The organism is Streptomyces sp. NPDC048196 (genome assembly GCF_040652715.1).
In the GTDB taxonomy this organism is placed as follows: Bacteria; Actinomycetota; Actinomycetes; order Streptomycetales; family Streptomycetaceae; genus Streptomyces; species Streptomyces siderophoricus.
This window is the reverse complement of record NZ_JBEZMM010000014.1, coordinates 56,663-159,436: the sequence shown is the minus strand read 5'-3', so window position 1 is coordinate 159,436 and position 102,774 is coordinate 56,663. Positions and strand designations below refer to the sequence as shown.

Genomic DNA, 102,774 nt, shown 5'->3' with positions numbered 1-102,774 from the left:
ACTACCGATCTGCTCGCGCCCCGCCGCGCGCCCCCACACACCCGCACACTCCCCCACCGGGTGGGGACGGGCCGGAGGGGCCTGGTGTGTGGACGTAAAGCGTCAGCAGTCCACACACCAGGCCCCGCAGGCCAGTCACCGCACCCACCACAAACCCAGCCCGCCGCAGGCGCAACGGCCAGACGACCCGCGGCGGGACAGCCAAGTACGTGCGCGGCGCCGCAAAGCACACAACGGCGACCAAGCCCCGCGGCGGGAAAGACAGCTACGTACGCGGCGCCGCAAAACGCACAACGACGAGCAACCCCCGCGGCGGGACAGCCAGCTACGTGGGCAGAACCCCCTACGGCACGGCCGTAGCCGCCTCCAGTTCGACCGGTCCTACGCCCGCCCGGCGCGCCAGCGCCACCGCGGCGAGGGTTGAGTGGACGCCCAGTTTGCCGAGGACGTTCTGCATGTGTGTGCGGACGGTGTGCGGGGAGAGGAACAGCCGCTCGGCGACGGCCTTGCGGCCCAGGCCGGCCACCATGCAGCGGAGCACCTCGCGTTCGCGCGGGGTGAGCGACTCGACCAGCCGCTCGCTCTCCGAACGGTGTTTGCGGGCGGCCGTCAGCTCGCGCAGCACACCGGTGAGCAGCGCCGGCGGCAGATGTGTTTCGTCACGCAGCACGCCGCGGATCACGGCGAGCAGCCGGGACAGCGAGCAGTCCTTGGCGACCCAGCCGGACGCGCCGGCCTGCAGGGCGGCGGCCGCCCGGCGCGGGTCGTCGCGGTCGGCGACGACGACCGTACGCAGGTACGGGTGGCTGGTGCGCAGGCCGGAGACCAGCGCGATGCCGTCCCGTGGGCAGCTGCGCGGGACGACCTGCTCGCGGGCCGCGCCCTGTGCCGGCACCGCGAGCAGCGGCGCGGCCAGGTCGGCGTCGGCGAGCAGCACGTCGAAGCGGCGGCCGTCGGTGACCGCCCGGTCGAGGTTGCGCAGGGCGGCCGGGGCGCTGCCCGCGGCCGCGACGTCCACGTCCTGCTCCGCGGCGAGCGCGGCTGCCAGGGATTCGGCGAAGATGCGGTGGTCGTCGACCACCAGAACCCGGATGCGTTGCACAGAGACCCCCTGTCTCGGTGAACGGACCATAGCGGGCACGACGCCCGGATTGAAGATCGCCTCGGTCGCACGGCCGCCGCCGTGCCGACATGACTACCCCCACCCCAGGCGCCGTACCCGAACGGTCTCGCCCCCTGATCAGCACCGGCCCCCACCGGTGCAGGATCTCAGAGTACGGACGGGCCGCGGCGAGGGAAGGTGAATGGCCAAACTGCTGCCGCCCCCCGTCCATTTGGCGACGCTCCGATGGCCGCACGCCGCCGGTCGCGCCCTACTGGAGCCGGTGTGCTCCGGCGCTGGGCACGGCTGCGAAGATCCGCGGTTCGAGGTGGCCGGCGGCCGCGAAGGCCGCGGTGATCGCCGTGCCGACGTCGGTGGCGGCCGGTTCGTCGACGAGGACGATCGCCGAGCCGCCGAAGCCGCCGCCGGTCATCCGGGCCCCGAGGGCGCCCGCGGCGAGGGCGGTGTCGACGGCGAGGTCGAGTTCCGGGCAGGAGATCGCGAAGTCGTCGCGGAGCGAGGCGTGGCCGGCGGTCAGCAGCGGGCCGATGGCGCGGGTGCGGCCGGCGTCCAGGCAGGCGATGACGTCTTCGACCCGCTGGTTCTCGGTGACGATGTGGCGGACCAGGGCCTGGGCGCCGGGGTCGTCGGCGAGCTGGGTGAGGGCCTCGGGGAGATGTGCGCAGGACACGTCGCGCAGGGCCCGTACCCCGAGCGCCCGCGCACCGCGCTCGCAGCCGGCGCGCCGCTCCGCGTACGCGCCGTCGCCCAGCTCGTGCTTCACGCGGGTGTCGACGACCAGCAGCCGCAGCCCCTCCCCCGCGAGGTCGAACGGCACCTGGCGGTGGGTCAGGTCGCGGGTGTCGAGGAACAGCGCATGGCCTTCGGTGCAGCAGGCCGCGGCGGTCTGGTCCATGATCCCGCAGGGCACGCCGACGAAGGCGTTCTCGGCCCGCTGGGCGATCCGGGCCAGCCGCCGGGGGTCCAGGTCGAGGGCGTAGAGGTCGTTGAGGGCGAGGGCGGTGGCGATCTCCAGGGCGGCGGAGGAGGACAGTCCGGCGCCGGTGGGCACGGTGCTGTCGTAGTGCAGGTCCGCGCCGCCGACGGGCAGTCCGGCCTCCCGCATGGCCCACACGATCCCGGCCGGGTAGGCGGCCCAGCCTCCCTGGGCGGCGGGGCGCAGGGTGTCGGTGCGGAGTTCGACGATGCCGCCTTCGGCGTCGCCGGAGTGCAGCCGCAGCACCCCGTCGGTGCGGGGTGCGGCGGCGGCGAGGGTGGTGTGCGGGAGTGCCAGCGGCAGTACGAAGCCGTCGTTGTAGTCGGTGTGTTCACCGATCAGGTTGACCCGGCCGGGCGCCGCCCAGATACCCGTGGGGGCGGCGCCGTACACCGCGGTGAAGCGGTCCGCGGTGTGCCGGGCGCCGTGCGGGCGCCCGGTGGTCGGGGTGGCGGCTCGGTGACCTGCCATCAGGACTCCTTCGTCCGGTGCGGCTAGCTGGTGTGGTCGAGGCTCTGTGCGAACGCCCAGGCGTCGGCGACGATGCCCGCGAGGTCGGCGCGGCGGGGCTGCCAGCCGAGGCGGTCGGCGGCGGTCTTGGCGGAGGCCACCAGGACGGCCGGGTCACCACCGCGGCGCGGGGCGGTGACCTCGGGGATGGGGTGGCCGGTGACCTTGCGGACGGTCTCGATGACCTCGCGGACGGAGAAGCCGTTGCCGTTGCCGAGGTTGCAGATCAGGTGCTCGCCGGCGGTGGCAGCGCCCAGGGCCAGCAGGTGGGCCTCGGCCAGGTCGGCGACGTGGATGTAGTCGCGGACGCAGGTGCCGTCGGGGGTGGGGTAGTCGTCGCCGAAGACGGAGATCGCCTCGCGCCGGCCCTGGGCGACCTGGAGGACGAGCGGGATGAGGTGCGATTCGGGGTCGTGGCGCTCGCCGCAGCTGCCGTAGGCGCCGGCGACGTTGAAGTAGCGCAGGGAGACCGCGGCCAGGCCGTGGGCGGTGGCCTCGCCGCTGATCATGTGGTCGACGGCGAGCTTGCTGGCGCCGTAGGGGGAGGTGGGGGCGGTCGGGTCGGTCTCGGTGATGGGGGTGTTCACCGGCTCGCCGTAGGTGGCGGCGGTGGAGGAGAAGACCAGCTTGCGTACGCCCGCGGTACGCATCGCGGCCAGCAGTGCCATGGTGCCGCCGACGTTGTTGTCCCAGTACTTCTCGGGCTTGACGACGGACTCGCCGACCTGGGAGAACGCGGCGAAGTGCAGGACCGCCTCGTAGGAGGGGTCCAGCCACTTGCCGGCGTCGCGGATGTCGCCCTCGATGAAGTCGGCGCCGGCGGGGACGCCGGCCCGGAAGCCGGTGGAGAGGTTGTCGAGCACGGTCACGGTGTGGCCGGCCTCCAGCAGGTGCTGGGCCACCACACTTCCGACATAACCCGCCCCGCCCGTCACCAGGTACTTGCTCATGGCTTGCTCGCTACCTCTCGCAGTCGCTCGGCCGCGGCTTCCGGCGGCACGTCGTTGATGAACACGTTCATGCCGGATTCGGAACCCGCGAGGAACTTCAGCTTGCCGGAAGTCCGGCGAATGGTGAAAAGCTCAAGGTGGAGGGCGAAGTCCGCGCGCTGTGCGGTGCGGTGCGGCGCCTGGTGCCAGGCGGCGATGTAGGGGGTCGGAGGGGCGCCGGCGCCGGTGTCGAAGATCCGGTCGAAGCGCCGCAGGAGCTCCAGGTAGAGCCGCGGGAATTCGGCGCGGGCGGCGTCGTCGAGGGCGAGCAGGTCGGGGGCCCGGCGCTTGGGGTAGAGGTGCACCTCGTAGGGCCAGTGGGCGGCGTACGGGACGAAGGCCGTCCAGTGGTCGCCGTCGAGGACGATGCGGCGGCCGTCGGTGCGTTCGTCGTCGAGGACGTCGTCGAAGAGGTTGCGGCCGGTGGCCCGGCGGTGGGCGGCGAGCGAGGCCAGCATGCGTGCGGTGCGGGGGGTGACGAAGGGGTAGGCGTAGATCTGGCCGTGCGGGTGGCCGAGGGTGACGCCGATCTCCGCGCCGCGGTTCTCGAAGCAGAAGACCTGCTCGACGCCGGGGAGTTGGGAGAGTTCGGCGGTGCGGTCGGTCCAGGCGGCGAGGACCAGGGCGGCCTGGTCCTCGGTGAGGTCGGCGAACGAGGCGTCGTGGTCGGGGGTGAAGCAGACGACCTCGCAGCGGCCGCGGTCCCCGGCGAGGGAGGGGAAGCGGTTCTCGAAGACGGCGACGTCGTAGTCGGCGGCGGGGATCTCGGATTGCCGGCCCCCACGGGAGGGGCACAGCGGGCATTCGTCGGCCGGCGGGTGGTAGGTGCGGGCCTGGCGGTGCGAGGCGATGGCGACGTGGTCACCGAGGAGGCGGTCGGTGCGGATCTCGGCGGCGGTGGCGACCGGGTCGAGGGGGCGCCGGTCGACGGCGTCGCGGACGACGTCGTCGCGCGAGTCGTAGTAGATCAGCTCCCGGCCGTCCGCGAGCCGCGTCGTCGTCTTCTTCACCCCGGGGGCTCCTCACCTCACCGACCAAACACAAACAAACACAATGAAGCACAACTAAACAGTTGCGTCAACGCCGGGTCAAGCCGTCGCACCCACGGGGGCAGCGGTGCGCCAGACCGGGCATATGCCGCTTCCTCATCACGATCCAACAACTGAAACGAACAAAAGTGTTCAGTTTCTGACCGCCCGCGCGTAGCTTTCTGTGCGTTCCGACCGCCCGCACCGCCCGCACGCAAAGAAGCGAGCTACGACATGATCAATTTGGCCGAAGGGCTACGGCTGCCCACCAACGGGCTGGACTACACGATCCTGGCCCTCTACTTCGTCGTCGTCCTCGGCATCGGCTTCGCGGCCAGGCGCAGCGTGAGGACGAGCCTGGACTTCTTCCTCTCCGGGCGGTCCCTGCCCGCCTGGGTCACCGGCCTGGCGTTCGTCGCCGCCAACCTGGGCGCCACCGAGATCCTCGGGATGGCCGCCAACGGCGCGCAGTACGGCGCCTACACCGTCCACTGGTACTGGATCGGCGCCATCCCGGCGATGGTCTTCCTCGGCCTGGTGATGATGCCGTTCTACTACGGCTCCAAGGTGCGCTCGGTGCCGGAATTCCTGCTGCACCGCTTCGGCCCGTCCTCGCACCTGCTGTCGTCCGTCATCTTCGCCGTCTCGTCCGTGCTCATCGCGGGCGTCAACCTCTACGCGATGGCGATCGTGCTGCAGGCGCTGCTCGGCTGGCCGCAGTGGGTGGCGATCGTCGTCGCCGGTTTCTTCGTGCTCGCGTACATCACCATCGGCGGACTGTCCTCGGCGATCTACAACGAGGTGCTGCAGTTCTTCGTCATCCTCGCCGCGCTGATCCCGCTGACCGTCGTCGGCCTCAAGCGCGTCGGCGGCTGGCACGGCCTGACCGACTCGCTGACCTCCTCGCACGGTGACGCCTTCCTGACCGCCTGGAAGGGCACCGGCATCGGCGAGGGCAACCCGCTGGGCGCCAACTGGCTGACCATCGTCCTCGGTCTCGGCTTCGTGATGAGCTTCGGCTACTGGACCACCAACTTCGCCGAGGTGCAGCGCGCGCTGTCCGCGAAGAACCTCTCGGCCGCCAGGCGCACTCCGCTGATCGCCGCCTTCCCGAAGATCTTCATACCCATGGTCGTGGTCGTGCCCGGCCTGATCGCGCTGGTCATGGAGCCGACGCTGGGCAAGAGCAAGGACGGGCTGCAGTACAACGACGCGATCCCGGTCCTGATGCGCGACCTGCTCCCCAACGGCGTCCTCGGCATCGCCGTCACCGGCCTGCTCGCCGCCTTCATGGCCGGTATGGCCGCCAACGTGTCGTCCTTCAACACGGTCTTCACCAACGACATCTGGGCCGCGTACCTCAAGAAGGGCCGCGAGGACGCGTACTACCTCAGGACGGGCCGGGTGGTCACCGCGGTCGGCGTGCTGATCGGCATGGGCACCGCCTTCATCGCCTCGTCCTTCAGCAACATCATGAACTACCTGCAGACGCTGTTCTCCTTCTTCAACGTCCCGCTGTTCGTGGTGTTCATCATCGGCATGTTCTGGAAGCGGACCAGCGCCGCGGCCGGCTTCTGGGGGCTGCTGTCCGGCACCGCCGCCGCCATGGTCAACTACTTCGGCCTCTACAAGCAGGGCATCATCACCATCCCCTCCGACCAGGGCGCCAACTTCGTCTCGTCGATCGTCGCGTTCGTCGTCGGCGCGCTGGTGATGGTCGTGGTCACGATGGTCACCAAGCCCAAGTCCGCCGAGTCCCTGGCCGGACTGGTCTACGGCACGCGGTCCCCCGGCATGGAGGAGCTGCCCGCCGAGGGCGACGACGCCTGGTACCGCCGCCCGGCCCTGCTGGGCTGGGGCGCCGTCGTCCTGGCCGCCGTCTGCTACGTCCCGTTCTCCTTCTGAACACCGGCCCCGAACAGCGGAGTTGACCCACCATGAGTGACTACCAGCACGAGGTCGAGGAGCTGGAGCGCGAATCGGCGACCGCCGCCCGGCTCTTCGACGTACGGCGCATCATCGGCGGCCTGTTCGTCGTCTACGGCGTGATCGTCACGATCGCCGGCATCACCGCCTCCGACGCGGACCTCAAGAAGGCCCAGGACATCAACATCAACCTCTGGACGGGCCTCGGCATGCTCGTCCTCGGCCTGTTCTTCCTGGTCTGGCTGAAGCTCCGGCCGACCGTGCCGCCCACGGCCGAGGAACTCCGGGCCGCGGCCGGCGACGGGCCCGCCGAGGACTGACCGGCGCCGGCCCCCGGCTCCTATCCCTGCGACGGGGACGGCTCGTCCGTCCCCGTCTCCGTCTCCGCCGCCGTCGTCGCCCGTGCCGGCCGCCCGCGGCCCGCCCGGTCCAGCAGCCCGGTGCGCGCCGCCAGCGCGGCCGCCTCCAGCCGGGAGCCGACCTCCAGCTTCATCAGCACCCGCTGCACATGCGTGCGCGCGGTGCTCGGCGCGATGGCCATCCCGGCCGCGATCAGCCGGGTGTCCTCGCCGTCCGCGACCCGCATCAGGACCTCGACCTCGCGCGGGGTGAGCAACTCCAGCAGCCGCGCGCCCTCGTCGTCCGGCTGCGCCGCCGGGTGCAGCAACTCCTCGAACGCCTGCTGCAGCAGCTGCGGCGAGACCGCCGACTCCCCCGCCCGGGCCTTCATCATGGCCCGTTCGACGCCCTCGATCCGCTCGTCGTTGCGGACGTACCCGGACGCCCCGGCCGCGAACGCGGCGGCGATCCCGCGCGGGCTGGGCACCGGCCCCAGCACCACCACCGCCACCTGCGGCCGCTCCTTCTTGATCCGTACGACCGGGTCGAAAGTGCCCGGCTGGGCGGGCGCCGCGGTCCCCAGCAGGCACACCTCGGGCGCCCGGCTCACCACCAGCTCCGCGGCCCCGGCACTCGGCGCGGCGGCCGCCAGCACCCGGTGCCCGCGCAGTTTCAGCGCCGAGGCGAGCGCCTCCGCGAGCAGCCGGTGATCGTCGACCACCATGAGCCGCACGCCCATAGAGCAACCCCCTCCTCCGCGCGGCCCCGGCGCGCCCCGGCCGGGCCGTTCGTCCCCGGGAAGCTACACGCTCGACTGCCGACGCGCGCCCCCTACCGGGCAGAAGCCCCCCGGAATGCTGGAATCCCGGCCATTCGGGGCCGATTGCCGCCGGAACGAGACGCTCCGCGGGTGCCCGGCCTGCGCGACGAACGCCCCGGGGCCGGTGCCGGTGCCGATGTCGGGGCCGGTCCCGGAGCCGGTCCCGGAGCCGGTGTCGGAGCCGGTCCCGGAGCCGGTGTCGGAGCCGGTCCCGGAGCCGGTGTCGGAGCCGGTCCCGGAGCCGGTGTCGGTGCCGTGTGCCACAGTTGACGCCAGCAGGCGGGGGACGGGGCAACCGGCTCCATGCGGTGCACACGGCGCGGTTCGATGCCGGGGTGGGGCGAGACGTGAGCGAAGGAAGGCCATGAGTACACCGCAGCAGCCGCACAACGGCTTCGGGGGCGCGCCGGGTTACGGGACACCGCCGGCCGGCCCGCCCGGCGGATACCCGCAGCAGGTTCCGGGCGGTCAGGTTCCGGGTGGTCAGGTTCCGGGTGGTCAGATACCGCCGCCACCGGGGCCGTACGCGCCGCAGGGACCCTACGACGCCCCCGCGCAGGGGCCGTACGGAGCGCCGCCGCAGCCTCCTTACGGGGTGCCGCCGCAGGGCTACCCCGGTTACGGCGGGCCCGGAATGGTGCCGCCGCCGGTCCCGCCCCGCAACAAGAGCGGAAAGGTGTGGGGGATCATCGGCGCGATCGTCGGTGTGCTGGTGATCGGGAGCATCGCGTCGACCGTGGCGCTCCGCGGCGGCGGATCGGGCGGTTCCGGCGGGCCGAAGTACCGGCTCACGGTGCCGCAGACGCTGGCGGGCGGGGAGTACAAGCTCGCCAAGGACATCTCCCAGCAGGCCGACGGCTCGGTGCCGAACGACGGGGCCAACGAACACGGCATGAGGACGGTCGCCGGGCAGTACGCCAGCGGGACCAAGTCCCTGGTGATGTTGGGGATGTACGGCTCCATAGACGACCCGGAGACGACCGTCGAGCACGCCATCCAGGGGATGACGCGCGACGGGAAGACGGTCGTCGCCGTGGCGGAGAAGAAGTTCACACCGAGCGGCGGCGGGGACCCGCTGACCTGCGGCGTGGACGTGCGCACGGAGATGGGGCAGAAGGTCACGCTGACGTTCTGCATAGGGGCCGACTCCAGCACGTCCATGAACGTCGCCGAGACCGATGCCGCGGACCTGTCGAAGGATCCCCAGTCCATCGACCTGCAGAAGTTCGCGGACCAGGCGGGCAAGATCCGCAGCGAGGTCCGCAAGCCGTTGAGCTGAGTCCGCTGGGCGGAAGCCGTTGGGCGGAAGCCGTTGGGCGGAAGCCGTTGGCCTCCACCGCTGCGCGGTGGGGGCCGCGCGCCGTGGGGGCCGTGCGCCGTGGGGCCCGTACGCCGTGGGGCCCGGGCGCCGTGAGGCCCGTACGCCGTGGGGCCCGTACCCCGTGAGGCCCGTACGCCGTGGGGCCCGTACCCCGTGAGGCCCGTGCGCCGTGGGGCCCGTACCCCGTGAGGCCCGTGCGCCGTGGGGCCCGTACCCCGTGAGGCCCGTGCGCCGTGGGGCCCGCACCCCGTGAGGCCCGTGCGCCGTGGGGCCCGTGCGCCGTGGGGCCCGTGCGCCGTGGGCGCGGGAATATCTCCCACCCCCACTCCGTTGTGGGCCCGCAGGGGGGCTCACGACCCTTAGGGGATCTGTTCGCCCATCCCTTAGGTAACCCCCCGGCCCGCCCCGCCCCGCATCCCCAGCCCGGACCGGCCCGGCCCGCCCCCTACGCGTCCTCCGCCAGCTCCAGCCAGCGCATCTCCAACTCGTCGCGTTCGGCGGCCAGTTCGCGGAGCTGGGCGTCGAGGCCGGCGACCTTTTCGAAGTCGGTGGCGTGTTCGGCGATCTGGGCGTGCAGCTTGGCCTCCTTGTCGCCGATCTTGTCCAGCTGGCGCTCGATCTTCTGGAGCTCCTTCTGGGCCGCGCGGTTGATCGCGGCGGACTTCTTCGGCGCCTCGGCCGGCTGCGCGGGGGCCGGGGTGGCGGCCTCGATGACCTTCTGGCGGCGCTCCAGGTACTCGTCCAGGCCACGCGGCAGCATCCGCAGCGTGGCGTCGCCGAGCAGCGCGAGGACCCGGTCGGTGGTGCGCTCGATGAAGTAGCGGTCGTGGCTGATGACGATCAGCGAGCCGGGCCAGCCGTCGAGCAGGTCCTCCAGCTGCGTCAGCGTCTCGATGTCCAGGTCGTTGGTGGGCTCGTCGAGGAAGAGGACGTTGGGCTCGTCCATCAGCAGCCGCAGGATCTGCAGCCGGCGGCGCTCACCGCCGGACAGGTCGCCGACCGGCGTCCACTGCTTCTCCTTCGTGAAGCCGAACTTCTCGCAGAGCTGGCCGGCGGTCATCTCCCGGCCCTTGCCCAGGTCGACGCGTTCCCGGACCCGCTGGACGGCCTCCAGCACCCGCCAGTCCGGGTCGAGTTCGGCGACCTCCTGCGAGAGGTAGGCCAGTTTCACGGTCTTGCCGACGGCGATCCGGCCGGCGACCGGCTGCGTCTCCCCCTCCGTACGGGCCGCCTCCGCCAGCGCCCGCAGCAGCGAGGTCTTGCCCGCGCCGTTGACGCCGACCAGGCCGATCCGGTCGCCGGGGCCCAGCTGCCAGGTCAGGTGCTTGAGCAGCACCTTCGGGCCGGCCTGGACGGTCACGTCCTCCAGGTCGAAGACGGTCTTGCCCAGCCGGGAGTTGGCGAACTTCATCAGCTCGGCGCTGTCCCGCGGCGGCGGCACGTCCGCGATCAGCTCGTTGGCGGCCTCGATGCGGAAGCGCGGCTTGCTGGTACGGGCCGGGGCGCCGCGGCGCAGCCACGCCAGCTCCTTGCGCATCAGGTTCTGCCGCTTGGCCTCCTCGCTGGCCGCGATCCGCTCCCGCTCGGCGCGGGCGAAGACGTAGTCGCTGTAGCCGCCCTCGTACTCGTGCACATCACCGCGCTGCACGTCCCACATGCGGGTGCAGACCTGGTCGAGGAACCAGCGGTCGTGGGTGACGACGACCAGCGCCGAGCGCCGGGCCTGCAGGTGCCGGGCCAGCCAGGAGATGCCCTCGACGTCGAGGTGGTTGGTGGGCTCGTCGAGGACGATCAGGTCCTGCTCGGCGATCAGCAGTTGGGCGAGCGCGATCCGGCGCCGCTCGCCACCGGACAGCGGCCCGATGACGGTGTCCAGACCGTGGGTGAATCCGGGCAGGTGCAGATCACCGAAGAGGCCGGTCAGCACATCGCGGATCTTGGCGTTGCCGGCCCACTCGTGGTCGGCGAGGTCGCCGATGACCTCGTGCCGGATGGTGGCGGCCGGGTCGAGCGAGTCGTGCTGGGACAGCACGCCGAGCCGCAGCCCGCCGGAGTGCGTGACCCGGCCGTCGTCGGCGCCCTCCAGCTTGGCCAGGATCCGGATGAGGGTCGTCTTGCCGTCGCCGTTGCGCCCGACGACGCCGATCCGGTCCCCCTCGTTGACGCCGAGGGAAACACCGTCGAGCAGGGCCCGGGTCCCGTAGACCTTGCCGACGGCTTCCAGATTGACGAGGTTGACGGCCATCTCACTCCTGCGCTTCCCACGATGCGCTTCACATCGATCGACCTTCCCAGCGTAGTCGGCCTCCGGAAGCACCCCGACGGGGAAAGCGGCTGAGGGGCCGCGGCCGATGTCGTAACCGGCGTCCTCACGTTCGTGGGTCCGGCCGACCGGCGCACGGTGGGCCTGGTCCACCTGCCGGCCGCGGTGTGCCTGCCGGCCCTGGCCTGGCTGGTGCCGCTGGTGCCGCTGGTGCCGCTGGTGCCGCTGGTGCCGCTGGTGCCGCTGGTGATCGTCGGCGCTGGAGACGGAGCTCCGCGGCCGGAGACGGCGGGATCACCACAGCAGAACGGCGGTGACCAGCCAGCCCGGCACGGCGAGGAGAAAACCGGCGACCGCGAGGCCCACGCCGCGCTGGCCCTTTGTGAGGGTCTGCACACCGGCGATCACGCTGCAGATCAGCGCCGGCGGTATGAAGAGGAGGAGCGACCCGAGCAGGCCGACGACGCCGAAGCCGACGAGCAGCAGCAGGGACATCAGTGACAGGACCAGCGAGGCCACCGCGAACCCGTTGTAGGTCTTCGGTCGATGCACCTGGCCGCCGGGCCAGTGGTGATGCGGTTCTGCCATGCGGTGCTCCCGGGATACGCGGCTCAACACCGTGCGGGTGCACCGGCTCGCCCCGAGTTTTGCACAGGGCCGCGGGTCGTACGTGGCCCTGGCCGTGGAGCCGGCTGCCGGGCGCCACCGAGCCCCCGTTGGGTAGCGTCCCCACATGACCTCGGACACAGGTGTGACAGTCGAGACGGAACGCGGGCTGGTCTACGGCCCGAGCGGCAAGCAGCTGGACGTCTACCGCCCGGAGGGGGCGGCGCGCCCGGCACCGGCCGTCCTGCTCTGGCACGGCATCGGCCCCGACGAACGCGACGTCCTCGAACCCCTGGCGCGCACCGCGGCGGCGCGCGGTCTGCTGGTCCTCGTACCGGACTGGCGCTCGGACGCCGCGGACGGCGGCCGGTCGCAGCTCCTGGAGTCGCTGGCCTTCGCCCGCAAGGAAGCGGGCGGGCTGGGCGGCAACGGGGAGTCCTTCGTGCTGGCCGGCTGGTCGGCGGGGGCCGGCGCGGCGCTGGGGGTCGCGCAGCGGCCCGAGGTTGCGGAGGGGTGGCGGCCGAGGGCGGTGGTGGGCGTAGCGGGTCGCTACGACCTGCCGGCCCGCACCACCGGGACCGCCCCGCTGGCCGACCTCGCCGCGGGCCGGGACCCGGCCGTCCCGGTGCACCTCGTCCACGGCAGCCGCGACCCGATCGTGGCGCCCCGGTACTCCCGCGACCTGGCCGAGGCGCTGCGCGCCGCGGGCCACCCGGTGACGCTGCAGGAGCCGGACACCGACCACGCCGGCGTGATCATGACCGCCTACGACCCGACGACGGACCGCTGCGTCCCGACCAGCGACGGGGCCGCGGTGGCGGCGGGACAGCTGGTGGCTGGGGTACTGGCAGCGGCAGCCGCCGGTCAGCCTTCGTAGGCCCTGCAAGCCCTCGCGTCACCGTCGCCCGCACCCACCGGACGACCATGCGTTGAGCATCCGCACCCGCTCCGCCAGCTCCCGGCGCCTGACGTCGTGAACCGGCGGGCTCCGCCATGCCTCCGGCGCGCGCACGTACGGCCGGACGAGGCGGCTGTCCTCCCCGCACAACAAGAGCAGGCCGGGCGGCACCCGACGGACATGCACCAGCCTTCGCGGCGCCCGGGCCGCCGTCGAGGCGGCGGTGGTGGTCGCGACGGCCGTGCCGCAAAGAACGCCGGTACCGCTGCTCCCCCGATGACCGCCCCGCCCTGGAAGTAACCAACTCAGCAGCGCCTCAAGGAGCGTTCGGAGCCATCCCGCCATGGCGTTCACCGCGCGGCCGCCTTGCGGAGAACCTCGGCGAGCTTGCGCGCGGTGACCGCGTTGCAGTTACCGAGGGCGACGAGCGGGACGGCGTAACTGCCCGCGAAGCCTGGCAGATCCACACCGAGCGAGGGCAGCGCGATGCCGTTGTCCTTGAGCGCGGTACGCAGCTCCTCGGCACTCGCGTGCACGTCGTCGGGGGTGGGGTGGTGGTGGAGGGGCATGGGGCTACACCTTCCTGTGCGCTGCGTTCGGTTCGGCGCACTGACGCATGGACCGCCCCTTGGGCGGTCCAACGGCCATGCGGGCGGCGGCATTTCGCGAGGCCGCGGCGTGCGATGCGGCACTACCCGGACCGTAGGGGGCATATATGCCCCGTAGCAAGGTTGTCGCTCAGGGTTCATCAGGTTGGGTGGACCGTGGCACCGTTAGGCGCGACACTGTGCGCGGATAGGGGAAGGTGACATGCCGCCGAGGGACAACCCAACGGCCCGCCAAGCCCGACTCGGGGGCGAGCTACGGAAGTTGCGTGAACGGGCGGGCAAGACCGCCCGAGAGGCAGCGGCCCTGGTTTCGACCGACCAAGCCAAGATCAGTCACATCGAGGCGGGCCGCGTCGGAGTCAGCGAGGACCGCATCCGCCGGCTCGCCGTCTTTTACGCCTGCGACGATGAGGCCCTCGTCGAAGCGCTGTGCGCCATGGCACGCGAGCATCGCGGCCAGCATTGGTGGGACGACTATCGCGGCATCCTCGCTCCCGGATTCCTCGATATCGCGGAGCTTGAACACCACGCCACCAGACTGCGTTACCTACAACCCGTCACGTTGCCCGGGGTCCTCCAGACCGAGGAGCACGCACACGCCCTTTTCGCCAGCACAATTCCGCGGCTGCCCGACGACGAACTGCAGGCCCGGGTCGAGCATCGCATGAAGCGGCGGAAAATCTTGGAACGAGATGAACCACCGCATTTCGAGGCCATCGTGCACGAGGCAGCGCTGCGCATGCGCGTAGGCGGGCGAAAGGTTACGCGCGGACAGCTCGAACACCTCTTGTGCATGTCTGAGCGGCCGGGCCTCATTCTCCGTGTCATCCCATTCGCCAGCGAGGATTTCATTGACGTGACGCAGACGGTGTTGTACGCGAGTGGCATCGTTCGACAGCTCGATACCGTGCACATCGACACCCCGTTCAGCGGCCGCTACCTTGACGCAGCCGCTGACCTCGATCGCTATCGCGCCCTGCTCGACCTCGCCGAGCAGGCAGCACTCACGCCCGAACAGTCGCGAAGTTTTATTCACCACGTCGCAAAAGAACTGTGAGAGACAGACCATGAGCAGCGAACTCAGGTGGCAGAAATCGAGCTTTTCCGGGAGCAGCGAGCAGTGCCTCGAAACAGCCAGGGCTTCCGGCGAAATACTCCTTCGCGAAAGCGACGACCCCCAAGTGATCGTCAGAACCACTCCGGAGAAACTCGCCGCCTTCATCCTCGGCGTGAAGAACGGCGAGTTCGACCACTTCGTCAACTGAGGTTATCGAAATGACCAGCAACCGGATTGACTTGAGCACCGCCGTCTGGCGCAAGAGCAGCTACACCAACGGCGACGGCGGGGACTGCGTCGAGGTGGTCGACGGCCTCCCCGGTGTCGTCCCCGTCCGTGACTCCAAGGACCCGCACGGGCCGGCGATAGTCTTTCCCGCCGCGGCCTGGTCGTCCTTCGTCTGTGCCGTCAAGGATGCGGCGTTGCCGGGCAGTTGAGCGGTCGGGGCAGTCGGCGGCCGTGGGAATATCGCCGCCCCCGCACCCGTTGTGGCCCCGCAGGGGGGCCTCGCGTCCCCTACGGGATCCGTTCGAGCGCCCCCTAGGGATCCCCACCCCCCCTGGAGGGCCGTCGCCCCGCCCCCCTACAGGACCGTAGCCCCCGCCGCCGGTGAGTCCGCCACCCGCACTGCCCGGCAGGTCCCCGACGCCAGCAGCGCCGTGGCCACGGCCTGGGCCGACTCCGGGTCCTTGACGAGGAACGCCGTGGTCGGGCCCGAGCCGGAGACCAGGGAGGCCAGGGCGCCGGCGGCGGTGCCGGCGGCCAGGGTGGCGGACAGGGACGGGCGCAGGGAAAGGGCCGCGGGCTGGAGGTCGTTGGCCAGGGCGGCGGCGAGGGCCGTGGCGTCGCCGCTCGCGAGGGCGGCGAGCAGTGCGGGGTCGGCCTCGGGCTCGGGTACGTCCGTCCCCTCTGTCAGACGGTCGAACTCGCCGTAGACGGCCGGGGTGGACAGTCCGCCGTCGGCGACCGCGAAGACCCAGTGGAAGCCGCCGCCGACGGGGAGGGGGGTCAGGAGCTCGCCGCGGCCGCGGCCCAGTGCCGCGCCGCCGACCAGGCTGAACGGTACGTCGCTGCCCAACTCGGCGCAGATGTCGAGGAGTTCGTCCCGGGAGGCGCCGGTGGACCAGAGGGTGTCGCAGGCCAGCAGGGCGCCCGCGGCGTCGGCGCTGCCGCCGGCCATGCCGCCGGCGACCGGGATGTCCTTGGTGATGTGGAGGTGGACGTCGGGGCTGCGGCCGTAGCGGGCGGCGAGGAGTTCGGCGGCTCGGGCGGCCAGGTTCGTCCGGTCCAGCGGGATCCGGTCGACGTCGTGCCCCTCGGCGGTGATCCGCAGGGTGTCCGCGGGGGTGGCGGTGACCTCGTCGTACAGGCCGACCGCGAGGAAGACGTTCGCGAGGTCGTGGAAGCCGTCGGGGCGCGCGGCGCCGACCGCCAGCTGGACGTTGACCTTCGCGGGGACCCGTACCGTCACCGTCGTCGTCACTTGCCTGCCTCCCGGTTCTCCGCGATCCGGGCGAATTCCTCGACCGTCAGTGCCTCGCCGCGGGCCTGCGGCGAGATGCCCGCGGCGACCAGCGCGGCCTCGGCCGCGGCGGCCGAGCCGGCCCAGCCGGAGAGCGCGGCCCGCAGCGTCTTGCGGCGCTGGGCGAACGCGGCGTCGACGACGGCGAAGACCTCGTCCCGGCGCGCGGAGGTCGCGACCGGCCGCTCCCGGCGGACCAGGGAGACCAGACCGGAGTCGACGTTGGGCGCGGGCCAGAAGACGTTGCGGCCGATGGCGCCGGCCCGCTTGACCTCGGCGTACCAGTTGGCCTTGACCGACGGCACGCCGTAGACCTTGTTGCCGGGGCGGGCGGCGAGCCGGTCGGCGACCTCGGACTGGACCATGACCAGGGTGCGGTCGATGGACGGGAACGTGGCGAGCATGTGCAGCAGCACGGGCACCGCGACGTTGTACGGCAGGTTGGCGACCAGCGCGGTGGGCGCGGGGCCGGGGAGTTCGGTGACGTGCATCGCGTCGCGGTGCACCAGCGTGAAGCGGTCGGCGCGCTCGGGCAGCCGGGCGGCGACGGTGGCCGGCAGCGCGGCCGCCAGGACGTCGTCGATCTCGACGGCGGTGACCCGGTCGGCGGCCTCCAGCAGGGCCAGGGTCAGTGACCCGAGCCCGGGGCCGATCTCGACGACGACGTCGTCGGGCCGGACATCGGCGGTCCGCACGATCCGGCGGACGGTGTTGGCGTCGATGACGAAGTTCTGGCCGCGCTGCTTGGTGGGGCGTACGCCCAGCGTGGCGGCCAGTTCGCGGATGTCGGCGGGACCCAGAAGCGGGCCGGACTCGTCGGTCGTACTCTTGCTCACCCGTGAAGCTTACGGCCGCACACCGGCCACGGGCTCGCCCCCCGGGTGATGTAGAGCTTCTTGGCGCGGTAGGTCTGTTCCTCGGCGGGGGCGTCCTGGGGGCGGCCGCGGCCGCCGAGGGCGTGCCAGGTGGCGACGTCGAACTGGTAGAGGCCGCCGTAGGTGCCGGAGGAGTCGACCGCGTCGGGCCGGCCGCCGGCCTCGCACCGGGCCAGTGCGCCCCAGGCGAGGTGGTCGGCGCCGCGTACGGAGAGCGGCAGCTGTTTGGTGCCGATGTGCACGATCTGCGGGCGGGGCGGCCGGACGAGCTCGGTGTGCAGCCGTTTCGGTTTTTGTCTGACGCCGTTGACGGTGCGCAGCCGGTAGGTGACCCGCCGCACGCCGGGCCGTCCCTGCTGGACGACGGCCTCGGTGCCGCGGGCCAGCTGCGGGTCGGTCCGTTTGACCGTACGGAACGGGACGGGCTCCTCGCGGACCTCTTTGCCGCCGGTGATCCGCAGCACGGAGATGGTCTGGCCCTCGCGCGGGAAGCTGTCCGGCGGTACGGAGGTGGTGTCCTGGTCGCGCAGGGCCAGTCCGGCGTCGGCGAGGGCCTCGCGGACGGTGGCGGCGTTGGTGCGGACGCGGTGTTCTCGGCCGTCGGCGACGAAGACGACGGTGCGTTCGGTGCGGACCGCGAGTTCCATGCCGTGCCGTTCGATGCGGCGGGAGCGGGAGGTGGAGAGGTAGGCGCCCTCGGCGCGCACCCCGAGCTGGTGGAGGGCGCCGGCGACGGTGTGGGCGGTGGTCCACACCTGGTGGCGCTGCCCGTCGATGGTGAGCACGACCGGCCGGCCGTGCCGGACCACGATCTCGTCGCCGCTGTGCAGGTCGGTGCCGGGGGCGGGCGCGACGATGTCGTGGTCGCCGATGCCGAGCTCTTCGTCGGCCAGCAGGTCCTCGACGTCGTCGGCGAAGGTGTGCAGGGTGCGGGGGGTGCCGTCGACGCTGAGCCGGACGGCCTTGTCGTGGGCGATGAAGGCGGTGGTGCCGCCGGCGAGGAAGGCGACGACCGCGGCCCGGGGCAGCAGCCGCCGCAGGGTTTCGGGGCGTTCGGCGCGGCGTCTGCGACGGCCGCGCGCGGCGCGGTGGCTGCTGCTCTGCGGAAGACTCACGGCGCGCTCCACATGCCACGGATGCGGTTGACGGGCGGAGGCTAGCCGAGCCGCGGTCACTCTCCAAAGTCGGTCCGGTACGGAAAGTGCTCACTTTGGGGGACGCCCGGCTCGCCGTGGTGACGGCGGCGGGGACGGTGGTCAGTACCCGAAGGCGCGTGCCGTGTTGGCCGCGACGGCCGTCGCGAGGGTGTCCTCGGTCATTCCCTTGACGTCGGCCATCGCGCGCAGGGTGACCGGAATGAGGTAAGGGGCGTTGGCCCGTCCGCGGTACGGGGCGGGGGTGAGGAAGGGGGCGTCGGTCTCGACCAGGACGAGTTCCGGCGGGGCGACGGCGAGGGCGTCGCGCAGCGGCTGGGCGTTCTTGAAGGTGACGTTGCCGGCGAAGGACATGAAGTAGCCGGCCGCGGCGCAGGTCTTGGCCATCTCGGCGTCGCCGGAGTAGCAGTGGAAGACGGTCCGCTCGGGTGCGCCTTCCTCGCGCAGGATCCGCAGCACGTCCTCGTGGGCCTCGCGGTCGTGGATGACCAGGGCCTTGTCGTGCCGCTTGGCGATCTCGATGTGGGCGCGGAACGACCGCTCCTGGGCGGCCATGCCGTCGGGGCCGGTGCGGAAGTAGTCGAGGCCGGTCTCGCCGACGCCGCGGACGTGGGGCAGGGCGGCGAGCCGGTCGATCTCGGCGAGGGCCTCGTCCAGCGCGGCGTCGCCGCCCGGCCCGCGCGCGCCCTGCCGCGACCAGCCGTCGGGATCGCCGAGGACGATCCGGGGGGCCTCGTTGGGGTGCAGGGCGACGGTGGCGTGCACGCTCTCGTAGGCGGCGGCCGTGTCGGCGGCCCACTGGGAGCCCTTGAGGTCGCAGCCGACCTGGACGACGGTGGTGACGCCGACGGAGGCGGCCTTGGCGAGGGCCTCCTCGACGGTGCCCATGGGGGCACCTCCCAGCGGTAGCTGGGGGAGCATGTCCAGGTGCGTGTGCGAGTCCGCGACCGCCACCCGAAGGGGTTCGGGCAGCGGGGGCGGGGTGTTCTTGTCCTGCGGTGCCATGGCCGCGATCCTACGAGGGCCGCGGCCGGCGCTCACCTGCGGTGGTGCTGGAAGGGGTGCAGCAGGTCGGAGAGGTGCCAGTGGTGCTTGGCGTCCTCCGGGGGCTCCTCGGCGGTGCTGCCGGTGCGCTCCGCGGCGGGGGTCCCCTTCTTCCCGTTCTTGTCGTTCTTCTCGCCCTTGTGGCTCTTCTCGCTGCCGTGCTGGCGCTGGTGCATGTTCGCGATCGCGTGGGAGACCATCGAGACCTGTCCGGAGCGCATGATGCGGACGACGTTGCTGCCGCAGCTCAGGCAGGTGGGGCAGGTCAGCGGGGACGGGACCCGCTCGCCGTCCGTGTAGTAGACGACCCGCTCCCGGCCCTTGCCGTCGAGCTGGTGGACTATGTCGTACGCCTGCTCCCAGCCGTGTCCGCACTTCATGCAGGCGAAGGAGTACGCCTCGTGGGCGGCGGGCTCGGGCTGGGGGATGGGGTGGACGCCGGTGGCGTTCGCCGCGGTGGTCTTAGCGATCTCGCTCATGTGCGCTCCTCTTGTCCGCTGGACAAGGTCTTCGGGAACGGTTCGTCCCTCACCCAGTGGACGCCTTTCCGTGGCGCAATGCAGTAGCTCTCCGACGGTATTGGCCCAGATTTGGCCGACGGTAGGAAAATCACCCCAACGCCTCGGCCTGCGCTTTACCTTTCCGGCCAGTCATTTACCTTCTGATGAGTCGGTTTTCTCCGTGGCCTGCGCATTATTCTTCGGCGGCCGGTTTCCGGGTGGCGCGGAAAGCCCCGGGACGCCCGCCGGGACCGGCTTCTCAGCCCGCCTTCTCCGCGTTCTTCGCCGCGACCACCGCGTCGAAGACCTCCCGCTTGGGCAGCCCCGCCTCCGCCGCGACCGCCGCGATGGCCTCCTTGCGCCGCTCCCCCGCCTCCTCGCGGACCCGCACCCGGCGCACCAGTTCCTCGGGTGCCAGCTCCTGCGGACCGCTCTCCGGGGCGCCCTCGACGACGATGGTGATCTCGCCCCGTACGCCCTCGGCCGCCCAGGTCGCCAGCTCGCCCAGCGTCCCGCGCTTGACCTCCTCGTACGTCTTGGTCAGCTCGCGGCAGACCGCGGCCCGGCGGTCCGGGCCGAAGACCTCGGCCATCGCGGCGAGGGTGTCGTCGAGCCGGTGCGGCGCCTCGAAATACACCAGGGTGCGCCGCTCGTCGGCGACCTCGCGCAGCCGGGAGCGCCGTTCGCCGGCCTTGCGCGGCGGGAAACCCTCGAAGCAGAAGCGGTCCACCGGCAGACCGGAGACGGCCAGCGCGGTGAGCACCGCGCTCGGGCCGGGTACGGCGGTGACCTTGATCCCGCGCTCGACGGCCGCCGCCACCAGCCGGTAGCCGGGGTCGGAGACCGACGGCATGCCGGCGTCGGTGACCAGCAGCACCCGGGCGCCGCCGGCCAGCGCGTCGGCGAGCTCCGGCGTGCGGGCCGCCTCGTTGCCCTCGAAGTACGACACGATCCGGCCGGTGGGCGTCACGTCCAGCGCCTGGGTCAGCCGGCGCAGCCGCCGGGTGTCCTCGGCGGCGATCACCTCTGCGGCGGCCAGTTCGGCGGCGAGCCGCGGCGGCGCGTCCGCGATGTCGCCGATGGGCGTCCCTGCAAGTACCAGCACTCCAGTCACCCGCCCATCCTCCCAGCACACCGCCGGCCCGCCGACCCGCCCCGGCCCGCCCCGGCCCGCCGGGCATCCGCCGGTGGCGCTCCCCACCGGTCCACAGGCCGCTTCCCTACGATGGGCCGGGTGACGAGTGACACCACCGCGACCGACGCCGCCGCGCACGCCGCTCCGGAGCCGGCCCGGCAGCCCCCCGTCTGGCAGCGGCGGCTGCGCCGATTCGGATATCCGGCCGCGCCGCCGGCCGACGTCCGGACCCGGCTGGTGCCCGCGTACCCGCGGGCGGGCGGCCGGCTGTGGGCGGTGTTCGGCGCCGGTCCGGACGCGGCGGCCCGGCTGGCCCGCTGGTCGGGCTGGGGCGGCCCGCTGCTGGTGGCGCTGTTCGCGGGGGTCCTGCGGTTCTGGCACCTCGGCAGCCCGCGGAAGGTGATATTCGACGAGACGTACTACCCGAAGGACGCCTGGTCGCTGCTCCAGTACGGCTACGAGGGCACCTGGGCCAAGAACGCCAATGACGCGCTGGTGGCCCATCCGCCGCAGATCCTGCTCTCGCCGGAGCACTCGTACGTCGTCCACCCCCCGGCGGGCAAGTGGCTGATCGCGGTCGGCGAGTGGGCGCTGGGGATGAACCCCTTCGGCTGGCGGTTCATGGTGGCGCTGCTCGGCACCCTGTCGGTGCTGCTGATCTGCCGGATCGGGCGGCGGCTGATGCGGTCCACGGCGCTGGGCTGCCTGGCCGGGACGCTGCTGGCGGTGGACGGGCTGCACTTCGTGATGAGCCGTACCGCGCTGCTCGACCTGATCGTGATGTTCTGGGTGGTGGCGGCGTTCGGCTGCCTGCTGGTGGACCGGGACCGCACCCGCGCCCGGCTCGCGGCGGCGCTTCCGGTGAGCCCGGACGGGGTGGCCCGCCCGGACGCGGGCGTCGGCGACCGGCTCCGGCTGGGGTGGCGACCGTGGCGGATCGCGGCCGGTCTCTGCCTGGGCCTGGCCTCGGCCACCAAATGGAACGGTCTGTACTTCCTCGCGGCGTTCGCCCTGATGTCGTTCCTCTGGGACGTCGCGGCCCGCCGCACGGCCGGCGCCCGGCGCCCGTTCCGCTCGGCGCTGCGCCGCGACGTGCTGGCCGCCTTCGGCTCCACCGTCGTCGTCGCCCTGGCCACCTACCTCGCGTCCTGGACCGGCTGGATCGTCACCAAGGGCGGCTACTACCGCGACTGGGCCACCACCCCGGACGGCCGGGCGGCCGGCTGGACCTGGCTGCCGGACTGGCTGCGCAGCCTGTGGCACTACCAGACCGAGGTCTACGCCTTCCACACCGGACTGACCACCCCGCACACCTACCAGTCCAACCCCTGGAGCTGGCTGATCCTGGGCCGCCCGGTGTCGTACTTCTACGAGGACCCCAAATTCGGGCAGGACGGCTGCACCGCGGCCGAGGGCTGCGCCCGCGAGGTCCTGGCGCTGGGCACCCCGCTGCTGTGGTGGGCGTCCTGCTTCGCGCTGCTCTACGTCCTGTACCGCTGGCTGTTCAAGCGGGACTGGCGGGCCGGCGCGATCGCCTGCGGGGTCGCCGCCGGCTACCTCCCCTGGTTCCTGTACCAGGAACGCACGATCTTCCTCTTCTACGCCGTCGTCTTCGTGCCGTTCTTGTGCCTGGCGCTGGCCATGATGATCGGCGCGATCCTCGGCCCGCCGGGGGCGACGGAGCGCCGCCGGACCATCGGCGCCGTAGGGGCCGGCGTCCTGGTCCTCCTCATCATCTGGAACTTCATCTACTTCTATCCGCTCTATACGGGTCTGCCGATCCCGAAGAGCGCCTGGCACCACCGGATGTGGTTCGACAGCTGGGTGTGAGCCGCCGCCGGAATTCGACGATTCCGTCACAGGCTTACAACAGCGCGTCACCGGACCGTGCCCGGATCGAGACTCGGTGCTCTTCCCGTGTCCCTTAGAGTGCGTGGCACGTTCTTGTGTGCGTATTCAAGGACGAGGCTCCAGGGAGGGAATCGGTGGCATGCGCCGTGAGGTGAAGTACGGGCTGATCGGCGGATCGGTGGCCCTGGTGGCGGGAGTCGTGGGCGGCTTCACGCTGTTCGGCGGATCGGACGACGCGACGCCGCAGGAGGTCCGCTCCGCGGACGCCGCGGCCGGTGACAACGCGCCCAAGGTGCCGACCGGCCCGCTCTCCGCCAAGGAGGTGCAGACGGCCGGCCAGGAGTTCCTGACCGCCTGGCAGTCCGGCGACGCGGCCAAGGCCGCGAAGCTGACCGACAGCCCGGACACCGCCAAGGCGGCGCTCGCGACCTTCGCCAAGCGGGCCGGGTTCTCCAAGGTGACGGTGACGCCCGGCACCCCCGCCGGCGACAAGATCCCGTACACCGTCGCCGCGCAGATCGACTACAAGGGCACCAAGGCGCCGTACTCGTACCGCGGCTCGGCGACCCTCCACCGGGACAAGGCCACCGGCAAGCCGGTGGTCGCCTGGCAGCCGGCCGTGCTGTACCCGGGCCTGGCCAAGGGCGACGAGCTGCGGACCGGCGAGGCCGAGGCGCCGCCGATCAAGGCCGTGGACCGCAACGGGGTCGAGCTGACCCCCGAGGCGCACCCCACGCTGACCGGGATCCTCGCGAGCCTGCGCGACAGGTACGGCGCCAAGACCGGCGGCAAGCCCGGCGTGGAGCTGTACATCAAGCGCGCCAAGGCGGCCAAGCCGGCCGACCAGCAGCCCGACAAGACCCTGAAGGTGCTCTCCAAGGGCACCCCCGGCACGTTGAAGACCACCCTGGACGCCAAGCTCCAGGCGGCGGCCGAGAAGGCGATCCGCGGCAAGAAGTCCGCCTCGGCGGCCGCGGTCAAGCCCAGTACGGGTGAGATCCTGGCGCTCGCCAACTCCCCGGCGAAGGGCTTCAACATGGCCACCCAGGGGTCGCTGGCCCCCGGCTCGACGATGAAGATCATCACGTCGGCGATGTTCCTGGACAAGGGCCTGACCTCGCCCGGCAAGAAGCACCCGTGCCCCAAGTACTTCACGGTCGGCGGCTGGAAGTTCCAGAACGACGGCAAGTCCGAGATCAAGAACGGCACCTTCGCGCAGAGCTTCGCCGCGTCCTGCAACAACGCCTTCATCTCGCTCGCGCCGAAGCTCAAGGACGACGACCTGACGAACGAGGCGCGGGACGTCTTCGGCATCGGCCTGAACTGGCAGACCGGCATCCCCACCTTCGACGGCGCGGTGCCGGTGCAGCACGACGCGCAGATGGCGGCCTCACTGATCGGGCAGGGCGGCGTGCGGATGAACCCGCTCAACGTCGCCACGTTCGCCGCCACGGTCCACGCCGGCTCCTTCCACCAGCCGTACATCGTCGCGCCGTCGCTGGACAACCGGACCTTCGCCAAGGCCGCCCGCGCCCTGAAGCCGTCCACCCAGTCCGGCCTGAAGTCGCTGATGAAGCTGACCGCGACCTCCGGTACGGCCGCCGAGGCGATGTCCGGGGTCAGCGGTGACATCGGCGCCAAGACCGGCTCCGCCGAGGTCGACAACCAGAAGAAGCCGAACGCCTGGTTCACCGCGTACCGCGACGACCTGGCCGCGGCGGCCGTCGTCCCGGCCAGCGGCCACGGCGGCTCCAACGCGGGCCCGGTGGTCCGCTCGATCCTCACCGCCGGCTGAGCCGCCAGGGGCGCTCCTCGTGGGCGCCCCTGGTGCATGCTCCTCGTGGGCGCCCCTCTCACACACCGGAACCCGGTCGCATGGCCCGTACAGCTTTCGCTAGCGTGCGGGCCATGTCGCTTTCCCCGTCCGACGCCCCCTCCCCCTCGCCCTCCCCCGCCCACCCACGCTTCGCCCAGGCGCTCGCCGACCTCGGCCTCACCGTGCCGGTCCGCAGCTTCCCCGAGGGCACCCGCACCGCCGCCGACGCCGCCGCGGCCATCGGCTGCGAGCTGGCCCAGATCGTGAAGTCGCTGATCTTCACCGCATGGGGCTCCCCCCTGTCCGACCAAGGCCGAGAACTCGGGGGCGGCGTACCGGTCCTGGTCCTGATGGACGGCGCCTCCCGCGTCGACGTGCAGCGCGTCCGTGCGGAGCTGCAGGCCACGAAGGTCACCCGCGCCGACGCCGCCCTGGTCCGCGAGACCACCGGCTACGCGATCGGCGGCGTACCGCCCTTCGGCCACCGCGTCCGCACCCGCGTCCTGGCCGACCGCGGGCTGCTCGCCCACGACGAGGTCTGGGCCGCCGCCGGCACCCCGCACACGGTCTTCCCGCTCGCTCCCACGACGCTGATCGAGCACGCGCAGGGCAGGGTCGTGGACGTGCGCGAGCGTTCCTCGTGACCCCGCTGGTCGTCGCGGCCGTCCTCGCGGCCGCCGTGACGCACGCCAGCTGGAACGCGATCGCCCACGGCATACGCGACCAGCTCCTCGCCTTCACGCTCGTCGGCGGCGGTGGCGCCCTCTGCGGCGCGGTCCTGGCCTTCGCCACCCCGCTGCCGGCCACCGGCGCCTGGCCCTACCTCCTGGGCTCCGCCGTCCTGCACATCGTCTACCAGGCCCTGCTCATGCGGTCATTCAAGCTGGGCGACTTCGGGCAGATGTACCCCATCGCCCGCGGCAGCGCCCCGCTCGTCGTCACCGTCCTGGCGGCCGTCTTCGTCCACGAGACCCCCGGCCCCTGGGCCCTCGCGGGCGTCGCCCTCGCCTCGACGGGCCTGGTCGGCGTGGCCCTCTGGGGCGTCCGCGCCGCCGGCACCCGGCCGCACTGGCCGGCCATCATCGCGGCCCTCGCCACCGGCCTGTCCATCGCCTCCTACACCACCGTCGACGGCCTCGGCGTCCGCGCCGCCGGCACGCCGCTGGGCTACATCGCCTGGCTGATGATCCTCGAAGGCCTCGTGATCCCCCTCTGGGCCCTCGCCGTCCACCGGGGCCAACTCCTCACCGCCCTCCGCCCGTTCGCGGCCCGTGGCCTGGCCGGCGGGGTCCTCTCCGTCCTCGCCTACGGCCTGGTCCTGTGGGCCCAGACGCGCGCCCCCCTCGCCCCCATCGCCGCCCTCCGCGAGTCCTCCATCATCGTCGGCGCGGCGATCGGCGCCCTGTTCTTCAAGGAACGGTTCGGCACCCCACGGATCGCTGCCGCGGGGCTGATGGTGGTGGGGATCGGCCTGATGCTTTACGCGGGCTGAGACTCGCCGCACGTTTTCGGCTGGCCCGCCGTGGGGGTGGCTGTCTTTTTCCCGCCTTCGGCGGGGGTGGGTTTAGGGCCGGGGCGCCTGGTGAGTGGTGGGTGCCGGGTTCGGCCCTCCAGCGCCCGTTGTGTGGACTGCTTCGCTTTACGTCCGAAAACCCGCCCCGGAGGGCCACACCCGAAACGGCAACGAAACCGAGCGCCCCCGGCCCTAAACCCCACCCCCGCCGAAGGCGAAAAACAGCAACGCCCGCGGCGGGCTAGCCGACAACGTGGGATACGGCTCGCAGCAGCGCCTGCGCACGGGGGTCCGCCGTGACATTCCGTTGCATCCCGTTCGTCACGTAGCCGAAGGCGACGCCGGTCTCGGGGTCCGCGCAGGCCAGGGCGCCGCCGCGGCCGGGGTGGCCGAAGGAGCCGGGCGAGAGCAGCGGCGAGGCCGGGCCGTGGAGCATGAAGCCGAGGCCGAAGCGGGTGGAGACCAGCAGCGTGCGGTCGAGGCCCGCGGACTCCTCCGTGCGGGCGAGGGTCAGGGTCGCGGGGGCGAAGAGCCGCGGGTGCCCGTCGACCGCGCCGATCAGCGCGGCGTAGCAGCGGGCCAGCGCGCGGGCCGTGGCGACGCCCGCCGAGGCGGGCAGTTCGGCGGCGCGGAAGGCGGGGTCGTTCTCGTCGGGACCCGGCGAGATCGCCGCGAAGGCGCGGCTCGTGAGGGAGGTCGGGTCCTCGTACGCCGCCGCGACGGTCCGCTTGGGGCGGACGCGGAGGCCGTGGGCGGCGGGCGGCGCCGGGGGCGTAACGGGGGCCAGCCGGCCGACCCGGGACTGTTCCGCGTCCGGCAGGCCGATCCACAGGTCCAGGCCGAGCGGCCCGGATATCTCCTCGGCGACCCAGGTGCCGAGGGTGCGGCCGGTGACCCGCAGCACCAGTTCGCCGAGCAGCCAGCTATAGGTCTGGGCGTGGTAACCGTGGTCCGTGCCCGGCTCCCAGGCGGGTGCCTGGGCGGCGACCGCGGTGGGGCCGCTGGTGCCGTCGAGGGCCTGGGCGGGGGTGAGCGGGGTGTCGAGGACGGGCAGTCCGGCGCGGTGGGAGAGGAGGTGGCGGACGAGGACGCGTTCCTTGCCGGCGGCCTTGAACTCGGGCCAGTACGTACCGACGGGCGCGTCCAGGTCGAGCTGTCCGCGCTGGTGCAGCAGCAGCGGGACGACGGCGGCGATGCCCTTGGTCGCGGAGCGGATCACCTGGGCGGTGCCGGCCTCCCAGGGTGCGGCCGTGCCGTCCGGCGCGCCGTCACCGTCCTTCGTACCGCCCCACAGGTCGACGACCTTCTGCCCGTGCCGGTAGACGGCGACCGCCGCCCCCCGCTCTCCGCGTCGCGCGAAGTTGGCCATGAAGGCGTCCCGGACCGGCTCGAAGCCGTCCTCGACCGTGCCCTGGACGTCCACCACTGATTCCCGCTTCCCACTCATCCGTCGCTTTCGTGACCCATCAATGGTGCAACGCGCGGATCGGTGCTGATGACCAGGGCCTCGGGCCGTGGCGTTCGTCACACGGGAGCGGCGGGGTGGGCGGTGGGCCGGGGCCCCACTGCGGGACGGGCGTCCTCACTGCGGGACGGGGGCGTCATCGCTGCGGGCGGGCGTCCTCACTGCGGGACGGTGACCGAGCGGGGGTCGAAGCCGAAGGGGAGCTCCAGGCGGTGGGTGCGCATCAGCTCGTCGTCGCACAGCAGCTCCTGGGTGGTGCCGTCGGCGACCAGTACGCCACCGGAGAGCACGACGGACCGCGGGCACAGCTCCAGCGCGTACGGCAGGTCGTGGGTGACCATCAGCACGGTGACGTCCAACGACCGGAGGATGTCGGCGAGTTCGCGGCGGGAGGCCGGATCGAGGTTGGAGGACGGCTCGTCCAGGACGAGGATTTCCGGGCGCATGGCCAGGACGGTGGCGACGGCCACCCGGCGGCGCTGGCCGAAGGAGAGGTGGTGCGGCGGGCGGTCGGCGAAGTCGGCCATGCCGACGCGGTCGAGCGCCTCGGTGACCCGGGCGTCGAGGGCGGCGCCGCGCAGGCCCGCGGCGGCCGGGCCGAAGGCGACGTCCTCGCGGACGGTGGGCATGAACAGCTGGTCGTCGGGGTCCTGGAAGACGATGCCGACCCGGCGGCGGATCTCCGCGAGGTGCTGCTTGGCGACCGGCAGTCCGGCCACCGCGACGCTGCCGGCGCCGGCTTCGAGGATGCCGTTGAGGTGCAGGACGAGGGTGGTCTTGCCGGCGCCGTTGGGGCCGAGCAGGGCGACGCGTTCGCCGCGGGCGACGGTCAGGTCGACGCCGAACAGCGCCTGGTGGCCGTCGGGGTAGGCGTAGGCGAGGCCGGAGACGGCGAGCGAGGGGGCGGGCGCGGCGGCGGGTGTTGCGGTGCTCAAAGGGTCCATCCCAGGAGGCAGACGGCGAGCGCGGCCAGGGGGAGGGCGGCCGCGCGGGTCCATTGTGTGCGGGTGGCGGTGGTGGCGTCGATGACGGGCATGGTGCCGGTGTAGCCGCGGCTGACCATGGCGAGGTGGACCCGTTCGCCGCGCTCGTAGGAGCGGATGAACAGTGCTCCGGCGGACTTGGCGAGCACGCCCCAGTGGCGTACGCCGCGGGCCTCGAAGCCGCGGGAGAGGCGGGCGATCCGCATCCGCCGCATCTCGTCGGTGATCACGTCGCCGTAGCGGATCATGAAGGAGGCGATCTGGACGAGCAGCGGCGGCATCCGCAGGCGCTGCAGGCCGAGGAGGAGTTCGCGCAGTTCGGTGGTGGCCGCGAGCAGCACGGACGCGGCGACGCCCAGCGTGCCCTTGGCCAGGACGTTCCAGGCGCCCCAGAGACCGGACTCGCTCAGGCTCATCCCGAGGGCGTGCAGGCGCGGCCCCTCGGCCACGAACGGCATCAGCACGGCGAAGGCGACGAACGGCACCTCGATCAGCAGCCGCTTGAGCAGGAAGCCGGCCGGGACCCGGGCCGCGACGGCGGCGGCCGCGATCAGCAGTGCGTAGAGCCCGAAGGCCCAGACCGTCTCGCGCGGGGTGGAGACGACGATCAGGACGAAGCCGAACACCGCGGCGATCTTGCAGTGTGCGGGCAGCGCGTGCACCGGTGAGTGCCCGTGCCGGTAGAGCTTGTGCGCGTGGCCGGCCCCCATGTCAGGCGTTCCCGCTTCCTTCGGCGGCCGGTACGGCGTTCTCGGCCGATACGGGGTTGTCGGCCGGCCCGGCGTTCCTGCGGCGGCGTACGGCCACGAAGACGCCGGTGCCGACGGCCAGGGTCGCGCCGACCCCGATGACCCCGGCGAGACCGCCGGCCAGCCGCGGGTCGGCGATGTCCTTGACGCTGTAGTCGGCGAGCGGCGAGTCCTTGGTGGCGTGGTCCTTGGCCTTGGCGTCGATGCCCTGGTCGTGGGCGACCTTCTCCAGACCGTCGGGGCTCGCGGAGGCGTAGTAGCTGAGGCCACCCGCGCACACCAGCGCGGCGGCGACCCCGGCCAGCCAGACGCGGCGGGCGGAACGGCGCGGGGCGGCGGCCGCGACGGGCTCGTGGGGAGCAGGGGCCGGAACGGGGTCACTGCCGGCCCCGGCCAGCGGCGAGGTCCGCAGCTCCAGCGGCTTGGCCAGACCCCGCGCCCCGTACACCAGGTCGGGCCGCACGGCGATCACCGCACCGACCGTCAGCGCGGTGATGACCGCCTCGCCGATGCCGATCAGCACATGCACCCCGACCATGGCCGCGAACACCTTGCCGATCGGCACGTCAGCGGTACCGCCCAGCGCGTAGATCGCGGTGAAGGCGACCGCCGCGGCCGGCACGGAAAGCAGCGCCCCGACGAACGAAGCGACGGTCACCGAACTGCGCCGCCGCGGCAGCACCTTCACCAGCAGCCGGAACACCGCATAGGCGACCACGGTCGTCACGATCGCCATATCGCTGATGTTGACGCCCAGCGCGGTCAGCCCGCCGTCCGCGAAGAGCACACCCTGCATGAGCAGCACGACCGAGACGCACAGCACCCCGGTGTACGGCCCGACGAGTATCGCCGCGAGCGCCCCGCCGAGCAGATGCCCGCTCGTACCGGCCGCCACGGGGAAATTCAGCATCTGCACGGCAAAGATGAACGCCGCCACCAGCCCGGCCAGCGGCGCGGTCCGCTCCGCCCCGGCCCCGACCCCTTGCCCCGCACCCGCCAGCTCCCGCCGCGCCCCACGCAGGCTGACCGCAACGGCCACCGCAGCAACCACACCGGTCGCCGCCGACACCGGCGCATTGATGAATCCATCGGGTACGTGCATCTCAGGGTCTCCGCTTCAGGCTGCAACCAGCCAAGGGTTTGCAATCAGCCAATGGTGAGGCTTACTGCAACAAAGTCGCAAGAGCGCCTTGAATGCGGGACGGGCGGACGCCCCGGAGGCGGCCGGTGGTCCGCCCCCCGCCCGGTGGCGGGTCCCTGCCAACCGGAGGAGACTGGAAAGAAGAGATCGGCCGGAGCAGCTGTCATGGCGAAGCGACCGGGAAAGCTCTCCCGGACTCCTACATCGCCGCTTCTCGTTCCGCGGGTGGTGGCGTGGGGGGTGTCGGCGGTCCTGATCACGCTAGGGGTCCTGCCGCTTGGTTGGTGGGCGGGCGCGAGCAACTGGCACTGGACCGCAGTCAGCACGTTTCCCCGCATCTTCAGCGGGCTCGCTGCATTCATCAGCGGCCAGGGGATCAGTCCGGGGGTGCGATTGGGGGGCCTGCTACTGGTGCTGCTGGCCCTGTACGCATGGTGGCGGTTCAGCCGCTCCCTGCTGGGATACCGACCCGGCCCCGTCCAGGTGGAGCAGCTCGTCGACGCCACGGCCGACAAGAAACCGCCGCGGGTCGACGACCTGACCTCACGACTCCGCATGAAGCTGTCCGAGAGCAGTCTCTATCCGCCCACTACGGTGCCGGCGGAGGCTCCACCCACCGGGTTTCTCGACCTCCTCGGCGATGTGGATCTTCATAAGCCTGGCACCACCATTCCGCGACTGCTCAGTCGGCTGCGGCCCAAACTGGCCTACCGGGTCGGCGGCGCCCTCCAGCATCGTGAACACGGGACGGAGCCCTACGGCATCACCGTCACGCTCACCGCGTACGTCTTCAGCGGTGCCCGGGCCACCACCGTCTGGGGCCGAGACTGGGAACAGGCTGTATGCCGGGCCGCCTACTGGGTCGAAGCGTCGCTGCTGCCGGTGACGCGCGCCGGAAAGCAGCCACCGTGGCGTTCCTGGTGGGCCCGTGAACTGCCGCCGGAGTTGCTCCGCGCCTACCAAGAGGCGAAGTCGCTGAGCGCCCGGCAGCGCTACGACCAAGCGCTGAAACGCTACGGCGACGCCCTGAAATTCGACCCGCAGAACCCCTACATACGAGCGGAGTTCGCCGGGGCGCAGGAAAAACTGGCACTTCCTGTCGATGCTTTGGAAACCTGCCAGTCGGGTCTCACTCTCGATGGCCAGACCGCAGACGAGTACAACAAACGCCTGTGGATTCGCTGGCGACTTTTCGCTTCAAGATTCCGTTACTTCTTCCGCCCCCGCGCGTACTGGGAGACGCTTGGCCTCCGCTACCGCAATGCCATCATCCTGGGGACCTCGGAGGAGATCGTTGATTCCGAGGAAGGGCCTCCTCCTGACGGCGAACGCATGCAGATGTCGGACTGCCTGCGGCACGTACTGGCAGAGCGTTACTGGCCGGTCGCTGTCGACTTCGCTCTCGCACAGGAAGGATCTTGCAAAACCGCCGAGTACAGCGAGCATGGGGTCGAAGTGACCTCCAGGAAATGGCTTGAAGAGCACCTGCAGGATAATGTCTCAGCTGTCGAGAAGGGGCAGGTCCGCGTGGTGCTCCAGAGAGCTGCCGTGCAGGAGCTGTACCGGCTCACAAAAGACCACTTGCACGCGCGCTGCTCCCCCCTCGCCTGGCCCTCCGGGCTGCTGCGTGTGCTCCGTAGAGTCTGGCCACCCGCATACGTCCAGCGAAACCGCTGCCAGCCCTCGCTCACACGCGTAGGCCTGATGATCAACCGTGATGTCTGGGGCCCCTTGCGGCTAGCCTGGCAAGCAAACGAGCTGGCAGGACCTCTACCGGCCCCAGAGGATCACCGTGCGAGGACGGGCCATTGGCGCGCCTACGAACGGCGCAGGTACGTGATGGAATGGGAAGGGCTGACCCCGGAAACTCTCCGCGCTCGCGTGCGGCCCTTTTCTCCCGCCCTGCGCGAATGGCAGGACTACTACAACTTTGCGTGCGTCTACGCCGTGGCGATGAAAAGGTACGAGGCCAAAAAACCGAGCAAGGCTGAGAAATGCAACCGTAACCAGCTGGCCGATATGGCCGTCAAGAAATTGGAAAAAGCGGTGCTGCGAGCTGAAAGCGGCTTCACCACGCTGGGGCGTTCGTGGCTACTGTTCGAGGATCCGGATCTGTCCTTGCTCCGCCGCCATTCTTCCTTCTCCGATTTCGTGCGGCGCACCTTCCCCAGTGCAGCACCCTTGGACAGGCCGTTCCCCTGCACCTCGATCCGCTGCCTCACGGATGGCTATGCACGCCGCCTCCTGAACGAGACCGCCCTCGTCATGGAACAGATTTGGCGGCAGCGCGGCAAGAACGGAACTGTTTCCGTCGGCGTCCTCCGAGCCTGGCTGAGTGCCGAAGAGAAGGTTTGGGAAAACCTCTTTGAAGTCGCGAAGAAGCACCCGGGCAACTGGGAGGACAGGGCCACTCTCATCGGCGCTGTCCAGGAGAGCGATCCAGCCACTGCGGCCCGGTCCGACTTTCCCCCGGGGATGCTGCACGAATCCGACTCCGACGCGGAGAAGCGTCACAAATGCCTTTCGGAGTTGCTGCATTCCCTCACGGACGACCTCAGGGAGAATCTTTCCGAGACTGCTTTGAGACGCAGTCACGCATGGTGCGCCATCCTCGACGACGCCATAGCTGCTGGGGTGACCAAGATGCCCGCGTCCGATGCCCGCACCTTGTGCGCTCAGTACGCGGCCGCTTGGCAGAGGCTGGGGGCCAGGCTGAGGGCTGCGCAGGACTGGGACACCAGGAAGAAATTCCAGGCAGCCGTACACGACATCGCGCGACCTGCGCGCCAGCGCACCTCCACACACCCGGTCATCCGGATCTGACTGCTCGGCCTCACCCATCCGAGTTGCCACCCACTCCCCCGCCCGAAACCATGGGGGCGTGAGCGATGTACCCGGGGCCGTCGGGCCTCGCCAGGGGACGGATGTCGTCGAGACGGAGGGGCGGCTGCGTCGGATGCCGGCTGGGCCGGGGGCGCCGCCCGGGGCTTACCTGCGGTTTCCGCATCTGCACGGGGATCTGCTCTGCTTCGCCGCCGAGGACGATGTGTGGGTGGCCCCGATCGCGGCGGAGGGGGAGGAGCCGGGGCGGGCGTGGCGGCTGACCGTGGACCGGACGCGGGTCGGGCATCCGCGGTTCTCGCCGGACGGGCGGCACATCGCGTTCACGACGTGGCGGAGCCTCGACCCGGAAGTGCATCTCGCGCCGGTGGAGGGCGGTCCGGCGCGGCGGCTGACGTACTGGGGCAGTACCGATGCGCGGGTGTGCGGGTGGACGCCGCCGGATCATGAGGGCCAGGCGCACGTGCTCGCGGTGTCCTCGCACGGGCAGCCGTTCTCGTACTACTCGTGGGCCTACAGCCTGCCGACCGACGGCAGTCCCGGCGGCAAGCTGCCGTGGGGGCCGGTGTCCGACATCGCGGTCGCCGACGTCGAGGGGGAGCGCCGCACCCTGCTGCTCACCGGCAAGCCGCCGCACGAGCCCGCCTCCTGGAAGCGCTACCGGGGTGGGGCGATGGGCCGGATGTGGCTGCACGGGACCCGGCTGCTGCCGGATCTGTACGGGCATCTGGACTCGGTGATGTTCGTGGGCGGGCGGATCGCGTTCCTGTCGGATCATGAGGGCGTCGGCAACGTCTATTCGTGCCTGGCGGACGGGACGGATCTGCGGCGGCACAGCGATCACACCGATTTCTACGCCCGGCATGCCTCGACCGACGGGGAGCGGATCGTCTACCAGTGCGCGGGCGACCTCTGGCTGGTCGAGGACCTGAGTCCGGACGCCGTACCGCGGAAGCTGGCGGTGCGGCTGGGCGGGCCGCGGGCCGGGCGGCGCAGCTACCAGGTCCCGGCCGCCTCGCACGTCACCTCGCTCGCGGTGGACGCCACCGGGCGGGCCAGCGCGATCGGGGTCCGCGGCAGCCTGTACTGGCTCACCCACCGCGACGGCCCGGCCCGGGCGATCCACGACACCCCGGGCATCCGCGTCCGGCTGCCCGAGATGCTGGGCTCCAGCGGCCGGATCGCCTACGTCACCGACGCCGAGGGCCCGGACGCCATCGAGATCGCCAATCTGCCGCGGGCCAGTGATCCGGGGCGGCCGCGCCGGCTGGCCGCCGGTGAGCTGGGCCGGGTCCACGAGATGACCTCGTCGCCGGACGGTGAGCGGCTGGCGGTGGCGTCCCACGACGGCCGGCTGCTGCTGGTGGACGTGACCCGGCCGGACGAGGAGACGACCGAGGAGGACCGCTCGGCGGAGGAGGAGGCCGCCGGTCCGGGCGGGGTCACCGAGCTGATCCGGTCCACCAACGGCCCGGTCCGCGACCTGGCCTTCTCCCCCGACTCGCGCTGGCTGACCTGGTCGCACCCCGGCATCGGCCGTTCGCTGCGGATGATCAAGATGGCCCGGCTCTCCGACCGGCTCGTCGTGGACGTCACCAACGGCCGTTTCGAGGACGAGCAGCCGGTGTTCACCCGCGACGGCCGCTATCTGGCGTTCCTGTCCTGGCGCGGCTTCGACCCGGTCTACGACGTGCACACCGGCGACCTGTCGTTCCCGCTGGGCTGCCGGCCGCACCTGGTGCCGCTGTCGTCGGCGACGCCGTCGCCGTTCGCGCTGTCGCCGGAGGGGCGGCCCGCGGCGGGCGGGCTGGACCCGGACGAGAGCCCGCCGCCGACCGGCGAGGGGACGGTGCTGGTGGAGGTCGAGGGGCTGGAGAACCGCGTCACGCCGTTCCCGGTCGCGGCGTCCAAGTACTCCTCCCTGGAGCCGGTCAGCGGCGGCGGGCTGGTCTGGCTGCGCTGGCCGATCTCCGGCGCGCTGGGCGAGACCTTCGCCAGCCCGGACAACACCTCCGGCAAGCCCACCCTGGAGCACTTCGACCTGACCAAGGCCCGGCGCACCGAACTGACCAGCGCGATCGACGAGTTCGCGCTCAGCGGCGACGGCTCCCGGCTGGTCGTCAACGACGACGGCGAGCTGCGGGCGGTCCCGGCGGCCGAGCCGGCGGACAGCGATTCGATGGTCTATCTGGACCTCCGGCGCATCCTGCACGACGTCGACCCGGGCGCGGAGTGGCGGCAGGCGTACGACGAGGCGGGCCGGATCATCCGGGCGTACTTCTGGGAGCCGCGGATGTGCGGCATCGACTGGGACGCGGTGCTCGCGCAGTACCGGCCGCTGGTCGAACGGGTCGCCTCCCCGGACGAGTTCGCCGATCTGCTGCGTGAGGTGCTGGGCGAGCTGGGCACCTCGCACGCGTACGTCACCGGTGCCCGGCGCAACGAGGGGCCGCCGCACTACCAGCGCGCGATCGGTCTGCTCGGCGCCAACGTCGTCTGCCGGGACGGGCGGTGGGTGGTGCAGCGGATCCTGCCCGGTGAGTCCTCCGACCCCAAGGCGCGCTCCCCGCTGGCCGGTACGGGCATCCGGGAGGGCGCGGCGCTCACCCATGTCGACGGGCGGCCGGTGGACCCGGTCGCCGGGCCGGGCCCGTTGCTGGCCGCGGCCGGCGGCACCACCGTCGAGCTGACCTTCTGCCCGGCCGAGGGCAACGGGCACGCCCGCCGGGTCGCCGTGGTGCCGCTGGTCGACGAACGGCCGCTGCGCTACCAGGACTGGGTCGCCAAACGCCGTGCGGTGGTGCGGGAGCTGAGCGGCGGCCGGTGCGGCTATCTGCACATCCCCGACATGGGCGGCTCCGGCTGGGCGCAGTTCAACCGGGACGTGCGGATGGAGATGTCGATGCCCGCGCTGATCGTGGACGTACGGGGCAACGCCGGCGGCAACATCTCGGAGCTGGTGATCGAGAAGCTGACCCGCACCATCATGGGCTGGGACCTGACCCGGGACGCCGAGCCGGTGTCGTACACCAGCAACGCCCCGCGCGGCCCGGTCGTGGCGGTCGCCGACGAGATGACCTCGTCCGACGGCGACATGATCACCGCGGCCTTCAAGCTGCAGGGCATCGGCCCGGTGGTGGGCATGCGCACGTGGGGCGGGGTGGTCGGGATGACCGGCCGGCACCGGCTCGGGGACGGCACCACGATCACCGTGCCGATGAACGCGGCGTGGTTCCGGCTCTACGGCTGGGGCGTGGAGAACCACGGTGTCGAGGTGGACATCGAGGCGCTGCGCTCGCCGCTGCACTGGGCGGAGGGCCGGCATCCGACGCTGGGCGTGGCGGTGCGGACCGCGCTGGAGCTGCTGGAGCGGCATCCGGCGGCGACGCCTCCGGACCTCTCGGACGTACCGGACCGGCGGCGTCCGGCCCTGCCGCCGCGGGAGGCGGGCGGCGCCGCCGAGGAGGCGGCGGGGGCCTGAGCGGGCGGCGCGGGGCCGGGTCTCTCCGGCCGGTTGCCGCGCGCCCCGTCATCCCCGGCCGGTGTGGTGGGGCGCCCCCGTCACCCCGGGCCGATCGCGAAGGTCTGGTCGTCCGCGCCGGTGCGGCAGGGGACGCCGACGGCCGTGGCGCCCGCCGCCCGGCCGCTGAGGCCGACGCACCGGTCGCCGTCGGTCAACCGCAGCCGGTACGCGGGCCGTCCGCCGTCGGTCCGCCCGTCGACCGGCTCGATCCGGAACCGTTGGGCGGGCCCGCCCGCACTGCAGTCGTTCTGCGGCTCCAGCAGCCCGGCCAGGCCCGGTGCGCGCAGCAGGACCAGGCAGCCGGTGCCCTCGTCCGGGTGTGACCACTGGACGAGGTGGCGACCGCCGCCGGCCGCCGTCAGCCGGGTGTGCGGGGGCACCGCCTGCGCGCAGGGGCGCACCACCGCGACCGTGCGGTACGCGTGCGCCCGCAGCACCCGCCCGTCCGTCAGGCACAGTCCGGGCGCCCCCAGCGGGCGGATCCGCACCTCGCCGGTGGGCAGCGGGGTGCCGGGCTCCGCGCCGCCGTCCCCGGCCAGCAGCGGGATGCCGACGGCGAGCAGTACGACGCCCAGCAGCGCGGCGCCGGTCAGCAGCCGCCGCCGGCCCACGGCGGGCGGGTCGGTGCGGGCGGGCGGGGCCGCCGTGCCCTCCTCGATGCGCCGCCGGGCCGCGAGCCACTCCCCGACCTCGTCCTCGGGGCGGCCGCACGCCCGCAGGAACGCGCCGAGCACCTCGGCCCGCGGCAGGGACTTCCGGTTGAGCACGTCCGCGAGGGTGCTGCGGGCGAGCACCTCGCCGCGCTCCGCCGCCCGCTGCTCCAGCTGACGGTAGGTCAGGCCACTGTCGTCCTTGAGGCGTTGCATCAGTGCGACGAGTGCGGCGGGGTCGTGGGCCGTCGCGGGCCCCGCACCGCCGGTTCCCCCCGTGCGTGTCATGCCGGTCATTGAACCGCCGCCCGGCCACGGCCACAACACCCCCTCCGGTCAGTCCCGGACAGCACCCCTCACCCTTCCGGATACGTCCCACCCCCCCGTCCGACCTGCCCGGACAGCGCGCGGCCTGTCCGGGATACCAAAGGGGCCTTGCCGGACACCGGCCGGCCCAGCAAGGTCGTGTCCTGTCCCGGCCGGGCACACCGCAACAGCCACCGACCACCGCTCACCCAACGGGAGATGTTCGATGCGCATCCGTCACCGGATCGTTCCGCTCGCCGCCGCACTGGCCCTCACCGGCGGCCTCGCGGCCACCGAGGCCGCCCCCGCGCTGGCCGCCCACCCGGCGCCCGGGAAGGCCGCCACGGCCGCGGCCGGCGGGACGTACCTGTACTTCAACAAGAACTGGAGCAACCCGAGCAAGTCCAAGCTCTACCTGATGAAGAGCATCCCGAACGCCAAGGACCAGGTGCTCGCCAAGTACCGCGCGGGCTCCGGCAACGGCGGCCGCAACGGCACGAACGAGTGCGCCAGCATGCAGGGCTGGCTGCCCACCGGCACCTACCGGGTGCTGAACCACACCAAGCGCCACAACGGCGGCCGCAGCGGCATCAACGGCTATGCGATCCAGGTGCAGGACAAGGTGTGCAAGAACCACCGGACCAAGCGCACCGAGCTGTTCGTGCACAGCGAGATGAACGTCAACGGCACCCAGGGGCCCCGGAAGCCCGGCCAGGACAGCCCCTACCGCTGGGACGGCGTCCGCGACTACTACTCGCTGGGCTGCATCAAGCTGACCCCGACGGACATCAAGAAGCTCTTCGCCAAGGCCGCGCGCAGCGGCTGGCCGACGCGGCTCAAGGTCGTCAACTGACCCTGTAGGGAACAACGGGGGGACGGAACAGCGGGGGAACAACGGGGGAATGCAGTTGGGGCGCACCCGGTCGACCGGGTGCGCCCCGCACGCATGGCGCGTACGCCGCCACGCGTGACCTTCAGGACTGCGGATCAGCTCTGGAAGCGGTCCCGCTCGTCGTGCAGCTCGTCCATCGGGTCGGGGGCAGGACGACGGCCCTGCTGGCCGCGCTCCTGCTGACCGCGCTCACGACCCTGCTGGCCGCGCTGACGGGCCCGGTCCTGGCCCTGCCGGCCGCGCTCGTCCGCCTCGTCGCGAGCGCTGCCCATGGCCTTCTGGGCCTGGTCCTTGAGCTCGTTGGCCTTGTCCTGGAACTGGTCCTTGATGCCCATGCTGTTCACTCCTAGTGGGGCGTAGGGGGAGGGCCCCGGACAAGAGTGACACGCCCGGACATTGCTCGCATTTCGATCACGTTCGACTACCCAGCGTCACAAACGCCAGGAAGGGAGCGGGTCGGTCAGCGGTCGGCGCGGGCCTTCTCGTCCGCCTCGCCGCCCGCGCCGACCAGGCCGACCCGCATACCGTCCAGCCGGTCCCCGAACCGCCGCATCTCCCGCCGGCCCGCCGACCCGATGAGCGAGGGCAGGTACCCGCGCAGCGACTGCATCCCGCGCAGCCACCACTGCCCGTAGACGTGCACGGAACGGCGTTCGACGCCCGCCACGATCCGGTCCACCGCCGGCCCCAGCGGATAGGTCTTGTTTGCCGGCCAGGGCATCCGCGCGCGCAGTTCGCGCATGAGGTCGTTCTGGTCGGCGCCGCGCACCATGTCGGTGTCGGTCCAGCTCAGATAGCCGACCCCGACCCGTACGCCCTTGTGGCCGACCTCGGCGCGCAGGCTGTGCGCGAACGCCTCGACGCCCGACTTGGAGGCGCAGTACGCGGTCATCATCGGCGCGGGAGTGATCGCGGCGAGCGAGGCGATCTGCAGGAAGTAGCCGCGGGACTCCATCAGCACGGGCAGGAAGGCCCGGCCGGTGACCGCACCGCCTATGAGGTTGACCTCGATGACCCGCTTCCAGGAGACCGGGTCGGAGTCGACGAACGGGCCGCCGGTCGCCACCCCGGCGTTGGCGACGACCACGTCGACCTTGCCGAAGCGCTCCTTGACCCCTTCCGCGACCCGGGCCATCGCCTCGTGGTCGGTGACATCGGCGTGCCAGTGGTGCGCCGGGCCGTGCAGGCCCGCGGCCACCTTCGCCAGCTCGTCCGGTTCCAGGCCGACCAGCGCCAGCGTGGCGCCGCGCGCCGACAGCTTGCGGGCCAGCAGCGCACCGACCCCGCGCGCGGCGCCGGTCACGACGACGACCTGCCCGTCCAGGCTCCTGCTCCCGCTCATGCGCTCTTCTCCTTCTCCTGCGCGGTCTTCCGGGCTGCCTGCCCGGTCTTCTGCGCGGCCTTTTGTGCGGACTCCTGCCCGGTCTTCTGCGCGGTCTCTTGTGGCGTCTTCTGGGCGGGGACGGCGGCGCCGGCGGGCGCCGGCGCGGGCCGGTCGGCGGTGGGCCGGAGGTGGTCCCGGACGAGTTCCCGCAACAGGCCGGCGACCGCGCCGGGGTCCTCGATGGGCGTCATATGGCCCTTCCCCGGCAGCTCGGTCAGCCCCCGGAAGTCCGGGAGCACGGAGGCCAGCCGGCGGGACTGCACCGGCGGGGTCAGGCGGTCGGCGGACCCGGCGAGCACCACCGTCGGCACCTCCAGCCGGCTGACACCACCGGTCAGTTCGAGGACGGACAGCACGTTGCCCCAGCGGGCCCGTACGGCCGGCGGGCAGGCGTGCACGATGCGGGCGCACGCCTCGACCTGCTCGGGGGTGGCTTCGGGGCTCATGGTGGCGTACTTCAGCGCGCGCCGGGTGAGGGGCGAGACCGGGCCGAGCGGGGACCGGGAGCCCAGCAGCAGCCGGTGGGCGAGACGCCGGGCGCGCTCGCTGCGGAACGGGAACACCTGGGACGCGGCGGGCAGTCCGGCGCAGCCCGTACTGCACAGCAGGGCGGCGGCGGCCCGGGCGCGCAGTTCCGGGCGCTCGGCGGCGGCCATGATCGTCATGCCGCCCATGGAGTGGCCGCCGACCACGGCGCGTTCGTCCGGGCCGAGGGTCGCCTCCAGTACGGCCACCAGGTCGTCGGCGAGTGCCGTCGTGCCGTAGCCCGCCGGGCCGGTGGCCGGGGAGCGGCCGTGGCCCCGCTGGTCGTAGAGGACGACCTTGTGGTCGGTGGCCAGGTCGCGGACGACCGGGGCCCAGAAGGCGGTGGAGCAGGTCCAGCCGTGGGCCAGCACCACGGCGGGGGCCTCCTCGGGGCCGTGGGTCTCGGCGTGGATCCGGGCGCCGTCGGCCGAGGTGACCTCGGTGGTGGTGCGCGGGACCGGCGGCGCGTAGGGGCCGCCGGTGACGTGGCCGAGCCGGCGGCTCATGCGGCCACCTCCGCCCGGGCGTCGGCGGAGGTGCCCACGGGCCCGGCCGCGGTACCGGTCTTGGGGCGCAGCACCTCGTACTCGGCGAGGTCGACCTGTCGGGTCAGCCGCTTGAACTCGCCGGTGGTCCCGGGCCAGGCGGTGGTGTTCCGCCCGTTCGCGTCGAGGTACCAGCTGTCGCAGCCGCCGGTGTTCCACACGGTGCGCTTCATCCTCTCCTGGATCATGCGGTTCCAGTCCTCCACCGCCTCCGGGCGGGCGCTCAGCGCGGTCCGGTCGCCGAGCAGGTCCAGCTGCCGGAGGTAATCGGCCAGGTAATTCAGCTGGGCCTCGATCATCAGGATCATCGAGCTGTTCCCGAGTCCGGTGTTGGGCCCGATGATGGTGAGGAAATTCGGGAATCCGGCCGCGCTGGCGCCGCGCAGCGAGGCCATGCCGTCCTTCCATTCCTCGGCGAGTGTGGTGCCCTTGGCGCCGGTCACCCGCTGGGCGATGGGCATGTCCGTCACATGGAATCCGGTCCCGAAGACGATGGCGTCGGCCTCGACCTCGCTTCCGTCGGCGCCGATGAGGGTGTTTCCGCGCACTTCCTTGAGCCCGGAGGTCACCAGGTCCACATTGGGCCGGGCGAGCGCCGGATAGTACGTGTTGGAGAGCAGGATCCGCTTGCAGCCGATGCGGTAGTCGGGCGTCAGCGCGGCCCGCAGCGCCGGGTCCTTGATCGCCTTCTTCATGTGGTTCCCGGCCAGGAACTCGATCAGGCCCAGCTGGTCGGGGCGCTTGGTGAACGCGCTGACCTGCAACTCCCGGATGCTCCAGAGGAGTTGGCGGCGGGCGGCCCGGGTCGCCGGGACCTTGGTGTGCAGCCACTTCTCGACGGCGCTGATCCGGCGGTCGGCGCGCGGCAGCACCCACGGCGCGGTGCGCTGGAAGAGCGTCAGCCGCTCAACCTCCGGCTGGATGGCGGGCACGATCTGGATCGCCGAGGCGCCCGTGCCGATCATGGCGACGCGCTTGCCGCGCAGCTCGTACTCATGGTCCCAGCGCGCGGAGTGGAAGACCTTCCCCGGGAAGGAGTCCAGCCCCGGAATGTCCGGGACCTTGGGGTCGGACAGCGGGCCGGTGGCCGACACCACCACATCGGCGGTGAGGCTCCCGTTCGCCGTCTCGATCTCCCAGTGCAGCGCGTCCCCGTTCCACCGCAGGTGCCGCACCTCGGAGCGGAAGCGGATATGCGGCCGCAGCCCGAAGATGTCGGTCACCCGCTCCAGATACGCCCGGATATGGGGCTGTCCGGAGAAATTCCGCGGCCATTCCGGATTGGGCGCGAAGGAGAACGAGTACAGATGCGAGGGCACGTCGCACGCGCACCCCGGATAGCTGTTGTCCCGCCAGGTCCCGCCCACCGAGTCGGCCCGCTCCAGGACCACGAAGTCGGTGATCCCCTGACGGCGCAGCCGTACCGCCGCCCCCAGACCACCGAATCCGGATCCGATCACCGCCACCCGCACGTGCTGCTCTTCGCGCCCGGCCATCCGCCGCCTCCCGAGTCCGACGCTCCACCTGCCTGCCCGCGGCCCACACTTACCGCGGCCACGGGCGTTCCGCACACCGCCCGTCAATCACGCCAGCAATCACTGGCACGATTGGGCACAGGGGGAGCGTAGGGCAGCCACGTACCGAGCGGTAGGGGGCGGGCGGCAGGAAGTTACCGGCAGTTGCACCCCGGACCGTTGTCACATCTCCGGCATAGGCTGACTCCCGTGGCAGCGAACGAGAAGCCGAAGGACGACCGCGCGGAGCCCGGGGACGACCGCCGCCCCGCGCGCGAATTCCGCATGACCGAGCTGGCCGAGGAGGCCGGCATCACGGTCCGCACCCTGCGCTTCTACCGCGAACGCAAGCTCATCCCGCCACCCCGCCGCGAGGGCCGGATCGCCTGGTACAACGAACACCACCTCGCCCGCCTGCAGACCATCGGCGCCCTGCTGGAGCGCGGCCACACCCTCGGCGGGATAGCCGAGCTCCTCGCCGCCTTCGAGTCCGGCCGCGACGTCGGCGAACTCCTCGGCCTGCGGCCCCCGTTGCTCCCCCCGTGGTCCGAGGAGACCCCGGTCCGCCTCCGCCCGGAGCAGCTCGCCGACCACTTCAGCGAGGACATCACCGCCGAGAACCTCTCGGCCTCCCTCGACATCGGCTATCTGGCCGTCGACGGCGACGAGTTCGTGCACATCAGCCGCCGCCTCCTGGACGCCTCCACCGAGCTCGTCGACAAGGGCATCCCGCTGGCCGCCGTCCTGGAGGCCGGCCGCAAGGTGCGCGCCCACGCCGACGCCCTCGCCGACGTCTTCACCACCCTCATCCGCACCCACGTGCTCGCCGACATCCTCGAACGCGCCACGGCGGCGGACCCGCCCACCGGCGAGGAGGTCGAGCAGTTGGCCGCCACCATCGAGGCCCTCCGCCCGCTCTCCAAGGGCGTCGTCGAGGCCGAGCTCTCCATGGCCATGGACCGCCGCATCCAGGCCGAACTGGACCAGTGGCTGAAGGAACAGGGCCCGGAGCCGGACTGACGTAACGTCACCTCACCCGGCGGACCGGCCGCTGTCCCGCCTTGTCCCGGAGGACAATTGCCGGTGGATCGCGTGCGTGGTTGGGTGCGGCGTCAGGTAGGACACGACCGCATCTCAAGGGGGAAATCCACGTGCGCATCCGTACGGGGGCCGCATCCGCTGCGCTGGCCGGCCTGCTGGCCGTCGCCGCGACCGCCCCGGCCCAGGCCGACGACCGCGAACCGATGCAGCCGCCCAGCAGCACCTACAGCAACGGCCACGGCCCGGGCGTGGCGGCCGGCGGCGGCGTCGGTGCCTTCGTGACCGAGGGCGACCGGGTGCACTTCTCGCACACGGTGCGCGGCGCCATCAACGCCCACGGCTGGTGGAAGCGGCTGAACGGCCCGGCGAAGAAGGCCAAGGTCACCGTCTGGCTCCAGGTCAAGAACAACGGCCACTGGTACACCCTGAACAAGGGCGTCAAGACCGTCTACTCCGGCGGCGGCAGCGGCAAGCGGGCGTCGGCCGCCTGGAAGTGCACGAACCTGGTGGCGAAGTACTCGTTCCGGAGCGTCATCGACGTCGACATCATCGGGTACCCCGACGACGCGCACAAGAAGATCACCGACACCCAGACGCTGTTCTGCGGTACGTGAGCAACGGCTGACGGCGGCGCCGGAAGATAGCCTTCCGGCGCCGTCCGTCTTTCCGGGAGTGCGAAGTGCCTGTGTTTCCCCCCACCGTGATCATCGGCCTGCACGGCATCCTCCGGCGCGCACCGTGGTGCGACCGCGTCATCGCGCAGTACAGAGGGGAACCCGACGAGGACGAAGACAGGAACGAGGACGGGGACGAGGGCTCGGTCGAAGAAGAGGTCTCGATCGAGGACGAGGGCTCGGTCGAGGAAGAGGGCTCGGTCGAGGAAGAGGGCTCGGTCGAGGAAGAGGGCTCGGTCGAGGAAGAGGGCTCGGTCGAAGAAGAGGTACTCGGTCTCGCGCTCGACCGGGCCGGCGCCTACGGCTGGGGGACCGTGAGCCGCTGGCTGACCGAGAACGGGCGGGTCACCGCCCGGCACGAGCCCACCGCATGGGCGCACGAGGAGGTCGGCGGCGACTGGACGCCGGACGGCCGGGTGCACCAACTGGCCTGGCTGCAGGCCGGGATCCGCACCGACCCACCGCGCCCCGGTCTGCCCGTCCGGCCGATCGCCCTGGTGCTGGCCGAAACGCTGGCCCGCGTGGGCACCGTGACCTTCACCGGTCTGCACGCCCTGCTGCCGCTGCCGGCGGCCCGGCGCAACACGGCCTTCCACCAGACCGAGCTGGCACCGTGGTTCGCCCTGGCGGATCCGGACGCCCGGCACGAGGTCGTGGTGACGGTCTCCTGCCGCCCCGGGAAGGGCGCGGGGACCGGTGAGGACGCCGCGGCGGTGGCCGAGGCGGTGCGGGAGACGGCACAGGGGGCGATCGAGGTCACCCCCGCCGGGGCGCACTCCGGGACGTCCGGCGCCGCCCCGACCGGCCCGCCCGGCCTGGACCTCGACCTCGGGCGCGGGGTGCACACCGAGGGCATGCGCGAGGCGTTCCGGTTCGGCTGCACCACCCGGGAGTGGTCGCCGGACCTCGCGGTCTGGCTGGTGGAGATGGCCGCCGACGGACTGCGCGCGGCGGGCCGGGTGACACCGGTGGTGGTAACGGCCTCGCTGGCCCTGCCGCCGGCCTGAACCGCGCCGCCGGGAGGCCCGGCCGGCGGAGCCTCAGTGCCCGTACACCACCGTCACCGGCGCATGGTCGCTCCACCGCTGGTCGTACGCCGCCGCGCGCTCCACGTACGCCTTTGCCGCACGCTGGGCCAGGCCCGGCGTGGCCAGGTGGTAGTCGATGCGCCAGCCGGCGTCGTTGTCGAAGGCGCGGCCGCGGTAGGACCACCAGGAGTAGGGGCCCTCGGTGTCGGGGTGCAGGGCGCGGACGACGTCGACGTAGCCGCCGCGGGTCTCGGTGAGGACGTCGGTGAGCCAGGCCCGTTCCTCGGGGAGGAAGCCGGACTTCTTCTGGTTGGCCTTCCAGTTCTTGAGGTCGGCCTCCTGGTGGGCGATGTTCCAGTCGCCGCAGACCACGACCTCGCGCCCGTCGGCCGCGGCGCGCTTGCGCAGGTCGACGAGGTAGGGCAGGAACTCCGCCATGAAGCGTTCCTTCTCGTCCTGCCGCTCGGTGCCGACCTCGCCGGAGGGCAGGTAGAGGCTGGCCACGGTCACGCCGGGCAGGTCCGCCTCGACGTAACGGCCGGAGGTGTCGAACTCGGACGAGCCGAAACCGATCCGGACCCGGTCCGGCTCGCGGCGGGTGAAGAGGGAGACGCCGGCGCGGCCCTTGGCGGCGGCCGGGGCGTGCACGGTGAACCAGCCGGCCGGCTCGCGGACCTCGGCCGGCAGCAGGGCGGTCTCGGCCCGTACCTCCTGCAGGCAGAGCACATCGGCCGCGGTCTCCGCCAGCCACGGGACGAAGCCCTTCTTGGCCGCGGCGCGCAGCCCGTTCACATTCACAGAGGTCACGGTGAGCATCCGGGCACGATACCCAGACCGGGGCGGTGATCGCCTTCGGGCCGTGCGCCGGGGCCGTACATCGGGGCGGCCGTCCTTTGTCTTCGGCCCGTACGTCGAGCCTGTACCTCGGGGGCGGCCGTCCCTTGTCTTCGGCCCGTACGTCGGGGGCCGGCCGCCCCTCGTCGGGTGCGGGGTCCCGGCCCGTACCCTTCCTGGGTATGGAGACCCGCCCCGTCCGGACCGGCCCCGTCGAGATACGCCCGGTCCGCTACGACCACCCCGACGCCATGACGCTCGACACGCTGGTGCAGCAGGAGTACGTCCGCCGCTACGGCGACGGGGACATGACTCCGCTGGACCCGGAGATGTTCGTGCCGCCGCGCGGGACGTTCCTGGTCGCGTACGAGGGTGACCGTCCGCTGGCCACCGGCGGCTGGCGGGTGCAGGAGGACGCCGCCGAGGGGTACGCCGTCGGGGACGCCGAGATCAAGCGGATGTTCGTGCTGCCGGAGGCGCGCGGGCTGGGCCTGGCGCGGCGGATCCTGGCCGCCCTGGAGGCGGACGCCCGGGCCGCGGGGCGGGCGCGGATGGTGCTGGAGACCGGCATCAAGCAGCCCGAGGCGCTGGCGCTGTACGCCTCCAGCGGCTATCTGCCGGTGGAGAAGTTCGGGCTGTACCGGACGTACGAGGACAGCCGCTGCCTGGCGAAGACGTTGGGGGACGCGGCGGCCGGCTGAGCCGCCGGGGAGGTGCCCGCCCGTCCGGTGCCGCGGTCTTTGCGGCACCGGACGCTGTTTGACAGTGATCGCGGCCGCTCCCCATACTCATTCCACTAATCAACTAGCTAAAGGGGGGATCCGTGAGCGACGACCCGAGCCCGTGGGCCATCGAGGCCGTAGGACTGGGGAAGAAGTACCGCCGCGGCTGGGTGCTGCGGGACTGCTCCTTCCGGCTTCCCGCCGGCCGTATCTGCGCCCTCGTCGGCCCGAACGGCGCCGGCAAGAGCACCTTCCTCGGCACCGCGACCCGCCTGGTGACGCCGACCACCGGAACGCTGCGGCTGTTCGGCGTCCCGGTGACCGACCCGGCCGTCATGGCGCGGACGGCATACCTCGCCCAGGACAAGCCGCTCTATGCCCGCTTCACGGTCGCCGAGATGCTGCGGCTCGGCCGGGAGCTGAACCCGCGCTGGGACCAGGCGCCGGCCGAGCGGGTCGTACGGTCCGGCAATGTGCCGCTCACCGCCCGGATCGGCTCCCTCTCCGGCGGCCAGCGCACCCGTGTCGCCTTCGCCCTGGCCTTCGGCAAGCGGCCCGATCTGCTGCTGTTGGACGAGCCGATGGCCGACCTCGACCCGCTGGCCCGGCACGAACTGTCCGGCCTGCTGATGGCCGAGGCCGCCGAGCACGGCACGACCGTGGTGATGTCCTCCCACCTGGTCTCCGAGATGGAGGAGATGTGTGACTACCTCCTGCTGCTCGCCGAGGGCCGGCTGCGGATGGCCGGGCCCACCGACGCGCTGGTGCCCGCACACCTGCTCGTGACCGGGGTCGCGTCCGGCGACGACGGGGTCCCCGAGGAGCTGCGGCAGCGGCACACCGTCGTCGAAGCGCGGGTCACCGGGCGGCAGTTCAGCGCCCTGATCCGGCCCGGCGGCCCGCTCTCCGACAGCTGGGAGGCCCTGGTGCCCGGCATGGAAGAAGTACTGCTGGCCTATCTGCGGTCGCCCGGCGCACCGGACCTGATCGCCGGCGAGGCACGGCCCGACGCCGCCGGGGAGGTGGCGGCATGACGACCACCACCGCCCCCGCCCCCACCACGGCCGCCCCGGGCCGCGGCCCGCTGCGCGGACTGCCCTGGGTGGTCTGGCGCCGGCACCGCACGTTCCTGCGCGCCGCGCTGCTGCTCACCGTCGTCGGCTGCGCGCTCTTCCTCTACCAGCGCATCGGCGTCATGGACTTCCTGCACGGCAAGGGCGTCCCGCCGGGGGGCGACGAGAAGCTGATGAGCGAGTTCCAGACCCGTTTCGGGGCGGACTTCGCGCGCGACATGGAGTACCTGCAGTACGTGCCGCTGGTCGTCGGCGTCTTCCTCGGCGCACCCCTGATCGCGAGCGAGCAGGAACACGGCACCCTCAAGCTGGTCACCACCCAGTCGGTCAGCCGCAGCCGCTGGCTCGCCGCCACGCTCGGCCTGCCGCTGGCCGTCGCCGTGGGCTGCTCCGCCCTGCTGTCGGCCGTCTTCACCTGGGTGTGGACGCCGGTGCACGGCCTGGCCGTGAGCGGGGACTGGCTCACCGGCGGCGCCTTCGAGGCCACCGGCCCGGTGCCGGCCGCCCGGACCCTCTTCCTGGCCTCCTGCGGTATCGCCCTGGGCATGCTGATCAAGCGGGTGGTACCGGCCATGGCCGCCACCGCCTTCGTCGGCGTGGCCACCTCCGTGGTGTGGGGTGAAAGGCTCCGCGGCCACCTCGCCGCCGTCCGCAGCGTCACCTCTCCCTACGACGGCGACGGGCCGAACCTGCCGTTCGACGCCGCCCGGTTCGACGACTGGGTCTCCACCGCCGACGGCAAGCTCTACGGCTTCGGCACCTGCGTCAGCCCCGACAGCGCGGCCGACCGCGCCTGCCGGGCCAAGCTGGGCATCGTCAACCGCGTGATCCAGTACTTCGACTACGACCAGATGGCCGGGATGCAGTGGCTCGGCGCGGCCGTCCTGGTGGCGCTGGCCGCCCTGGTGCTGGCGTTCGTCGTGTGGCGCACCCGGAGGCGGCCGCTCTGAACGGCGCGACCCGGCGCCGCGCCACGGGTGACGCTTTGACACCCCGCACGGCCCGACCGATCATCGAGCGGTCGGGCCGCACGGCCCCGGCGCCGCCAAGGAGCGGCGCGGGGGCGGTCCCGGCGGCACGGGGGAAAGCAGCAGAGAGGTGGTGAGCGCCGTGGAGTTCCGCATCGACCGCCGCAGCGGCGTCGCCACCTACCTCCAGATCGTCCAGCAGGTCCAGCAGGCGCTGCGGCTGGGCATCCTCGTCGAGGGCGACCGGCTGCCGACCGCGGCGCAGGTCGCCGCGACGACCAAGGTCAACCCCAACACGACGCTGAAGGCCTACCGCGAGCTGGAGCGCGAGGGCCTGGTCGAACCGCGCCCCGGCCTCGGCACGTTCGTCAGCCGTACGCTCGCCCGCCCCACCACCGCGGCGGACGCCCTGCTGCGCGAGGAACTGCGCGCCTGGATGGAGCGGGCCCGTACCGAGGGGCTGGCCCGGGAGGACGTCCAGGCGCTGATGAACTCCCTGCTGGAGGAGCGGTATCCGAACGGCTGAGCCGGGCCGGGTCCACCGCGGTGGACCCGGGCCGGCCGCCGCGGACGTCCCGGGGGCCGGCCCCCGCTTGACCCTCACGTCACGTCAGGCCGCAGCCTGAAGCGGTACGGCCCCACGGGACGAAAGGCGCTGCGATGAGCTACTCGGTCGGGCAGGTCTCCGGCTTCGCCGGGATCACGGTGCGCACCCTGCACCACTACGACAAGACCGGTCTGCTCTGCCCCAGCGACCGCAGCCCGGCCGGCTACCGCCAATACAGCGACGCCGACCTGACCCGGTTGCAGCAGATCCTCTTCTACCGGGAGCTCGGCTTCCCGCTGGAGGAGATCGCCGCCATCCTGGCGGACCCCCAGGCCAACGCCCTCGACCACCTCCGCGCCCGGCACCGGCTCCTCAACGAGCAGATCGGCAAGCTGCGGCGGCTGGTCGAGGTCGCCGAGCGGGCCATGGAGGTGCAGCAGACCGGCGTCGAGCTGACGCCGCAGGAGCGGTTCGAGGTCTTCGGCGAGGTGGCCTTCGACCTCACCTACGCCACCCAGGCCCATCTGAAGTGGCAGCACAGCGAGGGCCACCAGCGCTCGATGGCGCGGGCCGCCGCGCACTCCAAGGACGACTGGGCCACGCTCATGGCCGAGGCCGCCGACTGGCGCCGGCGGCTGCTCGCCGCCTTCGACGCCGAGGAGCCCGCGGACGGCGAGCGCGCCATGGACCTCGCGGAGGAACACCGCCGGCACATCAGCCGCTGGTTCACCCCGTGCCCCACCGCCATGCACGGCCGGATCGCCGATGACTTCGCCGCCGATCCCCGCGCGTTCGCGCTGATCGTCCCGCCCACGGAACAACGCCCCGGCCTCGCCGCGTACCTGCGCACCGCCGTCCACGCCAACGCCGTACGCCACCCGGACGGCGACGCGCCGGCCTGAGCCCCGCGCGCACCGGACCCGAGCGCGCCCCTTCGCGCCTCCCACCTCCCGAACCTCCCGAACCTCCCGAAGGCTGCCCACCCATGCCCAAAATCCTGCTCACCGCCGCCGGGTCGTACGGCGACGTCGCCCCCTACACCGGCGTCGGCGCCCGGCTCCGCGCGGCCGGCCACGACGTCACGCTCGCCACCCACGACGCCTACGAGCCCCTCGTCCGCGCCGCCGGCCTCACGTTCCGCCGGCTGCCCGCCGATCCGCGCGGCCGGCGCCCGGCCGACGGCACCGCACCGCCCGAGGGCGCCCCGCCCGGCCGCCGCGCGCTGATGCGCCGGGCCGCCGCCTTCATCGAGGAACTGGGCGGGGGCATGGCCGACGCCGCCGACGACGGCACCGAGCTCCTGCTGCTCTCCGCCACCACCGCACCGCTCGGCCACCACCTCGCCGAGGCGCACGGCATCCCGTCGCTGGGCCTGCTCCTGGTCCCGCAGGCCCCCACCGGCGACTTCGCCCCCGTCGTCAGCGGCGGCCGCTCCCTGGGCCGCCGGGGCAACCGCGCCCTGGGCCGCCTCTCCCTCGGCGTCATCGACCGGCTCTACGCCGGCGCCACCCGCACCCTGCGCGCCCGCCTCGGCCTGCCCCCCACCTCGCCCGCCGCGGTCCGGCGCCGCGCCGAAGCGGCCGGCTGGCCGGTCCTGCACGGCTTCAGCGAAACCCTGCTCCCCCGCCCCGCCGACTGGCGCGCCGCCCTCGACGTGGTCGGCTACTGGTGGCCCTGGCACGCCCCGGACGCCCAACTCCCGTCCGCTGTAAGGGACTTCATCGACGCCGGCCCGCCCCCGGTCTTCATCGGCTTCGGCAGCATGGCGGGCGGCGAGGGCGAACGGCTGGGCGAGCTGGCGGTACGGGCCCTGCGGCGCGCCGGGGTCCGCGGCATCCTCCAGTCCGGCTGGGCCGGCCTGTCCGCCGCGCACGCACCCGGCGCGGACGACGTCCTCACCATCGGCGAGGTGCCGCACGCCCTGCTCTTCCCGCACCTGGCGGCGGTCGTCCACCACTGCGGCGCGGGCACCACCGCGGCCGGACTGCGCGCCGGGGTCCCCACCGTCCCCGTCCCGGTCACCGCCGACCAGCCCTTCTGGGCCGCCCGCCTGGCCGCCTCCGGCGTCGCCACCGCCCCGATCCCCTTCGCGCACCTCACCGGCGAAACCGGCGTCGCCCGCCTGGCCCACGCCCTCGCCCAGGCCACCACCGGCCCCGAACGGCACGCCCGCGCCCGCGCCGCGGCCGCCCGCCTCGCTACGGAGGACGGCGCCGGCGCGGTCGCCGAAACGGTCGACCGCCTCACGGCCTGAGCCACCGCGGCCGCCCCCTGGAGCAGAACGACGGTACGCACCCCCGCCCGCCGCACCACCACTCACCGCACCGCGGCGGACTGCCACCCGATCGGAGGCCCGTCGGCCCGTCCCGGGATGCGACCGCCCGCCCGAGGGCGTGGGCTCGCAACTATGACCACGTTCCGCAAAGGCACCCCGCTTCGCAGAGCGCTCCTCCGTGCCGCCCTGCTGGCGGCCGCGGGCCCCGCCGTCACCGTGACGGCGGCCCAGGTCGCCCTCGCCGCCCCCGCCGGCAACTGGGCCCACCCGGTCGCCGCCCACTACCGCATCAGCTCGCCCTACGGCGTGCCCGGCGCCTGGCAGGCCGGTCACCACACCGGCGTCGACCTCGCGGTCCGCTCCGGGGCCAAGGTCAGGTCCGTCGGGCCCGGCACCGTCGTCCTCGCCCGGCGCTCGGGCGCGTACGGCAAGGCCGTCACGGTCCGGATGCGGGACGGCCATTACACGCTCTTCGGGCACCTCTCCCGGATCACCGTCCACCCCGGCCAGCGGGTCCGCGCCCGCACCCGCCTCGGCTACGCCGGCGCCACCGGCCGGGCCACCGGCCCCCACCTCCACTTCGAGGTCCGCACCCGCCGCCACTACGGCTCCGACATCAACCCCCTCGCCTACCTGGCCCGCCACGGCATCCTCCTGACGTGACGTCCGGCCCCGCCGGCGGACCACGGCGGCCGGCGGGGAGGCACGCCTACCGCAGACACGTGCCGGGTGAGCGCCTACACTCTCGCTGCGCCGAGCGGCGCAGGCACCGGCAGAACAGACCCGTTGACCGGGCCGGTCGGCGGGTGGGCGGTGGCGGGTTGGACGGACAGGAAGCAGCAGTGGCAACGACAGCCGAGGCAACGACCCGAGTGTGGCGCCGGCATGCCGCGGCCGCCCTGGCCTCCACCGTGTTCCCCGCCGTGTTCGTGCAGGCGATGCTCCTCGCGAACTGGCACGTGGAACACCCGGTGTTCGTCCCCGGCGACGATTCACCCGGCATCGCCGCAAACGGAGGGAACCTGATCGCCGTGCCGATGTTCGCTGTTGCTGCGATCGTCTGCCTGCTGTTCCCTCTGCTCTGGGGCATCGCGGCGTTCCGCACGGGGCAGGGCAAGGCGGTGAAGGATCTGCCGGCGATTACCACCGTTCTGCAGGTGGTCGCCTTGCTGGTGGCCCTCCCGGCCGCCATGTCCCTGCCCTACAACTGGGCCGACGTCACCGCCCTCGTCGCCGCGGACCTGGTCGCGCTGAGCGTCGCCCTGAGGCCGCGCTGGCCGCGCCGGACAAGCCCCGGGCCGGCGTAGCGACTCCCGCACATGCCGTCGGAGTCGACGCGAAGGCGCTGCGGAAACCCGGCCGGCATCTCGGACCTCAGCCGGATCCTGCCCAGTTGCTGTACTTCACTGCCGTACGGCGCGAAAAAGCCCCCACCGGATCATCCCGAAAGGGGCTTTACTGCGCTTGTTACTACTGCGGTGGACCTGAGGGGATTCGAACCCCTGACCCCCTCGTTGCGAACTACCGGCAGCAAGGTTGAACTCGACTGCTGAACTGCTAGACAGTTTGCTAGAGGGTTGGGAAAGTCGCTATCAGTTGCTGCGGTTGCGGTACTTCGCTGCTGTACCGCAACTGGCGCCAATTAGTGTGGCCACAGCCAAAGCGTCAGCATAAGCGTTGACTACCTGGGCAACTGGGCCCCAAAGGATCACCAAGATCATGATCACTGTGATGGTCCACGGTCGAGATCCGAGGTTTGACAGACCGCCCACGGCACAGGGCACACTCGTCATTGAGCCTCCAGAGGTTCATGCTCACCGTGCCGCGCTCCGCCCTGGACAAGCCGGCGCGACACGGTGGGCAACTCATCGTTTAGGCAATGGTGCCCGAGGCATTCCCGGTGCTGGATGACATTCGGATGGCGAACTGCGCCCCAGCGGGGGCTTCTCCCATGACATGAACCTATTGCCAAAGCAATAGGTTCAAGCCACGTCCCTTAGTGCATGTAGCTACAGGAATGCCTACTACGCTGGGCGATTAACATCCCCGATCACCGGACCAGCCTGCCGCAACGCTGACTGCGGACCTCATGGCGTCGCGCGTCTATGGTCCTGTGGAACTTGGCTCAAATTGATTCCTGCACCCGCCGAGTAGTGGCGATATTGACTTGTAACGACATGGGGTACCTAGCGGAGCGCCCACGACGGGCTCGGCCACATCGCGGCAGCAGATAGCTCCCCCCTCAGCCACAGATCAGGGTGCGGTCCGCTCACGCTCCTGCATCCGTGACGGTGGCGGTACGGCGGCCCGCCCCATGCCGGCCTGCATGCCCGCATGCCGCGCCGCGGCCGGCCCCCACCCCTCCCGTAGCCAGCCGTCTTGACGGCACCAAGACCTATGCGACGGTCGGGAACGCGCCCGCCACATAGTCCGTTTGCCGCTTCCGTCCACCCATACCCCCTCCCGCCTCACACCTCCTCGCCGCCCTCGGGGACTCCGCCTGGACCTGCCCCTGAGCCACGGATGCCTTCGTGACTGCTCCGCTTGGCTCGTGGTGTGAGACTGCGATCGGGCTCGTGGGAGGTGGCGACGGTGGCGTTAGATCGGTGGGGTGTCTGCTCGGTCGGCGCTGCTTTTGGGCGGGACAAAGCGTCTAACGGATTACCCCGTGGCATCTAAGGTGGCGCGGGGCCGGGGGCGGGGGCGGAGCGGGCCGGAGGCAGGAGCGTCGCCCCCAGTCCCCGTGCCCGCGCCGGCCCGCGTGGCGGGCCGGTGGGGTGTGATCCGTAGCGGCGACTGTCAAGGCGTTGGCCTGCGCGCCGGATGCCAAAGGCAAGAGCCCCCACCAGGCCAGAGCCACAACGCGCCAGCTTCCCGGCGAGCCGTGAATCGCGCAGCACCAACCGACGCGGTTATGACGGCTGCTGGCTTCGACCAGCCTCCAGGACTCGACGAGCGGATGCCGGCGACTGACCTCCGGAGACCCGGCAAGGGAACGGCACCCACGAGAGCCACCAGCTTGCTTCCCCACCCCACCACCTTCCCCGACCGCAGGGAGGGGCTTGATGAGGTAGAGAAACCTGTAACAACACCCCGAACGCAGCTAGTGACTGACCAGCAGCGGGAGAGGGACGGACACTCTGCGCTACGCGTCGAAGTCGTATTCGAGGATGTAAGACGCAGAGTCGAGAGTCATCTCGTTGATCTCAACCGGGCGCCCCTCGTCGGCGAAAGCAGTACGGCAGATGAGGATGACGGGTGTACCCATGGAGAGGTTGAGCCGGTTGGCTTCCTCCTGCGAGGGCATGCGCGACCGCACCTCTTCCCGGAAGTGGACCGGCTTGGCCCCGAGTTCGGCGAGACGGGCGTAGGTCCCGCCCGGACCGGTGTCTTCCTGCGTGATGGCTGAGCCCGCAACAAGCGATGCCGGCAAGTAGCTGGTGGCCAGCAGGACGGCCTTGCCATCGAGCACGAACCGTCGACTCCGCACACAGACGGGCTCGCCCGGAGCAATGTCGAGCACCCGGGAAATCCGCTCCGGTGCCGACTCCTCTGTTACAGCGACCTGATCCACAACAAGCGTCCGGTCCTCGACGTCCGCAGACCAGATGGATCGGCCGGACCCCCACTGCTCCTGGGAAAGGCGTTGGATGCCCCGCCGCCGCAGAGGGCGGAAGTCCCGAACGAACACGCCGGCGCCCTTGCGGGACTCCGCAAGCCCTTCGTTCTGCAGGACTCCCAGGGCCTGCCGCGCGGTCATACGGGCAACGTTGTGCTGCGCCATGAGGTCGTTCTCGCCTGGCAGTCGATCGCCGGGGCCGTACTCACCAGCCTTGATCGACTCTCGCAGCGCGCCGGCGATGCGCTGGTACTTCGGCTGGCGGTCGCCGCCCGTGGTGGCCATACGCGAACACTCCTCCTTCATCTCTAGACAGCCTAAGTGCACCTCCATGCCGGTGCACCTCCGGCGCCTGCCCGACCGCACAGCGAAAAACATCTCTAGACATCTCGTTGACATCTCTAGAGAGGAACGCTTCACTAGAGATGTCTAGAGAGGTCGCCGCAACGGGCGGCTTCGAGAGCAAGGGAGCACCCCTGTGCCTTCGTTCAAGATCGACACTTCGACCGCTGTGGTGTTCGTCGCGACTCCGCCGACCAAGAAGCTCAAGAACAAGCAGACCGGTGAGCCGGCCATCGACGTCCAGACCGGTGCCACGCTGATGACGGTGGGCCTGCTGATCTCCGACGAGGGGGAGGGCAACCTGTACCAGGTGACCGTGCCGGAGACGGGTGTCCCGGAGGGGCTGACGCCCGGGTCCCCGGTGTCGGTGGTGGGGCTCAAGGCCCGGGACTGGGAGAACGAGTTCAACGGTCAAAAGCGGCACGGGATCTCGTTCCGCGCGGTCGCGATCACCGCCGGGGTCTGACCATGACGGACCTGACCACTGTCCTCGAAGCGACCGGTGCCTTAGCGGGTGCGGGTGGCCTCGGTTACGCGAAGGTCCGTGCGCCTCGGGTGTACTGGTCGCTGGTGGGCCTGCCGGTCACCTGGGGTCGGTTCACGGTGACGTACCGCTCGACGATGGATGTGTGTGGGCTGACGGTGCAGCCGTCGCGTCTGCGGGCGTTCATGGCGCGCAACATCGCTCGCCGCGAGGTTCAGCCGGTTCCGCCGAAGATCCGCCGCGTGCGGGGCACTTCGACCGGACTGCGGGTCTCGCTGCGGCTTCCGGCCGGTCTGGAGCCGGCTGATGTGGCGGCGGCTTCGCAGCGGCTGCGGCACGCCTGGGGCGTCCACTCCGTCAACGTCATCGAAGCCAAGCCCGGTGTGGTGGAACTGCGTATGACCGGCTACGACGTGCTCAGGCGGGTACGGATGCCGCGCCGCGCCAAGCCCGCCGACATGGTCGTGCCCGTGGCCTTGCGTGACGACGGGACCGTGTTCGTCCGCGACTACCGGCAGGTGCCGCACGCGCTGACGCTGGGCGCGAACTTCTCGGGCAAGTCGATGTATCAACGAGGCCTGATCACCGGCCTGGCGAAGCTGCCGGTGGCCTTGGTCGGAATCGACTGCAAGCGCGGGGTGGAACACCGCTCGTACGCGCCCCGCCTGTCGGCCCTGGCCACCACGCCCGACACCGCAGCCCAGGTGCTGGATGTGCTGGTGGCGGAGATGGAAGGCCGCTTCGACCTGCTCAGCGCGCACCACGTCTCGGACCTGTGGGGCCTGCCGGATGACGTACGGCCGGTGCCGCTGGTGGTCTTGGTCGATGAGGTCGCCGAGCTGTTCCTCGTCGCGGCCAAGAAGGACGAGGAGCGCCGGGACCGGATGGTCATGCAGATGGTCCGCCTGGCTCAGATGGCCCGCGCGGTCGGCATCTACCTAGAGGTGTGCGGGCAGCGCTTCGGCTCCGAACTCGGCAAGGGCGCGACTATGCTGCGCGCTCAGCTCACCGGCCGGGTGGTCCACCGGGTCAACGACAAGCAGACCGCCGAGATGGGTCTCGGAGACATCGCGCCGGACGCGGTGTTCGCCGCCACGGCTATTGCGGCTGACCGGCCCGGAGTCGCGGTAGCCGGTGACACCTCTGGTGGCTGGTCGCGCATCCGCACTCCCGAGATCTCCCCCGCTGAGGCTGCGGCCATCTGCCGCGCCTACGCCTACCTGACGCCGGACGTTCCTGCGCTGGCGCCCTTCCGGCCCGCCGTTCCGGTCGAGCCGACGACTGACGATGCGCCGTCGCTGATCAAGCCCCGGCCCGTCACCGACTAACCCCCCACCCCCGCACCACGGCCGGCGTGACCGCCTCACGCCAAGTCCCTGGCACCGCCATGCCCAAATCGGCCCACCAAAGGAGATCAGCAATGGCACGCGACCGCCGCAGCAACAGTGACGCCGCCCAGGACCGCCGCCTGACCGGTCAGCTCCAGAACTCCGCCCAGTCGTACTGCCAGCGCGAGGACGCCGACACCGAGTTCGCCTCGGCGGTTCTGAACGGCTGCGTGACGACCAGCGGCAAGGACTACCCGCCCGCCGGCCACGGCTACCCCCGCAACGACCGCTGACCGCGATGGCTGCCAAGAAGACCGCCGCCCGCAAGACGGCCTCGAAGAAGCCGTGCCCGGACTGCAAGGACGCCGGGCAGACCTCCGAGACCTTCCAGGTCGGCGGCCGCAAGAAGCGCGACAGCCCGCACACGCAGGAGGCGCTGTGCCTGACCTGCTGGGGCACCGGCGAAGCCCCCGCCACCTGAACCGCCGGGCGGGGCGGAGACAACTGCGTCCCGCCCGGCCCGGCCCAAATCCCGGAAGGAGGACCGCGATGCGATCGAAGCTCCGCCTGGATGCCGTGCTCGTCCAGGCCGTGATCGCCGGTGCCCTGTCCTTCGCCCACCTGCACGACATCGCCGAAGCGGCCGGCCAGCACGGCTGGAAAGCCTGGGCCTACCCCGTCAGCGTCGACCTGCTCTTCGTCGCCGCCTGGCGCCGCCTTCGCACCCTGCGCGCCAACGACCGCGCCGCACGCGCCGCCTGGACCTGGTTCGTCATCGCGCTCGCTGCGTCCCTCGGCGCGAACATCGCCACCGCCGGCCTCCTCGACCTGAACGCCGTGCCGGCCTGGCTACGCATCCTCGTCGCCGGATGGCCCGCCCTCGCCTTCCTCGGCGGCACCCTCCTCGCCCACACACCCACCACACCGGCCGAAGCAGAACCCACCCCGGTGCCCGCAGCTGTCGAGAAGACCGACGCACAACACGGATTCGACACGGCTCCGGCCCAAGTCCCGCCGACACCTGCGGAGCCACAGGAGCTCACGCCTGCGGAACAGGAAGAGCCGGCCGAACTGCCCGCCGCGACCGCCCCTGCACCTGAGCCTGTCGCCCCCAAGCCGGCCCCGGCCGTGCCTCCGGCGCTGCTGGATCACGCCCGGAAGATCGCCGACACCCACCGCGCCTCGACCGGTTCACCGATCGACCGCGACACCCTGCGCGCCCGCCTCGGCGTCCCGCCGGTCCTCGCCGACGCCATCACCGCCCAACTCGCCTGAAAGGAACGCTGACATGCACCCGCACACCCGCCTCGCCCTGGAACTGGCCCTCGTCTTGGCCCACCTGGGCCGCCCCATCGACGCCATGGAGATCGGGTCGGCCGCGATCGAGGCGGCTACCCACGACGAACAGCCCGCCATCGGCCGCTGGCTCGACGAGCACATCAACGACTTCGCCCGCAAGAACAGCTGAGCCGGTGCCTCGCCCCAACCGCTTCTACGACGTGATCCGCATCGGCCCCGTCCAGGTCGGCAGCCACTACGACGGTCGCGGCCGCACCAAGCACACCGCCGCCTGCACCGCCCCCGGCTGCGGCTTCTCCGCCGACTACCGCGACCGCGCTGGTGCCGAACTCGCCGCCCGCACCCACCACTGCAACCCCTGACCCGCCGAAGGGAGGCAACCACCATGCGCTACCCGGAGGACCAACTGCGCGCCAACCACCGTCCGGCCCACCTGATTCCGCCCGGCGTCGACCCGCGCAACGTCGTCATCGTCCAGGCCCCGCCCCGCTCCTACGCCGGGCCGATCCTGCTCACGATCGCGATCACCTTGGGCGCTTCCGTCGTGCTGATCGTGCTCGCCGTTGCCTTCCAGATCGCCTCCGCGGCTGCCGCTGCGGCCGTTCCGACCATCGGCGGAGCCAGCATCACGATCAAGCTCGCCCGCAAGCAGCACAACAACCGCTGAAAGGAGCCCTGCCATGGGCCTGTTCAACCGCAAGCAGAACACCGACACCACCCCCGCCGATCCCGCCATGACCGAGAAGGGCCGGGAGTACGCCATCGCCAAGCGCCACGGCGACCGCAAGACCGCCAACCGCCTCATGCGACAGATCGGCAGCGACACCCACACGGCTGACGAGCAGGCCGCGTTCTGGAAGGGCGCCCACGAATACGACGCCATCCCGCCCGCCTACTCCAAGCCCCGCCGTACGCGTCGCCGCTGAACGGCCCCCGGGGCGGCCTCGGTCGCCAAACTTCCGCCGCCCCGGGCGCCAGCACCCCTTCCAGACCAACGGACCCGAAAGGGACTGCTCATCATGCCCCAGCACGCCCCGAACCAGCGCATCTGCCCCGACTGCGACGGCTTCCCCACCGTCGCCATCACCACCAGCCACCGCAGCCCCAACGGCGCCCGCCGCACGGTCACCGTCTCCTGCCGCACCTGCCACGGCACCGGTGCCGTCCGTCCCACGGCCGGCCGGGAGGTGACCCGTGTCTGACCTCACCCCGACCCCGGCGAACCCCGGCCTGCACCTCTCCAAGCCCTCGGCCTACGCCCCGCCCTCCGGCGCCTACGCCTGCCGCTGCGGCGACACCGCCCAGGCCACCGGCGGCGACGTGCAAGGCCTCATCCAGAACTGGACCGACCACCGAGCCGCCTGCACCGGCCGCAAGGAGACCCAGCAGTGACCGACCCCGCCACCGCGGCGGGCCTGGACCCGACCACCCTGCACGATCTCCTCCGGGTGGCCGGGTCCCCCGGCTTCGACCGCCTCACCGACCAGATCCAACCGCACCGGCGGCTGCTCCGACCCCATCCACCTGATCGGCTCCACCAAGACCCTCGACCCGACCACCGGCACCGTCCTGCACGCCTACTCCACCGACCCCGAACCCGGCGGACGACTCCGGGTCGCCTGCGGCAACCGCCGCGCCTCCCGCTGCCCCTCCTGCGCCTGGACCTATGCCGGCGACACCTACCACCTCATCCGCGCCGGCCTGCTCGGCGACCCAGCCAAAGGCACCCCGCACACCATCCGCGACCACCCCCGCGTCTTCGCCACCCTCACCGCCCCCAGCTTCGGCCCCGTCCACAACCGACCCGGCAACCGCCCCTGCCGCTGCGGCACCCACCACCCCGAAGAAGCACCCGAGTTGGGCACCGCCCTCGACCCGGACACCTACGACTACGCCGGCGCCGTGCTGTGGAACAACCACGCCTCCGACCTGTGGCGCTACTTCACCATCTACCTACGCCGAGAGATCGCCGCCCGTGCCGGCCTCACCCAGAAGGCCGCCCGCGAACAGTGCCGCCTGTCCTTCGGCAAGGTCGCCGAGTACCAAAAGCGCGGCGCCGTTCACTTCCACGCTGTCATCCGCTTCGACGGGCCCGACGGCCCCGACACCCCGCCCCCGGCCTGGGCCACCGTCAGCCTCCTCACTGACGCCATCCGGGCCGCTGCCGCCCGGGTCAAGGTCGTCGTCCCCGCCAAGCCCGAACACGGCTACGACAGCGGCTGGGACTTGCGCTGGGGCAAGCAGCTCGACATCCAGCCCATCGGCGCCTTCGACAGCGGTGAAGACCTCACCGAACAAGCCGTCGCCTCCTACGTCGCCAAGTACGCCACCAAGGCCGCCGAGACCACCGGCACCGTCGACCACCGCGTCGGCAGCCCCGACGCCGTGCAGCTCCTCGGCATCCCCGACCACCCCGCCCGCCTCATGCAGGCCTGCTTCGACCTGAGCCGTGCCTACCCGGAACGCAAGCTCACCGCCTGGGCCCACATGCTCGGCTTCCGCGGCCACTTCTCCACCAAGTCCCGCCGCTTCTCGACCACCCTCGGCGCGCTGCGCCAGGTCCGCGCCGACTACCGCGCCGCCCAACAACGCGCCGCCCTCGGCCTGCCCGACCCGGACGACCACCCCGAGGCGACCACGCTCGTTGTCGCCCACTGGGCCTACGCCGGCCACGGCCACACCCCCGGCGAATCCTGGCTCGCCGCCAACATCCGCCGCGACATCCAGCACAACCGCGAAACCGCCCGCGAACTGCGCGCCGAACTCGACACCGACGAAGGAGACGGCTGGACATGACCTCGACCGTGATCGAAAGGAAGTGGCACACCACCGCCGAAGTCGCGCAGATGCTCGGCTACGGCCTGTCCAAGACCAAGATGCTCGTGCTCACTGGCGAGATCCGCTCGATCAAGGACGGCCGCAACCGCCGCATCCTGCCGCGCTGGGTCGACGAGTACGTCGAGCGGTTGGCCCGTGAGGCTGAGGAGCAGTGGTCGGCATGAGCGGCAAGCGCGGCAACGGCGAAGGCTCCATCTACCCATACAAGAACGGCTTCGCCGCCTACGTCTGGGTCACCACCCCCGACGGCAAGAAGAAGCGCAAGTACGTCTACGGCAAGACTCGGGAAGACGTCCACGACAAGTGGATCAGGCTGCACGCTGAGGCGAAGAAGGGGCCGGTGGACACCAAGTCACCGACGATCGCGCAGTACCTCGCGTACTGGCTGAAGGAAGTCGTGGAACCCGACCTTCGTCCGAAGGCGGCCGAGACCTACGCCATGCACGTCCGTCTGTACCTCACGCCCGGACTCGGCTCGAAGCGGCTCGACAAGCTCTCCGTGCGGGACGTACGGACGTGGATCAACCAGCTTCAGATTCAGTGCCAGTGCTGCGCTCAGGGCAAGGACGCCGCGCGCCCCAGGGTGGACAAGAACCCCGCTCGTCGGCAGCGGTGCTGCGCGATCGGCCGGTGCTGCAAGCAGACCGTCTCTCGCCGAACGGTTCAGGACGCTCGGACCGTGCTTCGCTCCGCCCTCAGCAACGCGATGCGGGAAGAACTGGTCTCGAAGAACGTCGCGTCCCTCGTCCAGGTGCGCTCGGCTGCCGTGCCGAAGTCCAAGCCGAAGCCGTGGTCGGTGGAGGAAGCTCGCACCTTCCTCGAAGCTGCTCGCGCGGCCGGTGATCCGCTGTACCCGGCGTACGTCCTCGCCCTGGTCCTGGGCTTGCGCCGGGGTGAGGTGCTGGGTCTCACCTGGGACAGTGTGAATCTCGACGCCGGAGAGATCACGGTGGAACAGCAACTGCAACGAGTCGCCGGACGGCTGGTGCACGGTGAGACCAAGACCAAGGCTTCGACAGCGGTTCTGCCACTGCCGGACATCTGCGTGACGGCTCTTCAGCTCCGCCGGAAAGCGCAAGAAGCGGCTAAGCAGGCGGCCGGCGAACTGTGGACGGACTCCGGCTTCGTGTTCACGACCCGCTGCGGCACCCCGATCGAGCCCCGGAACTTCAACCGGGAGTTCGCTGCCCGATCGGCGAAGGCTGGCGTTCGGAGGATCCGTCTGCATGAAACCCGGCGCATCTGCGGCTCGCTCCTCGCTGCCCTCGACGTGCACCCCCGGATCGCGATGCAGATCCTGCGGCACAGCAAGATCGCAATAACCATGGAGATCTATACGTACGTGCCGTCGGCATCGACGCGGAAGGCTATGCGGAAGCTCGGTGAGCATCTCGGCAACCAAGCCGATCCCGCCTAGTTGCTGTACTTCGCTGCGGTACAGCGCGAAAAAGCCCCCACCGGATCATCCCGGAGGGGGCTTTGACGTGCGGTGGACCTGAGGGGATTCGAACCCCTGACCCCCTCGTTGCGAACGAGGTGCGCTACCAGCTGCGCCACAGGCCCTTGCGACGAGTGAAACTCTAGCATCTCGGCCGCGGTGCTCGGAAATCGCTTCCGGTGCTGGTCAGCGAAGGGGCGGCCGGTGTGGTGCGGGTCACTCGTTGGCGGCGCGGGGGCGGTCCTCGTCCTCGTACTGGTCGAAGAGCGGGGTGCGGCCGCGGGTGCGGCGGCCGGGGGCGGGGCGGTCCTGCTGGGGGGTGTCGGGCTGCGGGCGTTCGGCGGCGGCGCTGGAGCGGGCGGAGCTCCAGGCGTCCTCGGCGTCGAGGTCGACGTGGCTGGTGGCGCGCGGGGCGACCGGGGCCGTGACGTAGGTGGGGAGCGGGACCGGGACGGGGTCCCAGCTGCCGGCGGCGGGGCGCGGGCGCTCGCGTTCGCGCTGCTGGTCGACCCACTCGGCGTGGTCGGTCTCCTCGACGACGGCGCGCCGGCCGGCGGTGGGGGAAGGACGGGAGGGCGGTGCCGGCCGGGGCGGTTCCACCGCGGCGTCGGCCGGGTGGTGGTCGGCGCGGGCGTCGGCCGGGTGGTCCTCGGGGGGCGGCTGGTCGGCGGCCTGGCGGGGGCGGCGGCCCTCGCGCAGGCGCTGGGCCGCGGCCTCCGCGCGGCGCTGGTCCATGGTGAAGGTGAAGCGGCGGCGCTCCTGGGCGCGCAGGTAAATGATGTACGCGGTCAGGAGGAGGGCGGGGATGGCGGGCGCCCAGAGGAAGGGGGTGCCGCCGACGGCCGCGACGATGGCGCCGGTGGTGAAGGTGAGGAACAGGATGGTGATGGTGCGCCGGCGGCGGGCGAGGACCTTGGCGCGCTTGGTCCGCTCGGCGAGCGAGGGCCGCGGCGGGGCGGGCTGCACGCGGGTGGGCGGCGCCTCGGCCTCCTCGGCGGGAACGGGGTCGGTGAAGGGCCCGGCGGCGGCCTCGTCGGCCGGGTCGTCCGGGTCCACGTCGTCGCCCGCCTCGTCGGCGGGGTACTCCCCGTGCGCCTTGTCGTAGCGGCGCTGCATGGCCGCACGTCCGGACAGCAGCCGGATGGCGGTGCTGAAGCGCTCGGTCGGCCGGGCCTCGTTGAGCTCATCCTGTCTACGGAGCCACATCGGCACCAAGTAGGCGGCCCAGGCCCCGACGATGACTGCGTAGATGAGGCCGCTGCTTCTCACAACTCACACGGTAGAGGGGTTTGCAGGGGGCCATCCGCCAATTGGGCCGGTGTGTCGCACGATCTGGCTGATATCTCGAACTTTTTTGTGATGGTAGAGATCCGCACCCACCCCAATCCGGCCAATTGGGGATTGCATTCGAACGTTTATTTTATTTGCGAGGCGTACCGGGAGCGGTGCCGGGCCTGCTGGGTTTCTCCCGGCGCCAGCGGCTGAGCAGGCCCTCGGGCACTTCTTCCGCGGTGAGCGCGTAAACCGCGTGGTCGCGCCAGGCACCGTCGATGTGGAGGTAGCGCGGGCGGATGCCTTCCTCGCGAAAACCGAGCTTTTCCACCACCCGCCGGCTCGGAGAGTTCTCCGGGCGAATGCAGACCTCGATGCGGTGCAGTCCGACGCTGCGGAAGCAGTGGTCGACGGCGAGGGCGACGGCGGTCGGGATGACACCGCGGCCGGCGACTTCCTGGTCGACCCAGTAGCCGATATGGCCGGAGCACATCGAGCCCCAGGTGATGCCGGCGACGGTGAGTTGTCCGACGAGGCGGCCCTGGTATTCCACGACGAACGGGAGCATCCGGCCGGCGTGCGCCTCCGCGCGCAGATGGCGGACCATCTGGCGGTAGGTGGGCCGGTGCGGCGGGACGAGACCGGGCGGGGGCGGCGGAATGGTGGCTTCCCAGGGCCGCAGCCAGTCGCGGTTACGGCGGTTGACCTCGCGCCAGGCCCGCTGGTCGCGCAGCTTTATGGGGCGGAGGGTGATCTCACCGTCCGTCAGGACCACGGGCCAGGGCGCGTTCAGCTCGGGCTCCCGGAGGGTCTGGGGTGGTCGCCGCCGTGGATCTGGTCGACGGCGTGCGGCAGCAGGTCCGCCAGGACGGCGAGGCCGTCGCGAACCCCGCCGGAGGAGCCGGGGAGGTTGACGATCAGGGTCGTGCCGGCGACGCCGGCGCGACCGCGGGAGAGCGCCGCGGTGGGGACCTTGTCGCGGCCGGCGGCGCGGATCGCCTCGGGGATGCCGGGGACCTCGTAGTCCAGTACCCGGGCGGTGGCCTCGGGGGTGCGGTCGGTGGGCGAGATGCCGGTGCCGCCGGTGGTGAGGACGACGGCGTACCGCGACGAGTCGACGGCCCGGCGCAGGGCGGCCTCGACCGGGTCGCCGTCCGGGACGACCTCGGGCCCGTCGACCTCGAAGCCCATGGCGGCCAGGCCCTCGGCGAGCAGCGGGCCGCCCTTGTCCTCGTAGACGCCGGCCGCGGCGCGGTTGGAGGCGGTGACGACCAGGGCGCGGGCGGGGGTCACGACCGGCTCCAGTCGCCGGACTTGCCGCCGGTCTTCTCCTCGACGCGGATGTCGGAGATCACCGCGGCCTTGTCGACCGCCTTGATCATGTCCACGACGGTGAGGGCGGCCACGGAGACGGCGGTGAGCGCCTCCATCTCCACGCCGGTGCGGTCGGTGGTCTTGACGGTGGCGGTGATCTCCACGGCCTCGTCGGTGACCGAGAGGTCCACCTTCACCCCGGAGACGGCCAGCGGGTGGCAGAGCGGGATCAGCTCGGGGGTGCGCTTGGCGCCCATGATCCCGGCGATCCGGGCGGTGGCCAGGGCGTCGCCCTTGGGCATGCCCTCGCCCCGCAGCAACTCGATGACCTGCGGCGACACCAGCACCCGGCCGCGGGCGCGGGCGGTGCGGGCGGTGACGTCCTTGGCCGAGACGTCGACCATCCGGGCCGCGCCCGCCGCGTCGAGGTGGGTGAGGTGTTGCTGGCCGCTGCTCATCGTTCTCCCGGTCCAAACTGCCGCCTGTGGGACGACACCGTACCTCCGGTGGCCGCGGAGCACCCGGTACGGGTTTTCGGGGGCCGGTTATCCGAGCGGGAGGACGTCCACGTCCGCGCCCTCGGGGACCTCGGTGGTGTCCTCGGGGACGACGATCAGCGCGTTGGCGTGCGCCATGGCCTTGATCAGGTGGGAGCCGGCGCCGCCGACCGGGGTGACGGTGCCGGCGTCGGCGTCGTAGGAGCCGCGCAGGAACTGCCGCTTGCCCTTGGGCGAGGAGGCGAGGGCGGCGGTGCAGCGGGCCCTGGTGGTCGGGCGGTGGACGTCCGGCAGGCCCATCAGGGCGCGGATGACCGGGCGGACGAACAGCTCGAAGGAGACGTAACTGCTGACGGGGTTGCCGGGGAGGGCCAGCAGCGGGATGTCGTCGGGGCCGATCAGGCCGAAGCCCTGGGGCTTGCCGGGCTGCATGGCGAGCTTGCGGAACTCGACCTTCCCCTCGTCCGCGGACAGGCCGGCCAGGGTCTCCTTGACCACGTCGTACGCGCCGACGCTGACGCCGCCGCTGGTGACCAGGACGTCGGCCCGGATGAGCTGGTCCTCCAGGGTGGCGCGCAGGGTCTCGGCGTCGTCGGCGACCGCGCCGACGCGGTAGGCGAGGGCGCCGGCGGCGCGGGCCGCGGCGGTGAGCTGGAAGCTGTTGGAGTCGTGGATCTGGCCGGGGCCCAACGCCTCGCCGGGCTGGACGAGTTCGCTGCCGGTGGACACCACCACGACGCGGGGGCGCGGGCGGACCCGGACGGTGCCGCGGCCGAGGGCGGCGAGCAGGCCGATCTGGGAGGGGCCGAGGAGGGTGCCGGCGCGCAGCGCGAGCTCGCCTTGGGTGACGTCGCTGCCGCGGGCGCGGATGTGGGCGCCGGCCGGGGCCGGGCGGTGGATGCGGACCTCGCCGCCGGCGCCCTCGGGGGCGGCGCTGTGGGCCTCCATCGTGGCGGCCGGGCCTTCTCCGGCGCCGCCGTCGGTCCATTCGACCGGGACGACGGCCTCGGCGCCGGGCGGGAGGGGGGCGCCGGTCATGATGCGGGCGGCCTGGCCGGGGCCGACCTCGGGGAGCTCGCCGCTGCCGGCCGCGACGTCACCGATGACGGTCAGGGTGACCGGGGCGGCCTCGCCGGCCTGCGCGACGTCGGCGGCGCGGACCGCGTAGCCGTCCATGGAGCTGTTGTCGAAGGGCGGCAGGGGGACGGTGACGGTGACGTCCTCGACCAGGACGCAGCCCTGGGCGTCGAGGAGCTGCAGCTCGATCGGGTCCAGCGGGGCGATCTTCGACAGGACGTCGTCGAGGTGCTCGGCCACCGACCAGACGCGGTCCGGGTGGCTGGTCTGGCCGGTGGCGTGGTTCAACGTCCTACATCTCCTCGGTGACGTAACTGCGAAGCCAGGTCCGGAAGTCGGGGCCCAGGTCTTCACGTTCGCATGCCAGTCTGACAATGGCACGCAGATAGTCGCCACGGTCACCGGTGTCATAGCGGCGGCCCTTGAAGACGACGCCGTGCACCGGTCCGCCGAGCGACGGGTCGGCGGCGAGCGCCTGGAGGGCGTCGGTGAGCTGGATCTCGCCGCCGCGGCCGGGGTCGGTCTTGCGCAGCACCTCGAAGACGGCCGGGTCGAGCACGTAGCGGCCGATGATCGCGAGGTTGCTGGGGGCCTCGGCCGGGTCGGGCTTCTCGACCAGGTCGGAGACGGTGACCACGTCGTCGTCGCCGGTGGGGGCGGCGGCCGCGCAGCCGTAGAGGTGGATCTGGGCCGGGTCGACCTCCATGAGGGCGATGACCGAGCCGCCGTGCTGTTCCTGCACCTCGACCATGCGGGCCAGCAGGGGGTCGCGGGGGTCGATGAGGTCGTCACCGAGGAGCACGGCGAAGGGCTGGTCGCCCACGTGGGGCGCGGCGCACAGCACGGCGTGGCCGAGGCCCTTGGGGTCGCCCTGGCGGACGTAGTGCATGGTGGCGAGGTCGCTGGATTCCTGGACCTTGGCGAGCCGGGACTCGTCGCCCTTGCGGTGCAGGGCCTCTTCGAGTTCGTAGTTGCGGTCGAAGTGGTCCTCGAGGGGGCGCTTGTTGCGGCCGGTGACCATCAGGACGTCGGAGAGCCCGGCGGCGGCCGCCTCCTCCACCACGTACTGGATGGCGGGCTTGTCGACGACCGGGAGCATCTCCTTGGGTGTGGCCTTCGTGGCGGGGAGAAACCTGGTGCCGAGGCCGGCTGCCGGAATGACAGCCTTGCTGATCCGTGTGTGCGATGGAGTCATGCGCGACACCATAACCGGCCCTTTCGGAACGATGATGAGGGTCCGGTGAATAGAGCATGAGAGCGGGAGCAAGGGCACACAGTGAGCAAGCAGCACGATAGGAAACGAAGGTTGCGGCGGGATCTCCAGGAGGTAAGGAGATCATTGCCGCCGGATGTCCTCGCGGCGGCGGGCGAGGCGCTGGCCCGACGGACCCTGGAACTGGAGGAGTTGGCGCCGTTCCTCGCCCCGTCGACGGCGGACGAGGGCGCCCGCCGGCCGACGGTGGCGGCGTACGTGTCGATGGGCTCGGAGCCGCCCACCGGGGCCCTGCTGGACCGGCTGCGGGAGGCGGGGGTGCGGGTGCTGCTGCCGGTGCTGATGCCGGACAACGATCTCGACTGGGCACCGTACGAGGGCGCCGACCGCCTGGTGCCGGCGGGCTGGGGGCTGCACGAGCCGGCCGGTGAGCGGCTGGGCCCGCAGGCGGTCACGCAGGCGGACGTGGTGCTGCTGCCGGGCCTGGCGGTGGACCGCGACGGGGTGCGGCTGGGCCGCGGCGGCGGCTCGTACGACCGGGTGCTGGAGCGACTGGACCGGGCCGGGGCCCCGGCGCACCTGGTGGTGCTGCTGTTCGACGCGGAGGTGCGGGACGAGGTGCCGGCCGAGCCGCACGACCGGCGGGTGCACGCCGCGGTGACCCCGTCGGGGGTGCACCGGTTCCGGCACTGAGCCCGCACTGAGCCCGCCGGCCCCGCCGCGTACGCCGGAGCCACCGGGCTCGGCCGGACCCGCGGGCGGACCACCGGACCGGGCCGGAACGCCGCCGGGCGGGCCGGAGATCGTCCCGTGGGAGATCTCCGGCCCGCCCGGTGGCTCGTGAGGGCTTCGGCCTTACGGCGACAGCGTCAGGGTGTCCTTGCCGGACTTCTTGACGGCGTCCTCGCTGTACGCCCAGGGCAGCAGCTCGCCCTTGGCCCACTTGTCGGTCTGGTCGTAGTAGTGGGACTCGTAGGCGTGGCCGGAGGCGCCGGTGAGGTTGATCCAGCGGGACTTGTCGAGGTCGGCGAGGTTGACGACCATCCGCATCGACGGCACCCAGGTGACCTTGTAGCCGCCGGCCGCGTTCCAGCCGGTGGCGTCGACCGCGGCCTCACCGCCGCCGAGGTTCCACGGGCCGCGGTTGAACAGGCCCTGCAGCACCCCGGGACCGTCGGTGCCCAGGGTCTGGTTCTTCAGGAACATCTGGTGCAGCCGGCCCCAGGTCCAGTTGTCGATGTTCTTGCCCAGTTTGGAGGTCAGCTCGTAGCGGGCGTCCTTCATGGCGTGCGCGAGGAGCTGGTCGCGGTTCTTGTCGCCGGGGCGGCCGGGCCGGTCCTCGGTCTTCCACCAGGCGTTGCCGGGGTCGTCGAGGATGTTGCGGACGACCTCGTACCAGCGGTCGCCGCCGTCGGGCTGGGCGGTGTCGCCGGCCCGCTCGCCGCATTCGCGGACGTAGGTGTCGTTCTCGTCGGCGGGGCCGGTCTCGTCGGCCGGGCGGACGGTCAGGCACTGGCCCTCGGGACGCAGCTCCTTGGGCATCTTGTTGCCGAAGGCGAGCTTGAGGGTGTTGCGCCAGACGGCGTTGAAGTAGGCGGCCGCGGCGGAGTCGGGCTCCTGGGTGAAGTCCCAGCCCTCCAGCAGCTGCTGGGCGTCGCGGACGTACTTGTCCTTGATGTCGATCTTCGTCAGGTAGGGCGTCAGCAGCCGGGCGATCTCACTGCTGTTGTCCTTCTGGAAGGCCTGCATGTCGTCGGTGGAGACCTTGCCGCCGTCCTTGATCTTCGACTCGATCAGGTCGTTGATCCGCTGGCTGCGGGAGCCGTAGCCCCAGTCCTTGGTGATCAGGTACGGGTACTTCTCGTCGGTGACGGCCTGGTTGGCGGTGACGATGTAGCCGCGCTCGGGGTTGTACTCGTACGGCAGGGCGGCCTGCGGGATGTAGCTCTTCCACTGGTAGCGGGGGTCCCAGCCGGGCGCCGGGTAGGTGCCGTCGAAGTGGCCGTCGCCCTTGCCGCGGACCGGGATCCGGCCGGGTGCCTGGTAACCGATGTTGCCCTTGGTGTCGGCGTAGACCAGGTTCTGCGAGGGCACCTCGAAGTGCGCGGCGGCCTTGCGGAAGCCGGTCCAGTCGTGGGCGCGGTTGAGCTCGAAGACGGCGTCCATGGAGCGGCCGGGGTCGAGCGCGGTCCAGCGGAGCGAGACGGCGTAGCCGTCGCCGCGGTCCGGGGCGGCGTTGCCCACCGGGGCGTCCTTGCCGACGTTGCCGAGTTCGTCGTCGCGGTCGGAGACGATCGGGCCGTTGTTGGTGGCGCGGACGGTGATCTGGTGGCTCTCGCCGCCGGCGACCTTGATGGTCTCCTTGCGCGTGAGGAACGGCCGCTGCCTGTTGTCGTAGAGGTAGCCGTCGGCGTTGACCTTCTCCAGGTACAGGTCGGTGACGTCGGCGCCGAGGTTGGTCATGCCCCAGGAGATGTCCTGGTTGTGGCCGATGACGACGCCGGGCATCCCGGAGAAGGTGAAGCCGGAGACGTCGTAGCCGCACTTGGGGCCGGTGTTACGGCAGTGCAGGCCCATCTGGTACCAGAGCGAGGGCATCTGCGGTGCCAGGTGCGGGTCGTTGGCGAGCAGCGGCTTGCCGGTGGTGGTGTGCGCGCCGGAGACGACCCAGGAGTTGGAGCCGATGCCGTTGCCGTTGGGGCCGAGCAGCGCCGGGACCTCGTTCACCGTCTTGGACAGCGAGGACAGCTGGGACCGGAGTCCGGTGACGGCGCCGCCGGCCGGGGTGGCGTTGGCCGAGCCCTTGGGCGTGAACTTCTTGGTGGCCGGGTCGACCGCACCGCCGTCCACGATCGGCTTGTTCCGCTTGTACGGGTATGCCGGGTAGAGCTCGTTGATCTGCTGCTGGCTGAAGCGGCTGGTCATCAGGGACCGGTCGATCTCTTCCTGCATGTTGCCGCGCAGGTCCCAGGCCATCGCCTTGAGCCAGGCCACCGAGTCGGCCGGCGTCCACTTCTCGGGCTTGTAGTCGTTCTCGAGGTCCAGCGCCGCGTACTCCAGGGAGAGCGCCGAGCCCTCGTGGTCCTTGAGGTAGGCGTTGACGCCGGCGGAGTACGCCTGCAGGTACTTCTTGGTGCTGGGCGAGAGCTTGGTGTCGTACTCCTGCTGCGCGACCCGGTGCCAGCCCAGCGTGCGCAGGAACTCATCGGTCTTGACCTGGCTCTTGCCGAACATCTCGGACAGCCGGCCGGCGGTCATGTGGCGCCGGACGTCCATCTCCCAGAAGCGGTCCTGGGCCTGGACGTAGCCCTGGGCGCGGAAGAGGTCCTCGTCGGTGTCGGCATAGATCTGCGGAATGCCGTTGGCGTCACGGACGACGTCCACCGGGTCGGCCAGGCCCGGGAGTTTGAGCGAGCCGGTGGTCTGCGGGAACGAGGCCCGTACGGTGCTGACTCCCCAGAACGCGCCGAAGCCGATCCCCGCCACGAGCAGCAGCACGACCGTGATGGCGACGAGGCGGCCGCGCCGCCCCTTCTTCTTCCTGGGGACTGGGCCGGACTTGTTGGCGGGCATCTCTGTCCTTCGAGGGGCAGGGTGGGAGTGCTGGAGCAACCATAGGCGCACGGGTTCGGCGACCCCTACGCGGAGTCACCACCAGCACCCCCAACCTTCAAGCAATGGTAAATTGTTAGCCTCAGTAACTAGATACGGTAAGGAAAGAGCCCCCGAAGACCACCCCCGGACCGTCGTTTTTCGGAACCCGTGCGAGGAAGGACCAGCTCCTGACTGTCGACCACCTCAACGAACTCCTGCTGCTCTGCTCGCTCGTACTGCTCATCGCGGTCGCCGCGGTACGGCTATCCTCGCGCAGCGGGCTCCCCAGCCTGCTCATCTACCTGGGGATAGGCATCGCCATGGGCCAGGACGGTCTCGGCGGGGTCGTCTTCGACGACGCCGAGCTGACCCAACTCCTGGGCTATGCCGCGCTGGTCGTGATCCTCGCCGAGGGCGGTCTGGGCACCAAGTGGAAAGAGATCAAGCCGGCACTGCCCCAGGCGGCGGTGCTGTCGACGGTCGGCGTCGCGGTGAGCGTGGGGGTCACCGCGGCCGGAGCGCACTATCTGGCCGGTCTCGGCTGGCGGCAGGCGCTGCTGATCGGCGCCGTGGTCTCGTCCACGGACGCCGCGGCGGTCTTCTCCGTGCTGCGCAGCGTGCCGCTGCCGGCCCGGCTCTCGGGTGTCCTCGAAGCGGAATCCGGCTTCAACGACGCCCCGGTGGTCATCCTGGTCGTCGCCTTCTCCACCGCGCGAGAGGTCGACCACTGGTACGTCCTCCTCGGTGAGATCGCCCTGGAGCTGGCGATCGGCGCCGCCCTCGGTCTCGCGATCGGCTGGCTCGGCGCCTACTGCATGCGGCACGTGGCCCTGCCGGCCTCCGGCCTCTACCCCATCGCCGTCATGGCCATCGCGGTCTCCGCCTACGCCGCCGGCGCACTGGCGCACGGCTCGGGCTTCCTCGCTGTCTATCTGGCCGCGATGATCCTCGGCAACGCCAAACTGCCGCACGCCCCGGCCACCCGCGGCTTCGCCGAGGGGCTCGGCTGGATCGGCCAGATCGGCATGTTCGTCCTGCTGGGCCTGCTGGTCACCCCGCACAACCTCCTCGACGACGTGGTGCCGGCCCTGGTCATCGGCATGATCCTGACCCTCGTCGCCCGCCCGACGTCGGTGTTCGTCTCGCTGCTGCCGTTCCACGTGCCCTGGCAGGAGAAGACCCTGCTGTCGTGGGCCGGGCTGCGCGGCGCGGTCCCCATCGTGCTGGCCACCATCCCGATGGTGGGCGCCGTCCCCGGCAGCGAGGGCGTCTTCAACATCGTCTTCGTCCTGGTCGTGGTCTACACCCTGATCCAGGGGCCGACCCTGCCCTGGCTCGCCCGGCACCTCCGGCTGGGCGACGGCGAGGAACCCGCCGACCTGGGCATCGAGTCCGCCCCGCTGGAGCGGCTGCGCGGCCATCTGCTGTCGACGTCCATCGGGCCGGCCTCCCGGATGCACGGCGTCGAGGTCGGCGAGCTGCGGATGCCGGCGGGCGCCGCGGTCACCCTCGTCGTCCGGGACGGCTCCAGTTTCGTGCCGTCGCCGTCGACCGTGCTGCGGCGCGGCGACGAGCTGCTGGTCGTCGCCACGGACCCGGTGCGCGACGCGGCCGAGCGGCGGCTGCAGGCGGTCTCCCGGGGCGGCAAGCTGGCCGGCTGGCTGGGCACCGGCGGCGCCCCGCGACGGCGCGGCCACGGCCACCACTGACATCCGTAGGGCCGGTGGCGGGCCGCCCCGCAATGTGGCGGACATCTCCAAGAAACCCAAGGAAAAGCGGGTGAAGCGCTGGCTAATCCCAAGGCTTCACCCGCTCGGGCCTGTACAATCAAGAAGGAACAACGACGAACCACCTCTGCCTGATGCAGAGCTGGCGCGACCGCTCGGCGGCCGCGGTCCCCTGCCACCTGCAGCCACCTCTCGGGGTGCGGACCACGCGGTATCACTCGGTCCAGCGCGAGAGGACAGCTCTCGGCGCGTACCCGTGACGACCTCTCGGCGACGCGCTACCAGGCGGCAGAAAGGCCCGGCCGTGGCATCCGCGGTCAAGCAATCCCGTCCCGGTTACGGACAACTGCTCCGCACCCCTGGTGCGTGGACCTTCCTCCTGCCCGGCTTTCTGGCCCGGCAGCCGTTCGCGATGCTGACCATCGGCATCGTGCTGCTCGTCCAGTCCACCACCGGCTCCTACGGCACCGCCGGCGCGGTCTCGGCCGCCACCGGTGTCTCGATGGCACTGTTCGCGCCGCAGAGCGGCAAGCTCGCCGACCGTTTCGGCCAGCGCGCGGTGCTGATTCCCGGCACCCTCGTGCACACCGCCGGTGTCGCGGCGCTGATCGTCCTGGCCCTGGCGCACGCCCCCCTGTGGGCGCTGCTCGCCGTGGCCGTCCCCACGGGCGCCTCGACTCCGCAGGTCGGCCCGATGGTGCGGGCCCGCTGGGCGTCCCGCCTCGGCGGCAGCCCGCTGATGCCGACGGCGGCCGCCTTCGAGTCGGTGACCGACGAGTTCACCTTCGTGGTCGGCCCGGTCCTGGCGACCGCGCTGTGCACCGGAATCCACCCGGCCGCCGGCCTGATCGCCGAGGCCGTGCTGACCCTGGCCGGCGGTCTGCTCTTCGCTTCCCAGCGCCGCACCCAGCCGCCCGTCCACCGGGCCCAGGCCGACGACCGGCCGCGCGTCTCGGCCCTGTCGGTCCCCGGCGTCCGCGTGCTGATCGTGGCGTTCCTCGGCATCGGCGCCGTCTTCGGCGGCATGCAGGTCTCGCTGACCGCGTTCACCCAGGCCATCGGCCAGCCCGGCATCAACGGCCTGCTCTACGGGATCTTCGCCGGCGGCAACATGCTCGCCGGGATCGCCTGCGGCGCCATCGCCTGGAAGGTCGGCCCGCGCCGCCGGCTGCTGGTCGCCTACGGGCTGCTGGCGCTGGCCACCACCCCGCTGTGGGCGGTGACCGCGGTACCGCTGCTGGGCGCCGTCGGCCTGGTCGTCGGCCTCTGCATCGCCCCCGCCCTGATCACCGGCTACACCCTGGTCGAGTCCCTGGTCCCGGCCGCCGCCCGCACGGAGGCGTTCACCTGGCTGACCGCCGCGGTCGCCCTGGGTCAGGCCGCCGCTGCCACCTCCGCCGGCCAGCTCACCGACCGCTTCAGCCCCAGCACCGGCTTTCTGGTCCCCCTGGCCGGCACGGCCCTGGCCCTGGTGGTGCTGCTGGCCCTGCGCGCCCACCTGCTGCCGCGCACCTCCTCCGCCGCGGCCGACTCGGACCGGCCGGACACGGCGGCCGAAACGGACCCGACGACGGAGCAGGCGACGGAGCCGGTCGCGGCGTCCGGGGCCGACTGCGGCAGCGACTCCGGCACCGGGACCGGCACGGCGGCCGAGGATCGTGGGCGGGAGCTGGCGAACGCCTGACGGCGCGGACGCGGACGGGTGCGGACGGACGCGGACGGGTGTCGGCGCCGGGCGCGGACGGGGGACGGGGGCCGTCGCGGGGTGCCGACGACGGGCGCGGACGGGTGACGGGGGGCCGTCGAGCGGTGCCGGCGGGGTGCGGGGAACGCCTGTCGCCGTCCGTCGCGAACCGGTCCCGGACGGGGGGTCGGACGTGGGGTCGGTCACCGTCTGCCCGGTCGCAGTGGACTGACGCGCCGGAATACTGCAATATGGAGCGTCGTTAGCACTCATCGAGTGAGAGTGCCAGGAGGAAGTCAAGTGCCGACCTACCAGTACCAGTGCACCGCGTGCGGCGAGGGCCTTGAGGCGGTGCAGAAGTTCACCGACGACGCGCTGACGGAGTGCCCCAGCTGCAACGGACGCCTCAAGAAGGTGTTCTCCGCGGTCGGCATCGTCTTCAAGGGTTCCGGCTTCTACCGCAACGACAGCCGCGGCTCGTCGTCCAGCAGCAGCCCCGCGAAGAGCCCCTCCTCGTCGAGCACGACGTCGTCCTCGGACTCCGCCGGCTCCTCGTCGAGCAGCTCCAGCTCCGACAGCAAGCCGTCCGCGCCCGCCACGTCATCCTCCGGCAACGCGTCGAGCACCAGCTCCGCGGCCTGAGCCTGACCGGCAACGTCCGCAACGCCGGCAACGCAGAGAGCACAGACAGCACAGACATCTTCGGGCCCCGCCGTCGTCGGACGGCGGGGCCTGCTGCATGCGGGGCCACCGCATCCTGGTCCGCTCGATTTCGGTCCACTGCGTGCCGGTTCGCTGCGTGCCGGCTCGCTGCATCCCGGCCCACTGCGTCCCGGCCCGCCGCCGCCCGATCCGCTGCCGCACGGTCCCCTGCCACCTCGGTCCGCTGCCACCTCGGTCCCGCTACCGCCTCGGTCCGCTGCATGCATGCCCCCGGGGTGGCGGATCTCGCGGTGGCCGCCCCCGCTAAGGTGACCGCCATGGCTGACGCGGAAATAGGCGTAATAGGCGGGTCGGGCTTCTACTCCTTCCTCGACGACGTGACCGAGATCACGGTCGACACCCCCTACGGTCGCCCCAGCGACTCGGTGTTCCTCGGCGAGATCGCCGGCCGCCAGGTCGCGTTCCTCCCCCGGCACGGCCGCGACCACCGCCTCCCGCCGCACCGCATCAACTACCGCGCCAACCTGTGGGCGCTGCGCTCGCTCGGCGTACGCCAGGTCCTCGGCCCGTGCGCGGTCGGCGGGCTGCGCCCCGAATACGGCCCCGGCACGCTGCTGGTCCCCGACCAACTCGTGGACCGCACCAAGGCCCGCGTCCAGACCTACTTCGACGGCGAGCCGCTGCCTGACGGGAGCGTCCCCAACGTCGTCCACCTGACGTTCGCCGACCCCTACTGCCCGGCCGGCCGCCAGGCCGCCCTCGCTGCCGCCCGCGGCCGCGAGTGGGAGCCGGTCGACGGCGGCACGCTCGTCGTCATCGAGGGCCCGCGCTTCTCGACCCGCGCCGAATCCCGCTGGCACGCCGCCCAGGGCTGGTCCGTGGTCGGCATGACCGGGCACCCCGAGGCGGTCCTGGCCCGCGAACTGAGCCTCTGCTACACCTCGTTGACCCTGGTCACCGACCTGGACGCGGGCACCGAGACCGGCGACGGCGTCTCCCACGAGGAAGTCCTCCAGGTCTTCGCCCAGAATGTCGGCCGGCTCCGCGAGGTCCTCTTCGACGCGGTCGCCGCCCTGCCCCGGTCCACCGACCGCACCTGCCCCTGCGCCGACGCCCACGCGGGCTGGGACCTGGGCATCGAACTGCCGTAAGACGCCTGGCGGGCCGGGGACCAAGGCCGGGCCTGGGGCCAGGGCCGGGCCTGGGGCCAGGGCCGGGCCTGGGGCCAGGGCCGGGTCTGCGGTCAGGCACGGGCTGGGACCAGGCACGGGCGGGAAGCAGGCACGAACGAGGACCAGGCACGGGCGGGGAGCAGGCACGGGCTGGGGCCAGGCCCGGGTCCGGGCCCGCCGCCTCTCCTCGCCCCGCTCGTCCCCCGCCTGGGTGGCGAAGTTATCCACATCCCGAAGCTTCTCCACAGGCCACAGCGGGCACGGGCGCGATACGGCACGGTGGTGCTCGCCGATTCCACCAAGGCTCGTCCGATCTCCGATTACCGATCTGCGATCTGCGACTCCCGACCTCTGAGTCGCCGACGAGCCCCTCACCAGCCAAGGCGGACCACCATGCCCACCACGCCGTACACCCCACTCGCCTCGCGCTCTCCCGTTCCCTCTGCTGATCTCCCACCCGATCTCTCAGCCGACCTTCCGCCCGACCTCGCGTCGCCACCCCTCCCCACTCCCCCACGGTGTGAAGTGCCCCACTTTCCACCGGTACGAGCCGGTGGCGGCAGGGGCCGATGGGGCGGGACCGGGCCACGCCGGATGCTGATCGCCGGGCTCGCGATGACCGCCGCAGCACTGGCCGGCGCGGCCTCGTACGGGGCCGTACGAGCCTTACCCGCGACGGGCTGCCCGTCGACGGCGGTTCTGGGAGGGCGGTAGCCATGCCGCAAGATCGAGTGGCTTCCCCGCACACCGCCCGCGAGACTGCTGCGAGTGGCGGGGCACCTGCCGCGGAGGACCGGGGCCGGTCGCGCCAACGGCGGCGCACCGCCCGCACCGGAACCGCCGGACCGGTCCACCGCAAGAAACCAATCTTCGTGTTGCCCGACTGGACAGCTCTGCCGTGCCCTGCCGTAAGTTGCGGTGCTGATTGTTCGTGCACCGTCCGTGGTGAGCGTCGTGAGCGTGGAAAGAGGCTGTCAGGTGAGCGAGAGCAAGGGCGTCCTGCAGGGGTTCAAGGAATTCCTGATGCGGGGCAACGTCATCGAACTCGCGGTCGCGGTCGTTGTCGGTGCGGCGTTCACCAACATCGTCAACGCCGTGGTCAAGGGCGTGATCAACCCGATCGTCGGCGCTCTGGGTTCGCAGAACCTCGACAACTACAAGGCCTGCCTCACCACCTGCCACACGGACAAGAAGACGGGCGCGTTCACCGACGGGATCTACGTCCTCTGGGGTTCGGTGCTCAGTTCCGCACTGACCTTCCTGATCACCGCCGGGGTCGTCTACTTCCTCATGATCCTTCCGATGAACAAGTGGAAGGAGCGCCAGGCGGCCAGGAAGCCGGTCGACAACGCCCCGCTGGCCCCGACCGAGGTCGAGCTGCTCACCGAGATCCGCGACGCCCTCATCGCCCAGCGCACCACCTCTGCTCCCGTGCCCTCCTCCACCTCGGGCACGATCGGCACCCAGAAGACGCAGAGCTAGCAGGTCAGAAGCGGCCACGCCCGGCGGCCGCCCCAGAGGTCTTCGAGACCTTCGAGGTCTTCCAGGTCTCCGGAATATCCGTGATCTCCAAGATCTCAGGGATCTCAGAGGTGATGGGGCGGCTTCTCGGCGAGGAAACGGGCGAGGTCGGAGGCGCTGTCTCCACCGGCCGGCCGTTCGCCCCAGCCCCTGTCGGTGTCGTCCGAGGACTGCTGGTTCAGCGGGTCGTCGAAGATCAGCGCCGCGGCGGACTTGGGGGTCGCCCGCCGAGGGGCCACGGTCGCGGGCTCAGGCGCGGCCTCGGAGGCAGCCGCCTGCCCACGGTCACCGTCTCCCTCGACGGCGGAGTCCGGGGCAGCAGGACCGGCCTGGGGCTCAGCATCCCGCTCGAAATCAGGGGTGGTACTCACCTCTCCAGAGTACGGGCGAGCTCGTACGGGCGAGCCCAACGAAGCCACCGAGCGGCAATGCCCCTCGGCACTCCTTCCGCGGCACGCCGCCACACCAGCCTCCGGCCCCTCCCCTCAGTCATTCACCCACCCTCCCGCGAGCGTGCCCCTGGGCATCGATTGCCGGGCTCGCCGGCCCCGTCCCGTCGCCGGAGCTGCTCCTCACAGCCCGATTCCGCGCCAAAACGGCCCCAGGGATGCCTCCGGCACGTACACGTACACGCACCCCCGCTTGCCCGCGCCTCCCGGCGGGCGGCGCCGATGTCTAGTGGCCCTTGTCGTGGGTGGGTATGGGACGCGGGCGCTGGCCGCCGTTGGGCCGGGTCGGCGGGCTCTGGGAGGCGTGGCTGCGCTTGTGGGGACGAGTCCGGTCGGTGCTGCCGGGGAGGGAGTGGCGAGCGGGTGCGGATGAGGAGTGAGGGGAGGACATGGGTCGGTCACCTTTCAGATGGACCTGAAACAGGTACGTCACTTGAACCCCCGTTGACCCGTGAGAGGTCGGCGCTGCCGCGAGCAGAGGGCAACAGCGGGACGACGTCGTAGGCAAATCGCTGGCTGGTGTTGGCTGTTCGGTCGCGTAGACGGCGCCACAGGAAATGGCCGGCGCCCGCGATCACGAGGCCGACGGCGAAGTGGAGGCCGTGGAACACGGCCCGGCCGACGGCGTCGGAGGGAGGGAAACCGGGGGTTTTCGGGCCCCAGAGGCGCATTGCGTAGCCCGGGCAGGGGTCGGCACCGGTCGATGCGGTGACGGTGACCCAGTCCCAACAGGTGAGGGGGAAGGTCATCAGCGCGGCGAGCAGGCAGCCCCGGAAGGCGGCGAGCAGGCAGCCCCGGAAGCCGAGTTGGTGGGCGGCCCAGCGGGTGGTGGAACGGGCGCCGAGGCATTGCAGTAAGCCCGGGCAGGGGGTCGCCAGTTGGGGCAGGACGGTGGGCGCTTTACGGAAATTCCCGCGAGAGAAGCAGGTGTGCCGGACCTGTCGGAGCAGGCGGCGGGCGAGGGGTTCGCTGACCCGGACGGTGTGGCGGTAGGCGACGCGGATAGCGCAGAAGACGGTGGCCACGGCGTACAGGAGCAGCGTCGACTCGGAGCCCCGGAGCAGGCGGCTGCCCAGGATGAGGGCGATGGCGCGAACGAGGGCCAGGGCAAAGGTGAGGAGCAGCGCGACGGCGAGGAGCAGCGTCGACTCGGAATCCCGGAGCATGCGGCTGCCCAGGACGAGGGCGAGGGCGCGCGCGAGGGCCAGGGCAAAGGTGAGGAGCAGCGCGACGGCGAGGAGCAGCGTCGACTCGGAATCCCGGAGCAGTCGGCCGCCCAGGACGAGGGCGAGGGCCAAGGCGACGGCGGGGAGCAGCGCGACGGCGGAGGTCGTGAGTGGGGCGCGGACGGTCGCTGTTGACCTGGTCCGCGGCGGGCCCACAGGTGCCTGAGGGCGGCCGGTCACCTCGCCTCCGCCGGTCGCCCCGCTGTCCCCGGTCGCCCGGCTACCGCCGATGACCTGACTACCGCCTGTCACCTGGCTACCGTTGGCCGCCTCGATACCGCCGACAACCTCGCTACCGCTGGTCGCCTCGATACCGCTGGTCGTCCCGGAGCCGTAGGTCGTCCCGGAGCCGTAGGTCGGCGTGGAGTCGTAGGTCGGCGTGGTGTCGTTGTCGGGCGTTTTGGTGGCGTCGGTCGGCTTGGCTCTGCCGGTTGCCGCAGGGGTACCGGTTGCGTTGGCCGCCTCGGGCCCGGCGGGCCCGGCCGGGGTGGCGGCAGGGGCGGGTGGGGCGGCGTCCGGGTGCTGGGGCACGAGGCCCACGCTAGGAAGGTACTGGGCGGTTCGCCCGTTTTTGTGGCCTCAGTGGGTGACGTGTGCGGGAGAGATCGAGACCCTTCCCTGCCGGTCCCTACCGGCAGGCGGCTGTCCGTCCCTCCAGGGCCTCGTGCCACCACAGGTCGCGGCCCGGCTTCCAGGAGACCGGCCGGGAGCAGCGGTTCACCACCAGGACCGTCCCTATGGGCGTCTGCCCCGACGCGGCGGCGCGCGCCAGTGCGTGGTCGAGCAGCGGCTTCACCGGCCGTACCGCCCCGTCCCAGAACGCCGCGTCCGCCGTGATCACCACCCGCGCCGACGACTCCCGCGTACGCGCCACGAGTTCGGGCACCGTCAGAGAGACCGGCAGGGTCGTCCGGATCGCCTCCAGTCGACCGCAGGCGAGCGTGGCGATCACGGATTCCGGCACCAGCGGCAGGTGCACCGCGACCCGGTCACCGGCCCGGACCCCGAGCCGGGCGAGTGCGCCGGCGGCCCGTTCGGCCTGGTCCAGGAGCATGCCGTGGGTGAGCTCTTCAAGGCGGCCCGGTTCCCCGCTCCAGGTGAGGGCGATCCGCGAGGAATCGGGCTCTTGTATTTCCCCGGCGGGGTCTGCATGCTTGGTGATCACACGGCGCAACATGCGGATCAGCATGGAGATCACCGATCAACGATCGCTGAACGTCCGCTGTACGGGGCCCCGCGCCCGCCCCTTCTCGCACCCAGGCAGCTGGCTCGCGCTCTGAAGCCCTGCCCCTCCCGGTGCACTTCATCCCTCCTTTCCGCTTCCGTTTTCCGTTTGGGCGTCTTCCGTTGCCTGCCGGACATCGAACGGAGCCATCGCCCGCAGCCGTCGCACGGAGCCATCGCACGAAGCACGCCGCGACGAAGCACGTCGCGTACGGCATGGCGCGCGGCCGGATGTCGCGTACGGCATGGCGCGCGGCGCTGGCCGCAGGCGCTGGCCGTAGGCCCCGTGCCCCACGTCGGTTGGCGTCCGCCGGTTGGCGTTCGTCGGCTGGCCTTCGTCGGCTGGCGTTCGTCGGCTGGCGTTCGTCGGCTGTGCCTGGCAGCGCACCCGTGAGAGGTGGTCCGTCCCTTTCCATGTCCGATCCCACACCCACCCCCAAACCCAAGCCCACAGCCCTTCCCGCACCCCATGCCCACACCGATGCCCACGCTCTGATGCCCTCACCGATGCCCATGCCCGCTTCCGCGCCGTCTCTGCACCGGCAAGGGTCGTCGTCGCGTCGTCAGGCCCGTTGGGCGCTGGCGGCCGTGGCGACCAGCGCGTTCTGCGTTCAGCTGGACTCGTTCGCGTTGAATCCCGCGCTGCCCGTCATCCGTGCCGAGTTGCACGGCTCCGCGGCCGCCGCCGCATGGGCCGTCAGCGGATATCTGCTGGCCGCCGGTTCGTTGATGCCGGTCGCCGGTCGGCTCGGGGATCTCTACGGCCGGCGTCGGATGCTGCTCGTCGGGCTGGTGCTCTTCGCGGCCGCCGCCTCCCTCTGTGCGCTCGCGCCCTCGCTGCCGCTCCTGGTGGCGGCGCGGGTGCTCCAAGGGACGGGCGGCGCGTTGATCATGCCCACCGGGTTGGCGCTGCTGACGAATGTGTCCCCACCGGGCCGCGAGCGAAGGGGAGTTGGCGGTCAACGGGCCATCGGCCGGACGCTGGGCCTGGCGGGGGTGGCCACGGTCTGCGGGCCGTTCCTGGGTGGCGTGTTGGCCGCTTCGGTGTCCTGGCGGGCCGTCTTCTGGCTCACCGTGCCGCCGACCGCGATCGCCGCGCTCTGCGCCCTGCGTGCGCCCGCCTCGCGCGCCGCCGACCCGCGCCCTCTCGACGTCATCGGTGCGGTCACCGCCACCGGGGCGCTCGCCTGCCTGGCCCGCTGGTTGCAGCAGCCCACCGACGGGCTCTGGGGGGCCGCCACGGCGGTGCTCGGCGCACTGTTCGTACGGGCCGAGCGCCGGGCGGCACAGCAGCAGCGGGATGGGCGCCGCTCACCCGTGCCACTCCTAGACCCCTCGTTGTTCCGCAATCGGCCGTACGTGGCGCTGACCGCGGCCGGGGCGGTGGCCAATGCCGCGACGGTGGCGCTGCTGTACGTCCTCCCTCTGTTGCTGTCGCGCGGGCAGGGGTGGCCGGCCCCCGGGGCGGAACCGGCACTTCTCGCTCCGGCCGCGGCGCTGGCCGCCGGTGGGCCGCTGGCAGGACGGGTGCGCCCCGCGGCGGCCGTACGGGTGATGTCCCTCTGCCTGTTCACCGCAGCGGCGGCGCTCTGCGCACTCGGGTGGGCGGGGGCGGGGATGGTGGCGGGGACCGGTTCGGCGGCGAGGGCCGCCGCGGCCCTCACGACGACGACCGCCACGATGCCGGTCCCCACGGAGACGACCGCCACGATGACGGTCCCCATGGAGACGACCGCCATGGCGACGACAGTCACGGCGACGACCGCCACGACCGCGATTGCCGCCACGGTGGCCGCGGCGGCGCTGGGGGTGGCCGGTGGGCTGGCCCTCGCCGGCACCCAGGCGGTGGTACGCCGCGAGCGCGCCGGTGCGGCGTCCGGCGTGACCAAGGCGGTGATGACGGCCACGGCAGGCCTCGGGCTCACGGCCGGCGGCGGTGCGGGCCCGTCCCTGACGCTCCCGGCCGCGGCCTGCCTCGTTGCGGGCGGGGCGCTGGTACTCGTCCGCGTACTGCCACCGGGGCGGCGGCACTGACCGGTCGACGGGCCGGGGGGAGAGGACGTCCCACGATGGTCGCCCTTCCCGGGCTGCGGCCTCCGCGCCCACCCTTACCGGGCCCGCGGCCCCCACGCCCGCCCCTCCCACCTCAGGTCCGGCCTCAGGTACCGGTTTCAGGTCCCGCCTCAAGTACCGGCCTCAGGTACCGGCCATCGCCTCATAGCCGCCCTCCAGATCGCACACGTCCCCGAACCCCCGCGCCTCCAAAAGGGCTGCCGCGATCACCGAGCGGTTTCCGCTGCGGCAGTAGAGGACGACCGGGCGGGCCGGGTCCAGTTCGGTGATGCGGTCCGGGAGGGTGGCCAACGGGATGCTGCGGGCGCCCGGGAGCGCGCCCGCCGCGTACTCGGCGGGGTTGCGGACGTCGACCAACTGGGCCCGGGGAAACCGACCGCCGGTATCGGGACCCGTAGCCGTAACCGTAGCCATAGCCATAGCCGCATCCCAGCCCGTACCCGAACCCACGGCCGTAGCCGTACCCGTAGCTGTACCAGTGGCCGTATCCGTAGCTGTGTCCGTAGCTGTACCGGTAGCCGTATCCGAGCCCGAACCCGAGCCCGACCCCGTAGTCATATCCGTATCCGAGCCGTCGACGGTCAACTGGCGCAACTTCTCTGCAAGTTCCTCAGGACCGACGCGGTGGCTGCGGCGGACCAGTGCAGGTTCCCGGTTCAATACAGCGGCCGGGTCGGGGAGATGGCCGAGTACGTGGTCGTAGCCGATGCGGGCGAGCCGCAGGCGGGCCTCCCGTTCCTTACCGGGGTCGGCGAGCAGCACGATCGGGGTGCCCGGGGCGACCACGCTGCCCGCGTACTCCGCGAACCGCGTGTCCAGGCTCGTGTGCAGTGATCCCTGCAGATGCGCCCGGGTGTAGGAGGCCAGTGGCCGGCAGTCCAGCAGTACGGCGCCCTGCTGGTCGCGGGCCGCGAGGGCCTCCTCCAGGGTGAGGGCGGGCGGTTCGTCGGCATCCAGGAGCGGGTGTCCGTCCCGGTTGAGGGCGGCGTCGTGGGCGAAGTAACCGGGTGTGGCGGGTTGTCCGGCGGTGACCAGCCGTACGAATTCGGCCACCGGCATGGGCTGCAGGGCGTAGTTGAGGCGTCGCTGGTCCCCGATGGTGGAGCTGGTCTCGGTGGACAGACTCCGGCCGCAGGCCGATCCGGCGCCGTGTGCGGGAAAGACCCGGGTCGCGTCCGGGAGGGTCAGGAGTTTGGTGTGCAGGGAGTGATGCAGGCGTACGGCCATGTCGTGCGGGGAGTGGCCGGCGGCGGAGAGCAGGTCGGGGCGGCCGACGTCGCCGACGAACAGCGTGTCGCCGGTGAGCACGCCGAACGGTACGGGGTCGTCGGGGTCTTCGTGGACGACCAGGCAGAGGGACTCCAGGGTGTGGCCAGGGGTGGCGAGCACGGTGAGGGTGACGCCCCCGCTCCCGCCGTTGCCCGCCTCCCCGAGGAAGATGCGCTCGCCGTCCCGTAACCGCCGTATGGGGAAGCCGGTTCGGGCGGCCTCCCCGAAGGCGATGGTGGCGCCGGTGGCGCGGGCGAGTTCGAGGTGTCCGGAGAGGAAGTCGGCGTGCACATGCGTCTCGATGACGAGCTCGATGCGCAGGCCGGCGGCCGCCGCGTCCTGGAGGTAGTCGTCGATGTCACGGCGCGGGTCGACGAGAACGGCGCGTCCGGTGGTCTCGTCACCGATCAGGTACGACGCCTGGGAGAGGCAGTCGAGGTAGTACTGCGCGAAGTGCACGGTCGGCCTCCAGGGTGGGCGCCCCGGGCGGCGGCTGAGGTCCGCTCGGGCGGGCGGGACGATGCGTTGTGCGGATGCACGGATGTACGTACATTAGGGAGCCGGGTTGGCGGGCGACAAGCCGGGTTCCGGTGCGAGCGCCGCGAGCTGACCCGGCATCAGCCGATCCGTCCCCCAGGCCGCGGAGGGGTATCCCGCACATGTCGACCGAGCCGGCAGACCCCCGCAACGGTGGGCGCGGTACGAACCGTGAGCACAGTTCGAGCCATGAGCACGGTACGAACCGTGAGAGCGGTTCGCACAGCGCTCACGATGTGCACAGCGCTCGCGAGGCGCACGCCGCCCCCGGCGCGTACGCTCCGCGCGCCCTGGACCGGCGCTCGCCGCTCCCCCTCTGGGCGCAGCTCCTCGACGATCTGCGCCGCCGGATGGACGCCGGCGCGTTCACCGAGGAGTTTCCCGCCGAGCACCGGCTCACGGCCGAGTACGAGGTCAGCCGGCACACCGTCCGCGAGGCGCTGCGCAAGCTGCGCGCCGACGGCCTGGTGATCGCCGAACGCGGGCGCGCCAGCCGCCTGGACACCCGCCGCATACAGCAGCCGCTCGGCTCGCTCTACAGCCTCTTCCGGGAGCTGGAGGGGCAGGGCGTGGAGCAGCGCAGTGAGGTGTTGCGTCTCGAGCGGACCGCGGACGGCACGATCGCCGGGCATCTGGGGCTGGTGCCGGACGCACCGCTGGTCGTACTGGAGCGGCTGCGGCTGGCGGACGGCGAACCGCTCGCCCACGACACCGCGTATCTGCCCGCCGAGATCGCCGAGCCGCTGCTGGACGCGGACTTCGGGCACACCTCCCTCTACGGCGAGTTGTCGCGGCGCTGTGCGGTGAAGGTCACCGGTGGCCGGGAGCGGATCCAGCCGTTCCTGCCGGACATCCGGCAGGCGTGGCTGCTGGGGCTGGCCGACCGGGAGCCGGCGTTCGCGATCGAGCGGCTGGGGCGGTCCGGGGAACGGCCGGTGGAATGGCGCGAAACGGTGGTCCGCGGTGACCGGTTCACGTTCGTGGCGGAGTGGTCGGACAGCAGCCCGGCCGTCGCCTTGGCCCCACGCGCGGCGAACCCGTCCACCGTCCCACATCCGCACACCTCGGGTCCCTCCGCCCCGCGCACCTCGTCCCCGCCAAACCCGGCCCCCTCCCAGGATCCGTCCGCACATGCGCCCTCGGAACCGGCCGCGCATCCCTCCTCGTGTCCGTCCGCCTAGCGTGTCCGTCCTCATAGCCGCCGCGGCGCTGCCGTGCGGGCTGCTGATCGGGCTGCTGCTGGGGGCGCTCGGCGGCGGCGGTTCGGTGCTCGCGGTGCCGGTGCTGGTGTACGTGCTGGGTCAGTCGCCGCACGAGGCGACCGCGGGTGCGCTGGTCGTCGTCACGGTCGGCGCGGTGACCGGGCTGCTCTGCCATGCCCGCGCGGGCCGGGTCCGGTGGGCGGCCGGCGTCACCTTCGGTGCCCTCGGTACGGCCGGCAGCTACCTCGGCTCCCGGTGGAGCGCGGCTGTGCCGCCCGCCGTCCTGATGGCGGCGTTCGCGGGGCTGCTGCTCGTCGTTGCGGCGCTGCTGCTGTTACGGAGCCGGAGCGAACGACGCGCGGCACGGTCGGCCCCGCTTCCCCGCCGATCGGCGGCCCAACCGGCCCGATCGGCCCAACCGACCCGACCGGCCCGATTACGCACTCCCCACCCGGATCGCCCGGGCCCCCAGGACCACCCAGACCACCCGAACCACCCGGGCCCCCCGGATCACCCAGACCACCTAGACCACCCGGACCGCCCAACTCACCCAGACCACCCAGACCACCCGGACCGCCCGACTCACCCAGACCACCCAGACCGCCCGAACCACCCGCCCCGCTCCCGCCCCCTGCACCCCGTCCTCCGCTCCGGCCGGGTCGCTGTGACCGCCTCCGCCGTCGGGCTGCTCACCGGGTTTTTCGGGGTCGGCGGCGGCTTCGTCGTCGTGCCGGCCCTCACTCTCGTCCTGGGCCTGGAGATGCCGGTCGCCATCGGCACGTCGCTGCTCGTCATCCTCCTCAACTCCCTTACGGCGCTGGTGACCCGGGCCGGTACCGGCGCCCTGGACTGGCCACTGCTGGCCGGCTTCGCAGCCTGCGCGGCGGTCGGCAGCCACCTGGGCAACCGCCTGACCACCCGGCTCCCCGCCCAGGTCCTGACCACCGCCTTCGCCACCCTCGTCACGCTGCTCGCCCTCACCACGGCAGCGGCCGCCGTCCCCCGCCTGTGGCCCCCGTAACCGCGGACACCCACACCAGGGCCGTCAGCAGGAACAGCAACACCAACAAGAGAACAAGAGCACCACCAAAAACAACGCCAAAAACAACGCCAGCAGCACCACCAACAACAGCAAGACCAGCAACAAGAACCTCAGCAACACCAACTCCCCACCCCCGCAGGAGGAAGCAGATGTCCACCGCCCCCGCCCGCCACCAGGTCCTCATCGTCGGCGGCGGCACCGCAGGCATCACCGTCGCCGCCCGGTTACGCCGGGCCGGGGTCACGGACATCGCCCTGCTGGAGCCGTCCGAGACGCACTGGTACCAGCCGCTGTGGACCCTCGTCGGCGGCGGGCAGGCGCCGTTGCGCGCCTCGCTGCGTACCGAGGCGGAGCTGATGCCGCCGGGTGTGCGCTGGCTGCGGGAGCGCGCCACCGGCGTGGATCCGGTGGCCCGTACCGTCAGTACCGCCTCCGGCCGGGTGCTCTCCTACGGGCGGCTGGTCCTCGCGCCCGGCCTGCACCTCGACTGGGACGGCGTGCCGGGGCTGGCCGCCGCCCTGGGCCACGGCGGGGTGAGCAGCAACTACCGGCCCGACCTCGCCCCGTTCACCTGGGACCTGATCCGCCGGATGCGGCGGGGCACCGCGCTGTTCACCATGCCGTCGGGACCGGTCAAGTGCGGTGGCGCACCGCAGAAGATCGCGTACCTGGCGGCCGATTACTGGCGCAAGCGCGGCGTGCTCGGCAACATCCGCACGATCCTGGTGCTGCCCGAACCGGCGATGTTCAAGGTCCCGGTCTTCTCGCGGGCGCTGACGGAGACGGCCCGGCGCTACGGCATCGAGGTGCGGCTGAGTTCGGAGATGACCCGCCTGGACGGTGCGGCGCGCGAGGCGGAGATCACCGATCACACCACCGGCGCCACGGAGACGGTCCGCTACGACCTGCTGCACGCGGTACCGCCGCAGCGGGCCCCCGAGTGGCTGGCGGACGGCCCGCTGGCCGACCCCGATTCCCCCCAGGGGTACGTCAAGGCCGATCGCGAAACCCTCCAACACCCGGATTTCCCCACGGTTTTCGCGCTGGGGGACGTGGCGGCGCTGCCCACCTCCAAGACGGGCGCGGCCGTCCGCAAACAGGCCCCGGTCGTGGTCGCCAACCTCCTCGCGGGTCTGCGCGGCCGCCCGGCCACCGCACGCTACGACGGCTACACCTCCTGCCCGCTGGTCACCGCACGGCACAAGATGCTGCTCGCCGAATTCGACTACGACCTGCGGCCCGCCCCCTCGTTCCCCTTCCTCGACACGACCCGGGAGCGGACCGACATGTGGTTCCTCAAGCGGTACGGCCTGCCGCAGCTCTACTTCAAGGGCATGCTCAAGGGCCTTGCCTAGCCGCGGCGTTGCCGTGCGCTACGCCGATGCCATCTCGGTCGTGCGCTACGCGGCCGCCACCTCGGTCGTGCGCTCCGCCCGTACGTCCGCCACCACGCATCCCACGTTGTCGGGCGCGCCCGCCGCGCGGGCCAGGGCGATCAGCTCCGTCACGGCCTCGTCGGGACCGGCGGCCGTGGCGAGCACCTGCTGGAGGGCCTCCGGCGGGACCACGCCGGTCAGGCCGTCGGTGCAGAGCAGGTACCGCTCACCGGGGCGGACCTCCAGGAGCGTCACGTCGGGGGCGAAGTCGGTGCTCGCGTCGAGGGAGCGCAGGAGCAGGGCGCGCTGGGGATGGGTGGGGGCCTCCTCGGGGGTGAGGCGGCCCTCGTCGATCAGGGACTGCACGAAGCTGTGGTCCTGGGTGAGGCGGATGAGGCCGGTGTCCCGCAGGACGTAGGCGCGGGAGTCGCCGATGTGCAGCAGTCCGAGCCGGCCGCCGCGCTGGAGGAGGGCGGTGAGCGTCGTACCGGTGGTGTCGGGCGTACCGCCGCCCGTGGGGCCGGCCGCCGACGTTGCGTCCCGGAGGGCCTGGTGGGCGCGCCCGGCCGCCTCCTCCAGCGCGGCCAGGAGGTCCGTCGGCGGCAGGTCGGGCCGGTCGTCGGCGTCGAGGTGGCGGAGGGCGTCGATGGCCGCGGTGGCGGCCGCGGCGCCGTCGGGGCCGTAGCCGTCGGCGACGGCCAGCAGCCGGTGGCCGGCGTGGGCGGCGTCCTGGTTGGCCGGGCGGACCAGGCCGCGGTCGGTACGGGCGGCGGCGCGCAGGGTCAGCGGCGTGGACGATGCGGTCATGGTGGTGGGGTCCTTCCTGGAGAGCTGGTCCACGAGGAAGGCGGCGAGGTCGCGGCGGGCTGCCGTGTCGGCCTCGACCTGCGTCCAGTACGCGGCGACCGCCTCGGCCGCCGCGGCCGGTGGCAGCTCGCACACCTCACGGATGCGGGCCAGCGGCATGCCGAGCCGGCGCAGCCAGGCGACGAGCCGGGCCCGTTCCAGCTGGGCCGGCGCGTAGTGCCGGTAGCCGCTGTGCGGGTCGACCCGGGCCGGGCGGAGCAGACCGAGCTCGTCGTAGAGGCGCAGGGCCTTCGGCGAGAGCCGGGAGGCGCGGGCGAACGCGCCGATGGTCAGCAGCTCCACGCCGCACCTCCCCTTTCCACGCCGTCCTCCTCGTGCCGGGCCCTTCGCCCGGCGCCACCGATGCTGGGGCTTCCCCCAAGGGCAAGGTCAATCGCCGGCCCGCGCACCGCCTCCCAGCTGGTTGAGCGCCGCCACCGTGAGTGCCTCGACGCCCATGGTGAGGGTGGGCCGGACGACCGGGGCGAAGTGCGGCGAGTGGTTGGAGGGGATGTCCTGGGCCAGCCGGCCGGCGGCCAGCGCGGTCCGGAAGGCGTCGGGGTCCCAGCCGCCCAGCCACCAGTAGTAGAGGGGCGCACCGGCCGCGGTCGCCAGCAGCCCGGCGTCCTCGCTGCCGGTCGCCGGGTCGTAGGCGAACAGCCGCTGTTCGCCGAAGAGTTGGGTGAAGTCCCGGTTGACCTGCGTCAGGAGGTCGGTGTCGTTGACGGTGACCGGGAAGGTGTCGAGGGTGGTGATCTGCGGGTCGCGGTCGGCGCCGGAGGCGGCGGCCTCGGCGCGGGCGATGCGCTCGATGGCGGCGAGGACGGCGGTGCGTACCGCCTCGTCGAAGGTGCGGACGCTCAGCCGTACGACGGCGCGGTCGGGGATGACGTTGGCGGAGTCGCCGGCGTGGAAGGAGCCGACGGTGACCACGGCCCGGTCCTTGGGCGCGACCTCGCGGGCCACCACGGTCTGGACGCGCTGGACGAAGGAGGCCGCCATCAGGATCGGGTCGATGGTGGTCTCGGGCCGGGAGCCGTGGCCGCCGGTGCCGTGGAAGGTGATCTCCAGGCTGTCGGCGGCGGCCATGCAGGCGCCGGCGCAGTACGCGATGAGCCCGGCGCCGAACGGGGCGACGTGCTGGGCCAGCACCACGTCGGGGGTGGGGACCAGGCCCTCGCTGTAGAGGCCGGCCTCGATCATCGCCCGGGCTCCGCTGCCGACCTCCTCGGCGGGCTGGAAGAGGACGACGAGGGTGCCGGACCAGTGCGCGCGGCCGGTGGCGAGCAGGTCGGCGGCGCCCAGCAGGCAGGTGACGTGCACGTCGTGGCCGCAGGCGTGCATCCGGCCGGGGACGGTGGAGGCGTAGTCGAGGCCGGAGTCCTCGGTGACCGGCAGCGCGTCCATGTCGGCGCGCAGCAGCACGACCGGGCCGGGGCCGTTGCGCAGCACGCCGGCGACGCCGGTCTTGGCGATGCCGGTGGTGACGTCGTAGCCGTGGCCGGTCAGCCGGCGGGCGACCTCGGCGGCGGTGCGGGTCTCCTGGAAGCCGAGTTCGGGGTGGCGGTGGAGGTCCTTGTAGAGCGCTTCGAGGTCCGGGAGGCGGTCGTCGAGGCCGGCGAGGACGGCGGCGGGCGCGGCCGCTTCCGCGCTGTCGGGTCGTTCTGCCGTGTCGGTCTTTCCGGTCGTGTCGCTGTCGCTGTCGCTCATACGCGCATTCGACCATGAACCGCCGCCCGCCATCGAGCGCCGGCCCACCCGCCGTACGCCCGCTGCCCTGGCCGGACTTAGCGGTTGGTCAGCACCGTCTCCGTGACACCACCGCCGGCTGCTGCAACCGTGGATCACCCGCCTGCGACCGTCGATCCGCAGGCCGAGCCGACGACCGGAGGCTGACGTTGGCCACCTCATCCCAGCGACCGACCGGCGCGCCCCAGGACCTCGCGGCCCACCTGATGGACCACGCCATGGGCCACCTCTTCTCCGCGGCGTTACGCACCGCGGCCCAGCACCGCCTCGCCGACCACCTCGCCGGCGGCCCGCGCACCGTCGAGCAGCTCGCCGCCGCCACCGGCACCCACGCCCCGCACCTGCGCCGGGTGCTGCGCTACCTCGCCGCGCGGGGCATCTTCCACGAGGACGCGACCGGCGCCTACCGGCTGACCCCGGCCGCCCGGCCGCTGCGCACCGACGTTCCCGACTCCCTGCACACCGCCGTCCTGATGGCCACCGACGAGCTGTTCCTGCGGACCTCGGCCGGGATGCCGGAGGCGGTACGGCACGGCGGCGCGTCCTTCGAGCGGCTCTTCGGCGCGCCGTTCTTCGACCACCTGGGGGCCCACCCGGGCACCCGGCAGCTGTTCGACGACGGGATGGCGTCGCTGTCCGCGCCGGTCGACGAGGCGGTGGCCGGCGCCTACCCGTTCCCCGGGACCGGCACGGTCGTGGACGTCGGCGGCGGCCGCGGCGGTCTGCTGCGGGCCGTGCTGCGCCGCCGTCCGCAACTGACCGGGGTGCTCTTCGACCAGGCACCGCCGCTGGCCCACCACCTGCTGGACGGCGACGAGTTGAAGGGGCGCTGGCGCACCCAGGAGGGCGATTTCTTCGCGGCCGTGCCCGAGGGCGGGGACGTGTACGTCCTCAAGCACGTGCTGCACGACTGGCCGGACGACCACTGCCGGCGGATCCTGCGGGCCTGCCGTGCGGCGATGACGCCCGGCAGCCGGCTGCTGGTCGTCGACTGCGTGCTGCCGCCGGGCAACGCCCCGCACTTCGGCAAGACCCTCGACGTGGCGATGATGGCGGTCCTCGACGGGCAGGAGCGGACCGCGGAGGAGTTCGCGACGCTGCTGTCGGCGGGCGGGTTCCGGCTGACACGGGTGCTGCCGACCGCGGCGTTCCCGTCGATCGTGGAGGCCGTCGCCGAGTGACCGCCGCGCCGCGCCCCCGGATGCCGCGCGACACGCCGTGCGCCCCTCATGGGCGGCATCCGCCGCCCGCGCTCTACTGATCACGTCCGCCCCGGCCGACCCGCCTTCCCGGCCGGCCGGCCCCGGCCGACGAGAGGAGCCGATGTGCCGGTCCGCATGCGCGCCCGCCACCGCGACGAGACGCACCGCGCCGCCACCCCGCTGGAGCTCTTCTTCGACCTGTGTTTCGTCGTGGCGGTCGCCCAGGCCGGCCGCCAGTTGGCGCACGCACTGGCCGAGGGCCACTGGGGGCACGGCGTGTCGGGCTATCTGATGCTCTTCTTCGCCGTCTGGTGGGCGTGGATGAACTTCAGCTGGTTCTCGTCGGCGTACGACACCGACGACCCGCTGTACCGCGTGGTGACGCTGGTCCAGATGGCGGGTGTGCTGATCCTGGCGGCGGGCGTGCCGCGGGCGTTCGTCCGCAGCGACTTCACGGTCATCTGGTTCGGCTTCCTGGTGATGCGGCTGGCGATGGTCGCCCAGTGGCTGCGGGCCGCCCTGGGCAGCGCGGGCGCCGAACGGCGGACCGCGCTGTGCTACGCCCTGGGGGTGACGGTGTGCCAGGTCGGCTGGCTGGGGCTGCTGGTCCTGCCCCGGGCGGCCGTGCCGTGGGTGTTCCTCGTCGTGGGCCTGCTGGAGCTGGCCGTTCCGGCGCTGGCGGAGCGGGCGTGGCAGACGACCTGGCATCCGCACCACATCGCCGAGCGCTACGGCCTGTTCACCATCATCGTGCTGGGCGAGACGGTCGCCGCGGCCACCCTCGCGGTGCAGGCGGCGCTGGACGAGCACGAGGAGCTGGGCAGCCTGCTGCCGATCGCGGCCGGCGGGCTGCTGGTGGTCTTCTGCGCGTACTGGATCTACTTCGCGGTGCCCATCCACCTCCATCTGCGCTCGAACCGCCAGGCGTTCGTGTGGGGCTACGGGCACTACCTGGTGTTCGGGTCGGCGGCCGCGGTCGGGGCGGGCATCGAGATCGCGGTGGATCAGGCGTTCGGGAAGACGCGGCTGTCGACGGCGGCGGCCGCCGCGTGCGTCACGGTGCCGGCCGCGCTGTTCATGTTCACCGTCTGGCTGATCCATTCCCGTCACCAGAAGCGCGGGCCGGCGCAGCAGCTGGTGCTGCCGGTGTCGTCCGTACTGGTGCTGGTGTGCACCTTCGCGGGCCGGTGGGCGGTGCTGGCGGCCGGGCTGGTGGCGTCGGCCACGGTCGCGGTGGGCGTCACCCTTACGGCCCGTCAGGGCACCGCTCTGGCGGAATAGGCCCGGACCGGCCCGAGGCCCCCCCGGCAGGGCGTCCCCCACAAGCGTGCCGAACGGCCGTACTGTCCGGACATCACCCTGATTCCGCATCAGATCCGGCCATCTTCGGGCCCGCCCCGGCCCCTGGTCGGCAACACAGGCCGCGCCGCCCGCCGGCCCATCCCCCGTCAATTACCCACCAATGGACCCCACTTCCCCGGGGCTCGCGCGGTTGTTCCCCCGGCTTCCACCCGGCCGGCGGAGGCGCCCCGACACAGACGCGGTAGGGTGCAGATTGCCCTTTTTATGACAGGGGGAGTCCCTTACGGGAGGCCCCGGAGGGCACGCCCACCGTCCGTACCTGAGGAGACGCCAGACATGGCCCGCCACGCCCAGACCCGCGCGCGGACGAGACTGTCCCGGCGCAGCAAGGCCGTGAGCGGTCTCGCCCTCTCCACGCTCGTCGGCACCGCCCTGTGGGCGTGGCCGGCATCGGGTGACGACCACGAAAGCCGGACCGACGCCAAGAGCACCATGTCCACGACGGCTTCCGGCCCGGACACGCCACGCACGCCCGCCGCCGCGGCGAAATCCGCCCCGAACGCCGCACCCGGCGTCCCGGCCGGCCGGCCCATCCCCGGCCTCAGCGACGCGGCCCGCAAGGCGATACCGGCCGACTCCCGGCAGGTGCTCGTCGTCACCGGCAAGGGCATGGATTCCTACGAGTCCCAGGTCGTCCTCTACACCCGCGCGGAGGACTCCGACACCTGGGAGCCGGGCCCCACGTGGTCCGCGCACAACGCCGCCCACGGCTGGACCGACGACCACCGCTACGGCGATCTGCGCTCCCCCATCGGCGTCTACGCCCTCACCGACGCCGGCGGCCGGCTGCCCGCCCCCGACGGCACCAAGCTGCCCTACGACCACAACGACAGCTTCGTCGCCGACGGCACCGGCGTGGAGGGCGAGCCGCTGGCCGGCGCCTTCGACTACGTCATCGCCATCAACTACAACCGCGAGCCCGGCACCTCCCCGCTGGACCCGCACCGCCCCTTGGGCGACTCCAAGGGCGGCGGCGTCTGGCTGCACGTCGACCACGACGGCCCGACCCAGGGCTGTGTGAGCCTCAAGCCCAAGGTGATGCGGGAGCTGCTGCGCACCCTCGACCCCGATCTGCACCCGGTCGTCGTGATGGGACCGGCCCATTACTGAGCAGGCCGCGGCCGCCGGGCTCCCCGCCGGGCCGCGGGACGCGCTGACCGACGTCCCCGGCCTGCGGGTCGGCCACGCCCGGCGGGCCGGCGGGGGCGCGCTGACCGGCACCACCGTCGTCCTCGCCCCGGAGGGCGGCGTGGTCGCGGCCGTCGACGTGCGCGGCGGCGGCCCGGGCACCCGGGAGACCGACGCGCTGGACCCGCGCAATCTCGTGCCGCGCATCGAGGCGGTCGTCCTGACCGGCGGCAGTGCCTACGGTCTTGACGCCGCGTCCGGTGTCGTCGGCTGGCTGGAGGACCACGGCCGCGGCTTCCGCGTCGGCCCCGACCCCGCCCAGGTCGTACCGGTCGTCCCGGCCGCCGCGCTGTTCGACCTGGGCCGCGGCGGCGACTGGCGGGCCCGCCCGGACGCCGCCCTGGGCCGCGCGGCCGCCGAGGCCGCCGCGGCCACCGGCCCCGGCGCACCGGTCGCCGAGGGCAACACGGGCGCCGGCACCGGAGCCGTGGCCGGTGGCTTCAAGGGCGGCACCGGCACCGCGAGCGCGGTCCTCCCCTCGGGCGTGACGGTCGCCGCGCTGGCCGCCGTCAACGCCGCGGGCTCGTTCGCCGATCCCCGCACCGGCGCCCTCTACGGCCTGCCGGACGCGGCCCCGCCCGTCCCCGAGGTGCACACCGCCGCCCTCCGCCGCCTGGCCGAGGCCCGGGAGACATCCGCGGCCCGCTTCGCCGCCTCGGTCCGTCCGCCGCTGAACACCACCCTCGCCGTGGTCGCCACCGACGCGGTACTCACCCGCGCCCAGGCCCAGAAGCTCGCCGGCGTCGCGCACGACGGGCTGGCCCGCGCGCTCCGCCCGGTGCACCTGCTCTCCGACGGCGACACCGTCTTCGCGCTGTCCACCGCGGCCCGCCCGCTGGTCCCGGACGCGACCGCCGCCACCGACCCCGCCTTCGGCGTCCATGTGGAGGCCGGTGCCCTGAACGACATACTGGCCGCCGGTGCGGACGTCCTGACCCGCGCGGTGGTGCGGGCCGCGCTCACCGCCCGGACGGTGGACGGCCCCGGCGGCTGCTTTCCCTCGTACGGGGACCTGTACGAGGGCGGCTGAGCGCCCCTTCGGGGTGCGGAGGGTTTCACCGGGCAACGGTGAACCGGGCGGACGCCGCCTCCCCTCCTACCGGGACCTGTACGAGGGCGGCTGAGCGCCACTCCGGGGTGCGGAGAGTTTCACCGGGCGACGGTGAACCGGGCGGACGGCCGCGTCCCCTCGTACCGGGACCGCCACGAAGGCGTCCGAGCGACCTTCCAGGGGCGCCCGCGTCAGGCGCCGGCGGCGCCCAGCAGGGTGCCCGCCGCGTAGGTGACCGCCATGGCCAGGGCGCCGCCGCCGGCGTTCCGCAGTACCGCGCGGCCGGGCGGCGCGGCACCCAGCCGGGCGCTGGACCAGCCGCAGACCGCCAGTGCGACCAGCACCGCCACCACCGTGATCCACAGCCGGTGCGCGGCGGGCGGCAGCACGATCGCGAGCAGCGGCAGCAGCGCCCCGGCGGTGAAGGCGAGGAAGCTGGCCGCGGCCGCGTGCCAGGGGTTGGTGAGTTCGTCGGGGTCGATGCCCAGCTCGACCTCGGCGTGCGCGCGCAGCGCATCGTGTTCGGTGAGCTGCTCGGCGACCTCGCGGGCGAGCTGCCGCTCCAGCCCCTTGCCCTCCAACAGGTCGGTCAGCTCGACCAGTTCGGCCTGCGGTGCGGTCGCCAGCTCCCGCCGTTCCAGGGCCAGCGCCGCCTTCTCCGAGTCACGCTGGGTGGACACCGAGACGTATTCGCCGGCCGCCATCGACATCGATCCGGCCAGCAGCCCGGCCAGACCGGCCGTCAGCAGAGTCGCCCGGTCCTGGGTCGCGCCGGCCACCCCGACGACCAGCCCGGCGGTGGACACGATGCCGTCGTTGGCGCCGAGCACCGCCGCCCGCAGCCAGTTGAGCCGGCTGCCGAGGCCGCCGCCGTGCGCCTCGTCGTGCTCCGGAGTCTGCAAGGTCACCTCCTGAGGTTCTCACCTGTATCCCTTGTGCCCCGCCCGACGCCCCCGCCGCACCCCGGTTCGGCCGGTGGTAGAAACGGCCGTATGTCCGCACCGCCCCCCTCCCGCCCTCCCCAACACCCGCCGCCCACGCTCGTCCAGCCGGCTCCCAAGGCGCCCGCGGCGCCCGCACCACGCCGCCGGCTGTGGTGGCACCGGCTGATATTCGGGCTCTGGTACCGGCCGGTGGAAGTCCTGGACGAGGCGCGGGACCGCAGCGCGTGGAGCGCGGCGGTGCTGCTGTCGTTGATCAGCGGCGGCATCGGGGTGCTGTCGGTGGACGCGTTCCGCGGCCAGTGGGCGGCCGACCGCTCGGCCGCGCTGCAGCTCGTCGGGCTGGCCGAGGCCGGGGTGCTGGTGGCGAGCCTGGCACTGGGCGCGGTGACCCATGCGATAGCCCGCACGCTCGGCGGCAGCGGCCGGTTCGCGCCGACCGCGAGCCTGTTCATCGTGCTCTTCTGGGTGACGGACCTGCCGCGGCTGGCGATCGTCGCCTGGCTGCCGACCGACGCCACCTTCGTCCAGGCCGCGACCTGGACGACCTGGGGCTTCGGCTACGTCCTCGCGGTGCTGCTGATACGCGGCCAGCACCACCTGCCGACGGGGAAGTCGGCGCTGTCGGTGACGGTGCAGATGCTGGCCGCACTGGCCCTGCTCAGGCTGGGCCCGGTCCGCTGAGCCGGGCCGTCTCTCCCTCGTCCGCCCCCGGGGCCGGCCGGTGACGGTCCGGCCCCTGCGGCACCGGTCAGCTGCGGCTGGTCAGCTGCCGGACGAGCTCCTCGAACGCCTCCCGCTCCGCGGTGCTCAGCTCCACGCACTCCGCCGGGGGCCCGGCCGGCCCGGTCTGCCGGGGCACCGAGCCGAGCAGCTCCGGCGGTTCGGGGAGCCGCTCCGGGCCGGGCGTCGCGTACCGCATCCGCATCTCGCGCCGGTCGCGCCGCATGGCCGCCTCGTACCGGCCGTTCCGCAGCAGTCTGACGATGGCGACGACCCAGAGCACGGCCACCGCGAGGAGCACGCCGAGGCCGATCTGCTGCAGAATCGATACGGAGGGGAGCATGCGGTCCTCCAGGACGTATGAGGCGCTGGGCTAGAGCCAGTAGACACCACGCATCCACGGTTACAACAGAGGATCTTGGGACTTAAGTCCCGAAGTGACGCATCTCCTATGACATTTCGGCACATTTCTGGCGTCCTTCCGGGCCCGTCCGACTACATATACGTACCGAAGAGGCCGACCCGTCAGGGTCGGGGACGTGTCCTTGGACACCCCGGACGCTTCCCCGCGGCGCGGCGGGCCGCCCACGATGGCGGCACATCGCCCGCGACGTGAGGAGCACCGCCGTGCCGCAGCCGCCCCGCCCGCCCGCGTCCCCGCCCGCCCGGGCCCTCGACGGCATCCTCGTCGCGGACTTCAGCCGAGTGCTGGCCGGCCCGCTGGCCGCCGCGACGCTCGCCGACCTCGGCGCCGAGGTGATCAAGGTGGAGCGGCCGGGCACCGGGGACGACACCCGCGCCTGGGGCCCGCCGTTCGCCGCGGACGGGACGGCCGCGTACTTCGACGCCGCCAACCGCTCCAAGCGGGGGCTCGCCCTGGACCTCGGCGATCCGGCCGACGCAGCCGCGGCCCGCGAGCTGGCACGGCGGGCCGACGTACTGATCGAGAACTTCCGGCCCGGCTCGCTCGCCAAATACGGCCTGGACCACACCGCCACCCGCGCCGCCAACCCGGGCCTGGTGCACTGCACCATCACCGGTTTCGGCTCCGGCGCGGGGGCCTCGCTGCCCGGCTACGACTTCGTCGTGCAGGCCGTCGGCGGACTGATGAGCATCACCGGTGAGCCCGGCGGCCCACCTCTGAAGGCGGGGGTCGCCCTGGTGGACGTGCTGACCGCCAAGGACGCCACGACCGGCATCCTCGCCGCGCTGCGGCACCGCGACCGCACCGGCCGGGGCCAGCTGGTGGAGGTCAATCTGCTGTCGTCCCTGCTGGGTTCGCTGGTCAACCAGGCGTCCGGCCACCTGGCCACCGGCCGCGACCCGGGCCCGATGGGCAACCGCCACCCGAGCATCGCCCCGTACGAGACGCTGGCCTGCCGGGACGGGCGGCCGCTGGCGGTGGCGGCGGGCAACGACCGCCAATTCCGGGCCCTGGCCACGACACTGGGCGCCCCGGAGCTGGCCGACGACCCCCGCTTCGCGCGTAACCAGGACCGGGTGCAAAACCGTACAGACCTCATCAAAGCACTGGAGGACCGACTGGCCTCCGACACCCCGGAGAGCTGGACCGATCGCCTGCTCGCCGCCTCCGTCCCCTGCGGCCCGGTCAACACCCTCTCGCAGGCCCTGGAGTTGGCCGGACGACTCGGACTCGACCCGGTCACCCCCGTCGGCGAGGCCGGATCCCCCAAGTCACCAGCCCGCTCCGACTCTCGGACACGCCGGTGACACCTCCGACGGCCCCACCCCGCCTGGACGAACACGGCACCGCGCTGCGAACCTGGCTGTCGGGACCGGCCGACCACCCCCTCCCTCCCGAAATGTGACCTTCGTCACAACATGGCCTGACCCGCAACCAAATCTGCCCGTAGGTGCTGTTTACCAGCACGGAAATACACAACCCCCCTGTATGGAGCAGCTCGTGACATCGCCGGACACCCCCGCGCCCGATCGGTCCCGCACCCCGCACCAGCTGTTCCCGTCAGCCGAGCAGCAGGTGACCGGCGCCCCGCGACGCACCCGCCGGATGCGTCGCACGCTCGCGGTGACCGCCCTGCTCGCAGCGGGTGCGCTGGCCCTGTCGGCCTGTGGCGGCGACGCCGAGGCCGGGGGCAACGACGACGGGAAGAACGGCCAGGCGGGCGCGGACGCCGCGGCCAAGAAGGACGCCTCGGACGCCAAGATCACCGTCTCGTCGAAGGACGGCGCCACCGACGCCAGCATCAACGACACCGGTGTGAAGGTCACCGGCGGCAAGTTGACCGACGTCAAGCTCACCGTCGCCGACACCGGCGCCACCGTGGCGGGCGCCATATCGGCCGACGGCACGTCCTGGAAGCCCGGCGCCCAGCTGGAGCGCGGCACCAAGTACAAGATCACGGCGAACGCGAAGGACGCCAAGGGCCGTTCGGCCACCGAGAACGCCACCTTCTCGACCGTCTCGTCGGCCAACAGCTTCATCGGCACCTACACCCCCGACAACGGCAAGACCGTTGGCGTCGGCATGCCGGTGTCCTTCAACTTCGACAAGGTGATCACCAACAAGAAGGACGTCCAGTCCCACATCAAGGTGACCTCCAGCAGCGGCCAGGAGGTCGTCGGCCACTGGTTCGGCGCCCAGCGCCTGGACTTCCGGCCGGAGGACTACTGGAAGGCCGGCTCCAAGGTCACCATGCAGATCGACCTGGACGGCGTGAAGGGCGGCAACGGCATCACCGGCGTGCAGTCCAAGACGGTGTCCTTCACGATCGGCCGCTCGCAGGTCTCCACGGTCGACATGAACACCCAGACCATGACGGTCAAGCGGGACGGCAAGGTCCTCAAGAGGGTCCCGATCTCCGGCGGCAGCCCCGAGCACCCCACCTACAACGGCCAGATGGTGATCTCGGAGAAGTTCGAGCAGACCCGGATGGACGGTTCGACGGTCGGCTTCGGCGGTGAGTACGACATCAAGGACGTCCCGCACGCCATGCGACTGTCGTCGTCCGGCACCTTCATCCACGGCAACTACTGGGGCTCCCCCTCCGTCTTCGGCAACTCCGGCACCAGCCACGGCTGCGTCGGCCTGCGCGACAGCAAGGGCGGCGGGGGCGACACCCCCGGCAAGTGGTTCTTCAACGAGTCGCTGGTCGGCGACGTCGTCGTCGTGAAGAACTCCCACGACAGGATGGTCCAGCCGGACAACGGCCTCAACGGCTGGAACCTCTCCTGGTCCGACTGGAAGGCCGGCAGCGCGACCTGACCCGCCCCCAACCAAGCAAAGCGGTGGCCGGCCCCGAAAGGGCCCGGCCACCGCTTCGTCTCTCCCACCCGCACCAAAAAACGCTCAGGCCCGCCCCCACTCAGCCGCACACTCCCCCAACGGGAGGGGACGGGCCGGAGGGGCCGGTTGTGTGGACGTAAAGCGACAGCAGTCCACACAACCGGCCCCGCAGGCCCGTCACCGCACCCACCACAAACCCAGCCCGCCGCAGGCGCAACGGCGAGACGCCCCGCAGCGCCGCAGACATAGGTACGTGCGGGGCGCCGCAAAGCGCAACGGCGAGACGCCCCGCGGCGGGACAGACGGCTACGTGCGGGGGCGCCGCAAAGCGCAACAGCGAGAAGCCCCGCGGCGGGACGGCCAGGTACGTGGGAAGGCAGCCACAGGCACTACCGCATCAACAACTCCACCACCCCCGCGAACCCCTCACTCCCGTGGCCGTCCGCCACCCGCCGCTCCATCAGCGCCAGCACCGGCGCCCACAGCTCCGGACTCACGCCCTGCGCCCGCGAGACGTCCCCGAGGGCGTCGTGCGAGACCTGCATGGCCAGGGGCGACCCGGTGACCGAGTAGTCGCCGGAATCGACCTGCTCCGCCATCGCGGGCAAGCCGCCGGTCATCGCCTGGAGCCAGGGCACCAGCAACGTGCTCGTGAACCCGGAAACCGACCCGCCCGCCGAGCGGATCAGCGCCGCGGCGTGCGCGAAGCCGCCGAACATCCCGTACATCCCGCTCAGCAGCGCAAGGTCGTTGAGCGGTGCGAGCCCGGGCTCCTCCCCCAGGTAGACGCTCCGCGCGAAGGAGTCCAACAGCCCCCGGTGCGCGTCGAAGGCCGGCCGGGACCCGCTGTACAGCACGAACGCCTGCGGGGCCGCCAGCATCTCCGGCACGGCCATGATGCCGCCGTCCAGATACTCGCCCCCGAGCGCGGTCACCCGCTCCGCCATCTCCCGGGCTTCCTCGGGCGACCCGTTCGTCACATTGACCACCACCCGCCCCTGCAACCCCGCCGGGCCGCCGGCCTGTTCCAGCAGCGGCCCGACATCGCCGTAATCCAGGATGCAGACGATCACGACGTCACAGCCGTCCACCGCCTCGGCCACCGACCCGGCTTCCCGCGCCCCTCGCGCAACGAGCTCCCCGGCCCTCCCCGGCGTACGGTTCCACACCCGCACCGCGTGCCCGCCCGCCAACAACGCCCCGGCCAGCGCACTCCCCATGCTCCCCAGCCCCAGCACCGCAACCCCGGTCTTCTCCACCGACACGACTGAACTCCCCCTCCACCTGGGCACTCGCGATCTCTCGCGCTTTCGATCTTCCGATCTCCCGCTCAGTCTTGGCCCAGGCAAAAGCAGGAACAAGTACCCACTTTTCAGTGCGTACTTACCTGGAGGTGGGTGCCTTACTTCCAGG

At 72.1% G+C, this 102,774-nt stretch carries 95 protein-coding genes, 1 tRNA gene and 2 pseudogenes; 56 read left to right on the top strand and 42 right to left on the bottom strand.

The genetic code is table 11. The features are described from left to right. Positions 1–343: 343 nt before the first annotated feature. From AB0E02_RS17345 to galT, 4 genes are all read right to left on the bottom strand, one after another. On the bottom strand, positions 344–1,102 hold the full coding sequence (locus AB0E02_RS17345) for a response regulator transcription factor (protein ID WP_362140045.1): 759 nt from the start codon (positions 1,100–1,102) through the stop codon (positions 344–346). 271 nt (positions 1,103–1,373) lie between these two features. Beyond that, the gene (gene galK, locus AB0E02_RS17340; protein WP_362140043.1) at positions 1,374–2,570 is read right to left on the bottom strand and encodes a galactokinase; all 1,197 of its coding nucleotides are present in this window, start codon (positions 2,568–2,570) and stop codon (positions 1,374–1,376) included. 23 nt (positions 2,571–2,593) lie between these two features. Continuing rightward, positions 2,594–3,559, bottom strand: coding sequence for a UDP-glucose 4-epimerase GalE (galE, locus tag AB0E02_RS17335; RefSeq protein ID WP_362140041.1), 966 nt, complete (start codon positions 3,557–3,559; stop codon positions 2,594–2,596). Continuing rightward, positions 3,556–4,608 carry a galactose-1-phosphate uridylyltransferase gene (gene galT / locus AB0E02_RS17330; protein ID WP_362140038.1) on the bottom strand — a complete coding sequence of 351 codons (1,053 nt, stop codon included), beginning with the start codon at positions 4,606–4,608 and terminating at the stop codon, positions 3,556–3,558. Before galT ends, galE begins: the two co-directional genes overlap by 4 nt. Before the next feature lie 252 nt (positions 4,609–4,860). Here galT and AB0E02_RS17325 point away from each other — a divergent pair, with 252 nt between their 5' ends. Continuing rightward, positions 4,861–6,531 carry a sodium:solute symporter family protein gene (locus AB0E02_RS17325; RefSeq protein ID WP_362140035.1) on the top strand — a complete coding sequence of 557 codons (1,671 nt, stop codon included), beginning with the start codon at positions 4,861–4,863 and terminating at the stop codon, positions 6,529–6,531. 32 nt (positions 6,532–6,563) lie between these two features. Continuing rightward, entirely contained in the window at positions 6,564–6,872 is a 309-nt protein-coding gene (locus tag AB0E02_RS17320; RefSeq protein ID WP_362140032.1) for a hypothetical protein, read from the top strand. 20 nt (positions 6,873–6,892) lie between these two features. Here the strand turns inward: AB0E02_RS17320 and AB0E02_RS17315 are convergent, their stop codons facing one another. Continuing rightward, on the bottom strand, positions 6,893–7,630 hold the full coding sequence (locus tag AB0E02_RS17315) for a LuxR C-terminal-related transcriptional regulator (RefSeq protein ID WP_362140030.1): 738 nt from the start codon (positions 7,628–7,630) through the stop codon (positions 6,893–6,895). Between the two features lie 445 nt (positions 7,631–8,075). On the opposite strand from AB0E02_RS17315, the gene AB0E02_RS17310 reads away from it, so the two are divergent. Beyond that, positions 8,076–8,990, top strand: a complete 915-nt coding sequence (locus AB0E02_RS17310; protein ID WP_362140027.1) for a hypothetical protein — start codon at positions 8,076–8,078, stop codon at positions 8,988–8,990. 487 nt (positions 8,991–9,477) lie between these two features. Here the strand turns inward: AB0E02_RS17310 and AB0E02_RS17305 are convergent, their stop codons facing one another. Further along, positions 9,478–11,277 carry an ABC-F family ATP-binding cassette domain-containing protein gene (locus AB0E02_RS17305; protein ID WP_362140025.1) on the bottom strand — a complete coding sequence of 600 codons (1,800 nt, stop codon included), beginning with the start codon at positions 11,275–11,277 and terminating at the stop codon, positions 9,478–9,480. Positions 11,278–11,589: 312 nt separating this feature from the next. Next, positions 11,590–11,883 (bottom strand): hypothetical protein, encoded by a 294-nt coding sequence (locus AB0E02_RS17300; RefSeq protein ID WP_362140022.1) that lies wholly within the window; start codon positions 11,881–11,883, stop codon positions 11,590–11,592. A gap of 145 nt (positions 11,884–12,028) precedes the next feature. On the opposite strand from AB0E02_RS17300, the gene AB0E02_RS17295 reads away from it, so the two are divergent. Then, positions 12,029–12,778, top strand: a complete 750-nt coding sequence (locus tag AB0E02_RS17295) for an alpha/beta hydrolase (RefSeq protein ID WP_362140020.1) — start codon at positions 12,029–12,031, stop codon at positions 12,776–12,778. A gap of 371 nt (positions 12,779–13,149) precedes the next feature. Here the strand turns inward: AB0E02_RS17295 and AB0E02_RS17290 are convergent, their stop codons facing one another. Then, positions 13,150–13,368, bottom strand: coding sequence for a hypothetical protein (locus tag AB0E02_RS17290; protein ID WP_362140017.1), 219 nt, complete (start codon positions 13,366–13,368; stop codon positions 13,150–13,152). 241 nt (positions 13,369–13,609) lie between these two features. Between AB0E02_RS17290 and AB0E02_RS17285 the strand changes: the two genes are divergently transcribed. Genes AB0E02_RS17285 through AB0E02_RS17275 form a run of 3 tightly spaced genes read left to right on the top strand, consistent with a single transcriptional unit; the run spans position 13,610 to position 14,901 of the window. Continuing rightward, on the top strand, positions 13,610–14,464 hold the full coding sequence (locus tag AB0E02_RS17285; RefSeq protein WP_362140015.1) for a helix-turn-helix transcriptional regulator: 855 nt from the start codon (positions 13,610–13,612) through the stop codon (positions 14,462–14,464). Positions 14,465–14,474: 10 nt separating this feature from the next. Continuing rightward, positions 14,475–14,672 (top strand): DUF397 domain-containing protein, encoded by a 198-nt coding sequence (locus tag AB0E02_RS17280; RefSeq protein ID WP_362140013.1) that lies wholly within the window; start codon positions 14,475–14,477, stop codon positions 14,670–14,672. A 10-nt stretch (positions 14,673–14,682) separates the two neighbouring features. Beyond that, positions 14,683–14,901, top strand: coding sequence for a DUF397 domain-containing protein (locus AB0E02_RS17275; RefSeq protein ID WP_362140010.1), 219 nt, complete (start codon positions 14,683–14,685; stop codon positions 14,899–14,901). 146 nt (positions 14,902–15,047) lie between these two features. Here the strand turns inward: AB0E02_RS17275 and AB0E02_RS17270 are convergent, their stop codons facing one another. The 6 genes from AB0E02_RS17270 to rsmI form a co-directional block, all read right to left on the bottom strand. Next, a complete protein-coding gene (locus AB0E02_RS17270; RefSeq protein ID WP_362140007.1) occupies positions 15,048–15,947 on the bottom strand; it encodes a 4-(cytidine 5'-diphospho)-2-C-methyl-D-erythritol kinase in 900 nt (299 codons plus the stop codon). After that, on the bottom strand, positions 15,944–16,822 hold the full coding sequence (rsmA, locus tag AB0E02_RS17265) for a 16S rRNA (adenine(1518)-N(6)/adenine(1519)-N(6))-dimethyltransferase RsmA (RefSeq protein WP_362140005.1): 879 nt from the start codon (positions 16,820–16,822) through the stop codon (positions 15,944–15,946). Before rsmA ends, AB0E02_RS17270 begins: the two co-directional genes overlap by 4 nt. Then, positions 16,819–17,976, bottom strand: a complete 1,158-nt coding sequence (locus tag AB0E02_RS17260) for a ubiquitin-like domain-containing protein (protein WP_362140002.1) — start codon at positions 17,974–17,976, stop codon at positions 16,819–16,821. The genes rsmA and AB0E02_RS17260 overlap by 4 nt, the downstream gene beginning before the upstream one ends. A gap of 141 nt (positions 17,977–18,117) precedes the next feature. After that, positions 18,118–19,020 (bottom strand): TatD family hydrolase, encoded by a 903-nt coding sequence (locus AB0E02_RS17255; RefSeq protein ID WP_362140000.1) that lies wholly within the window; start codon positions 19,018–19,020, stop codon positions 18,118–18,120. A gap of 32 nt (positions 19,021–19,052) precedes the next feature. Then, on the bottom strand, positions 19,053–19,538 hold the full coding sequence (locus tag AB0E02_RS17250; RefSeq protein WP_362139997.1) for a hypothetical protein: 486 nt from the start codon (positions 19,536–19,538) through the stop codon (positions 19,053–19,055). Positions 19,539–19,818: 280 nt separating this feature from the next. Next, entirely contained in the window at positions 19,819–20,673 is an 855-nt protein-coding gene (rsmI, locus tag AB0E02_RS17245) for a 16S rRNA (cytidine(1402)-2'-O)-methyltransferase (RefSeq protein ID WP_362139994.1), read from the bottom strand. Between the two features lie 111 nt (positions 20,674–20,784). On the opposite strand from rsmI, the gene AB0E02_RS17240 reads away from it, so the two are divergent. From AB0E02_RS17240 to AB0E02_RS17225, 4 genes are all read left to right on the top strand, one after another. Then, positions 20,785–22,524, top strand: coding sequence for a phospholipid carrier-dependent glycosyltransferase (locus AB0E02_RS17240; RefSeq protein WP_362139991.1), 1,740 nt, complete (start codon positions 20,785–20,787; stop codon positions 22,522–22,524). A 160-nt stretch (positions 22,525–22,684) separates the two neighbouring features. Continuing rightward, positions 22,685–24,340, top strand: a complete 1,656-nt coding sequence (locus tag AB0E02_RS17235) for a penicillin-binding transpeptidase domain-containing protein (protein WP_362139989.1) — start codon at positions 22,685–22,687, stop codon at positions 24,338–24,340. A 113-nt stretch (positions 24,341–24,453) separates the two neighbouring features. Next, a complete protein-coding gene (locus AB0E02_RS17230; protein WP_362139986.1) occupies positions 24,454–25,005 on the top strand; it encodes a YbaK/EbsC family protein in 552 nt (183 codons plus the stop codon). Further along, complete coding sequence (locus AB0E02_RS17225; RefSeq protein ID WP_362139984.1) at positions 25,002–25,853, top strand: DMT family transporter; 852 nt, start codon at positions 25,002–25,004, stop codon at positions 25,851–25,853. The genes AB0E02_RS17230 and AB0E02_RS17225 overlap by 4 nt, the downstream gene beginning before the upstream one ends. 262 nt (positions 25,854–26,115) lie before the next feature. On the opposite strand, the gene AB0E02_RS17220 is transcribed toward AB0E02_RS17225, so the two are convergent. From AB0E02_RS17220 to AB0E02_RS17205, 4 genes are all read right to left on the bottom strand, one after another. Further along, on the bottom strand, positions 26,116–27,321 hold the full coding sequence (locus tag AB0E02_RS17220; protein WP_362139982.1) for a serine hydrolase domain-containing protein: 1,206 nt from the start codon (positions 27,319–27,321) through the stop codon (positions 26,116–26,118). A 176-nt stretch (positions 27,322–27,497) separates the two neighbouring features. Beyond that, positions 27,498–28,283: an ABC transporter ATP-binding protein gene (locus AB0E02_RS17215; protein ID WP_362139979.1), complete on the bottom strand. Its 786-nt coding sequence runs from the start codon at positions 28,281–28,283 to the stop codon at positions 27,498–27,500. Further along, positions 28,271–29,032 (bottom strand): cobalt ECF transporter T component CbiQ, encoded by a 762-nt coding sequence (gene cbiQ, locus AB0E02_RS17210; protein WP_362139976.1) that lies wholly within the window; start codon positions 29,030–29,032, stop codon positions 28,271–28,273. The genes AB0E02_RS17215 and cbiQ overlap by 13 nt, the downstream gene beginning before the upstream one ends. A 1-nt stretch (position 29,033) precedes the next feature. Next, positions 29,034–30,173 (bottom strand): energy-coupling factor ABC transporter permease, encoded by a 1,140-nt coding sequence (locus tag AB0E02_RS17205; protein ID WP_362139974.1) that lies wholly within the window; start codon positions 30,171–30,173, stop codon positions 29,034–29,036. A 204-nt stretch (positions 30,174–30,377) separates the two neighbouring features. Between AB0E02_RS17205 and AB0E02_RS17200 the strand changes: the two genes are divergently transcribed. Next, positions 30,378–33,035, top strand: a complete 2,658-nt coding sequence (locus AB0E02_RS17200; protein WP_362139972.1) for a hypothetical protein — start codon at positions 30,378–30,380, stop codon at positions 33,033–33,035. Positions 33,036–33,168: 133 nt separating this feature from the next. Beyond that, the gene (locus AB0E02_RS17195) at positions 33,169–36,534 is read left to right on the top strand and encodes a S41 family peptidase (protein ID WP_362140069.1); all 3,366 of its coding nucleotides are present in this window, start codon (positions 33,169–33,171) and stop codon (positions 36,532–36,534) included. An 80-nt stretch (positions 36,535–36,614) separates the two neighbouring features. Here AB0E02_RS17195 and AB0E02_RS17190 read toward each other — a convergent pair whose 3' ends face one another. Further along, complete coding sequence (locus AB0E02_RS17190) at positions 36,615–37,514, bottom strand: helix-turn-helix domain-containing protein (RefSeq protein ID WP_362139969.1); 900 nt, start codon at positions 37,512–37,514, stop codon at positions 36,615–36,617. A 244-nt stretch (positions 37,515–37,758) separates the two neighbouring features. On the opposite strand from AB0E02_RS17190, the gene AB0E02_RS17185 reads away from it, so the two are divergent. Further along, positions 37,759–38,385 (top strand): L,D-transpeptidase, encoded by a 627-nt coding sequence (locus tag AB0E02_RS17185; protein ID WP_362139966.1) that lies wholly within the window; start codon positions 37,759–37,761, stop codon positions 38,383–38,385. Positions 38,386–38,519: 134 nt separating this feature from the next. On the opposite strand, the gene AB0E02_RS17180 is transcribed toward AB0E02_RS17185, so the two are convergent. From AB0E02_RS17180 to AB0E02_RS17165, 4 genes are all read right to left on the bottom strand, one after another. Continuing rightward, the gene (locus tag AB0E02_RS17180) at positions 38,520–38,759 is read right to left on the bottom strand and encodes a hypothetical protein (RefSeq protein ID WP_030413406.1); all 240 of its coding nucleotides are present in this window, start codon (positions 38,757–38,759) and stop codon (positions 38,520–38,522) included. Between the two features lie 125 nt (positions 38,760–38,884). After that, on the bottom strand, positions 38,885–39,766 hold the full coding sequence (locus tag AB0E02_RS17175; protein WP_362139963.1) for an SDR family oxidoreductase: 882 nt from the start codon (positions 39,764–39,766) through the stop codon (positions 38,885–38,887). After that, positions 39,763–40,839 carry an alpha/beta hydrolase gene (locus tag AB0E02_RS17170; RefSeq protein WP_362139961.1) on the bottom strand — a complete coding sequence of 359 codons (1,077 nt, stop codon included), beginning with the start codon at positions 40,837–40,839 and terminating at the stop codon, positions 39,763–39,765. The genes AB0E02_RS17175 and AB0E02_RS17170 overlap by 4 nt, the downstream gene beginning before the upstream one ends. Then, positions 40,836–42,374: an NAD(P)/FAD-dependent oxidoreductase gene (locus AB0E02_RS17165; protein WP_362139958.1), complete on the bottom strand. Its 1,539-nt coding sequence runs from the start codon at positions 42,372–42,374 to the stop codon at positions 40,836–40,838. The genes AB0E02_RS17170 and AB0E02_RS17165 overlap by 4 nt, the downstream gene beginning before the upstream one ends. Before the next feature lie 303 nt (positions 42,375–42,677). Between AB0E02_RS17165 and AB0E02_RS17160 the strand changes: the two genes are divergently transcribed. The 3 genes from AB0E02_RS17160 to AB0E02_RS17150 all read left to right on the top strand — a co-directional run bounded on the left by AB0E02_RS17160 (position 42,678) and on the right by AB0E02_RS17150 (position 45,114). After that, positions 42,678–43,412, top strand: a complete 735-nt coding sequence (locus AB0E02_RS17160; protein WP_362140066.1) for a MerR family transcriptional regulator — start codon at positions 42,678–42,680, stop codon at positions 43,410–43,412. A 131-nt stretch (positions 43,413–43,543) separates the two neighbouring features. After that, entirely contained in the window at positions 43,544–44,047 is a 504-nt protein-coding gene (locus AB0E02_RS17155) for a hypothetical protein (RefSeq protein WP_201803536.1), read from the top strand. Positions 44,048–44,112: 65 nt separating this feature from the next. Further along, entirely contained in the window at positions 44,113–45,114 is a 1,002-nt protein-coding gene (locus AB0E02_RS17150; RefSeq protein ID WP_362139955.1) for a hypothetical protein, read from the top strand. Between the two features lie 33 nt (positions 45,115–45,147). Here AB0E02_RS17150 and AB0E02_RS17145 read toward each other — a convergent pair whose 3' ends face one another. After that, the gene (locus AB0E02_RS17145; protein WP_362139952.1) at positions 45,148–45,951 is read right to left on the bottom strand and encodes an exodeoxyribonuclease III; all 804 of its coding nucleotides are present in this window, start codon (positions 45,949–45,951) and stop codon (positions 45,148–45,150) included. 200 nt (positions 45,952–46,151) lie between these two features. On the opposite strand from AB0E02_RS17145, the gene AB0E02_RS17140 reads away from it, so the two are divergent. The 8 genes from AB0E02_RS17140 (at position 46,152) to AB0E02_RS17105 (ending at position 52,861) form a co-directional block, all read left to right on the top strand. After that, entirely contained in the window at positions 46,152–46,670 is a 519-nt protein-coding gene (locus AB0E02_RS17140; RefSeq protein WP_362139950.1) for a GNAT family N-acetyltransferase, read from the top strand. A gap of 122 nt (positions 46,671–46,792) precedes the next feature. Next, positions 46,793–47,725 (top strand): ABC transporter ATP-binding protein, encoded by a 933-nt coding sequence (locus AB0E02_RS17135; protein ID WP_362139947.1) that lies wholly within the window; start codon positions 46,793–46,795, stop codon positions 47,723–47,725. Further along, on the top strand, positions 47,722–48,714 hold the full coding sequence (locus tag AB0E02_RS17130) for an ABC transporter permease subunit (protein WP_362139944.1): 993 nt from the start codon (positions 47,722–47,724) through the stop codon (positions 48,712–48,714). The genes AB0E02_RS17135 and AB0E02_RS17130 overlap by 4 nt, the downstream gene beginning before the upstream one ends. Positions 48,715–48,862: 148 nt before the next feature. Next, positions 48,863–49,258, top strand: coding sequence for a GntR family transcriptional regulator (locus tag AB0E02_RS17125; protein WP_362139942.1), 396 nt, complete (start codon positions 48,863–48,865; stop codon positions 49,256–49,258). A 134-nt stretch (positions 49,259–49,392) separates the two neighbouring features. Continuing rightward, positions 49,393–50,181: a MerR family transcriptional regulator gene (locus AB0E02_RS17120; protein ID WP_362139939.1), complete on the top strand. Its 789-nt coding sequence runs from the start codon at positions 49,393–49,395 to the stop codon at positions 50,179–50,181. A gap of 83 nt (positions 50,182–50,264) precedes the next feature. Beyond that, positions 50,265–51,533, top strand: a complete 1,269-nt coding sequence (locus AB0E02_RS17115) for a glycosyltransferase (RefSeq protein ID WP_362139936.1) — start codon at positions 50,265–50,267, stop codon at positions 51,531–51,533. 153 nt (positions 51,534–51,686) lie between these two features. Next, positions 51,687–52,217 carry a M23 family metallopeptidase gene (locus AB0E02_RS17110; protein WP_362139933.1) on the top strand — a complete coding sequence of 177 codons (531 nt, stop codon included), beginning with the start codon at positions 51,687–51,689 and terminating at the stop codon, positions 52,215–52,217. A gap of 179 nt (positions 52,218–52,396) precedes the next feature. Beyond that, on the top strand, positions 52,397–52,861 hold the full coding sequence (locus AB0E02_RS17105) for a hypothetical protein (RefSeq protein WP_362139931.1): 465 nt from the start codon (positions 52,397–52,399) through the stop codon (positions 52,859–52,861). A gap of 1,838 nt (positions 52,862–54,699) precedes the next feature. Here AB0E02_RS17105 and AB0E02_RS17100 read toward each other — a convergent pair. Then, positions 54,700–55,458: a GntR family transcriptional regulator gene (locus AB0E02_RS17100; protein WP_362139928.1), complete on the bottom strand. Its 759-nt coding sequence runs from the start codon at positions 55,456–55,458 to the stop codon at positions 54,700–54,702. A gap of 193 nt (positions 55,459–55,651) precedes the next feature. Between AB0E02_RS17100 and AB0E02_RS17095 the strand changes: the two genes are divergently transcribed. The 14 genes and pseudogenes from AB0E02_RS17095 to AB0E02_RS17030 all read left to right on the top strand — a co-directional run bounded on the left by AB0E02_RS17095 (position 55,652) and on the right by AB0E02_RS17030 (position 62,881). Further along, entirely contained in the window at positions 55,652–55,981 is a 330-nt protein-coding gene (locus AB0E02_RS17095) for a hypothetical protein (RefSeq protein ID WP_362139925.1), read from the top strand. A 2-nt stretch (positions 55,982–55,983) separates the two neighbouring features. Beyond that, entirely contained in the window at positions 55,984–57,327 is a 1,344-nt protein-coding gene (locus AB0E02_RS17090; protein ID WP_362139922.1) for an FtsK/SpoIIIE domain-containing protein, read from the top strand. Positions 57,328–57,419: 92 nt separating this feature from the next. Then, a complete protein-coding gene (locus tag AB0E02_RS17085) occupies positions 57,420–57,620 on the top strand; it encodes a hypothetical protein (RefSeq protein ID WP_362139919.1) in 201 nt (66 codons plus the stop codon). 5 nt (positions 57,621–57,625) lie between these two features. After that, a complete protein-coding gene (locus AB0E02_RS17080; RefSeq protein ID WP_362139916.1) occupies positions 57,626–57,808 on the top strand; it encodes a hypothetical protein in 183 nt (60 codons plus the stop codon). A gap of 68 nt (positions 57,809–57,876) precedes the next feature. Next, positions 57,877–58,602: a DUF2637 domain-containing protein gene (locus tag AB0E02_RS17075; RefSeq protein WP_362139913.1), complete on the top strand. Its 726-nt coding sequence runs from the start codon at positions 57,877–57,879 to the stop codon at positions 58,600–58,602. 13 nt (positions 58,603–58,615) lie between these two features. Beyond that, complete coding sequence (locus AB0E02_RS17070; RefSeq protein WP_362139911.1) at positions 58,616–58,795, top strand: hypothetical protein; 180 nt, start codon at positions 58,616–58,618, stop codon at positions 58,793–58,795. A gap of 4 nt (positions 58,796–58,799) precedes the next feature. Continuing rightward, positions 58,800–58,988 (top strand): mobile element transfer protein, encoded by a 189-nt coding sequence (locus AB0E02_RS17065; protein WP_362139909.1) that lies wholly within the window; start codon positions 58,800–58,802, stop codon positions 58,986–58,988. Between the two features lie 23 nt (positions 58,989–59,011). Next, complete coding sequence (locus AB0E02_RS17060) at positions 59,012–59,293, top strand: hypothetical protein (RefSeq protein ID WP_362139906.1); 282 nt, start codon at positions 59,012–59,014, stop codon at positions 59,291–59,293. Positions 59,294–59,306: 13 nt separating this feature from the next. Beyond that, complete coding sequence (locus AB0E02_RS17055; RefSeq protein ID WP_362139903.1) at positions 59,307–59,552, top strand: hypothetical protein; 246 nt, start codon at positions 59,307–59,309, stop codon at positions 59,550–59,552. 93 nt (positions 59,553–59,645) lie between these two features. After that, positions 59,646–59,828 (top strand): hypothetical protein, encoded by a 183-nt coding sequence (locus tag AB0E02_RS17050; protein ID WP_362139901.1) that lies wholly within the window; start codon positions 59,646–59,648, stop codon positions 59,826–59,828. After that, entirely contained in the window at positions 59,821–60,018 is a 198-nt protein-coding gene (locus AB0E02_RS17045; RefSeq protein WP_362139898.1) for a hypothetical protein, read from the top strand. The genes AB0E02_RS17050 and AB0E02_RS17045 overlap by 8 nt, the downstream gene beginning before the upstream one ends. Further along, positions 60,015–61,422, top strand: a pseudogene (gene repSA, locus AB0E02_RS17040) (replication initiator protein RepSA). The gene AB0E02_RS17045 and the pseudogene repSA overlap by 4 nt, the downstream one beginning before the upstream one ends. Then, the gene (locus tag AB0E02_RS17035; protein WP_362139896.1) at positions 61,419–61,628 is read left to right on the top strand and encodes an excisionase family DNA-binding protein; all 210 of its coding nucleotides are present in this window, start codon (positions 61,419–61,421) and stop codon (positions 61,626–61,628) included. The pseudogene repSA and the gene AB0E02_RS17035 overlap by 4 nt, the downstream one beginning before the upstream one ends. Next, the gene (locus AB0E02_RS17030) at positions 61,625–62,881 is read left to right on the top strand and encodes a tyrosine-type recombinase/integrase (RefSeq protein ID WP_362139894.1); all 1,257 of its coding nucleotides are present in this window, start codon (positions 61,625–61,627) and stop codon (positions 62,879–62,881) included. The genes AB0E02_RS17035 and AB0E02_RS17030 overlap by 4 nt, the downstream gene beginning before the upstream one ends. 73 nt (positions 62,882–62,954) lie before the next feature. On the opposite strand, the gene AB0E02_RS17025 is transcribed toward AB0E02_RS17030, so the two are convergent. The 7 genes from AB0E02_RS17025 to galU form a co-directional block, all read right to left on the bottom strand. Beyond that, positions 62,955–63,027 (bottom strand) — tRNA-Ala (locus AB0E02_RS17025). A 91-nt stretch (positions 63,028–63,118) separates the two neighbouring features. Beyond that, positions 63,119–64,171, bottom strand: coding sequence for a hypothetical protein (locus AB0E02_RS17020; protein ID WP_362139891.1), 1,053 nt, complete (start codon positions 64,169–64,171; stop codon positions 63,119–63,121). Positions 64,172–64,322: 151 nt separating this feature from the next. Beyond that, positions 64,323–64,949, bottom strand: coding sequence for a GNAT family protein (locus tag AB0E02_RS17015; RefSeq protein ID WP_362139888.1), 627 nt, complete (start codon positions 64,947–64,949; stop codon positions 64,323–64,325). A 14-nt stretch (positions 64,950–64,963) separates the two neighbouring features. Then, the gene (locus AB0E02_RS17010; protein ID WP_362139886.1) at positions 64,964–65,467 is read right to left on the bottom strand and encodes a MogA/MoaB family molybdenum cofactor biosynthesis protein; all 504 of its coding nucleotides are present in this window, start codon (positions 65,465–65,467) and stop codon (positions 64,964–64,966) included. After that, complete coding sequence (gene moaC / locus AB0E02_RS17005; RefSeq protein ID WP_030413385.1) at positions 65,464–65,946, bottom strand: cyclic pyranopterin monophosphate synthase MoaC; 483 nt, start codon at positions 65,944–65,946, stop codon at positions 65,464–65,466. Before moaC ends, AB0E02_RS17010 begins: the two co-directional genes overlap by 4 nt. A gap of 87 nt (positions 65,947–66,033) precedes the next feature. Continuing rightward, the gene (gene glp, locus AB0E02_RS17000; RefSeq protein WP_362139882.1) at positions 66,034–67,350 is read right to left on the bottom strand and encodes a gephyrin-like molybdotransferase Glp; all 1,317 of its coding nucleotides are present in this window, start codon (positions 67,348–67,350) and stop codon (positions 66,034–66,036) included. 4 nt (positions 67,351–67,354) lie between these two features. Next, complete coding sequence (gene galU, locus AB0E02_RS16995; RefSeq protein WP_030413383.1) at positions 67,355–68,257, bottom strand: UTP--glucose-1-phosphate uridylyltransferase GalU; 903 nt, start codon at positions 68,255–68,257, stop codon at positions 67,355–67,357. Between the two features lie 111 nt (positions 68,258–68,368). Between galU and AB0E02_RS16990 the strand changes: the two genes are divergently transcribed. Continuing rightward, positions 68,369–68,968: a 5-formyltetrahydrofolate cyclo-ligase gene (locus AB0E02_RS16990; protein WP_362139879.1), complete on the top strand. Its 600-nt coding sequence runs from the start codon at positions 68,369–68,371 to the stop codon at positions 68,966–68,968. Positions 68,969–69,130: 162 nt separating this feature from the next. On the opposite strand, the gene AB0E02_RS16985 is transcribed toward AB0E02_RS16990, so the two are convergent. After that, complete coding sequence (locus AB0E02_RS16985) at positions 69,131–71,848, bottom strand: penicillin acylase family protein (RefSeq protein ID WP_362139877.1); 2,718 nt, start codon at positions 71,846–71,848, stop codon at positions 69,131–69,133. A 209-nt stretch (positions 71,849–72,057) separates the two neighbouring features. Between AB0E02_RS16985 and AB0E02_RS16980 the strand changes: the two genes are divergently transcribed. From AB0E02_RS16980 to mscL, 5 genes are all read left to right on the top strand, one after another. Further along, a complete protein-coding gene (locus AB0E02_RS16980; RefSeq protein WP_362140063.1) occupies positions 72,058–73,578 on the top strand; it encodes a potassium/proton antiporter in 1,521 nt (506 codons plus the stop codon). Positions 73,579–73,900: 322 nt separating this feature from the next. Next, positions 73,901–75,280, top strand: coding sequence for an MFS transporter (locus tag AB0E02_RS16975; protein WP_362139874.1), 1,380 nt, complete (start codon positions 73,901–73,903; stop codon positions 75,278–75,280). A 300-nt stretch (positions 75,281–75,580) separates the two neighbouring features. Then, positions 75,581–75,922 (top strand): FmdB family zinc ribbon protein, encoded by a 342-nt coding sequence (locus AB0E02_RS16970; protein ID WP_362139872.1) that lies wholly within the window; start codon positions 75,581–75,583, stop codon positions 75,920–75,922. Positions 75,923–76,260: 338 nt separating this feature from the next. Continuing rightward, positions 76,261–77,094, top strand: a complete 834-nt coding sequence (locus AB0E02_RS16965; RefSeq protein ID WP_030413377.1) for an S-methyl-5'-thioadenosine phosphorylase — start codon at positions 76,261–76,263, stop codon at positions 77,092–77,094. A 999-nt stretch (positions 77,095–78,093) separates the two neighbouring features. Continuing rightward, a complete protein-coding gene (mscL, locus tag AB0E02_RS16960; protein WP_362139869.1) occupies positions 78,094–78,597 on the top strand; it encodes a large conductance mechanosensitive channel protein MscL in 504 nt (167 codons plus the stop codon). Between the two features lie 104 nt (positions 78,598–78,701). Here the strand turns inward: mscL and AB0E02_RS16955 are convergent, their stop codons facing one another. The 3 genes from AB0E02_RS16955 to AB0E02_RS16945 all read right to left on the bottom strand — a co-directional run bounded on the left by AB0E02_RS16955 (position 78,702) and on the right by AB0E02_RS16945 (position 81,488). Continuing rightward, positions 78,702–79,007, bottom strand: a complete 306-nt coding sequence (locus AB0E02_RS16955) for a hypothetical protein (RefSeq protein ID WP_362139867.1) — start codon at positions 79,005–79,007, stop codon at positions 78,702–78,704. 476 nt (positions 79,008–79,483) lie between these two features. Next, positions 79,484–80,842: a hypothetical protein gene (locus AB0E02_RS16950; protein WP_362139865.1), complete on the bottom strand. Its 1,359-nt coding sequence runs from the start codon at positions 80,840–80,842 to the stop codon at positions 79,484–79,486. Between the two features lie 97 nt (positions 80,843–80,939). Further along, positions 80,940–81,488, bottom strand: coding sequence for an AMP-binding protein (locus tag AB0E02_RS16945; protein ID WP_362139862.1), 549 nt, complete (start codon positions 81,486–81,488; stop codon positions 80,940–80,942). Positions 81,489–82,123: 635 nt separating this feature from the next. On the opposite strand from AB0E02_RS16945, the gene AB0E02_RS16940 reads away from it, so the two are divergent. Then, positions 82,124–83,569 (top strand): MFS transporter, encoded by a 1,446-nt coding sequence (locus tag AB0E02_RS16940; protein ID WP_362139859.1) that lies wholly within the window; start codon positions 82,124–82,126, stop codon positions 83,567–83,569. A 162-nt stretch (positions 83,570–83,731) separates the two neighbouring features. Here the strand turns inward: AB0E02_RS16940 and AB0E02_RS16935 are convergent, their stop codons facing one another. Then, complete coding sequence (locus AB0E02_RS16935) at positions 83,732–85,336, bottom strand: MBL fold metallo-hydrolase (RefSeq protein WP_362139856.1); 1,605 nt, start codon at positions 85,334–85,336, stop codon at positions 83,732–83,734. A 314-nt stretch (positions 85,337–85,650) separates the two neighbouring features. On the opposite strand from AB0E02_RS16935, the gene AB0E02_RS16930 reads away from it, so the two are divergent. From AB0E02_RS16930 to AB0E02_RS16920, 3 genes are all read left to right on the top strand, one after another. Next, on the top strand, positions 85,651–86,595 hold the full coding sequence (locus AB0E02_RS16930) for a GntR family transcriptional regulator (RefSeq protein ID WP_362139853.1): 945 nt from the start codon (positions 85,651–85,653) through the stop codon (positions 86,593–86,595). Position 86,596: 1 nt separating this feature from the next. Continuing rightward, entirely contained in the window at positions 86,597–87,637 is a 1,041-nt protein-coding gene (locus AB0E02_RS16925; RefSeq protein WP_362139852.1) for a TSUP family transporter, read from the top strand. 170 nt (positions 87,638–87,807) lie between these two features. Then, positions 87,808–89,013 carry an FAD/NAD(P)-binding oxidoreductase gene (locus AB0E02_RS16920; RefSeq protein WP_362139849.1) on the top strand — a complete coding sequence of 402 codons (1,206 nt, stop codon included), beginning with the start codon at positions 87,808–87,810 and terminating at the stop codon, positions 89,011–89,013. Positions 89,014–89,058: 45 nt separating this feature from the next. On the opposite strand, the gene AB0E02_RS16915 is transcribed toward AB0E02_RS16920, so the two are convergent. Then, on the bottom strand, positions 89,059–90,183 hold the full coding sequence (locus AB0E02_RS16915) for a MerR family transcriptional regulator (protein ID WP_362139847.1): 1,125 nt from the start codon (positions 90,181–90,183) through the stop codon (positions 89,059–89,061). An 87-nt stretch (positions 90,184–90,270) separates the two neighbouring features. Further along, complete coding sequence (locus AB0E02_RS16910) at positions 90,271–91,590, bottom strand: amidohydrolase (protein WP_362139844.1); 1,320 nt, start codon at positions 91,588–91,590, stop codon at positions 90,271–90,273. A 188-nt stretch (positions 91,591–91,778) separates the two neighbouring features. Between AB0E02_RS16910 and AB0E02_RS16905 the strand changes: the two genes are divergently transcribed. From AB0E02_RS16905 to AB0E02_RS16890, 4 genes are all read left to right on the top strand, one after another. After that, positions 91,779–92,810 carry a methyltransferase gene (locus tag AB0E02_RS16905; protein WP_362139842.1) on the top strand — a complete coding sequence of 344 codons (1,032 nt, stop codon included), beginning with the start codon at positions 91,779–91,781 and terminating at the stop codon, positions 92,808–92,810. A 144-nt stretch (positions 92,811–92,954) separates the two neighbouring features. After that, positions 92,955–94,112, top strand: a complete 1,158-nt coding sequence (locus AB0E02_RS16900) for a low temperature requirement protein A (protein ID WP_362139839.1) — start codon at positions 92,955–92,957, stop codon at positions 94,110–94,112. 357 nt (positions 94,113–94,469) lie between these two features. Further along, positions 94,470–95,303, top strand: coding sequence for a hypothetical protein (locus tag AB0E02_RS16895; protein WP_362139836.1), 834 nt, complete (start codon positions 94,470–94,472; stop codon positions 95,301–95,303). Next, positions 95,296–96,411, top strand: coding sequence for a P1 family peptidase (locus tag AB0E02_RS16890; protein WP_362140060.1), 1,116 nt, complete (start codon positions 95,296–95,298; stop codon positions 96,409–96,411). Before AB0E02_RS16895 ends, AB0E02_RS16890 begins: the two co-directional genes overlap by 8 nt. A 212-nt stretch (positions 96,412–96,623) precedes the next feature. Here AB0E02_RS16890 and AB0E02_RS16885 read toward each other — a convergent pair whose 3' ends face one another. Continuing rightward, complete coding sequence (locus AB0E02_RS16885; protein WP_201803473.1) at positions 96,624–97,340, bottom strand: VIT family protein; 717 nt, start codon at positions 97,338–97,340, stop codon at positions 96,624–96,626. An 84-nt stretch (positions 97,341–97,424) separates the two neighbouring features. On the opposite strand from AB0E02_RS16885, the gene AB0E02_RS16880 reads away from it, so the two are divergent. Continuing rightward, positions 97,425–98,057, top strand: coding sequence for a YIP1 family protein (locus AB0E02_RS16880; RefSeq protein WP_362139834.1), 633 nt, complete (start codon positions 97,425–97,427; stop codon positions 98,055–98,057). A 67-nt stretch (positions 98,058–98,124) separates the two neighbouring features. Here the strand turns inward: AB0E02_RS16880 and AB0E02_RS16875 are convergent, their stop codons facing one another. Next, positions 98,125–98,439, bottom strand: a complete 315-nt coding sequence (locus AB0E02_RS16875; RefSeq protein WP_362139831.1) for a hypothetical protein — start codon at positions 98,437–98,439, stop codon at positions 98,125–98,127. A gap of 284 nt (positions 98,440–98,723) precedes the next feature. On the opposite strand from AB0E02_RS16875, the pseudogene AB0E02_RS16870 reads away from it, so the two are divergent. After that, positions 98,724–99,925, top strand: a pseudogene (locus AB0E02_RS16870) (CoA transferase). Between the two features lie 83 nt (positions 99,926–100,008). Continuing rightward, a complete protein-coding gene (locus tag AB0E02_RS16865) occupies positions 100,009–101,340 on the top strand; it encodes an Ig-like domain-containing protein (protein ID WP_362139828.1) in 1,332 nt (443 codons plus the stop codon). A 410-nt stretch (positions 101,341–101,750) separates the two neighbouring features. Here the strand turns inward: AB0E02_RS16865 and AB0E02_RS16860 are convergent, their stop codons facing one another. Continuing rightward, positions 101,751–102,626, bottom strand: coding sequence for an NAD(P)-binding domain-containing protein (locus tag AB0E02_RS16860; protein ID WP_362139826.1), 876 nt, complete (start codon positions 102,624–102,626; stop codon positions 101,751–101,753). Positions 102,627–102,774: the final 148 nt, after the last annotated feature.

Coding starts and splice junctions, on each gene's coding strand:
- galK (WP_362140043.1), bottom strand. CDS start 2,570: ATGGCAGGTCACCGAGCCGCCACCCCGACCACCGGGCGCCCGCACGGC.
- galE (WP_362140041.1), bottom strand. CDS start 3,559: ATGAGCAAGTACCTGGTGACGGGCGGGGCGGGTTATGTCGGAAGTGTG.
- AB0E02_RS17325 (WP_362140035.1), top strand. CDS start 4,861: ATGATCAATTTGGCCGAAGGGCTACGGCTGCCCACCAACGGGCTGGAC.
- AB0E02_RS17320 (WP_362140032.1), top strand. CDS start 6,564: ATGAGTGACTACCAGCACGAGGTCGAGGAGCTGGAGCGCGAATCGGCG.
- AB0E02_RS17315 (WP_362140030.1), bottom strand. CDS start 7,630: ATGGGCGTGCGGCTCATGGTGGTCGACGATCACCGGCTGCTCGCGGAG.
- AB0E02_RS17310 (WP_362140027.1), top strand. CDS start 8,076: ATGAGTACACCGCAGCAGCCGCACAACGGCTTCGGGGGCGCGCCGGGT.
- AB0E02_RS17305 (WP_362140025.1), bottom strand. CDS start 11,277: ATGGCCGTCAACCTCGTCAATCTGGAAGCCGTCGGCAAGGTCTACGGG.
- AB0E02_RS17300 (WP_362140022.1), bottom strand. CDS start 11,883: ATGGCAGAACCGCATCACCACTGGCCCGGCGGCCAGGTGCATCGACCG.
- AB0E02_RS17295 (WP_362140020.1), top strand. CDS start 12,029: ATGACCTCGGACACAGGTGTGACAGTCGAGACGGAACGCGGGCTGGTC.
- AB0E02_RS17290 (WP_362140017.1), bottom strand. CDS start 13,368: ATGCCCCTCCACCACCACCCCACCCCCGACGACGTGCACGCGAGTGCC.
- AB0E02_RS17285 (WP_362140015.1), top strand. CDS start 13,610: ATGCCGCCGAGGGACAACCCAACGGCCCGCCAAGCCCGACTCGGGGGC.
- AB0E02_RS17280 (WP_362140013.1), top strand. CDS start 14,475: ATGAGCAGCGAACTCAGGTGGCAGAAATCGAGCTTTTCCGGGAGCAGC.
- AB0E02_RS17275 (WP_362140010.1), top strand. CDS start 14,683: ATGACCAGCAACCGGATTGACTTGAGCACCGCCGTCTGGCGCAAGAGC.
- AB0E02_RS17255 (WP_362140000.1), bottom strand. CDS start 19,020: ATGGCACCGCAGGACAAGAACACCCCGCCCCCGCTGCCCGAACCCCTT.
- AB0E02_RS17250 (WP_362139997.1), bottom strand. CDS start 19,538: ATGAGCGAGATCGCTAAGACCACCGCGGCGAACGCCACCGGCGTCCAC.
- AB0E02_RS17240 (WP_362139991.1), top strand. CDS start 20,785: ATGGGCCGGGTGACGAGTGACACCACCGCGACCGACGCCGCCGCGCAC.
- AB0E02_RS17235 (WP_362139989.1), top strand. CDS start 22,685: ATGCGCCGTGAGGTGAAGTACGGGCTGATCGGCGGATCGGTGGCCCTG.
- AB0E02_RS17230 (WP_362139986.1), top strand. CDS start 24,454: ATGTCGCTTTCCCCGTCCGACGCCCCCTCCCCCTCGCCCTCCCCCGCC.
- AB0E02_RS17220 (WP_362139982.1), bottom strand. CDS start 27,321: ATGAGTGGGAAGCGGGAATCAGTGGTGGACGTCCAGGGCACGGTCGAG.
- AB0E02_RS17215 (WP_362139979.1), bottom strand. CDS start 28,283: ATGGACCCTTTGAGCACCGCAACACCCGCCGCCGCGCCCGCCCCCTCG.
- cbiQ (WP_362139976.1), bottom strand. CDS start 29,032: ATGGGGGCCGGCCACGCGCACAAGCTCTACCGGCACGGGCACTCACCG.
- AB0E02_RS17205 (WP_362139974.1), bottom strand. CDS start 30,173: ATGCACGTACCCGATGGATTCATCAATGCGCCGGTGTCGGCGGCGACC.
- AB0E02_RS17200 (WP_362139972.1), top strand. CDS start 30,378: ATGGCGAAGCGACCGGGAAAGCTCTCCCGGACTCCTACATCGCCGCTT.
- AB0E02_RS17195 (WP_362140069.1), top strand. CDS start 33,169: ATGCCGGCTGGGCCGGGGGCGCCGCCCGGGGCTTACCTGCGGTTTCCG.
- AB0E02_RS17190 (WP_362139969.1), bottom strand. CDS start 37,514: ATGACACGCACGGGGGGAACCGGCGGTGCGGGGCCCGCGACGGCCCAC.
- AB0E02_RS17185 (WP_362139966.1), top strand. CDS start 37,759: ATGCGCATCCGTCACCGGATCGTTCCGCTCGCCGCCGCACTGGCCCTC.
- AB0E02_RS17180 (WP_030413406.1), bottom strand. CDS start 38,759: ATGGGCATCAAGGACCAGTTCCAGGACAAGGCCAACGAGCTCAAGGAC.
- AB0E02_RS17175 (WP_362139963.1), bottom strand. CDS start 39,766: ATGAGCGGGAGCAGGAGCCTGGACGGGCAGGTCGTCGTCGTGACCGGC.
- AB0E02_RS17170 (WP_362139961.1), bottom strand. CDS start 40,839: ATGAGCCGCCGGCTCGGCCACGTCACCGGCGGCCCCTACGCGCCGCCG.
- AB0E02_RS17165 (WP_362139958.1), bottom strand. CDS start 42,374: ATGGCCGGGCGCGAAGAGCAGCACGTGCGGGTGGCGGTGATCGGATCC.
- AB0E02_RS17160 (WP_362140066.1), top strand. CDS start 42,678: ATGACCGAGCTGGCCGAGGAGGCCGGCATCACGGTCCGCACCCTGCGC.
- AB0E02_RS17145 (WP_362139952.1), bottom strand. CDS start 45,951: ATGCTCACCGTGACCTCTGTGAATGTGAACGGGCTGCGCGCCGCGGCC.
- AB0E02_RS17140 (WP_362139950.1), top strand. CDS start 46,152: ATGGAGACCCGCCCCGTCCGGACCGGCCCCGTCGAGATACGCCCGGTC.
- AB0E02_RS17130 (WP_362139944.1), top strand. CDS start 47,722: ATGACGACCACCACCGCCCCCGCCCCCACCACGGCCGCCCCGGGCCGC.
- AB0E02_RS17120 (WP_362139939.1), top strand. CDS start 49,393: ATGAGCTACTCGGTCGGGCAGGTCTCCGGCTTCGCCGGGATCACGGTG.
- AB0E02_RS17115 (WP_362139936.1), top strand. CDS start 50,265: ATGCCCAAAATCCTGCTCACCGCCGCCGGGTCGTACGGCGACGTCGCC.
- AB0E02_RS17110 (WP_362139933.1), top strand. CDS start 51,687: ATGACCACGTTCCGCAAAGGCACCCCGCTTCGCAGAGCGCTCCTCCGT.
- AB0E02_RS17100 (WP_362139928.1), bottom strand. CDS start 55,458: ATGGCCACCACGGGCGGCGACCGCCAGCCGAAGTACCAGCGCATCGCC.
- AB0E02_RS17090 (WP_362139922.1), top strand. CDS start 55,984: ATGACGGACCTGACCACTGTCCTCGAAGCGACCGGTGCCTTAGCGGGT.
- AB0E02_RS17085 (WP_362139919.1), top strand. CDS start 57,420: ATGGCACGCGACCGCCGCAGCAACAGTGACGCCGCCCAGGACCGCCGC.
- AB0E02_RS17080 (WP_362139916.1), top strand. CDS start 57,626: ATGGCTGCCAAGAAGACCGCCGCCCGCAAGACGGCCTCGAAGAAGCCG.
- AB0E02_RS17075 (WP_362139913.1), top strand. CDS start 57,877: ATGCGATCGAAGCTCCGCCTGGATGCCGTGCTCGTCCAGGCCGTGATC.
- AB0E02_RS17070 (WP_362139911.1), top strand. CDS start 58,616: ATGCACCCGCACACCCGCCTCGCCCTGGAACTGGCCCTCGTCTTGGCC.
- AB0E02_RS17060 (WP_362139906.1), top strand. CDS start 59,012: ATGCGCTACCCGGAGGACCAACTGCGCGCCAACCACCGTCCGGCCCAC.
- AB0E02_RS17055 (WP_362139903.1), top strand. CDS start 59,307: ATGGGCCTGTTCAACCGCAAGCAGAACACCGACACCACCCCCGCCGAT.
- AB0E02_RS17050 (WP_362139901.1), top strand. CDS start 59,646: ATGCCCCAGCACGCCCCGAACCAGCGCATCTGCCCCGACTGCGACGGC.
- AB0E02_RS17035 (WP_362139896.1), top strand. CDS start 61,419: ATGACCTCGACCGTGATCGAAAGGAAGTGGCACACCACCGCCGAAGTC.
- AB0E02_RS17030 (WP_362139894.1), top strand. CDS start 61,625: ATGAGCGGCAAGCGCGGCAACGGCGAAGGCTCCATCTACCCATACAAG.
- moaC (WP_030413385.1), bottom strand. CDS start 65,946: ATGAGCAGCGGCCAGCAACACCTCACCCACCTCGACGCGGCGGGCGCG.
- galU (WP_030413383.1), bottom strand. CDS start 68,257: ATGACTCCATCGCACACACGGATCAGCAAGGCTGTCATTCCGGCAGCC.
- AB0E02_RS16985 (WP_362139877.1), bottom strand. CDS start 71,848: ATGCCCGCCAACAAGTCCGGCCCAGTCCCCAGGAAGAAGAAGGGGCGG.
- AB0E02_RS16965 (WP_030413377.1), top strand. CDS start 76,261: ATGGCTGACGCGGAAATAGGCGTAATAGGCGGGTCGGGCTTCTACTCC.
- AB0E02_RS16945 (WP_362139862.1), bottom strand. CDS start 81,488: ATGTTGCGCCGTGTGATCACCAAGCATGCAGACCCCGCCGGGGAAATA.
- AB0E02_RS16920 (WP_362139849.1), top strand. CDS start 87,808: ATGTCCACCGCCCCCGCCCGCCACCAGGTCCTCATCGTCGGCGGCGGC.
- AB0E02_RS16910 (WP_362139844.1), bottom strand. CDS start 91,590: ATGAGCGACAGCGACAGCGACACGACCGGAAAGACCGACACGGCAGAA.
- AB0E02_RS16895 (WP_362139836.1), top strand. CDS start 94,470: ATGGCCCGCCACGCCCAGACCCGCGCGCGGACGAGACTGTCCCGGCGC.
- AB0E02_RS16880 (WP_362139834.1), top strand. CDS start 97,425: ATGTCCGCACCGCCCCCCTCCCGCCCTCCCCAACACCCGCCGCCCACG.
- AB0E02_RS16875 (WP_362139831.1), bottom strand. CDS start 98,439: ATGCTCCCCTCCGTATCGATTCTGCAGCAGATCGGCCTCGGCGTGCTC.
- AB0E02_RS16865 (WP_362139828.1), top strand. CDS start 100,009: ATGGAGCAGCTCGTGACATCGCCGGACACCCCCGCGCCCGATCGGTCC.